The 115,343-nt window shown below is 45.8% G+C and carries 110 protein-coding genes, 1 tRNA gene, 1 other RNA gene, 2 pseudogenes and 1 riboswitch (2 of these 115 only partly in view); of the genes and pseudogenes, 50 read left to right on the forward strand and 64 right to left on the reverse strand.

Annotation, left to right across the window (positions count from 1 at the left end; all coding sequences use genetic code 11):
- Together NXS09_RS03110 and NXS09_RS03115 are read left to right on the forward strand one after the other, a co-directional pair.
- Positions 1-1,619 carry the 3' portion of a DUF294 nucleotidyltransferase-like domain-containing protein gene (locus NXS09_RS03110; RefSeq protein ID WP_259291096.1) on the forward strand. The gene continues 190 nt to the left of window position 1, outside the view, so 1,619 of the gene's 1,809 nt are visible here — the last part of the coding sequence; its start codon lies beyond the left edge, outside the window; it ends in the stop codon at positions 1,617-1,619.
- A gap of 12 nt (positions 1,620-1,631) precedes the next feature.
- A complete protein-coding gene (locus tag NXS09_RS03115) occupies positions 1,632-2,246 on the forward strand; it encodes a 3'-5' exonuclease (RefSeq protein WP_259291097.1) in 615 nt (204 codons plus the stop codon).
- Positions 2,247-2,315: 69 nt separating this feature from the next.
- Here the strand turns inward: NXS09_RS03115 and NXS09_RS03120 are convergent, their stop codons facing one another.
- From NXS09_RS03120 to NXS09_RS03130, 3 genes are all read right to left on the reverse strand, one after another.
- Positions 2,316-2,555, reverse strand: a complete 240-nt coding sequence (locus NXS09_RS03120; protein WP_259291098.1) for a hypothetical protein — start codon at positions 2,553-2,555, stop codon at positions 2,316-2,318.
- 455 nt (positions 2,556-3,010) lie between these two features.
- Entirely contained in the window at positions 3,011-3,250 is a 240-nt protein-coding gene (locus NXS09_RS03125; protein ID WP_259291099.1) for a hypothetical protein, read from the reverse strand.
- 259 nt (positions 3,251-3,509) lie between these two features.
- Complete coding sequence (locus NXS09_RS03130; RefSeq protein WP_259291100.1) at positions 3,510-3,770, reverse strand: hypothetical protein; 261 nt, start codon at positions 3,768-3,770, stop codon at positions 3,510-3,512.
- 342 nt (positions 3,771-4,112) lie between these two features.
- Between NXS09_RS03130 and NXS09_RS03135 the strand changes: the two genes are divergently transcribed.
- On the forward strand, positions 4,113-5,033 hold the full coding sequence (locus NXS09_RS03135) for an aldo/keto reductase (RefSeq protein ID WP_259291101.1): 921 nt from the start codon (positions 4,113-4,115) through the stop codon (positions 5,031-5,033).
- Between the two features lie 111 nt (positions 5,034-5,144).
- Positions 5,145-6,017: an SMP-30/gluconolactonase/LRE family protein gene (locus NXS09_RS03140; protein ID WP_259291102.1), complete on the forward strand. Its 873-nt coding sequence runs from the start codon at positions 5,145-5,147 to the stop codon at positions 6,015-6,017.
- An 81-nt stretch (positions 6,018-6,098) separates the two neighbouring features.
- On the opposite strand, the gene NXS09_RS03145 is transcribed toward NXS09_RS03140, so the two are convergent.
- Both NXS09_RS03145 and NXS09_RS03150 read right to left on the reverse strand, forming a co-directional pair.
- Positions 6,099-6,353, reverse strand: coding sequence for a hypothetical protein (locus NXS09_RS03145; protein ID WP_259291103.1), 255 nt, complete (start codon positions 6,351-6,353; stop codon positions 6,099-6,101).
- Positions 6,354-6,753: 400 nt separating this feature from the next.
- Positions 6,754-7,905 carry a type 2 periplasmic-binding domain-containing protein gene (locus tag NXS09_RS03150; protein WP_259291104.1) on the reverse strand — a complete coding sequence of 384 codons (1,152 nt, stop codon included), beginning with the start codon at positions 7,903-7,905 and terminating at the stop codon, positions 6,754-6,756.
- Positions 7,906-8,219: 314 nt separating this feature from the next.
- On the opposite strand from NXS09_RS03150, the gene rpsT reads away from it, so the two are divergent.
- The 4 genes from rpsT to aspS all read left to right on the forward strand — a co-directional run bounded on the left by rpsT (position 8,220) and on the right by aspS (position 12,782).
- Positions 8,220-8,483, forward strand: a complete 264-nt coding sequence (gene rpsT, locus NXS09_RS03155) for a 30S ribosomal protein S20 (protein WP_259291105.1) — start codon at positions 8,220-8,222, stop codon at positions 8,481-8,483.
- Between the two features lie 371 nt (positions 8,484-8,854).
- The gene (locus tag NXS09_RS03160; RefSeq protein ID WP_259291106.1) at positions 8,855-10,000 is read left to right on the forward strand and encodes a phospholipase A; all 1,146 of its coding nucleotides are present in this window, start codon (positions 8,855-8,857) and stop codon (positions 9,998-10,000) included.
- A gap of 156 nt (positions 10,001-10,156) precedes the next feature.
- The gene (locus NXS09_RS03165; protein WP_259291107.1) at positions 10,157-10,843 is read left to right on the forward strand and encodes a DUF502 domain-containing protein; all 687 of its coding nucleotides are present in this window, start codon (positions 10,157-10,159) and stop codon (positions 10,841-10,843) included.
- A gap of 133 nt (positions 10,844-10,976) precedes the next feature.
- A complete protein-coding gene (gene aspS, locus NXS09_RS03170; protein ID WP_259291108.1) occupies positions 10,977-12,782 on the forward strand; it encodes an aspartate--tRNA ligase in 1,806 nt (601 codons plus the stop codon).
- 172 nt (positions 12,783-12,954) lie between these two features.
- On the opposite strand, the gene prpF is transcribed toward aspS, so the two are convergent.
- On the reverse strand, positions 12,955-14,133 hold the full coding sequence (gene prpF / locus NXS09_RS03175) for a 2-methylaconitate cis-trans isomerase PrpF (RefSeq protein ID WP_259291109.1): 1,179 nt from the start codon (positions 14,131-14,133) through the stop codon (positions 12,955-12,957).
- Between the two features lie 236 nt (positions 14,134-14,369).
- Here prpF and NXS09_RS03180 point away from each other — a divergent pair, with 236 nt between their 5' ends.
- Complete coding sequence (locus tag NXS09_RS03180) at positions 14,370-14,930, forward strand: hypothetical protein (protein ID WP_259291110.1); 561 nt, start codon at positions 14,370-14,372, stop codon at positions 14,928-14,930.
- Positions 14,931-15,027: 97 nt separating this feature from the next.
- Here the strand turns inward: NXS09_RS03180 and NXS09_RS03185 are convergent, their stop codons facing one another.
- The 6 genes from NXS09_RS03185 to NXS09_RS03210 all read right to left on the reverse strand — a co-directional run bounded on the left by NXS09_RS03185 (position 15,028) and on the right by NXS09_RS03210 (position 21,001).
- Complete coding sequence (locus tag NXS09_RS03185) at positions 15,028-17,346, reverse strand: ankyrin repeat domain-containing protein (protein WP_259291111.1); 2,319 nt, start codon at positions 17,344-17,346, stop codon at positions 15,028-15,030.
- 2 nt (positions 17,347-17,348) lie between these two features.
- Positions 17,349-17,549 (reverse strand): phosphoribosylglycinamide formyltransferase, encoded by a 201-nt coding sequence (locus NXS09_RS03190; RefSeq protein ID WP_259291112.1) that lies wholly within the window; start codon positions 17,547-17,549, stop codon positions 17,349-17,351.
- Positions 17,550-17,615: 66 nt separating this feature from the next.
- On the reverse strand, positions 17,616-17,762 hold the full coding sequence (locus tag NXS09_RS03195; protein ID WP_259291113.1) for a hypothetical protein: 147 nt from the start codon (positions 17,760-17,762) through the stop codon (positions 17,616-17,618).
- Between the two features lie 240 nt (positions 17,763-18,002).
- Positions 18,003-18,635, reverse strand: coding sequence for a glutathione S-transferase family protein (locus NXS09_RS03200; protein ID WP_259291114.1), 633 nt, complete (start codon positions 18,633-18,635; stop codon positions 18,003-18,005).
- 67 nt (positions 18,636-18,702) lie between these two features.
- The gene (curA, locus tag NXS09_RS03205) at positions 18,703-19,752 is read right to left on the reverse strand and encodes an NADPH-dependent curcumin/dihydrocurcumin reductase (protein ID WP_259291115.1); all 1,050 of its coding nucleotides are present in this window, start codon (positions 19,750-19,752) and stop codon (positions 18,703-18,705) included.
- Between the two features lie 43 nt (positions 19,753-19,795).
- Positions 19,796-21,001: an iron-containing alcohol dehydrogenase gene (locus NXS09_RS03210; RefSeq protein WP_259291116.1), complete on the reverse strand. Its 1,206-nt coding sequence runs from the start codon at positions 20,999-21,001 to the stop codon at positions 19,796-19,798.
- A 325-nt stretch (positions 21,002-21,326) separates the two neighbouring features.
- On the opposite strand from NXS09_RS03210, the gene NXS09_RS03215 reads away from it, so the two are divergent.
- Positions 21,327-22,184: an AraC family transcriptional regulator gene (locus NXS09_RS03215; protein ID WP_259291117.1), complete on the forward strand. Its 858-nt coding sequence runs from the start codon at positions 21,327-21,329 to the stop codon at positions 22,182-22,184.
- A gap of 110 nt (positions 22,185-22,294) precedes the next feature.
- Here the strand turns inward: NXS09_RS03215 and NXS09_RS03220 are convergent, their stop codons facing one another.
- From NXS09_RS03220 to NXS09_RS03240, 5 genes are read right to left on the reverse strand one after another with little or no spacing between them, the layout of a single operon-like run.
- Entirely contained in the window at positions 22,295-22,918 is a 624-nt protein-coding gene (locus NXS09_RS03220; RefSeq protein WP_259291118.1) for a hypothetical protein, read from the reverse strand.
- The gene (locus NXS09_RS03225) at positions 22,915-23,367 is read right to left on the reverse strand and encodes a hypothetical protein (RefSeq protein WP_259291119.1); all 453 of its coding nucleotides are present in this window, start codon (positions 23,365-23,367) and stop codon (positions 22,915-22,917) included. The genes NXS09_RS03220 and NXS09_RS03225 overlap by 4 nt, the downstream gene beginning before the upstream one ends.
- Positions 23,368-23,370: 3 nt before the next feature.
- Positions 23,371-24,525 (reverse strand): hypothetical protein, encoded by a 1,155-nt coding sequence (locus NXS09_RS03230; RefSeq protein ID WP_259291120.1) that lies wholly within the window; start codon positions 24,523-24,525, stop codon positions 23,371-23,373.
- 27 nt (positions 24,526-24,552) lie between these two features.
- Positions 24,553-28,620: an ATP-dependent RNA helicase HrpA gene (hrpA, locus tag NXS09_RS03235; protein WP_259291314.1), complete on the reverse strand. Its 4,068-nt coding sequence runs from the start codon at positions 28,618-28,620 to the stop codon at positions 24,553-24,555.
- A 53-nt stretch (positions 28,621-28,673) separates the two neighbouring features.
- On the reverse strand, positions 28,674-29,129 hold the full coding sequence (locus tag NXS09_RS03240) for an acyl-CoA thioesterase (protein ID WP_259291121.1): 456 nt from the start codon (positions 29,127-29,129) through the stop codon (positions 28,674-28,676).
- A gap of 332 nt (positions 29,130-29,461) precedes the next feature.
- Here NXS09_RS03240 and fba point away from each other — a divergent pair, with 332 nt between their 5' ends.
- The 5 genes from fba (at position 29,462) to NXS09_RS03265 (ending at position 33,302) form a co-directional block, all read left to right on the forward strand.
- A complete protein-coding gene (gene fba / locus NXS09_RS03245; protein WP_259291122.1) occupies positions 29,462-30,526 on the forward strand; it encodes a class II fructose-bisphosphate aldolase in 1,065 nt (354 codons plus the stop codon).
- Positions 30,527-30,663: 137 nt separating this feature from the next.
- Positions 30,664-31,383 (forward strand): S-methyl-5'-thioinosine phosphorylase, encoded by a 720-nt coding sequence (locus NXS09_RS03250; protein WP_259291123.1) that lies wholly within the window; start codon positions 30,664-30,666, stop codon positions 31,381-31,383.
- A gap of 42 nt (positions 31,384-31,425) precedes the next feature.
- A complete protein-coding gene (mog, locus tag NXS09_RS03255) occupies positions 31,426-32,007 on the forward strand; it encodes a molybdopterin adenylyltransferase (RefSeq protein ID WP_259291124.1) in 582 nt (193 codons plus the stop codon).
- A 127-nt stretch (positions 32,008-32,134) separates the two neighbouring features.
- Positions 32,135-32,266, forward strand: coding sequence for a hypothetical protein (locus NXS09_RS03260; RefSeq protein ID WP_259291125.1), 132 nt, complete (start codon positions 32,135-32,137; stop codon positions 32,264-32,266).
- Positions 32,256-33,302, forward strand: a complete 1,047-nt coding sequence (locus NXS09_RS03265) for a pseudouridine synthase (RefSeq protein ID WP_259291126.1) — start codon at positions 32,256-32,258, stop codon at positions 33,300-33,302. Before NXS09_RS03260 ends, NXS09_RS03265 begins: the two co-directional genes overlap by 11 nt.
- A 66-nt stretch (positions 33,303-33,368) precedes the next feature.
- Here the strand turns inward: NXS09_RS03265 and NXS09_RS03270 are convergent, their stop codons facing one another.
- The 8 genes from NXS09_RS03270 to NXS09_RS03305 form a co-directional block, all read right to left on the reverse strand.
- Positions 33,369-34,760 carry a HAMP domain-containing sensor histidine kinase gene (locus NXS09_RS03270; RefSeq protein ID WP_259291127.1) on the reverse strand — a complete coding sequence of 464 codons (1,392 nt, stop codon included), beginning with the start codon at positions 34,758-34,760 and terminating at the stop codon, positions 33,369-33,371.
- 25 nt (positions 34,761-34,785) lie between these two features.
- Positions 34,786-35,463: a two-component system response regulator MisR gene (gene misR / locus NXS09_RS03275; RefSeq protein ID WP_151050715.1), complete on the reverse strand. Its 678-nt coding sequence runs from the start codon at positions 35,461-35,463 to the stop codon at positions 34,786-34,788.
- Positions 35,464-35,651: 188 nt separating this feature from the next.
- Positions 35,652-37,475, reverse strand: a complete 1,824-nt coding sequence (locus NXS09_RS03280) for a PglL family O-oligosaccharyltransferase (protein WP_259291128.1) — start codon at positions 37,473-37,475, stop codon at positions 35,652-35,654.
- Entirely contained in the window at positions 37,468-37,842 is a 375-nt protein-coding gene (locus tag NXS09_RS03285; RefSeq protein WP_259291129.1) for a DUF2069 domain-containing protein, read from the reverse strand. The genes NXS09_RS03280 and NXS09_RS03285 overlap by 8 nt, the downstream gene beginning before the upstream one ends.
- 412 nt (positions 37,843-38,254) lie before the next feature.
- Entirely contained in the window at positions 38,255-40,468 is a 2,214-nt protein-coding gene (locus tag NXS09_RS03290) for a RelA/SpoT family protein (protein ID WP_259291130.1), read from the reverse strand.
- 168 nt (positions 40,469-40,636) lie between these two features.
- Positions 40,637-42,049, reverse strand: coding sequence for a TolC family protein (locus tag NXS09_RS03295; protein ID WP_259291131.1), 1,413 nt, complete (start codon positions 42,047-42,049; stop codon positions 40,637-40,639).
- Positions 42,050-42,097: 48 nt separating this feature from the next.
- Positions 42,098-44,035: a MacB family efflux pump subunit gene (locus NXS09_RS03300; RefSeq protein WP_259291132.1), complete on the reverse strand. Its 1,938-nt coding sequence runs from the start codon at positions 44,033-44,035 to the stop codon at positions 42,098-42,100.
- A gap of 21 nt (positions 44,036-44,056) precedes the next feature.
- Positions 44,057-45,220, reverse strand: a complete 1,164-nt coding sequence (locus NXS09_RS03305; protein ID WP_259291133.1) for an efflux RND transporter periplasmic adaptor subunit — start codon at positions 45,218-45,220, stop codon at positions 44,057-44,059.
- Positions 45,221-45,726: 506 nt separating this feature from the next.
- Between NXS09_RS03305 and NXS09_RS03315 the strand changes: the two genes are divergently transcribed.
- Together NXS09_RS03315 and NXS09_RS03320 are read left to right on the forward strand one after the other, a co-directional pair.
- On the forward strand, positions 45,727-46,134 hold the full coding sequence (locus NXS09_RS03315) for a type IV pilin protein (RefSeq protein WP_289623062.1): 408 nt from the start codon (positions 45,727-45,729) through the stop codon (positions 46,132-46,134).
- A 95-nt stretch (positions 46,135-46,229) separates the two neighbouring features.
- Positions 46,230-46,691 carry a type IV pilin protein gene (locus tag NXS09_RS03320; protein ID WP_259291134.1) on the forward strand — a complete coding sequence of 154 codons (462 nt, stop codon included), beginning with the start codon at positions 46,230-46,232 and terminating at the stop codon, positions 46,689-46,691.
- A gap of 121 nt (positions 46,692-46,812) precedes the next feature.
- Here NXS09_RS03320 and grxB read toward each other — a convergent pair whose 3' ends face one another.
- The 3 genes from grxB to NXS09_RS03335 form a co-directional block, all read right to left on the reverse strand.
- Positions 46,813-47,460, reverse strand: coding sequence for a glutaredoxin 2 (gene grxB, locus NXS09_RS03325; RefSeq protein WP_259291135.1), 648 nt, complete (start codon positions 47,458-47,460; stop codon positions 46,813-46,815).
- Between the two features lie 116 nt (positions 47,461-47,576).
- A complete protein-coding gene (locus NXS09_RS03330) occupies positions 47,577-48,185 on the reverse strand; it encodes a Maf family protein (protein ID WP_259291136.1) in 609 nt (202 codons plus the stop codon).
- A complete protein-coding gene (locus NXS09_RS03335) occupies positions 48,186-49,034 on the reverse strand; it encodes an SDR family NAD(P)-dependent oxidoreductase (RefSeq protein WP_259291137.1) in 849 nt (282 codons plus the stop codon).
- A 486-nt stretch (positions 49,035-49,520) separates the two neighbouring features.
- Between NXS09_RS03335 and NXS09_RS03340 the strand changes: the two genes are divergently transcribed.
- The 3 genes from NXS09_RS03340 (at position 49,521) to NXS09_RS03350 (ending at position 52,688) form a co-directional block, all read left to right on the forward strand.
- On the forward strand, positions 49,521-51,716 hold the full coding sequence (locus NXS09_RS03340; RefSeq protein WP_259291138.1) for an ATP-binding protein: 2,196 nt from the start codon (positions 49,521-49,523) through the stop codon (positions 51,714-51,716).
- A 110-nt stretch (positions 51,717-51,826) separates the two neighbouring features.
- A complete protein-coding gene (locus NXS09_RS03345; RefSeq protein ID WP_259291139.1) occupies positions 51,827-52,207 on the forward strand; it encodes a response regulator in 381 nt (126 codons plus the stop codon).
- Positions 52,194-52,688: a chemotaxis protein CheX gene (locus tag NXS09_RS03350; protein ID WP_259291140.1), complete on the forward strand. Its 495-nt coding sequence runs from the start codon at positions 52,194-52,196 to the stop codon at positions 52,686-52,688. Before NXS09_RS03345 ends, NXS09_RS03350 begins: the two co-directional genes overlap by 14 nt.
- A 121-nt stretch (positions 52,689-52,809) precedes the next feature.
- Here the strand turns inward: NXS09_RS03350 and NXS09_RS10800 are convergent.
- From NXS09_RS10800 to rplU, 6 genes and pseudogenes are all read right to left on the reverse strand, one after another.
- A pseudogene (locus tag NXS09_RS10800) lies at positions 52,810-52,953 on the reverse strand (IS3 family transposase); the annotation flags it as partial.
- A gap of 58 nt (positions 52,954-53,011) precedes the next feature.
- A pseudogene (locus NXS09_RS10805) lies at positions 53,012-53,203 on the reverse strand (DDE-type integrase/transposase/recombinase); the annotation flags it as partial.
- A gap of 7 nt (positions 53,204-53,210) precedes the next feature.
- Positions 53,211-53,351 (reverse strand): helix-turn-helix domain-containing protein, encoded by a 141-nt coding sequence (locus NXS09_RS03355; RefSeq protein ID WP_259291141.1) that lies wholly within the window; start codon positions 53,349-53,351, stop codon positions 53,211-53,213.
- An 86-nt stretch (positions 53,352-53,437) separates the two neighbouring features.
- Positions 53,438-54,622 (reverse strand): 5-demethoxyubiquinol-8 5-hydroxylase UbiM, encoded by a 1,185-nt coding sequence (gene ubiM / locus NXS09_RS03360; protein WP_259291142.1) that lies wholly within the window; start codon positions 54,620-54,622, stop codon positions 53,438-53,440.
- Between the two features lie 201 nt (positions 54,623-54,823).
- On the reverse strand, positions 54,824-55,096 hold the full coding sequence (rpmA, locus tag NXS09_RS03365) for a 50S ribosomal protein L27 (RefSeq protein ID WP_259291143.1): 273 nt from the start codon (positions 55,094-55,096) through the stop codon (positions 54,824-54,826).
- A gap of 19 nt (positions 55,097-55,115) precedes the next feature.
- Positions 55,116-55,424 (reverse strand): 50S ribosomal protein L21, encoded by a 309-nt coding sequence (rplU, locus tag NXS09_RS03370; RefSeq protein WP_151050748.1) that lies wholly within the window; start codon positions 55,422-55,424, stop codon positions 55,116-55,118.
- A gap of 226 nt (positions 55,425-55,650) precedes the next feature.
- On the opposite strand from rplU, the gene NXS09_RS03375 reads away from it, so the two are divergent.
- The gene (locus NXS09_RS03375; protein WP_259291144.1) at positions 55,651-56,625 is read left to right on the forward strand and encodes a polyprenyl synthetase family protein; all 975 of its coding nucleotides are present in this window, start codon (positions 55,651-55,653) and stop codon (positions 56,623-56,625) included.
- A gap of 72 nt (positions 56,626-56,697) precedes the next feature.
- Positions 56,698-56,772: transfer RNA gene (locus NXS09_RS03380), tRNA-Arg, on the forward strand.
- 60 nt (positions 56,773-56,832) lie between these two features.
- Here NXS09_RS03380 and NXS09_RS03385 read toward each other — a convergent pair.
- From NXS09_RS03385 to NXS09_RS03395, 3 genes are all read right to left on the reverse strand, one after another.
- Positions 56,833-57,513, reverse strand: coding sequence for a 7-cyano-7-deazaguanine/7-aminomethyl-7-deazaguanine transporter (locus tag NXS09_RS03385; RefSeq protein ID WP_259291145.1), 681 nt, complete (start codon positions 57,511-57,513; stop codon positions 56,833-56,835).
- 126 nt (positions 57,514-57,639) lie between these two features.
- The gene (gene queF / locus NXS09_RS03390) at positions 57,640-58,116 is read right to left on the reverse strand and encodes a preQ(1) synthase (protein WP_259291146.1); all 477 of its coding nucleotides are present in this window, start codon (positions 58,114-58,116) and stop codon (positions 57,640-57,642) included.
- 3 nt (positions 58,117-58,119) lie between these two features.
- Positions 58,120-58,164, reverse strand: a riboswitch (PreQ1 riboswitch).
- 93 nt (positions 58,165-58,257) lie between these two features.
- Positions 58,258-58,671 (reverse strand): hypothetical protein, encoded by a 414-nt coding sequence (locus NXS09_RS03395; protein WP_259291147.1) that lies wholly within the window; start codon positions 58,669-58,671, stop codon positions 58,258-58,260.
- 239 nt (positions 58,672-58,910) lie between these two features.
- Here NXS09_RS03395 and NXS09_RS03400 point away from each other — a divergent pair, with 239 nt between their 5' ends.
- Complete coding sequence (locus tag NXS09_RS03400) at positions 58,911-59,648, forward strand: SDR family NAD(P)-dependent oxidoreductase (protein WP_259291148.1); 738 nt, start codon at positions 58,911-58,913, stop codon at positions 59,646-59,648.
- A 26-nt stretch (positions 59,649-59,674) separates the two neighbouring features.
- Positions 59,675-60,289, forward strand: coding sequence for a Smr/MutS family protein (locus NXS09_RS03405; RefSeq protein ID WP_259291149.1), 615 nt, complete (start codon positions 59,675-59,677; stop codon positions 60,287-60,289).
- 75 nt (positions 60,290-60,364) lie between these two features.
- Here the strand turns inward: NXS09_RS03405 and NXS09_RS03410 are convergent, their stop codons facing one another.
- Positions 60,365-62,161, reverse strand: coding sequence for a cation:proton antiporter (locus NXS09_RS03410; protein ID WP_259291150.1), 1,797 nt, complete (start codon positions 62,159-62,161; stop codon positions 60,365-60,367).
- Positions 62,162-62,617: 456 nt separating this feature from the next.
- On the opposite strand from NXS09_RS03410, the gene NXS09_RS03415 reads away from it, so the two are divergent.
- Positions 62,618-62,872 carry a hypothetical protein gene (locus tag NXS09_RS03415; RefSeq protein ID WP_259291151.1) on the forward strand — a complete coding sequence of 85 codons (255 nt, stop codon included), beginning with the start codon at positions 62,618-62,620 and terminating at the stop codon, positions 62,870-62,872.
- An 81-nt stretch (positions 62,873-62,953) separates the two neighbouring features.
- Here NXS09_RS03415 and tgt read toward each other — a convergent pair whose 3' ends face one another.
- Positions 62,954-64,072, reverse strand: coding sequence for a tRNA guanosine(34) transglycosylase Tgt (gene tgt / locus NXS09_RS03420; RefSeq protein WP_259291152.1), 1,119 nt, complete (start codon positions 64,070-64,072; stop codon positions 62,954-62,956).
- 170 nt (positions 64,073-64,242) lie between these two features.
- On the opposite strand from tgt, the gene ung reads away from it, so the two are divergent.
- The 3 genes from ung (at position 64,243) to NXS09_RS03435 (ending at position 66,331) form a co-directional block, all read left to right on the forward strand.
- On the forward strand, positions 64,243-64,902 hold the full coding sequence (ung, locus tag NXS09_RS03425) for a uracil-DNA glycosylase (RefSeq protein WP_259291153.1): 660 nt from the start codon (positions 64,243-64,245) through the stop codon (positions 64,900-64,902).
- Between the two features lie 72 nt (positions 64,903-64,974).
- Entirely contained in the window at positions 64,975-65,934 is a 960-nt protein-coding gene (gene gshB, locus NXS09_RS03430; protein WP_259291154.1) for a glutathione synthase, read from the forward strand.
- 4 nt (positions 65,935-65,938) lie between these two features.
- Positions 65,939-66,331, forward strand: a complete 393-nt coding sequence (locus NXS09_RS03435) for a diacylglycerol kinase (protein WP_259291155.1) — start codon at positions 65,939-65,941, stop codon at positions 66,329-66,331.
- An 82-nt stretch (positions 66,332-66,413) separates the two neighbouring features.
- Here NXS09_RS03435 and spxB read toward each other — a convergent pair whose 3' ends face one another.
- Positions 66,414-68,210 (reverse strand): pyruvate oxidase, encoded by a 1,797-nt coding sequence (gene spxB, locus NXS09_RS03440; RefSeq protein ID WP_259291156.1) that lies wholly within the window; start codon positions 68,208-68,210, stop codon positions 66,414-66,416.
- Positions 68,211-68,623: 413 nt separating this feature from the next.
- On the opposite strand from spxB, the gene NXS09_RS03445 reads away from it, so the two are divergent.
- Both NXS09_RS03445 and NXS09_RS03450 read left to right on the forward strand, forming a co-directional pair.
- A complete protein-coding gene (locus NXS09_RS03445) occupies positions 68,624-69,028 on the forward strand; it encodes a diacylglycerol kinase (RefSeq protein WP_259291316.1) in 405 nt (134 codons plus the stop codon).
- A gap of 62 nt (positions 69,029-69,090) precedes the next feature.
- On the forward strand, positions 69,091-69,522 hold the full coding sequence (locus tag NXS09_RS03450; protein WP_259291157.1) for a copper chaperone PCu(A)C: 432 nt from the start codon (positions 69,091-69,093) through the stop codon (positions 69,520-69,522).
- A 78-nt stretch (positions 69,523-69,600) separates the two neighbouring features.
- On the opposite strand, the gene mpl is transcribed toward NXS09_RS03450, so the two are convergent.
- From mpl to NXS09_RS03470, 4 genes are all read right to left on the reverse strand, one after another.
- Positions 69,601-70,983 carry a UDP-N-acetylmuramate:L-alanyl-gamma-D-glutamyl-meso-diaminopimelate ligase gene (mpl, locus tag NXS09_RS03455; RefSeq protein WP_259291158.1) on the reverse strand — a complete coding sequence of 461 codons (1,383 nt, stop codon included), beginning with the start codon at positions 70,981-70,983 and terminating at the stop codon, positions 69,601-69,603.
- Between the two features lie 126 nt (positions 70,984-71,109).
- The gene (locus tag NXS09_RS03460; RefSeq protein WP_259291159.1) at positions 71,110-72,462 is read right to left on the reverse strand and encodes a sodium-dependent transporter; all 1,353 of its coding nucleotides are present in this window, start codon (positions 72,460-72,462) and stop codon (positions 71,110-71,112) included.
- A gap of 374 nt (positions 72,463-72,836) precedes the next feature.
- On the reverse strand, positions 72,837-74,828 hold the full coding sequence (gene ftsH / locus NXS09_RS03465) for an ATP-dependent zinc metalloprotease FtsH (RefSeq protein ID WP_259291160.1): 1,992 nt from the start codon (positions 74,826-74,828) through the stop codon (positions 72,837-72,839).
- Positions 74,829-74,889: 61 nt separating this feature from the next.
- A complete protein-coding gene (locus tag NXS09_RS03470; RefSeq protein ID WP_259291161.1) occupies positions 74,890-75,510 on the reverse strand; it encodes an RlmE family RNA methyltransferase in 621 nt (206 codons plus the stop codon).
- Between the two features lie 109 nt (positions 75,511-75,619).
- On the opposite strand from NXS09_RS03470, the gene yhbY reads away from it, so the two are divergent.
- On the forward strand, positions 75,620-75,901 hold the full coding sequence (yhbY, locus tag NXS09_RS03475; RefSeq protein WP_259291162.1) for a ribosome assembly RNA-binding protein YhbY: 282 nt from the start codon (positions 75,620-75,622) through the stop codon (positions 75,899-75,901).
- 86 nt (positions 75,902-75,987) lie between these two features.
- Here yhbY and NXS09_RS03480 read toward each other — a convergent pair whose 3' ends face one another.
- A complete protein-coding gene (locus NXS09_RS03480) occupies positions 75,988-76,431 on the reverse strand; it encodes a DUF4149 domain-containing protein (protein WP_259291163.1) in 444 nt (147 codons plus the stop codon).
- Positions 76,432-76,603: 172 nt separating this feature from the next.
- On the opposite strand from NXS09_RS03480, the gene NXS09_RS03485 reads away from it, so the two are divergent.
- Both NXS09_RS03485 and NXS09_RS03490 read left to right on the forward strand, forming a co-directional pair.
- Entirely contained in the window at positions 76,604-78,166 is a 1,563-nt protein-coding gene (locus tag NXS09_RS03485; protein ID WP_259291164.1) for a YdgA family protein, read from the forward strand.
- Between the two features lie 180 nt (positions 78,167-78,346).
- Entirely contained in the window at positions 78,347-78,622 is a 276-nt protein-coding gene (locus NXS09_RS03490) for a trehalose-6-phosphate synthase (RefSeq protein WP_259291165.1), read from the forward strand.
- Between the two features lie 156 nt (positions 78,623-78,778).
- Here NXS09_RS03490 and ypfJ read toward each other — a convergent pair whose 3' ends face one another.
- The 5 genes from ypfJ to NXS09_RS03515 all read right to left on the reverse strand — a co-directional run bounded on the left by ypfJ (position 78,779) and on the right by NXS09_RS03515 (position 82,117).
- Positions 78,779-79,609 (reverse strand): KPN_02809 family neutral zinc metallopeptidase, encoded by an 831-nt coding sequence (gene ypfJ, locus NXS09_RS03495; protein WP_259291166.1) that lies wholly within the window; start codon positions 79,607-79,609, stop codon positions 78,779-78,781.
- A 114-nt stretch (positions 79,610-79,723) separates the two neighbouring features.
- A complete protein-coding gene (locus NXS09_RS03500) occupies positions 79,724-81,034 on the reverse strand; it encodes an MFS transporter (protein WP_259291167.1) in 1,311 nt (436 codons plus the stop codon).
- Positions 81,018-81,227: a cbb3-type cytochrome oxidase assembly protein CcoS gene (ccoS, locus tag NXS09_RS03505; RefSeq protein WP_259291168.1), complete on the reverse strand. Its 210-nt coding sequence runs from the start codon at positions 81,225-81,227 to the stop codon at positions 81,018-81,020. Before ccoS ends, NXS09_RS03500 begins: the two co-directional genes overlap by 17 nt.
- Positions 81,227-81,544, reverse strand: coding sequence for an HLGFF motif protein (locus NXS09_RS03510; RefSeq protein WP_259291169.1), 318 nt, complete (start codon positions 81,542-81,544; stop codon positions 81,227-81,229). The genes ccoS and NXS09_RS03510 overlap by 1 nt, the downstream gene beginning before the upstream one ends.
- A gap of 69 nt (positions 81,545-81,613) precedes the next feature.
- Complete coding sequence (locus tag NXS09_RS03515) at positions 81,614-82,117, reverse strand: DUF1841 family protein (RefSeq protein WP_259291317.1); 504 nt, start codon at positions 82,115-82,117, stop codon at positions 81,614-81,616.
- Positions 82,118-82,236: 119 nt separating this feature from the next.
- Between NXS09_RS03515 and ssrA the strand changes: the two genes are divergently transcribed.
- The 6 genes from ssrA to NXS09_RS03545 all read left to right on the forward strand — a co-directional run bounded on the left by ssrA (position 82,237) and on the right by NXS09_RS03545 (position 88,498).
- Positions 82,237-82,600: a transfer-messenger RNA gene (ssrA, locus tag NXS09_RS03520) on the forward strand.
- Between the two features lie 450 nt (positions 82,601-83,050).
- A complete protein-coding gene (locus NXS09_RS03525; protein WP_259291170.1) occupies positions 83,051-84,034 on the forward strand; it encodes a glutathione S-transferase family protein in 984 nt (327 codons plus the stop codon).
- 471 nt (positions 84,035-84,505) lie between these two features.
- Entirely contained in the window at positions 84,506-85,549 is a 1,044-nt protein-coding gene (locus tag NXS09_RS03530; RefSeq protein ID WP_259291171.1) for a siderophore ABC transporter substrate-binding protein, read from the forward strand.
- 24 nt (positions 85,550-85,573) lie between these two features.
- Positions 85,574-86,662 (forward strand): ABC transporter permease, encoded by a 1,089-nt coding sequence (locus NXS09_RS03535; RefSeq protein ID WP_259291172.1) that lies wholly within the window; start codon positions 85,574-85,576, stop codon positions 86,660-86,662.
- Positions 86,663-86,671: 9 nt separating this feature from the next.
- On the forward strand, positions 86,672-87,694 hold the full coding sequence (locus NXS09_RS03540) for an iron chelate uptake ABC transporter family permease subunit (protein WP_259291173.1): 1,023 nt from the start codon (positions 86,672-86,674) through the stop codon (positions 87,692-87,694).
- A gap of 45 nt (positions 87,695-87,739) precedes the next feature.
- A complete protein-coding gene (locus tag NXS09_RS03545) occupies positions 87,740-88,498 on the forward strand; it encodes an iron ABC transporter ATP-binding protein (protein WP_259291174.1) in 759 nt (252 codons plus the stop codon).
- A 42-nt stretch (positions 88,499-88,540) separates the two neighbouring features.
- Here NXS09_RS03545 and aroA read toward each other — a convergent pair whose 3' ends face one another.
- On the reverse strand, positions 88,541-89,833 hold the full coding sequence (aroA, locus tag NXS09_RS03550) for a 3-phosphoshikimate 1-carboxyvinyltransferase (RefSeq protein WP_259291175.1): 1,293 nt from the start codon (positions 89,831-89,833) through the stop codon (positions 88,541-88,543).
- A 111-nt stretch (positions 89,834-89,944) separates the two neighbouring features.
- The gene (ttcA, locus tag NXS09_RS03555; protein WP_259291176.1) at positions 89,945-90,895 is read right to left on the reverse strand and encodes a tRNA 2-thiocytidine(32) synthetase TtcA; all 951 of its coding nucleotides are present in this window, start codon (positions 90,893-90,895) and stop codon (positions 89,945-89,947) included.
- Positions 90,896-91,070: 175 nt separating this feature from the next.
- Between ttcA and NXS09_RS03560 the strand changes: the two genes are divergently transcribed.
- Entirely contained in the window at positions 91,071-91,556 is a 486-nt protein-coding gene (locus NXS09_RS03560; protein WP_259291177.1) for a prokaryotic membrane lipolipid attachment site family protein, read from the forward strand.
- A gap of 106 nt (positions 91,557-91,662) precedes the next feature.
- Here the strand turns inward: NXS09_RS03560 and NXS09_RS03565 are convergent, their stop codons facing one another.
- Entirely contained in the window at positions 91,663-92,031 is a 369-nt protein-coding gene (locus NXS09_RS03565) for a YkvA family protein (RefSeq protein ID WP_434803002.1), read from the reverse strand.
- A 223-nt stretch (positions 92,032-92,254) separates the two neighbouring features.
- Positions 92,255-92,680, reverse strand: a complete 426-nt coding sequence (locus tag NXS09_RS03570; protein ID WP_259291178.1) for a DUF721 domain-containing protein — start codon at positions 92,678-92,680, stop codon at positions 92,255-92,257.
- A gap of 192 nt (positions 92,681-92,872) precedes the next feature.
- Here NXS09_RS03570 and secA point away from each other — a divergent pair, with 192 nt between their 5' ends.
- A complete protein-coding gene (gene secA / locus NXS09_RS03575) occupies positions 92,873-95,629 on the forward strand; it encodes a preprotein translocase subunit SecA (RefSeq protein ID WP_259291179.1) in 2,757 nt (918 codons plus the stop codon).
- 85 nt (positions 95,630-95,714) lie between these two features.
- On the opposite strand, the gene NXS09_RS03580 is transcribed toward secA, so the two are convergent.
- The 5 genes from NXS09_RS03580 to NXS09_RS03600 all read right to left on the reverse strand — a co-directional run bounded on the left by NXS09_RS03580 (position 95,715) and on the right by NXS09_RS03600 (position 101,427).
- Positions 95,715-95,942: a DUF2798 domain-containing protein gene (locus tag NXS09_RS03580; protein WP_259291180.1), complete on the reverse strand. Its 228-nt coding sequence runs from the start codon at positions 95,940-95,942 to the stop codon at positions 95,715-95,717.
- 76 nt (positions 95,943-96,018) lie between these two features.
- Positions 96,019-96,987, reverse strand: coding sequence for an agmatinase (gene speB / locus NXS09_RS03585; RefSeq protein WP_259291181.1), 969 nt, complete (start codon positions 96,985-96,987; stop codon positions 96,019-96,021).
- Positions 96,988-97,213: 226 nt separating this feature from the next.
- Positions 97,214-97,873, reverse strand: a complete 660-nt coding sequence (locus NXS09_RS03590) for a DedA family protein (RefSeq protein WP_259291182.1) — start codon at positions 97,871-97,873, stop codon at positions 97,214-97,216.
- Between the two features lie 227 nt (positions 97,874-98,100).
- Positions 98,101-99,453 (reverse strand): phosphoglucosamine mutase, encoded by a 1,353-nt coding sequence (gene glmM, locus NXS09_RS03595; protein ID WP_259291183.1) that lies wholly within the window; start codon positions 99,451-99,453, stop codon positions 98,101-98,103.
- Between the two features lie 432 nt (positions 99,454-99,885).
- Positions 99,886-101,427 carry an L-lactate MFS transporter gene (locus NXS09_RS03600; protein ID WP_259291184.1) on the reverse strand — a complete coding sequence of 514 codons (1,542 nt, stop codon included), beginning with the start codon at positions 101,425-101,427 and terminating at the stop codon, positions 99,886-99,888.
- 417 nt (positions 101,428-101,844) lie between these two features.
- Between NXS09_RS03600 and nadE the strand changes: the two genes are divergently transcribed.
- Positions 101,845-102,642, forward strand: coding sequence for an NAD(+) synthase (gene nadE / locus NXS09_RS03605; protein WP_259291185.1), 798 nt, complete (start codon positions 101,845-101,847; stop codon positions 102,640-102,642).
- Between the two features lie 74 nt (positions 102,643-102,716).
- Here nadE and NXS09_RS03610 read toward each other — a convergent pair whose 3' ends face one another.
- The 5 genes from NXS09_RS03610 to NXS09_RS03630 all read right to left on the reverse strand — a co-directional run bounded on the left by NXS09_RS03610 (position 102,717) and on the right by NXS09_RS03630 (position 106,809).
- A complete protein-coding gene (locus tag NXS09_RS03610) occupies positions 102,717-103,253 on the reverse strand; it encodes an NUDIX hydrolase (protein ID WP_259291186.1) in 537 nt (178 codons plus the stop codon).
- A gap of 28 nt (positions 103,254-103,281) precedes the next feature.
- Positions 103,282-104,571, reverse strand: coding sequence for an adenosylmethionine--8-amino-7-oxononanoate transaminase (bioA, locus tag NXS09_RS03615; RefSeq protein WP_259291187.1), 1,290 nt, complete (start codon positions 104,569-104,571; stop codon positions 103,282-103,284).
- Between the two features lie 156 nt (positions 104,572-104,727).
- Positions 104,728-105,138, reverse strand: coding sequence for a DUF2846 domain-containing protein (locus NXS09_RS03620; RefSeq protein ID WP_259291188.1), 411 nt, complete (start codon positions 105,136-105,138; stop codon positions 104,728-104,730).
- Between the two features lie 619 nt (positions 105,139-105,757).
- Positions 105,758-106,099, reverse strand: a complete 342-nt coding sequence (locus NXS09_RS03625) for a DUF2846 domain-containing protein (protein ID WP_259291189.1) — start codon at positions 106,097-106,099, stop codon at positions 105,758-105,760.
- A gap of 110 nt (positions 106,100-106,209) precedes the next feature.
- Positions 106,210-106,809 (reverse strand): Slam-dependent surface lipoprotein, encoded by a 600-nt coding sequence (locus NXS09_RS03630; RefSeq protein ID WP_259291190.1) that lies wholly within the window; start codon positions 106,807-106,809, stop codon positions 106,210-106,212.
- Between the two features lie 391 nt (positions 106,810-107,200).
- Here NXS09_RS03630 and metZ point away from each other — a divergent pair, with 391 nt between their 5' ends.
- The 8 genes from metZ to NXS09_RS03670 form a co-directional block, all read left to right on the forward strand.
- A complete protein-coding gene (gene metZ, locus NXS09_RS03635) occupies positions 107,201-108,373 on the forward strand; it encodes an O-succinylhomoserine sulfhydrylase (protein WP_259291191.1) in 1,173 nt (390 codons plus the stop codon).
- An 81-nt stretch (positions 108,374-108,454) separates the two neighbouring features.
- Positions 108,455-108,661, forward strand: a complete 207-nt coding sequence (locus tag NXS09_RS03640) for a DUF2788 domain-containing protein (RefSeq protein ID WP_259291192.1) — start codon at positions 108,455-108,457, stop codon at positions 108,659-108,661.
- Between the two features lie 69 nt (positions 108,662-108,730).
- A complete protein-coding gene (gene folP, locus NXS09_RS03645) occupies positions 108,731-109,576 on the forward strand; it encodes a dihydropteroate synthase (protein WP_259291193.1) in 846 nt (281 codons plus the stop codon).
- Positions 109,577-109,889: 313 nt separating this feature from the next.
- Complete coding sequence (locus NXS09_RS03650) at positions 109,890-111,677, forward strand: 2-isopropylmalate synthase (RefSeq protein ID WP_259291194.1); 1,788 nt, start codon at positions 109,890-109,892, stop codon at positions 111,675-111,677.
- 142 nt (positions 111,678-111,819) lie between these two features.
- On the forward strand, positions 111,820-112,572 hold the full coding sequence (gene surE, locus NXS09_RS03655; protein ID WP_259291195.1) for a 5'/3'-nucleotidase SurE: 753 nt from the start codon (positions 111,820-111,822) through the stop codon (positions 112,570-112,572).
- Positions 112,572-113,231 carry a protein-L-isoaspartate(D-aspartate) O-methyltransferase gene (locus tag NXS09_RS03660; protein WP_151050845.1) on the forward strand — a complete coding sequence of 220 codons (660 nt, stop codon included), beginning with the start codon at positions 112,572-112,574 and terminating at the stop codon, positions 113,229-113,231. Before surE ends, NXS09_RS03660 begins: the two co-directional genes overlap by 1 nt.
- 81 nt (positions 113,232-113,312) lie before the next feature.
- A complete protein-coding gene (locus NXS09_RS03665; RefSeq protein ID WP_259291196.1) occupies positions 113,313-114,221 on the forward strand; it encodes a peptidoglycan DD-metalloendopeptidase family protein in 909 nt (302 codons plus the stop codon).
- A 309-nt stretch (positions 114,222-114,530) separates the two neighbouring features.
- A protein-coding gene (locus tag NXS09_RS03670) for a Na/Pi cotransporter family protein (protein WP_259291197.1) crosses the window boundary here: on the forward strand, positions 114,531-115,343 show its 5' end (the start). Its footprint extends 954 nt past the window's final position; the window shows 813 of its 1,767 coding nt (coding positions 1-813); it begins with the start codon at positions 114,531-114,533; the stop codon falls past the right edge of the window.

A 115,343-nucleotide genomic window follows, 5' to 3' on the forward strand; every position in this document is an offset into this window, starting at 1 on the left:
TGGTGTCGCTCTACCGCACGCACGATACTTTTGAAGCACGCGGTTTGATTGAGGGTATCAGCCATCATCAGTTTATTGTCGAAGAAGAAGCCTTGGTTTATACGATTCCGAAAGCGGTGGTGTTGGAAATTATCGATGCCAATCCGCGCTTCGGTGCTTATTGTTATGCCAGTGTGGCCGATAAATTTGCCAGCTTGTCGAACTCCAAAAACGAAAGTGAATTTGAAAGCCTGTTTACGGCGAAAGTGCGCGATGCCTACCGTAATAACCCGACTTGGTTGGAAGGCAGCGATAAGCTTTTTCATGCTGCCGAAGTGTTGAAAGAGCGCAAAACCAAATCCGCTTTGGTGCGCCATGAAGACAAAGTCGGCGTGTTTACCGAATCGGCTTTTCGCGACATGGTCATCGCCTGCGGTTCGCCCGACGAGCCGGTATATAAATGGTCGGCCTTTGATTTGATTGGTGCCGATATCGATGATTTTGTGTTTAATGCCTTGCTGAAAATGATGAGCTATCGGATTCAGCGCGTGGTGGTGACCGAAAACGGCACACCGGTCGGCACTTTGGAACAGATTGACGTATTGGCCTATCTTTCCAACCACAGCCATTTGGTGGCGCAACGTTTGGAGCGGGCGAAAACCATCGAGGAATTGGTGGATATCGCCGGACAGATGACCGATTCCATCCGCCTCTTGCGCAGCAACGGTGTGCGCGCCCCGCAGTTGGCGCAGTTGATGCAGGTTTTGAACAGCAGCCTGTTTGAAAAAGCTTGGCGGATTCTGGCACCTGATGAACTGTATGAACATTCGTGCCTGATTGTGATGGGTTCGGAAGGGCGCGGCGAGCAGGTTTTGAAAACCGACCAAGACAACGCGCTGATTTTGGGCGAGGGCGTCGATATGGATTTGGCCACCGAAACCGCTGAAAAATTTTCCGAAACCTTGGCGCAATTGGGCTATCCGCCTTGCCCGGGCAAAATTATGGTCAATAACCCGCAATGGCGCAAAACCCTGCCGGCATTTAAAAAAATGGTCAGCGGCTGGTGTACTTCGCCTAGCGGGGAAAGCATGATGAATCTGGCGATTTTTATCGATGCCAAAGCCGTTGCCGGTGATATATCCATGCTTGCCGAAGTAAAAGCGCATTTGCAGAAAGTGATGATTAACGATGTGGGCATGTTGATGTCGTTTGCCCGTGCGGTTGATCAGTTCGACAGCCAAAGCAAAGGCTTTTTCCCGCAACTGCTCAAGCGCGGGCAATCTGAAAAAATGGATATTAAAAAAATGGGGCAGTTCCCTGTGGTGCACGGTATCCGCGCCCTCAGTTTGGAAGCGCGTATCGAAGAAACCAATACCTTCGAGCGTATCCGCCGTTTGGCACAATTAAAGGTGATTGATGAAGCCTTGGGTAAAGATGTCGCCGAAGCCCTGAGTTATATTATGGATTTGCGCCTTACTGCCAATCTGGCGGTATTGGACGGAGGGGGGACGGAAGAAGCGCCCAACCAATTGGATTTCGACAGCTTATCGACGTTAGAACGCGATTTATTAAAAGATGCGTTGCAAGTGGTGAAACGTTTTAAAAACGTTATCCGCCATCATTTCCATATTACCGCGTAAAGGAGCAGACATATGTTTAAACGCTTTTTACGCGGCAGGGAACGCAAAAAACTCACCGATCCCGATTATGAATTTTTGTTTGACGACGAGCATGACGAGTTGGTCAGCTTCGATTGCGAAACCACCAGCTTGGATGTGAAAGAAGCCGAAATATTGTCGATTGGCGCGGTAAAAATCCGCGATAATCAAGTATTGGCGAGCGAATCGTTTTATGTATTGGTGAAGCCCGAAAACCCGATGGATGCGGCCAATATCAGCGTACACGGATTGCGCCCGAAAGACCTTTCAGACGGCATTCCGGTGCAAGAAGCCGTTAAACAGTTGCTGGCGTTTATCGGCGGACGCGAATTAATCGGCTATTATTTGGAATATGATGTGGCGATGATAAACAAGGTTCTCAAACCTATGATCGGCATCAAATTGCCGAATAAACAAACCGATGTGTCTTCGCTTTACCACCGCTGGCAGGGCAAAGAAAACATACACGACAGCTATGTCGATTTGCGCTTGGATTCGATGTGTAAAAAACTCGGGCTAAACGATTTGCCCCGCCATGATGCTTTGAATGATTCGATTAATGTGGCTTTGATGTATTTGCTTTTGAAGCGGCGATTAGGGTTGCGTTGATTCGGATAGGGTTAAACAAAAGGCCGTCTGAAATTTCAGACGGCCTTTTTATATCAGTTTGATAAGCTATTAGCGGCGTTCAGTACGGCCTAAATGCTCATATTGGTATTGGAAAGCATTTTCATCAATTCCGGTACGCGGTGCGATGAATTGAAGGCTGTCTTCATAATCATCATTGGTTGCTTGTAAGCCGGCAATAGGGCCTGAATCATTAGCATGATCATATTTAGGCATGTGGGCGCCTTTAGCAGAAGCAAAAGAAGCGGCGAAAGTAGCTAAAGCGGCGAAAGTAAGTATAGTTTTTTTCATGATAATTATCCTCATTATGTATTGTGTTTTTATGGGGTTAAAAATCAGACAACGTATAAAAATTTGCTGTCCGGTTATGTTGATGTGTGTATTCTATAAAACATCCAATAATTGATAAATACTAATTTTGTTTAACATTTGTTTCTTAATAGGAAACCATGACAAATGGATTTAAAATTGTATTTATATTATTGATTAAAGGTTTAATGTCATAATCCGGTTATTTACTCGGATTGAAAGCCTGTATAGGCAATATCAATCGCACTTGCAAACATTGGGATTGCTGAGTTCGAGTGGGTATCCGCTTGGATGGTTCAATTCTTTAGACAGCTTTAAAATACCTGTTATTGAATAAACAATTATTGTTATTAACTAAACAATCACTGACTGTTAAAAGGCCGTCTGAAAATTTTCAGACGGCCTTTTTCATCTTTTAACAAACACCAAGTAATATATTAACGACTTGTGGTGCGGCCTAAATATTGATAGTTGTATTTGAAAGCAGAATCATCAATTCCGGTACGCGGTGCAATCAGTTGGATACTGTCTTCGGCATCATTATTGGTTTCTTGTAAACCAGCAATAGCACCTGAATCATTAGTATGATCGTAGCGAGGCATATGAGCACCGCGGGCAGAGGCGAAAGAAGTGGCAAGGGTAGCTAAAGCGGCGAAAGTAAGCATGGTTTTTTTCATGATAATTATCCTCATTGGATCTGATGTGTTTTGTATCGAGTTTAATCTTCGGGCAACATTTAAATTAGCTGCCTGCTTTGTTGATGTGTGTATTGTATAAAGTTGCCATAAATTGATAAATACTGATTTTATTTAATATTCATTTCTTAATAGGAAATCTTAAGAGCTTTAAGGGGTATGGGGCAACTATTTATAAAAATACCGTCTGAAATATTTCAGACGGTATTTTTCATTCTGTTATCAACACTCAAATAATTTATTAGCGGCTTTCAGTACGGCCTAAGTGATCATAGTGGTATTGGAAAGCAGCATCGGAAGTTTGTCCACGGGGGGCAATAAATTTAACGCTGTCGTCGTTTTTACGCGCACGGATCATGCCTTCATGTTGCACTGCTTGCAACCCTGCAATCGGGCCTGAGTCGTTGGCGTGGTCATATTTAGGCATATGGGCACCTTTAGCAGAAGCGAAAGAAGCGGCAAAAGTAGCTAAAGCGGCGAAAGTCAGTACGGTTTTTTTCATGATAATAATCCTCTTATGTATATGTGTTTTGTGTTTGGTTCGGCATTCGGCAACATTTAAACTGTTGTCTGCTTTATTGATGTATGTATTGTATAAAACAACTAATATTTAATAAATACCAGTTTTGTTTAATATTCGTTTCCAAATAGGAAATCATTTCTTGATAAAAAGCCATTAAATGGCGATAACATCTATTTACTTTGTATTTGCTGAATTTGAGGGATTATTTCTTCATGAATATGTTAAATTATCAAACATATTACTGTATTCATAATGGTGACTATGGATATGGATAATCCTCATAGAATGGAATTGTGATTAACTTAACTGGAGGTTAGAGATATGGCTATCGAAAAATATCAAAATAAAGACTTTAGCATTTCAAGATTAGGGTTGGGTTGCATGAGAATGTCATTACCCGGCGCTACCAGAGAAGAAGGTATCGCTACCATTCATAAGGCATTAGATTTAGGTATTAACCTTTTGAATACAGGCGATTTCTATGGTGTCGACGGGCATAATGAAAAATTAATCGGCGAAGCGCTAAAAAACCAAGATAGGGATAAGGCTTTTATTTCCGTGAAATACGGTACTTTCGGTAGTCGGGCGAGAGAAGAAAACATCGTAGACGTAGGCCCTAAAAATGTAAAAAAATACATTACTTCGGCACTTAAAAACCTGAATCTTGATTATATTGATTTATACCAACCTGCCAGAGTGGATACGGGTATCCCGATTGAGGATACCATCGGCGCCATTGCAGATTTAGTAAAAGAAGGTTATGTCAAACACATTGGTTTGTCGGAAGTGGATGCGGATGTATTGAGAAAAGCCAATGAAGTACACCCCATTAGTTTGGTGGAATTGGAATACTCGATTACCAATAACAGTATTGAAAAAGATATTTTACCGGTTGCCAGAGAATTCGGTACCGGAGTTGTCGCTTTCGGATTATTAAGGTTGGGTAAACTTTTTGGTTCGCAAAAAGATCCCCTAACCGATGCAATGAATGAAATTGCTGCCGAAAAAAATATTTCTATTGCACAATTAGCCCATGCTTGGATATTTAACAAAGGGAAAGATATTATCCCGCTAACAGGAGCCAGAAAGGTTTCCCAATTATTAGAATCGGTAGAAAGCCTGAATATACAACTGACTGAAAGTGATATTTCAAGAATTAATAAGGCCATTGAAAACAGTAAAATAGTCGGCTCGGCCATGTCTAAAATTAGGGTGAAAAATGGTGTTGTAACCCGTAGTTAGAATTATAAGGATAATAAAACCGGCAAGGTCGGATGTGGCCTTGCCGGAAAAGTTCGCTTTTCAAATGGATACCGATAAAACTTGCTAAGTAAATGATAATGGAGAAAATTGATGAATCGAATCAAGAAAAGTCTCATTTTAAGCAGCGCTGCCATCTTGATGCACGCCGCCCATGCCGAAGAGTTGGCGAAACCGGCATTACAGTGGTCGAGCAGCGGTTTTGCACATCCGGAGTCCGTGGCATATGACACCAAGCGCGACAACTTTTATGTGACCAACAACGATGGCGGCCCGATGGCACAAGATGGAAAAGCCTATATCAGCCGCTTAGGCAAAAATGGCGAACTACTGGAAAGAAGTTGGGTACGCGGGCTCAATGCCCCTAAAGGTATCGCCCAATATGAAGACTCACTATACATCGCCGATATCCAACAACTGCGCGTTGTTGATATCCCTACAGGTAAGGTTACGCAAACCATCACCGCAGAAGATAGCAAAATGCTCAATGATGTCAGTGTTGACGAACAAGGCAATGTGTATGTTAGCGATGTTGTCGGCGGCGGTATTTTCCGTTTGCAAGGGCAAACATTGGCAAAATGGGTAGAAAGTGATGCTTTTTCACACCCTAACGGTTTGTTTGTGGATGGTAATCGTTTATTGGTTGTCAATTGGGGTGAGGGTATGCGGGAGGATTTCTCTACCGATACCTTAGGCGGTATCTATGCCGTTGATATTGCCACCAAAAAAGTCGAACCGCTTCCCGGTGCACAACAAATCGGCAATCTGGACGGTATTACCAAAATACGCGGTAATATTATTGTTAGTGATATGTTGGCCGGAAAAATTATGCAATATAGCAACGGGCAAACCAAACTACTGTTTGACAGTGGGAAAGGCTCTGCCGATATTGCAAGCTATGGCGATAATTTATTAGTGCCGGTAATGCCGGAAGGTAAAATTGATAGCTATACTTTCAAGCCATAGCATAAAAATAATCACCCTATAAAAAAACAGGCCATCTGAACTTTCAGACGGCCTGTTAACCCTCATGGCAAACTTTAATATTTAACGGCTTTCGGTACGGCCTAAGAATTGATAACCGTCATCTTCGGCAACTACGGTATTGCCCGGAAAGCTGAATTTGATGCTGTCGTTGTTTTTATCTGCACGTTTCATACCGTCATATTGAACGGCTTGCAAACCGGCGATTTCACCTGAATTATTGGCATGGTTGTAAGCCGGCATATGGGCACCGCGGGCAGAAGCGAAAGAAGTGGCTAAAGTAGCTAAAGCGGCGAAAGTAAGCATAGTTTTTTTCATGATAATTGTCCTCATGGTGTATTTTTTTATTGGGTTTTAAACATTAGGCAATATTTTTATCGGCTGCCTGTTGTGTTGATGTGTGTATTGTATGAAATGCCTGAAATTTGATAAATACCGTTTTTATTTAATATTCATTTCTTAATAGGAAAACATAACCGCTATAAAGCTGATATTGGCATGCAGGTTGGTTGTGTATACGGAAGATAAAATTCAGTTTGTTTTTAGAAATAATTAGTTATGTTTATATCTTTCTAGAAAGATAGCAATTTTAGAATTAAGAAACATGCTTGATTTTTCAGACGGCTTCAGCTTCCCCGCCGTGTTGGCTATAAAATAAAAAACAACGGCTGTATAAAAGCCGTTGTTTGGTGTTGCCAAATATGAAAATACGGGCGGATTAGTTAGTGCCGACTTTGATTTTCTGCCATAGATTGACAGTCAGTTTTTTGGCATCGTTATCCATTTGGGGCATCAGGAAGCCGTTTTTCACATCTTCTTCATTCGGGAAGATAGAACGGGTAGCCACCAGTGCCGGATCCATTTTTTCACGCGCCGGCAGGCTGGCCGGGGCGAAGGTTACGGCATTACCGTTTTTCGCAGCAATTTCCGGATCCAAAGTGTAGTTGATGTATTTATGTGCATTGGCTACATTTTTCGCATCGGCGGGAATCAGCCAAGATTCAATCCAGAAGCCCATGCCTTTAGGGGTTAATACATCAATGCCGACATTGTTTTTCACTTCTTCGGAACGGGCTTTGGCCATATTCAAATCGCCGCCGTTGCCGGCTGCCAGGCAAACATCACCGCGTGCTAATTCGTCGATAACGGAAGGGCTGAAGCGTTTCACATCGGGGCGGATGGCTTGCAATACTGCTGCTGCCGCATTGATATCTTCCGTGCTTGTGCCTCTCGGATCTTTACCCAAGTAGTTCAATACAATCGGGAACATTTCGCTCGGCGTATCCCACAAGGCGATACCGCATGATTTCAGCTTGTTGGTATATTCGGGTTTGAATAATAAATCCCAACCGTTTTCAGGCAGTTCGCCGCCTAAAACTTCTTTGCCTTTGGCGGTAATCGCCAAAGTGTTAACGCCTGAGAAATAGGGTACGGCATATTCATTACCCGGATCGGCCGATTCCATCATTTTCATCATTTCAGGGTCAAGATTCTTATAATTGGGAATCAAGTCTTTATTGATTTTTTGATATGCGCCCGCTTGGATCTGGCGTGGTAGGAAAGCAATACCGGGCACGACTAAGTCGTAGCCTGATTTACCGGTTAAGACTTTGGCTTCCAATGTTTCGTTGTTTTCATACAAATCGTATGTCAGGTTTAAATTGTTGGCTTTTTTAAAGTCTTCAACTGTGCTTTCATCCACATAGTTGGACCAGTTGTAGATATTAAGCGTGTCGGTTACGGGCAGACCGCCGGTGGCAGCAGAGGCAGAACTTGCATCTGCTTGAGGTTGGGCGGTATTTTGCTCACTTTGTCCGCCGCAAGCTGCCAAAGATAAGGCGGCCATAACGGCTAATACTGATTTTTTCATACGGGTTGGTTTCCTGATGAAAGGTTAAAATAAAAAAACCGCCACCCCATGTACACCCCGGCGGCGGTGCGCGTATTGTAATGTAATGCTTATGAAAAATCAAAATGATATCGAAGCTTATCTATCACTCCAGATAGGATAAGGCAAACAGACAGGCCGTCTGAAAAGGGCAGCAGCAGGCACGAAGCATTTTCTTAAAAACGAAAAAGCAATGATTTGAAAAACGGATTTTAATTAAAACACTTGCGCATAATGGGGTAAGTCTTTAAAATTGAGCGTTTACGAAATTTGATTTTTATCAGGAGATATTAAATATGGCAAATAGCGCACAAGCCCGTAAGCGTGCCCGCCAGTCGGTTAAACAACGTGCCCACAACGCCAGCCAGCGTACTGCTTTCCGTTCTGCAGTGAAAAAGGTTTTGAAAGCGGTTGAAGCAGGTGATAAAGCAGCTGCTCAAGCAGTTTATCAAGAGGCGGTAAAAGTGATTGACCGTCTTGCCGATAAAGGCGTTTATCATAAAAACAAAGCAGCCCGTCATAAAAGCCGTTTATCTGCCAAAATCAAAGCCTTGGCTTAATTTTTGTACAGGCTGTTTGGCATCTGCCGGTTGAACAGATATCAGATATATAGATGGAAATGTTGCCGGCTGTATGGTTAAGTGAATAGTCAGTGCCCCGAAGTATAGATATAATCCTTCGGGGCATTAATTTTATAAATAAAACAAATTGTTGGTGTTTTCATGTTATCAAAAAGTCGGCATGATACGGGGAAAGTATTTGTATTTTGCAATCATGATGTTTTCAGACGGCCGTAAACCGATTTGAAATTATAAATAGCATATTACCGATTAAGTATTTTATGCTGAATAAATTAACATACAGCAAATGTTTTATATTATCATTATCATTGAAGTCAGATAATTTAATTTAATCAAATGGATGTTTACTCATGTTAAAGCGTATTTTTATTTTCGGCGTTGCCGTAGGGGCTTCGGTACCTGCTTTTTCGGCGGATACTGCGGATGGCCAAGCTTTGCAGTGTACTTTGATAAAAGATAATTCACTGCGCTTGGCGTGTTTCGATAAAATTTATGCGGCACAGCTGCCGCCGCAAGCGCCGCCGGTTGCACCAACCCAGCCGACTAAAGCAGTGGATTTGGTGAAAACGGTTGATGAAAGTTTGGCTAATAAAAAAACCACGATTGTATTCAGTGATGAAAATAAAACGGGAGTAGAACCTTCCGAAGCATTATTGGATGCGGCCGATGCCTATACGCCGTTGAGCCTGATGTACGATTTGGATAGAAACGATGTGCGCGGCATTTTATCGGTTCGCGAACATAATCCTATGTATTTATTGCCGGCATGGTATAACAGCAGCCCGAACTATTATCCCGAGTCGCCAACGCGCGGTATAACGGATGCTTCGCGAGCCAGAGACCAAAAACGGCTTGAAACCAAAATGCAGATTTCTTTCAAAACCAAACTGATGGAAGATGTGTTTAAAACCCGTGCCGATGTTTGGTTTGGTTATACGCAAACGGCGCATTGGCAGCTTTGGAATCAGGGCGAACAATCCGCACCGTTCCGTAATAATGACTATACGCCCGAAGTATTTATTACCCAACCGGTGAAAGCCAACTTACCGGGCGGCGGTAAGCTGCGCGTGTTGGGCTTGGGTTTGGTGCATCAATCCAACGGACAAAGCCGTCCGTTATCCCGTTCTTGGAACCGGATTTACGGTATGGCCGGTATGGAGTGGGGTAAATTAACGGTGATTCCGCGCGTTTGGGTGCGCGCTTTCGACCAAAAAGGTGAGAAAGACGACAACCCCGATTTAATGGACTATATGGGTTATGGCGATTTAAAAGTACAATACCGATTTGATGATAAACAAACCATTGCCGCTACCATGCGCTATAACCCGAGAACAGGTAAGGGCGGTATTCAGGCCGGTTATACGTTCCCGTTGAAAGGCAAGCTGAAAGGTTATATTCAAGGGGTGCACGGCTATGGCGAAAGTTTGCTCGATTATAACCACAAACACAACAGCATCGGTTTCGGTGTAATGTTGAACGATTGGGACGGATTTTAATAAGAGTTGACTATTTTAGAGTATCAGGCCGTTTTAAATGGTTGCGGATATTATTCGGACGGCCGTTTTTAACAGCGTGATACTCGTCTATTGTGACCTGAACAAGTATAATGTCGCATTTGGGCAACTTTGCCCTCATGAAAGGAACACACATATATGGCCAGCGAACCGGTTGAAAGCGGCGGCATAGCCAAAGCATTAAGAAAATACCTGATTACAGGCGTTTTGGTGTGGCTGCCGATAGTGGTCACGCTATGGGTGGTGACGTATATTATTTCCGCTTCAGACCAACTGCTCAATCTTTTGCCGACACGTTGGCAGCCAAAGCATTTGTTAGGTTTCAATATTCCCGGGTTGGGGGTGATTGTGACCGCAATAGCCTTATTTATTACAGGGCTTTTGGGTGCCAATATGATTGGCAAGCGCATGATCAGCTTTTGGGATAATCTGCTCGGTCATATTCCTTTTGTTAAATCGATTTATTCCAGTGTAAAAAAAGTATCCGAATCATTATTATCGGACAACAGCCGTTCTTTTAAAACGCCGGTTTTAGTACCGTTTCCCCAGCCGGGCATCTGGACAATCGCGTTTGTTTCCGGTTCGATACCTAATTCTGTTGTGCATAGTTTGGGTGATGAAGAATACATACCGGTTTATGTGCCGACCACGCCCAACCCAACCGGCGGTTATTATGTGATGGTGAAAAAAAGCGACGTGCACGAATTGAATATGAGTGTGGACGATGCTTTAAAATATGTGATTTCGTTGGGCATGGTATTGCCGGATGAATTCGGAGTCAGCCAACTGCCTCCCTATAGCATGCTGCCGGACAAAACACAATAAGCAATAAGTAATAAATGAAATAATACAGTATTTCAGACGGCCTGCGCTTGATTAAGCAGCAGGCAGTTGTTATCTAATCAATCAGTTAAATTGAATATAATTGAAAATAAACGAAACAAATAAGGTGGATTTTATGCGTACCAACTATTGCGGCTTAATCAGCGAACAATATTTAGACCAAACTGTTACGGTGAAAGGCTGGGTGCATCGCCGCCGCGACCACGGCGGTGTGATTTTTATCGACTTGCGCGATCGCGAGGGCGTGGTTCAAGTGGTGATTGATCCGGATACTCCCGAAGCTTTCCAAACCGCCGATTCCGCCCGTAACGAATACGTTTTGAGCATTACCGGCAAAGTACGCCACCGCCCCGAAGGCACGGCGAACGATAAAATGATTTCCGGCAAAATTGAAATTTTAGCCAAAGAAATCGAAATCTTGAATGCCGCCGCAACGCCGCCGTTCCAAATCGACGATGAAAATATCAGCGAAAACGTACGCCTAACCAACCGCGTTATCGACTTGCGCCGTCCGCAAATGCAGAATAATTTGAAATTGCGTTATAAAGTGGCGATGGGCGTGCGCCGTTATTTGGACGAACAAGGTTTTATCGACATTGAAACCCCGATGCTGACCCGTTCTACCCCCGAAGGCGCGCGCGATTATCTGGTGCCCAGCCGCGTGCATCCGGGCGAGTTTTTCGCCTTGCCGCAGTCGCCGCAATTGTTCAAACAATTATTGATGGTGGCCGGTTTCGACCGCTACTATCAAATCACCAAATGCTTTCGCGATGAAGACTTGCGCGCCGACCGTCAGCCCGAATTTACCCAAATCGACTTGGAAACTTCGTTTTTAGATGAAAACGAAATTATGGATATCACCGAGGGCATGGCCAAACAGGTGTTTAAAGAGACCTTAAACGTAGAGCTTGGCGACTTCCCGCGAATGACTTTTGCCGATGCCATGTTCTACTACGGTTCGGATAAACCCGATATGCGCGTATCGTTGCAATTCACCGAGCTGACCGAATTAATGAAAACGGAAGAATTCAAAGTATTCCGTGGTGCAGCCGATATGAAAGGCGGCCGTGTGGTAGCCTTGCGCGTGCCCAACGGTGCCAAACTAAGCCGTAAAGACATCGACGAATACACCAAATTTGTCGGCATCTACGGCGCCAAAGGCTTGGCCTACATCAAAGTGAACGATGTAAACAATATCAGCAACAGCGAAGATAGCGGCTTGCAATCACCGATTGTGAAATTCTTGTCTGAAACCGCCTTGAAAGAAATTATTGCCAAAACCGGCGCGCAAAACGGCGATATTATTTTCTTCGGTGCCGATAAAGCCAAAGTGGTGAACGAAGCGATTGGCGCTTTGCGAATTAAAATCGGCCATGAACACGGCGCGGAAAACGGCTATTTTGTTGACGAGTGGAAACCCTTGTGGGTGGTTGATTTCCCGATGTTTGAATACGACGAGGAAAATAACCGCTATGCCGCCATGCACCATCCGTTTACTTCACCGAAACCCGGCCATGAAGATTTAATGGAATCCGATCCGGAAAACTGCTTGGCACGCGCTTACGATATGGTGCTCAACGGTTGGGAAATCGGCGGCGGCTCTATCCGTATCCACCGTGCCGATATTCAGGAAAAAGTATTCGCCGCCCTGAAAATCACACCGGAAGAGCAACAAAACAAATTCGGCTTCCTGCTGGATAACCTGAAATTCGGCGCGCCCCCGCATGGTGGTTTGGCATTCGGCTTAGACCGCTTGGTTACCCTAATGGCCGGTGCGGAATCTATCCGCGATGTGATTGCATTCCCGAAAACACAACGGGCACAATGCTTGCTCACCAACGCACCTAATGCGGTGGACGACAAACAATTGCGCGAATTAGGCTTGCGTTTGCGTGTGAAAGCTGAAAACAAAGAAGCTTAATCATATTGCTTTTGAGTTATAAAAGGCCGTCTGAAATATTTTTCAGACGGCTTTTTTGTAGGGCTATTTATCCGGCACTCAAACCATACAAAAAATAGGGCATGGGGTAGGGCGATGCCGGATAGGCTATAAAAGCAAGGATATGAACCCTCATATTATTCACTTAAGCGGCTTAAAAACTGTCACCCGGTATGCGGACGTAGCCTTCCATAATCACGCGCGCGCTGCGGCTCATAATGGCTTTGGTGGCCGTCCATTTGCCGTTTTGCTGTTCGGCGGCCGCACCGACGCGTAATGTGCCGGAAGGGTGGCCGAAGCGTATTTCGCTGCGTTCGCCGCCGCCTGCGGCCAGATTCACCAAAGTGCCGGGGATGGCGGCGGCAGTGGCAATGGCAACGGAAGCGGTACCCATCATGGCATGATGCAATTTTCCCATGCTCATAGCGCGTACCAACAGATCAATATCTGCCGCGCGTACGGCTTTGCCGCTTGAGGCGGTATAGTCTTTCGGCTCGGCAACCCAAGCGATTTTGGGGGTGTGTTGGCGGGTGGCCGCTTCGGCAGGGTCGCTAATCAGGCCCATTTTTAATGCGCCGTAGGTGCGGATGGTTTCCAGCTTTTCCAAAGCGGCGGCATCATTATTGATATCATCCTGCAATTCCGTGCCGGTATAGCCGATATCGGCGGCGCGGACAAAAATAGTGGGAATGCCCGAATTAATCATGGTCGCTTTCAGACGGCCTATACCCGGCACATCCAATTCATCTACAATCTGCCCGGTGGGGAACATATCGCCCTCGCCGTCGGCCGGATCTAAAAACTCAATTTTGATTTCGGCAGCGGGAAAGGTGACACCGTCTAGCTCGAAATCTCCGGTTTCCTGAACTTGGCCGTTGGTGATGGGAATATGGGCGATAATGGTTTTGCTGATGTTTTTCTGCCAGATACGCACCGTACAAACACCGTTTTCAGGAATCTTGGCCGCATCAACCAAACCGTTTTCAATCGCAAACGCGCCAACGGCGGCGGTAAGGTTGCCGCAATTGCCGCTCCAATCGACAAATGGCTTATCAATAGACACTTGGCCGAATAGATAATCGACATCATGATCCGGCCGCGTGCTTTTATCTAAGATAACCGCCTTGCTGGTGGAAGAGCTGGCATTACCCAAACCATCAATTTGTTTACCGTAAGGATCGGGGCTGCCCAATACGCGCAATAAAATTTTATCGCGCGCCTCGCCCGGTTGTTGCGCCGCTTCGGGCAAATCGCCTAGTTTGAAGAAAACGCCTTTAGACGTACCGCCACGGTAGTAGATCGCAGCGATTTTAATTTGCGGGGGGTAGTTCATGGAAAGTTCTCCTTTGTATTTTATTTTGAATAGGGATGAAAAATATGCTTTTTATTATAAGGTATCCGACCATATATACCATACCGTTAGGCCGTCTGAAACAGATTCCGGCGTAATTTCTCTTTCAGACGGCCTCAGCCGGATAAAATGATTTATCTAGCTGCAAAGCCGTATAAGCAGCCGTTTTTAGGCTACAATGCGCATTCTATCTTCACTCTATATAGAACGACCTGATTATGCTGTATCAACTTTTGCGGGATATGTTGGATTTACTGCGCCTACGCTATAAAGCCCCGACCGAATACCGTTACACCCTAATTGTTTATATCGCCGTATTACTGCTGCTCGGTTTTGTTAACGCCGCCTCTATGGCGCCCATTTTCGGGCAAAGCACTGCCGCCGTTGTTTTTGCCGTTTTGCTGACCGTATTAAAATACCTGATACTCACCCGCGCTATGGGCGGCATCTTGCATTACTACGGTGCTCCCAAAATCTCATGGCGGGGTTTTATACTGGCAACGGAAGCCCTCACCGCACCGCTGCTGATTCTGTTTTATATCCCCGCACTGGCAACAGCCGGCCTGTTTTGGCAGATATGGGTATTCTGGGTACAAGTGATCGGCCTGATAAAACTCAGCGGCAGAACCGGCTGGCAGACATTGATTGGTTATTTTGTCTATTTTATCGGCACAATCTTGGTCGGCGGATTGCTGATGGGCGCATTTGTCGGCGCCGGTTTCTTTGATTTGGATACCATTTCTCAGCAGGCGCAAACGATTTTGGAAGCTAATCCTTGATTTAGTATTGGGATAATGGCAGAGGCCGTCTGAAAGGGTTTCAGACGGCCTTTGTTATTGTATATCCTAGTATAAAAATATATTGTATATGAAGTACCTACAAATTAATTTTATCGCTTTGCCATTCATTTTTAATATCTTGACAAGTAAAAGATTTTACCAGTGTATAGGCCTTTAATGAGGTATCCCCACCTTTCTGCTTCATCATTTCAAATGAGATAGGGTCATTGATTTCAATAGCAAACATCAATGGTGTGTAGCCCTGCATATATGAAATATTATGGGGGTGGTTAGGATCTGCACCAGCTTCCAGTAAAATTTTAACAATTTCGTGTAATTCCTCTATTGATGTCTGCTCTTTTAAGCGATTTAAAGTGTATTGATCACTTAGTTCTTCAATAGTATTCCATAACGCAAAAGAGTTATTATGTTTCGGTATTTGAATTTTTGTATTATCAAAAGGTTTAAAAATGGTACTGAGTCCGTGGCTGGAGGCATAAAGTCTTCTAAAAAATTCCTGTTCTTGTGCGTTTACAAACATTCTGTTTCGTTTCCTCTTTTCTTTTATTTCTGGTGATTTTTTATTTAATTTATCTATTAACCCTAGGCAGTGGTATAGAGGTATTACATTTTCAAAGTTTACTTGGTCAACTTCAGCACCCATTTCTAAAATTTTCCGAACAACTTCTGCTTTGCCTGTCGATATAGCCTGCATTAAAGGAAATTTTTCCCTTTTAGCTGTTTTAGCATTAACTGTTTCTTTGGTGTGAGGGTATTTAACCAATAAGTCGAATAATCGCTTATCTAGTGAAGCATAGGGTATTGCTTCTAAATCTAGTTTTTCTACTGCCAATAATAAAGCAGACTCATTTGCGCTAGACAGCTGGTTAACATCTGCACCGTGTTTTAATAATTTCTCAATAATATTAAGATATTTATCACCAAAATATCTTGGTTCATGAAGCAGGCTGAATAATACAATTTGCGGCATCCGTTTGCCTTGCCAAGAAATTTTTCTATTTGGATTTTTATAGTCGGGTTTAATCTTTTCAATATCCTCAAAAGTACATATTCCATCGTATTTAGATTTTAAATATGGATATTCAATATTGGGGAAATAGGCATCTGAGGGGAAAAAACGATGAAATGCATTTGCCCACATATCAACCTCCCAATCTGCAACAGTATCTTTATGATTGATTTTTTCAGAATGAGCATCGAAAGATGGCATTTCATAACCAAACATAACCAAAGCATTTTTTAAATGTGCTAAGAATTTTCGTTGCGAAATATTTTCTTTTTTTTCTAAATAGGCGGTGGCAACTAATGCTTCTTGTATTAACGAATTTAAATCCTTTCCTCTACAAAATAAAGATTGTTCAAAGCTCTCTTTGTAATAACTTACAGCTTTATTTAAATCGCCTGAGAATAAATGCCAACGTGCTTCTAGCCAATTCCAGTGTTGTGATTCATATTCGAGTGTTTGATCAGATTCAGCAATAGCACGAGCAATATTTAATTCTCTAAATGATTTATCTTTTGAGTCTTGATTTTTCTTCGTATCTCGTGCTAATAATTGATACAATTCGGCGAAGATTTTTACTTTCTCTTTAATATTTTTAGATTTAGTCTGTTGAATGGCTATAATGGAACGATTTATATAAGAACTTATAGTAGAATTTACACCTTCCATACCGAGTTCTAATTCGACTCCGCGAATAAAATTGAGGCTAGAAAAGAAATCTTTAATTTCTAATTTACGAACTTCGTCTAGCGAACGTGCAATTAGCAACCAAAATTTGATAAGCACCCAATCAGAATTTTTTTCTTTGGAAAGTAATTTAATGGCTTGATAAGAAGGCAGAAATTCTCCTCTCCGCCAACGTTCAATTTTATCTTTTTCTTCTTTTATTTTTATTTCGGCCCTATATTTTTGCCATGTTGGGTTATCATCTAACCAATCTAATACCAAGCCAACCGACTTGATTTCATATGAGAATAATTTCTCTATTTCAGGAAAATGATATTTTTCAGGCAGGGTATGCACCAGAAATGCGTAAGCCCGATAAGGGAAAAAATATTTTATGAGTATGGGCATGAGGTCTGCCCTACTTATTCCAGAAACATCAGTTTTACCAACAATATTTTTTAAATAGTCTGATATGTACTCATGAAAATAACGGTACATAATTTCGGCCAAATCTTCATCCTTTTGCATCAGGGCTTTTGGTTGCAGTAAGGCTTTTAATTGATCAAACCATATTTCATCAACAAATGACCAGATTAATTCCAGACGGACATTTTTATCATGAGCCTTATCATCCAATGCTTTTTTATTTTTGATAGGTAAATCAAAGCATTGGGCTAAAAAACGTAGTTGCTCTAAAGGAGTGGGGAAAATTGGATATGATTTCATGATTAAATACCTAATAAATTTTTAATATCTCTATTAAAGTTTAAGATGGCACGATAGTCACTTGGGCTGCCGGGAATGGCACAACGACGATTATTTGGCGCAATTAAAACATCATGTTTTTTGCCTTTCCGAACGTGCCAACCCTGTTTTAATAATTGCCTAACCATGTAGTTTATAGTTTTATTATTACTGAATTTATACATAATTAATACCTCTTTGAATGGGCGCAAAGCAATGCTTTATTCCATTTGCCTGCGCCCGTTGCTTACTTATTTCTTGTTACTACCGCTATTTTTTGCTGCTGCGGATTGAGCCCGAGCGGCAAAAGATTTGGAAGAAACAACACCTCCATTACTTTTTGCTGTTGCAGATTGAATACGAGCTGCAGCACTTTTAGTCATTGAGGTTTTAGCCATAATATGCACTCCTATAAAAAGTTAATTGGTTCTGCCTTGAGAAGGCAGAACCAATTATGGCGAATTGGGATATTGTGTTCAGCAACGTGAGTGGCGAGTTTTTTAAAAAATTTAAGAGTGAAGCTAAGCTACTTTAAATTTATGCTTGTGAGTTTAGTTCTATGGCAAAAGGGCGGCTAAAGATATTGATACCTTTAGCCGCCATTTTGTTTATTTAAAACAGTATATTAAGCCGTGCCGTTATTGCTTCGATGTATCCAATTTTGCTTCAATTTGCATGGCGCGTTGATAGCTTTCGAGTTGGGATAAATGCTGAATATATTGTTTGATATGGGGATAGTCTTCCAATTGCCCTTTGCTTTCCAGAATAACCAGATCGAAACTCAGCATAAAATCGGCTCCGCTGAGGCGGTCGCCGACAATATAGTTTTTGCCTGCCAGCGAATCATTGAGATAGCTGAGTAGTTTTTGCTTTTCGCCGCCGATATATTGGCTGAGAAACGGATTATCGCCTACGCCTGCGGCATGGGTAAACAGTTCCAATAGCAGCGGCAGCATTAATGAGCTTTCTGAAAATGCGATCCATTGCAGATAATAGCCGTATTCGGGGCTGTTTGGGGCAGGGCGCAGGCGGTCGGGGGCGAAGCGTTCGATAAGCAGTTGGGTAATGGCTTCGGATTCGGCAAATACCTTACCGTCGATTTCAATCACGGGGGATTTGCCCAGAGGGTGAACGGCTTTTAGGCTGTCGGGGGCAAGGTGGGTTTCGGCGTTGCGTTGATAGGGAACGGCTTCATAGGGCACGCCCAATTCTTCTAAAAGCCATAAGATTCTGAGCGAGCGCGATTGATTTAAATGATGTAAACGAATCATGATGTTTCCTTTTCGATATTTATTGGGGCATATTAATGCTGAATTTTTTTCAATAATGCTTGGGCGGTTAATCTATATCTGCCACTTTAACCACTGTTTTGCCGAAGTTTTGGCCGTAAAGCATATCAACAAAGCCTTGCGGGGCGTGTTCCAAACCGTTGATGATGTGTTCTTTGGTTTTGATTTTGCCTTCTGCCAGCCAGTTGCTCATGGTTTCAAAAAACATTGCGAAATGTTGGGCGTAGGCTTCAAAAATAATAAAACCTTTTACCGTTAGCTGTTGGACGAGAATCAGCCCCATTAAGGCGCTTAGGCGGTCTTTGCCGTCGGGCAGTTCGGTTCGGTTATATTGTGAGGCCAAGCCGCAAACGGGAATGCGGGCGTGGGTATTCAGCAGCGGCATTACGGCATCGAATACTTTACCGCCAACGTTTTCATAATAAATATCAATGCCTTTCGGGCAGGCTTTTGCAAGCTGTTGGGCAAAATCATCGGCATAATGATCGAGGCATTGATCAAAGCCCAATTCTTCAACGGCAAAGCGGCATTTCTCGGCACCGCCGGCCACGCCGATCACATTCAAGCCTTTCAGTTTACCGATTTGGCCGACAGTGGCGCCGACCGGGCCTGTTGCCGAAGCGACAACCAAAGTTTCGCCGGCTTGCGGTTTGCCGATATCGGTTAGCCCCATATAGGCGGTGAAGCCCGGCATACCCAACACGCCTAAAGCATAGGAAAGATTCGGCATATCTTTGGGCAGTTTATATACGCCTTCGCCGTTGCTGAGGCTGTAATCCTGCCAACCTGATTGGGCGACTACAATATCGCCTGCCTGAAAACCCTCAATATTCGAGCGGACAACTTGCGAAACCGTGCCGCCTACCATCACATCGCCGATATTCAAAGGCGGGGCATAGCTTTTGCCATCATTCATGCGGCCGCGCATATAGGGGTCGAGCGATAAATAAACGGTTCGCAGCAGCATTTGCTCTTGATTGGGTTGGGGGATATCGGTGCTGGTCCATTCAAAATTGCTATCCGTCGGCTTGCCATGCGGACGGCTGGCGAGCCTGATTTGGCGGTTTTGTTGGTTGTTTTGGGTGGGGTTGAAAGTCATGGCTTTCTCCTTTTTAGAAGGTGGGTGCAATAAGTTCGATAGCTTAGTTTACGGCGCGTTCCAATATGCGTTGGGATACGGCTAAATCGTTTTGCTTGTGTTCGCCCAATGCAACCATGCCGTGTTCTTTTAATTGTTTTAAAACAGCGGGTATAGCCGATTCATCTAACCCTGCATCTGCCAAGCGCACGGGCAGACCCAATGATTTAAAGAAGTTTTCCGTTTCAACAATGGCCGCTTCAATGATTTCATCTTCGCTCATATTGCCCTGAGGGTTGGTTATCGCCCAAACATTGCGGGCATATTGCAATAATTTTTCTTTTTTGCTGTCTTTTAATTCGCGCATGAGCGAGGGCAATACAATGGTGAGGGTACGGGCATGGTCGATGCCGTAGAGCGAGGTGAGTTCGTGGCCGATCATGTGTGTGGTCCAATCTTGCGGCACGCCCGAACCAATCAGGCCGTTTAATGCCATTGTCGCCGTCCACATAATATTTTTGCGGATTTCAATATTGCTTGGCTGCTGTTTCACTTCCGGGCCTTCTTCGATTAAGATTTTCAGCAGGCTTTCCGAAAAAGCATCTTGCACTTTCGCATTCGCGGGGTAGGTGAGATATTGTTCCATCACGTGAACATAAGCATCGGCAATGCCGTTCATCACCTGATTTTCCGGCAGGGTGAGGGTTTTGGCCGGGTCTAAAATAGAGAATTTCGGATAAGCCAACGGATTGCGGAAAGGCAGCTTCGCATGGCGTTCGCTATAATTCACCACGCCACCCGCGTTCATTTCCGAACCGGTGGCCGGAATGGTTAACACCGCGCCCAAATCAACCGCACGATCCACTTTCACGACATAGCTGGTTAACGCCGCCCAAGCCTGTTCGCGCGATACCGTGCCGTCGGCTTCCGTTAATGAAGATACCAGCGCCACAAATTTACTGCCGTCAATCACCGAACCGCCGCCCACGGCCAAAATAAAATCAATGCGTTCCCGATTCACCATATCGGCGGCTTTTAATAAGGTGGTAAATTCGGGATTGGGCTCAATGCCGCCAAATTCAAAAATAGTACGCGTGCCATTGGCGGTTAAAGCCGCTTTCACTTCGTCTAATGTGCCGGTACGTTTGGCCGAACCGCCGCCATAAGTAATCAAAACCCGCGCCTGTTCAGGCACCAATTCAGACAGCTTTTTAATCTGACCTTCGCCGAAAATAATCCGCACCGGATTGTAGTATTCAAAATTATTCATAAAAACTCCTTTTTATTTGAAAACAACCGTTATTGCTTACTTTCTTATGCTCGGATGGGATTACCGGGAAACAGCCAAACAACCAATAACGCTTTTGAAGAATTCATTATAGGCGCTTCACCGCCAAAGCATTAGAACAAACCTATTTTTCTCTTGCCTATTTCTACACAATTCAACCGCGCCTTAATTACAAACCGCAGATAGCCAAACCATAAGCCCTAATCCGATTAGGCCGTCTGAAAGCCCGATTTCGGCTAATAGCATTCGGGCATAAAGCAGGGTATAGTCAGGCTTCGTTTTGTTTTATTTGGGTATGAAACCGGATATGATTAAACCAAGTATGATTGAGCAATTGAAAGCGATGCTGCCGAAAAACCAAACGGTTGAATCCGCGATTCCCGGCCTGTATTTTTATTGCGCCGACAAGCCGAGCGAGATACTCGGCTATATTCAAGAGCCGAGTATTTGTATTGTGTTGCAGGGTGAGCGCAAGATTTATTTAGGTTCCGACTGCCAATATTTTAACGGCAGCCATTTAATGTTTTGCCCCGTGAACCTGCCCCTGCGTATGCATATCGAGCAGGCCACTACCGAACAGCCCGTGATAATTATGTCTATGAAATTGGAAATAGAGATGATTCGGGATATGTTGGCCAAAATTCCCCCCAAACCAAAAGAAAACCATGCCCACAACGGCATTCAGTGGACATTAGACGATCAATTGCTGGCCTTATTCGAACGGCTGATTGGTTTATTAAACCGGCCCGAAGACATTGCCGTTTTATCAGCACTCATTAAGCAAGAAATATACTACCGTCTGCTCACCGCCGAGCAGGGCGGGAAATTGCAACAATTGGTAGCAAGCGGCAGCCACACCCAACAGATAGCCCAAGCAACCGAATGGCTAAAAAATCATCTCGACCAGCCCATTATGGTGGAAGAGCTAGCCAAAACCTGCGGCATGAGCGTTTCCATGTTTTATCAGCAGTTTAAAGAAATCACCCAACTCAGCCCCCTGCAATACCACAAACACCTGCGCCTCACCGAAGCGCGCAAACTCAATAAAGCCGGCAATATATCCATCGCCCAAATCGCCATGCAGGTAGGCTATGAAAGCCCGAGCCAGTTTAGCAGGGAATATAAACGGCAGTTTGGGGTGGCGCCTAGTGGGGATAGGGGGTGATTGATTGGGGTATATTAAAGGCCGTCTGAAAGGGTGAGTTTCAGACGGCCTTTTGAGCGATTATTTTAAATATGTACTACTGTTATTTTAATGCTAATATTTTTTATTAATCAATCAGTAGGAAAATGCTGTAACTGAACTACATGATGATGGACTGTATATTCTAGACCTGATGTATGATGTGTATGTCGAGAAATGAAACTTAGTCCCGTTCTGGCCATATCTGGTTCGTCAATAGTTAAGTCATCAATTTCTTGTTCAATATTTTTTTTCCATTCTTGTAATACATCAGTTGATTTTTTATTTTGAGCAGATTTATTAGTAATATAAAGAAGTAAACCACCTTCTGAACAAGTTGGACTTCCACTAGAATATCTATTAACTAATTGTTCAAAACCTTTTAATGAATATGTAGATCCCTTACTTACTTTAGCTTCCCCTATCCATCGATAACGGTCACGTTTTATAGATATATCGACATGCCCACCCTGATGACAATCGTGTTCTATTTCATATTGGTGTTTAAAAAAACCTTTTAAATAAATTACTAAATACAACGATATTGAATCCTCATTATGGTTGCATAGTAAGTCTTTATAGTCCTCTGCTATACAAATCCAATCAATTATTGCATTATTAATACTTTTATAAAATTCCTTTAGATCCAATCTACCTTGTAAGCCTTTAGCCTCGTTAGACTCATTATTACACACATCTTTGTAATTGAATGTCATGCTAAGCTACTCCTTTCAGAAGTGGCTTTTAACTCTCGAGACAATGGGCTAAGAGTGAATGTGATAAATAATAGGCTTGGATCAAATGTGGCTTTAATATTTCCATTGTTAAGAAAAATATAACCATTATTTATAATGTCAGAAACTTCGTCTTCTTCTAATTCAATTGGCTCATCGGAATATTCGTCTTGGTATCTGTAAATAGGATCTAATAAATGCCATTTTTTCCCACCTAGATAATACCAAATATCTATAATAGTTCTTTTTTCATCATTATGAACGGTATCAGTGATTTCAGAAATACGTTTAGGTGTGATATTTTCTAATAAAGAACTTTTTGTAGATTCTATATATTGAATAAACAATAACAACCTTTCTCTTTGTATGTCAGACAAAGAGTTGTCTTTTTTTATTTCCTCTTTGATAGAGAGAAAGGTTGTTGTGTTCATATTTTAATTTTTACAAGAATATTCATATATTTTAGATACCAAGTGATTTAAGTCATCCTCAGTTTCACAATCATCAATTACTACAGAGTAGCAGGCACTATGTCTTTGTCTTTGTTTACTTTGTGTACTTTCAAGAAAACTCTTATAACTTAAAGCTGCAACAGGTTCAAAAAAATCACTTCCTGAGTCAGATGGCCATTTTTTCTCAATAGCATGAAATTCTGTTTTTGATTGGATTCCTTCCATTCCGCCGGTATGGTATGGTTCCATTCTTAAATCGCTACCATTATTTTTTCTATCTAATTTTTCATGCTTTACTGAGCCAGAATCTGTGTAGTGACTAAAGCTAATGACACGGCCTGCTGGCTCATCATACAAAGATTTTATAGCACTACCAATATTTTTCTTTTTAGCAGATGCAATTTCTGTATATAGCTTAGTAATATGCTTGAATAAAGTATCAGATAAAAGATCTAAATCATTTTGACTTGTAATAGCAGTTGCATCACTATATAGAGTAAGAACTTTTTCTTCCTTATCAATCGTAAAATAGCTAACAAGTTGTTTATAATCTTGATGTATTGCAATTACTTCATCATGTAAACCTATATCGAACCTCTGGAAATATTCTTGAACATTTTCAGGGGTGTCACTTAAGATAAATTCTTGACGTTTCCGAAAAGATTTTTTACCGCAGATCCAAAATCTTTTGTTACCGTCTAAAGTATCAGAATTTACAAGAAATAGTTGAGTTCCTTGTTCTTCAAGAATATTTTTAGGAATTAAGTTAGGGAAATATTTGGAATATTCTACTTCTGAATTAGAATTAATTTCGTTAATTATTCTACTTTCTAATTCATTAAATTGATCTTCTGTAAAATCAGGAAGATCATAAAAAACAATTGTTTTCTTCCCAAAGAATAAACTTCTATTATATTCTTTTTCTAATACATTCTTGATTTTAATTAGAAATGTATCGTCATCTGTATTTGGCAGATTTTCAATCTTATCTTTTAACCCATTCCAAGACTGTGTTTTAAATATTTCTTTTGAAAATAAAATTTTACTAAGTTTACGAATAGAATAATCACGATCTTGAAGATAACCTATTAATAAACATATTGTTTTTTTAAGATCTTGATTTTCTTTGTTATTCATTTTTATCTCCTAAATATACTATTTTGATTATAAGCTGTTCCAAAAGTTTTTCAACCGCTTAACCGAAACCGGATAAGGCGTCTTTAATTCCTGCGCAAACAGCGACACGCGCAATTCTTCTATCTGCCATCTAAACCCTTTCAGGCCGTCTGAAAGGGGTTGGTTGTGTTTGAGCAGACTGTCTGTTTTTTCCTGCCACATTTGTTCCAATTCTTGAATATCGGCTTCGCGCGCGGCGTCGCGGGCGGGGTTGGCGCTGTATTTTTCCATGCGTAGGGTCATGGCTTTGAGGTAAACGGGCAGGCGCGGCCATTGTGCCCACGGGGTGCGGCTGGCGAAACCGGCGGATAGCAGTGCCTGCACGCGTTCGCGCAGCAGCGGGGTGAGGGGGTGTTTGCCCAGTTTTCCGTTGAGTTCGGCATAAGCGGCGGCGGTGTCTTGCAAATAGCGGCTCATGGCTTCTTTTACGGCGGGCAGGCGGCTGCGGGCGCGTTTGATTTGTTCTTTAAAGGCTTTTTCGCTGCGCGGCGGTTCGTCTTCGCCGATAAAGGCGCGGTCGCAGATGGCGGCGGTGAGGTCGTCGCGCAGGGTGTCGGCGGGAATGTGTTTGAGCAGCATGGCGGCTTGGGTGAAGCCGGGTATGCCTTTATTGAGGTCTTTCATGTGCTCTTTAAGCTGGCGTTGCATGAGGGCGATAACGCCTTGGCGGTGGGCTTGTTCGGCGGCTTCGGGGGTGTCGAACAGGCGCAGGGCGATGCGGCCGTCTTTTTCTTTTTGCAGGCCGAGATAGCCGGTGAGCTGCTGTTTGCCGCGTGCGAATTTGATGGATTCGGGTAGGGTGCCGATGTCCCATGTGGTGACATTATCGCGCTCGAATTCTTGGGTGTTGTCGCGGAAGGTGACGGCGGCGGCTTGGCCGAGTTCGTGTTGGAGTTTGGCAAGGTCGCGGCCGGTGGCGAGCTCTTGGCCGCCGTCGTCGATAATGCGCAGATTGAAATAGTTGTGCGGGGGCAGGGGGGTGCTTGCCCATTGTTCGAGGTCGATTTGTTCAAGCAGGCGCATATCGCCGGCGGTTTTGGCGATAAATTGCGCCAGCTGGGGCATTATCGGCGCCTGTTGGTCGGGATGGCTTTCTAAAAAGCGGGTAATAAAATCGGGCACGGGCACGCAGATGCGGCGGATTTGTTTGGGCAGGGCTTTAATCAGCAATTGCAGCTTTTCGCGCAACATGCCGGGCACCAGCCATTCGAGCGCGGGGGCGTGCAGGCGGTTGAGCACGGTGAGCGGCAGGGTGAGGGTAACGCCGTCGAGGGGGTGGTTCGGCTCGAAGCGGTAGCTGAGTTTGAATTTGCCGTCTTCGGTTTTCCAGAATTTGGGAAACTGCTCTTCGGTGATGTGCGCGGCGGCGTGTTGCATCAGGTCTTCTTTGCTGAGGAAGAGCAGGCGCGGGTTTTCTTGCTCGGCGGTTTTCAGCCATGCTTCAAAGGTGCGGATATCGGCAAAGGGCAATTCTTTCAGACGGCCTTGTGAGGTTTGTTGTTTGTTGAGGCCGTCTGAAACGGTTTCGGCTGTTGCGGCTTTTTTTTCAGACGGCCTGTAAAACTGCGGCAGCCTTTGGTTGTAAAACTCGTATAAGGCTTCTTCATCAACCAATACGTCTTGCTTGCGCGATTTGTGTTCGAGCTCGCTGATTTCTTTAATCAGCTTTTTATTGTGCTGAAAAAAGGCGGCCTGAATATGGCTTTCTTGGGCAACCAATGCGCCGCGGATAAACAGTTCGCGCGCTTCTTCGGGGGCAACCCTGCCATAGGCCACGGGGCGGCGGGGGATAACGGTGAGGCCGTAGAAGGTAACGCGTTCGCTGGCCACAACTTCGCCGCGCTTTTGCGACCAATGGGGCTCGAAATAATGATAGCGCACCAGATGCGGGGCTTCGGCTTCTATCCATTCGGGATCAATTTGGGCGACATCGCGGGCATAAAGGCGGGTGGTTTCGGTGAGCTCGGCGGCCATCACCCATTTGGGTTTGCTTTTAAACAGCGCGGAAGCGGGGAATAAATGGAAATGGCTGCCGCGGGCGCCGATATAGTCGTGCCCTTCGGGGGATTTGAGGCCGATATTGGCAATCAGGCCGGTGAGCAGGGCGCGGTGGATTTGCTCATAGCCGGCTTCTTTGGCGGCGCGGAGGTGGGCACGGTGCTGCTTTTTATCAAGCTGCTTTTGCTTGCGTTTGGCCGATAAATCTTGATCGGCGGTGTTTTCAGATGAGCTAAGCTGGGCTTGCTGCGGAGGCCGTCTGAAAGCGTTTTCTTTGCTGACCAAACCCATTTCTACGGCAATATCGGCCAGTTGTTTGTGCAATTCGCGCCATTCGCGCATGCGCAGGTGGGAAAGAAAATATTGATGGCACCATTGCACCAACTGGCGGTTGCTCAAACCCTTATCGCGCTCGCGCTGGAAGCTGTCCCAAATATTCAGATAGGCGGCAAAGTCAGATTGTTTGTCGGTAAAGCGTTCATGGGCTTTTTGGGCCGCTTCGCGCGCTTCCAAAGGCCGCTCGCGCGGGTCTTGGATGGAAAGGGCGGATACAATCACCAGCATTTCTTGTACGCAATCGTGTTTTTGTGCCGCCAACAGCATGCGCGAGATTTTGGGGTCGATCGGCAGGCGTGCCATTTGTTTGCCCAAAGTGGTGAGGTCGTTTTTATCGTTTACGGCGCCGAGCTCAAGCAGCACCTGAAAGCCGTCGTTGATATAGCGTTGGTCGGGTGCTTCTAAAAAGGGGAAGGCGGCGACATCGCCGAGTTTTAAGGCGGCCATGCGCAGGATGACGGCGGCCAGGTTGCTGCGGATGATTTCGGGGTCGGTAAATTCGGGACGGTTTTCAAAGTCTTCTTCGGAATAGAGGCGGATGGCTACGCCGGCGGATACGCGGCCGCAACGGCCGGAGCGCTGGCGTGCGGCGGCTTGGGAAATTTTTTCCACATGAAGCTGCTCGACTTTGGCGCGGGCGGAATAGCGTTTCACTCTTGCCAAGCCGGTATCGATTACATATTTGATGCCGGGTACGGTAAGCGAGGTTTCGGCGACGTTGGTGGCCAAAACAATACGGCGGTTGTTGCCGCTCGGGTGAAAAATTTTATGCTGTTCGGCTGCCGATAAACGGGCGAACAGGGGCAGGATTTCGTCGTTGCGGCGCAGGGGCGATTTGCGCAGGGCTTCGGCGGCTTCGCGGATTTCGCGCTCGCCGGGTAGGAACACCAGAATATCGCCTTTGCCCAATCGCGCCAATTCGTCGGCGGCATCGACTATGGCATCGGCTATTTCGATTTCCGCTTCGTCTTCGTCTTGCGAATGCAGGGGGCGGTAAACAATATCAACCGGAAAGGTGCGGCCGCTCACTTCCAATACGGGGGCGTTGTTGAAATGGCGGGAAAAGCGTTCGGCATCAATGGTGGCCGAAGTGATGATGACTTTTAAATCAGGGCGGCGCGGCAGTAGTTGCTTGAGGTAGCCGAGCAGAAAATCAATATTGAGACTACGTTCGTGCGCTTCGTCGATAATAATGGTGTCGTAGGCGGTGAGGTAGCGGTCGGTTTGGGTTTCGGCAAGTAGAATGCCGTCGGTCATCAGTTTGATATAGGCATCGCGCGAGGTGTTGTCGTTGAAGCGCACTTTATAGCCGACGGTTTGGCCGATGGGGTTGCCGAGCTCTTCGGCAATGCGTTCGGCAACCGAGCGCGCCGCCAGCCGCCGCGGTTGGGTGTGGCCGATGAGTCCGGCGGTGCCGCGTCCGAGTTCCAAGCAGATTTTCGGCAGTTGGGTGGTTTTGCCCGAGCCGGTTTCGCCGCAGATAATGGTGACCTGATTGGCGGCGATGGCGGCTTTGATGTCGTCTAAACGTTCGTGTACGGGCAGGGTGCCGTCGTATTGCGGTGTGGGCAGCGCGGCTTGGCGTTTCAGAAAAATATCGTGTGATTTTTGGTATTTTTTCTCAACGGAGGCCATACCGCCGAAACGCTTGGGGTTTTTAAAGGCGTTGCGTAGAAAGTGGCGGTCTTTAGAGAGGGTTTGCGATAAATCGGGTTGGGGCATGGCGGCGGTAATTTTTAGGGAAAACAAAGGGTGTCATTATAACTGATAACCACTTATAAAAGCGGGCCGTCTGAAAGCGGTTCGGCTTGATTTAATATGTCGGCCAGTCGGGCGGGCAGGCGGGTGATTTTTTGGGCGGTGTAGTCGAAGCAGACCATGCCGGTTTGTATTTTGGCAATGCTTTTGCCGTCGCTTTGGCGGCGGATGTGGTAGCGCAATTCAAAACCGCTGCGGCCGATGTCGCCGCAACCCATTTCGATTTCTAAGGTGTCGCCGTAATGCGCCTGCGCCAGATATTGCACGGCGGCATCGCCCATAATCAGGCCGGAACCGCCGGCGTCTAATTCGGTGAAACCGTGTACCGCCAGCCAGCGCATACGGCTTTCATGGCATAAGCCCAGCACGGCATCGTTGGCTAGGTGGTTGCCGTAATTGATATCGCCAACGCGCACGCGGATTTGGGTGCGGAATAAAACGGCGGCAGGCAGGGGCACTTGGATTCTGGCCATAATCATGCTTTCTTTAATGAGGGGTGGGGTATTGTAGCGGATTTTGTGTGGTTGCGGCTTTGATTGAGTGGCTGTTTTAATAGGCCGTCTGAAAAATAAGTGTTTGAAATAATGTTGTTATAGTGTGGTGTGTTTTTGGTGGGCAGGGTGACGGGTGGCGGTGGTTTTCAGACGGCCTCTTCCAATAGGCCGGGTGATGTTTGCAATCTATACGGAACAACGCGGCTTTCAGAGTGTCTGATTGCTGTTGCCGCATGTAGTTTTGGCGGTGAAAATGCTATAATCAATGCTTAACGTTTATTTCTTTTCTATCAATTCGGAGGATTCACCTTATGGCTCTCGTTTCCATGCGCCAATTGCTCGACCATGCTGCCGAAAACAGCTACGGCCTGCCTGCTTTTAACGTAAACAATCTCGAACAGATGCGGGCGATTATGGAAGCCGCCGATCAGGTGAATGCGCCTGTGATTGTTCAGGCCAGTGCGGGGGCGCGCAAATATGCGGGCGCACCTTTTTTACGCCATTTGATTTTGGCGGCCGTTGAAGAGTTTCCCCATATTCCGGTGGTGATGCACCAAGACCACGGCGCGTCGCCCGATGTGTGCCAACGTTCTATCCAGCTCGGCTTTAGCTCGGTGATGATGGATGGTTCATTATTGGCCGACGGTAAAACCCCTTCTACTTATGAATACAATGTAGATATGACCCGTAAAGTGGTTGAGTTTTCGCATGCTTGCGGGGTATCGGTAGAGGGTGAAATCGGCGTGTTGGGCAATCTGGAAACCGGCGAAGCGGGTGAGGAAGACGGTGTCGGCGCGGTCGGCAAACTTTCGCATGACCAAATGTTAACCAGCGTGGAAGATGCGACCCGTTTTGTGCGCGATACCGGTGTGGATGCATTGGCCATTGCCATCGGCACCAGCCACGGTGCGTATAAATTCACACGTCCGCCCACTGGCGATGTGTTGCGTATCGACCGCATTAAAGAAATTCACGAAGCCTTGCCGAATACCCATATTGTGATGCACGGTTCCAGCTCGGTGCCGCAAGAGTGGTTGAAAGTGATTAACGAACACGGCGGTGCGATTGGCGAAACTTATGGCGTGCCGGTTGAGGAAATCGTAGAGGGTATTAAACACGGTGTGCGCAAGGTGAATATCGATACCGACTTACGTTTGGCTTCTACCGGGGCTATCCGCCGTTTTATGGTGGAAAATCCGGCTGAGTTCGACCCGCGTAAATATCTGGCCAAAACCGTAGAAGCGATGAAGCAAATTTGTATCGACCGCTATTTGGCTTTCGGTTGCGAAGGCCAAGCCGACAAAATCAAACCGGTTTCGTTGGAAGTGATGGCAAATAAATACGCTAAAGGCGAATTGGCGCAAATTGTGAAATAAAATCGGATTAAGCCTAAAAAACACCCGCTTATTCAAGCCGGGTGTTTTTTATCGCTTGCAATAATTGCCGTAAGCCATACACATCTTAGAATGAATACCTTACAATAGCCCCGTTTGAACCTAATGAAAGCAGCACCATGATAGCCGTTATCGGCGGCAGCGGCCTAACCCGTTTGCCGGAACTACACATCACTCAGCGCCGTATTGTGCGTACCCCGTACGGATTAACCAGCAGCCCGTTATTGTTTGGCAAACTGGGCAGCCGCGATATTGTTTTTCTAGCCCGCCACGGGCTGAATCATTCATTGGCACCGCATGAAATCAATTATCGCGCCAATATCTGGGCTTTGGATTCCGTCGGCGCGGAAAATATTGTTGCCGTGTCTTCCGTGGCCGCGTTGAATGAATCTTTCGAGCCCGGTTCTTTGGTGATGCCTGATGATTTGATTGACTACACATTTAACCGTGCCAGCACATTTTTTGAAGGCAAATCGCAAGAAGTGGTGCATACCGATTTTTCTTATCCCTATGATAGTGAATTCCGCAAAGCCTTGCTGGAACATGCCGCTTCGCACGGCACGCCTATGTATAACCAAGCGGTTTACGGCTGTATTCAAGGCCCGCGCTTACCGACCCGTGCCGAAGCGCGCCGCTACCGCCAAGATGGTGTAGACGTTATTGGTATGACCGGTATGCCCGAAGCGGTATTGGCGCGGGAATTGTCGCTGCCTTATGTGCATATTTGCGGTGTAACCGGTATGGCTTGCGTGGCAGCCAGTGACAATGATGCGGATAGCTGTAATTTGAATGCACTCGGTGCGATTGAGAAAATCCGCCGGCTATTGGTAGATTTATAGGCCGTCTGAAAGAATATAGGCCGTCTGAAAGTGGTGAATAAAATGAATGCGAACTTGGAAACCGTAACCATCGGCCTGCTTTCGGCCAGCGACCGTGCCAGCAGCGGCGTATATCGTGATGAGGGAATTCCCGCTTTGAAAACATGGCTGGCGTCGGCTGTTTGCAATCCGATTCGTTTTGTCGAGGCGCTGGTACCGGATGAGCGCGATACCATCGAAGCGGCGCTATGCAAAATGGCCGATAGAGATGGTTGCCATCTTGTTTTCACTACCGGCGGCACCGGCCCGGCTGTCCGCGATATTACTCCGGAAGCAACCTTAGCCGTAGTCGATAAGGAAATGCCCGGCTTTGGCGAGCAAATGCGCCAAATCAGCCTTTATTATGTGCCGACGGCGATTCTTTCGCGGCAAACGGCGGGTATTCGGGGCAAATGCCTGATTGTCAACCTGCCCGGACGCCCGAAAGCAATCGCGGAAACACTCGGCGGTGTGCGTGATGAAAGCGGCAATATCAAAGTGCACGGGCTGTTTAGCGCGATTCCGTATTGCATTGATTTAATCGGCGGCGCGTTTATCGAAACCGATGAGGCGGTTTGCAAAGCATTTCGCCCGAAAAGTTCATAAGCTGTTATGATAGGAAATAATATTACCCGATAGACCTGCAATTAGGGTTTATTTTGTTTTTAATGAATGCCTGCCGCAAGATTGGGAACAAGCAGGATACATGGGTTTATAAGGATGAATTTAATATATGAGGCCGTCTGAAAATGTTTCAGACGGCCTGTCATCGCTAATAAACGTTGTATTCGGTTTGATAAACATGAGCCGCAGAAGAACCGTTGCCTGTTGGGGCGGCGTGTTAGGAGAGTTTGATGAGCAGTAAAAAAAATACCGGTAGTAAACGCGAATGGCGCGATGGCGGCAGCACGAAAAAGGCTGCCGGTCGTAAACCTGAAACCCGTTTTTCAGACGGCCGTAAACATTCGGACGGCCATAAAGGTAAGGCAGAAAGCAACCGCAAAGCGGCTGCCGCTACAACAAGCGCGGCGCCTAAAACTCAGGCAACCCGTGCGAAAAAATTGGTTGTGCGCAGCCCCAATCAGAAAATTGTCGAGCGTGCCCGCGATTTAAAGGAAAAGCGTTCCGATTTAGGCAGCTTCGAGCCCGTGCGCCTGCAAAAAGCTTTGGCCGCTTCCGGTGTCGGTTCGCGGCGTGAGATGGAAGAATGGATTGCACAAGGCTTGGTGACGGTGAACGGTAAAAAAGCGCAGCTTGGCGATAAGGTTTCCCCCGATGATCATGTGTTGGTAAAAGGCAATGTGATTAAGCTGAAATGGCCCGACCGCCTGCCGCGTATTATTTTGTATTATAAGCAAGAAGGCGAAATCGTATCGCGCGATGATCCGCAAGGGCGGGTGAGTATTTTCGACCGCTTGCCGCAGGCAGCCAGCAGCCGTTGGGTGGCCATCGGCCGTTTGGATATCAATACCAGCGGCTTGCTGATTCTGACTACTTCGGGCGAATTGGTAAACCGTTTTGCCCATCCCAGTTTTGAAGTGGAACGCGAATATGCCGTGCGCGTGTTGGGCGGTTTAACAACCGAGCAGATGAAAATGCTCACCGAAGAAGGTGTGATGCTGGAAGATGGTTTGGCTAAGGTTGAACGCATCTACGAGCAAGGCGGGGAAGGGGCGAATAAGTGGTATAACGTGGTGATTAAAGAGGGGCGCAACCGTGAGGTGCGACGGATTTTCGAGAGCCAAGGTTTAACCGTGAGCCGGTTGGTGCGCGTCGGGTTCGGCCCGATTGGATTGCCGAATCGTTTAAAACGCGGGCAGTTTTATGAGTTGAACCCTGCCGAAGTGGCCAATATTATGAAGTGGGCGGATATGCCGCTGCCGGGCAGCCGCCGCCGTTAAAAATGGTTATCTAAAAACAAAGCCGTCTGAAATATTTCAGACGGCTTTGTTTAAATCGCCAAAAGCTTATTTTGATTCGGCTAATTTTTTCTGTTTAGGTAGGATAAAACGAATCCGCAAGCCGTTTGGCTTCACGTTTTCGGCAATAATCTTGCCGGAGTGTTGGTTGATAATATGTTTGGTAATTGCCAAGCCCAAGCCGGTACCGGGTTTGTGGGCGCTGCTGTCGGCACGGTAGAAAGCGGTGAAGATATGCGGCAGCTGCATTTCATCCACGCCGGCGCCGTTGTCGGTCACATCAACCAGCCAGTTTTTTGAGTCCTGATACAGTTTTACCGTGATGGTGCTACCTTCGGGGCTATATGCCATCGCATTGCGGATAACATTATCGAATGCACGGTAGAGAAAACCTTCGTTGGCAGGGAAAGAAGCGGTGTCGGCCACTTTTTCGATTTGCAACAACAATTTTTGATTGTTTTGTTGGGCAACGGCTTGGCTGTCTTCCACCAGTTGGGTGAAAAACGGCACCAGAGTCAGATTGTCTTTTTCCAGCGGTACGTTCGAGGTTTCCAAGCGCGACAGCGTGAGCAATTCGCCGACTAATGTGTCCATTCGGGTTAGCTCACCTTCGAGGCGTTTGATATATTGCTCTTGTTTGTGCGGCTGCGCCTGTATTAGGCCGACAATGGCCTGCATCCGCGCCAGAGGCGATCGCATTTCATGGGATACATGGTGCAACAGGTGGCGCTCTTTGGAAACCAGTTGTTGCAGTTGTGCGGCCATTTTATCGAACTGGGCGGCCAGATGGGAAAGTTCGTCGTCACGATCATTCATTTGTTGGGCAATACGGGTTTCCAAATCACCCGCTGCCAAACGGTTCATGCCCGAGCCGAGAATTTTGATGGGCTTGGTAATATTGTTGGTCAGAATATAGGCTAGCAGTAGGCCGACTAAGATAATGAACGTAAGAATAATAAATTCGTGCCAGATAGGCGCTAATTCCAATCCGGGAATAAACAGCGGGCTGGGTAGGCGTTGAATCTGCTGGCTGTCCCAATTGCGGATAAAAAACAGATATTCTTCACCCCAACGGTCGAATTCGATATGGGCCAGATGCGAATCGGGATTTTCTAATGCGAATTCGCGGGCGGTATGTATGGTTTGCTCATCAATCGGACGTTCGAGAATGTCTTGAAGCAAATCGCCGGAAATCACAAATACGTTTTCGGAAACGGGATTGTCGCGCCATTCGTTGAGAATCTCACGCGCCCCTTGTTCGCCGCGTACTTTAAATGCGGAAATGGCGCTGCCCATCAAAGTGGTTTCAATAGTGCGGCGTTGCTGGAATTGATTTTCGGCAATGGTATTTTGCACCAACCAGAAAGAAAAACTCGCCACAAAGATGGCACAGATAATCACTGCGCAAAATGTGGCGAATATACGTTGAAACAGTTTCATTTAGCTGTTTTATCTTTATAAGAAATCAGTTTTTAACAAACAGGTAGCCCAAGCCGCGCACGGTTTGGATTAGAGAGGCATCACCGAGTTTGTGGCGGATACTGGAAATATGCACATCGATGCTGCGGTCGAACTTGGCCAGTTTGCGGTCGAGCGCTTCTACCGACAAGGTTTCTTTGCTCACTACTTGGCCGGCATGACGCATCAGCACTTCAAGCAGGTTGAATTCGGTGCTGGTCAGCTCAAGCGGAACGTCTTTAATGGCTGCTTGGCGTTTGGCCGGATAAAGCACCACATCGCTAACGGAAATGCTGTTGGGGCTGGCACTTTGTTCGCCCGATTGTTGTGCGCGGCGCAAGATGGCGTTGATGCGTGCCAACAGCTCGCGCGGTGTGCAGGGTTTCGGTACATAATCGTCGGCACCCATTTCCAAGCCGATAATACGGTCGATATCATCGCCTTTGGCAGTTAGCATGATGATGGGCACCTTGCTTTGGTTGCGGACGTTTTTCAATACGTCCAAGCCGTTCATTTTCGGCATCATGGAATCCAACACAACCACATCGTATTGGCCGGAAAGGATTTCCTGAACACCGGCTTCACCGTCGGGTACGCTGTTGACGTTTAAGCCTTCGGCCGTTAGGTATTCGGTTAATAATTCGGTTAACAAAGCATCATCATCTACCAATAATACGCGACTCATGGTTTGTCCTTTACCTTTTCTGGTTATGGCTGCGCAATAAAAAATATGCAGCCGAAATGATTGTTAATCTTAACATGCAAATCAGCTTTCTTGATAGCGTGTACTTCTATGCTTTTGCGCTTTTTTGCAATGCATCGGGCGGCCTTTACATTTCAGACGGCCTGTTTTACCTACTGCTAAAGGGGCTTTTATTCTCCGCATGTTTTGGCCTCGGGGTGCTGCCGGTGGAAGGCCGTACAATCGGTAGAAATTTGTTTTTCCAAAGCTTTTAACACGCCGTTGCTGCGGATTTTGTCGGCATAATGGGGCATCATATAAGGATAATAGCGGTAGGTATGATGCAGCCATTGTTCGGCCTGTTGCGTTTCCCCTGAACGGTAGCGGTATAAACCGACCTGATAAGTGCTGGAATAGGGGCGGTACATTAAGGCTTGTTGCGCCGCTTCTGCCGCCCACAAATAAATCGCACTGTCGGCAGGGTTTACCTTTCGGGTTAACGACAGTTGCGCATAATAGCGCAGCATCGGTTCGGTGGCGGCAATTTCCCTTAAGCCGTTTATTTTGTCTGCCGCCTGTAAGGCCGTTTCATTTTTTAAACGGCGGTCGAATGCGGTTAAATCGTTATAGGCAAAGCCGAGCCGCACAATCGCCGCCAGTATCAATACGGCCAATACCGAGCCGCCGATATTGTATCGGCGTGCAAGGGCATGAGTATCGGTTATATCGTTTTCTTGCGCCGGCGAAAGGCTGGCCATAATCGCAAACGGCACCAAAAAGTAGATATACCAAAGCGGATATTCGAGCATGCTGTGGCAAAGCGATACCGTCATTAAAGACAATAGCAGCAGCGATGCCATATTGGCAGGCCGTCTGAACATGCGCTTGATAACGGCCAAAAAGCCCAATACCACCACTAAGGTGCCGGCCAAACCCATTTCAGATAATAATTGCAATATCAAATTGTGCGAATGTGTAAACAGAACATTCAATAAATTATTGCTGAAGCCGTTTGCCTGACCGTCTATTAAGAAGCCTTGCTGCGCATAGCTGCCCCAACCGTATCCCCAAACTGGGGCGGATAAGAATATCATCCATGCCTTATGCCATTCGATATCGCGGGCGGAGCCGCCGAAGCTGCCGCCTTCCACCCGTGCCAGCGCGGTATCGTATTGCACGCCGGATAGCCAATCCAGCAAATAACTCATACCGAATTGAACCGCTACCGTACACATAAGGGCAAAAGCGATAATCACAACAATACGGTTGGCTGCGCGCCCTGCATATAAGCGCCATAGCGGCAGCAGTAAGCCCACACCGATAACATAAGTAAAAATCGTGCGCGAGTTTACCAATCCTAAAGCAGATGTCAGTGCCAGCACCCAAATGAATCCCAACCAGCCCGGCATCCGGCGCTGCGACCACAAATAAGATGCCGCCAGCACGCCCCACATCAGATAATGCCCTAAATGATTACGCTGGCCGAGCTGACCGTTCACTTCACGCAAACCGCGATAGGCAATAATGCCGCGAAACATGCTATCCGATGCCCAACCTGTAAACTGCATTAGGGCGACAGCGGCTTGTAGCAGTGCGCCGATGACCAATGCCCAGGCGAATATTGATACTACGCGTTCCTGCCCGATATCTGCTACCCAGCCACGGCATGCCCAAGCAGCCAGAGCAAGGATAATAAACGCCGATACGGCCATATCGCTCATGCCCGGATAAACCAGATTCATCACCCGTGCCTGCAACCACCAAAATGCCGCCAATACTAAAAAATAGACCGAAGCGGCAGGCAGCTTCACATTCAGACGGCCTGTTAGCGCGGTGAGTAACAGCAATACTGCCGCACCCGATAAAGAAGCGGCTTCCAAATAAAAGCTGGAAAGCGGGCCGACCCGGTAAAGCGAGAGAAAAGGCCCCGCACCTATCCATAGAAAACAAAGCCATAGCGGCCATAAACGCCATGCCCATACCGTTTCTTGGCCGTCTGAAAAGCGGCTATACATGTTCGGCCGCCTTTCTTTGTTGGCGCACATACATCAGGCAGGCGCTAAAAAAAGCAAGCGAGCAGAGCAAAGCAAAAGCTGCACAAGCTTTGCTGGCGGCAGATGCATCAAACAGCCTAACCACGGCCTCGGCAAAATAAGGCAAAACCAACAGGCTGCTATATTGAAAAGTATAAATCCGGCCTTTCAATATTCCGCTTAACGGCAGGCACAAAGGCAGGGCTTTTAAAGCCAGCCACGAACCGCCCGGGCGCAGCGGTGCCAGCCATAGTTCCCATGCCAGACTGATGGCGATGAGCGCACATAAGCTGATAACGGCAGCCTGATAAGCTTTACTAGATTTGGTATGGTTTGAAGGTGTATTCATAGTTTATGGGTAGGATTCTATATAGGCCGTCTGAAGCGAATAGTTGGAAAAAACGGGGGTGGGTCGGAAGTTGTGTTATCACCCGTTTAGAGCGGCCATACCGTTTCAGACGGCCGGAAAAGAAAATAGTTTACTATTGCCGCTATCTTTAATTACCGAATAAAGAATATTTCAGAATATTGGTAGGATTTTATTCATTGGACATTTTATTATTGTGGACGAATCACGGGTTAAAGACAATAAAAACATCTTCAAAGCCAAGCTGATTTTTATAGAATAGGTAAGGGTAAAATAGTTTTTATGGTTATTTTTTATCATACGCTTATTTAAAACAAACGGGTAGATAGGAATATAGAAGGCCGTCTGAAAAAGCTTCAGACGGCCTGTCGGTTATTAGATATAGATTCTAAGTTTATAGGCGGGAAATACTTAAAACGCCGTTAATTTCCATAATATTGGCCAATACGCGCGGCAGATCATCAACCTGCCGAACTTCCAGCGTAAAACGCAAACTGGCTTCCAAATTGCGGCTTTGCGTTTGCACGGCGGTAACATTGAGCTTGTGGCGGGCAAAAGCATCGGAAATATCGCGCAACAAACCGTTGCGGTCTTGGGCGCGGACTTCTACATCCACCGCAAAAACCTGCCCATCTTGTGCTTGCGCCCAAGAAGCACTCAACACTTTATCGGGAGATTGTTCGGCCAAGTGTTGGAATGACGGGCAGTTACTGCGGTGTATCGAAATACCGCGCCCGCGGGTGACAAAGCCGACAATATCATCGGGCGGCGCCGGTTTGCAGCATTTGGCCAAGGTTGTCATTAAGCCGTCTTCACCGTCCACCAATACGCCGTTTTTGCCGCCTTTTTTGATTTTCGACTGCTTAATAATGGTGGTTTCATTTACCGGTGCGGGCGGCGGTTCAATCAATTTGCCGCAGGCTTTTTGAATGGCGCGCGGTGAAATTTCACCCTGCCCGACGGCGGTATATAAATCTTCGATTTTTTTAAAACCGAGCTTTTCCGATAAATCTTGCAAATTCGGTTTCGGCACAACTTTGGCCAGTTGTTTTTCAAGCTGGTTGCGGCCGTTTTCACGTACGGAGTCGGCATTTTGCTGGCGGATAAACGCCCGGATTTTACTGATGGCTTTGCTGGATTTCACCCATCCTTCATACAGCCAGTTGACCGACGGCGAGCCTTCTTTGGCGGTGATGATTTCCACCCGTTGGCCGTTTTCGAGTTGGGTAGACAGCGGCACAATCTGTCCGTCTACTTTCGCACCGCGGCAGCGGTCGCCTATGCTGCTGTGCAATGCGTAGGCAAAGTCGATGGGGGTCGAGCCGGTGGGCAGTGATAAAACTTTACCGTGCGGGGTGAGCACATAAATCGTATCGTTGAATAATTCGGTACGGAATGCGCCGGCCAAGTCTTCACTATCGTGGTCGGCCATGTTTTCCCGCCATTCGAGCAGTTGGCGCAGCCATGCGATTTTTTGTTCGTAGGCGCTGTCGCCCTTGCCGCCTTCTTTATAGCGCCAGTGTGCCGCTACCCCGAATTCATTGAATTGGTGCATATCGAAGGTGCGGATTTGCACTTCCACACCTTTGTCTTGCGGCCCGATAACTACGGTGTGCAGGCTTTTATAGCCGTTGCCTTTGGGTTGGGCGATATAGTCGTCGAACTCGCCGGGCACGGGCTGCCATTTGCTGTGGACAATGCCTAAGGTGGTGTAGCATTCGGCAACGGTATCGACCAGAATACGCACGGCACGGATATCGTAAAGCCCTTCAAAGCCGATTTTTTTCTTCACCATTTTTTTATAAATGGAGTAAATATGTTTGGGGCGGCCGGCAACTTCGTAATGAATATGGTATTTATCCAATTCGGTGCGCAAATCATTGAGGAAGTTTTCGATATATTCGAGCCGCTCGGTACGCTTTTCGTCTAGTAAAGTGGCGATTTCTTTGTATTTTTCGGGATTCTGATAGCGGAAGCCTAAATCTTCGAGCTGCCATTTGAGTTGCCATACCCCCAAACGGTTGGCCAGCGGGGCGAAAATATCAAGTGTTTCTTTGGCTAAGGCGCGCTTTTCTTCGCTGTCGGGCAGGGTGCCGATAAATTGCATGGTGCGGGTACGCAGTGCCAGTTTAATCAGTACCACACGGATATCGCTTACCATCGCCAACAGCATTTTACGCATGGTTTCGGCTTGTTGCGTCCGCTCTTCGGGCGTGGCTAAGCTGTCGACACGGGCGAAGTGGGTCAGCTTTTGTACTTCGTCGATACCCTTGACTAAATTCGATACGGAAGCGCCGCATTTTTCAGTTACCGTTTCTTGCCATTCGGGATAATACAACGGGATTGAGGTGAGTATGGTGGCAGCGACGGCATCCGGCAGCAAATCCATATCGGCAACCATTTGTGCGGCACCGAGAAAGTGGCTCATTAAAGGTTCTTTGTCGACTGTGAGGTCGTCAACAGGATAATATTCTTGAACCAGTTTGCGTGCGTTAAGCAATAGTTGTGCATCTTTGTCGCCGAGTTTGGCAACATAGCCGTTGAACCATTTGTGGTAGTCGTCGAGATTCGGTGCGATGCTGCTGGGGGCTTGTGCAATATTGGTCATGGCGTTTCCCAATACAACGAAGAAGAGCGGTTATTGTAGCGTTAAATTTCTTTTAAACCAATCGGGGATATGAGGCCGTCTGAAACATTTCAGACGGCCTTGGCATATTATATGACCATTTGTTTTATTAGGTTTAAAATATGGATATTGGTGTTTGGGAATGGTTGCTTATTCCAATGTGGTATTACTTGCGCTATTGCCGGTGCTGTAACGGCCGGCCATGGCTTTATAGATCATGTTTTCGTATTGCAGGCTTTCATAGCGCTGGTTTAACAGCGTGCGGGCGGCGCTGTATTCATCGTTTAAGGCTTCCAGCCAGACCCTTAATTCGTTTTTGCCGTTTTCATAGCGTATTTGATAATAGCGGCTGTTTTTCTGCCGTAAGGCATATTGTTGTTGGCTGTCGGCATAGGTTTGCAGGGCATTGCGGTATTTTTGGTAATTTGTGGCGACTTCGTTTAAGGCGGTGGTTACGGCTTGTTCAAAATCTAGATTGGCTGCTTGAAAATCGGCTTCGGCATTTTTATTCGTCCATTTCAGCGTTTTCCAATCCAAGAAAGGCAGGTTGATTCTCAACGAACTGCCGAGAAACGGCACATGAAATAGGGTGCCGGCCGTATCGGAAGCCGTGCTGATACTGGCGCCGATGGTAACGCTGGGATAATAGCTGCGCCTTTCTGCATCAACGTTTCTCAAGGCGGATTGCAGTCGGTATTCGGCCGCACGCAGATCGGGGCGGTTGGCCAGTGTGGCAATGGGAACGTTTAAATCCACACCGATGACATCATGCAGGCGGAAATTTTCAGGATTGGCAGCAGGCGATTCGCCGGGTTTGAGGTTTAATAAATTTCTCAGCACTTCTTCGGCAGTTTCTTTTTGCGTAGCCAATTGCGTCAGGCTGCTTTGTGCGGCCAAGAGTGACTGCTCCGCTTGGCGGGGGCTGGCGGCATCGGCTTTTCCGTAGCGGTATTTGGCCGACATAATGCGGCTGATTTCTTGATATTGCCGTATGGTTTTTTCAGTTAGGTTGATGGCCTCGTTGAGATAGGCAATATTGAAATAGGCATCGGTAATATTGTTGGCCAAGGTTAACCGGGTGGCGGCCATATCTTGGGCGGTTGCCTGATATTCCCATAGTTGGGCATCGGCTCTGGCGTTGAGCCTGTGCCACAAATCAAGCTCGTAGCTTAAACCGAGTTGGCTGCTGTATGAAGTGTTGCTGTTGCCGGTATCGAGATTTTTATTATTGGTAGCGCCTAGAGAGGCGTTGAAGTCGGGCACCAAATCCGCCCCTAAAATATTGGCTTGATAAAGGGCTTTGTTAATGCGGATGGCGGCTTTTTTTAAATCGATATTGCGCTCGAATGCTTGTTGAATAAGGGCATTGAGTTGGTCGTCTTGGTAGCCTTCCCACCAATTGGGCTGGATATGGTAGCGCCGGGCGGTTTCGGTGGCGGAAATCACATTGCCTGTTGCCGCCAGTGTTAGGTTTTGATCGGCACTGTGGTTAACGGCGCAGCCGCCAAGTAGGAAAACCACTCCTAAGGTGAAGGCCGTCTGAAAAGAAGTTTGTGGTTTCATAAAACGGTTCCGATGGTTTCAGACGGCTTGAGTGGCCGTCCGAATGGTTTAATCGTGTGCCAGCGCATCAATCGGATTTAAACGTGAAGCGCGTCTGGCGGGCATAAAACCGAATATCACGCCGATAATGGTGGAGCAGGAAACGGCGGCAACAATCGACATGGTGGAAAAAGCCATCGCAAAATCGGTCACGAAATGGTTAAACAATACGCTGATGACAAAAGAAAACAATACGCCGGTCAGCCCGCCTATCAGGCAGATGAGAACGGCTTCGATAAGAAACTGCTGCAAAATATTGGATTGGCGGGCGCCGATGGCCATGCGTATGCCGATTTCTTTGGTACGCTCGGTGACGGATACCAACATAATGTTCATCACACCGATACCGCCGACCACCAGTGAAATCAGGGCGATACTGGAAATGAGCAGCGTCATGGTGCCGGCCGTGCTTTCTACGGTTTGTTTGATGCTGTCACTGTTGCGCATAAAGAAATCAACGGCATCGTGTCTGATGGTGAGTAGTTCGGTCAGGCTGTTTTCGGCGGCTTGCGCATTGGCATTGTCTTTCAATTTCACAATAATGGAGCTGATATAACGCTGTCCGGTGATTTGGTTGAGTACGGTGGTGTAAGGTGCCCACATCAATAGGCTGTCGCTACTGCCGAAAGCGCTGTCGTCCGGCTCTGTTACCCCGATAATCCGTAGCGGGCGTTTGCGGAAGAAAATAATTTTGCCTAATGGGTCGGTACCGTCTGCAAACAGTTGGCTTTCGGTATTGTAGTCAATCACCACCACTTGATTGTTTTGCTTCACGTCATCGGCATCATAAAAACGGCCTTTGGCCAGTTTAATACCGCGCACATCGAAATATTGTTCGCCCGCACCGTAAAGTTGGGCGGAAAGATTCATATTGCGGTAAGTCAATGTGCCGCCGGAAGACGTCATCGGTGTGGTGCTGTCAACATAGCTTTGTCTACCGATCGCTGTAGCATCTTGAATGGTAAGGGTGCGTATCCGCCGCGCACGGCGGTCGCCAAAACCACGACCGGGATAAATGCTGATGGTGTTGGTTCCGATGGCATTGATTTCTTCGAGGATTTTTTCTTGCGAACCTTTGCCGAGTGCGACGACGGATACTACCGAAGCAATACCGATAATGATGCCGAGCATGGTGAGTAGCGAGCGCATTTTATGCGCCATAATGGCCTGTACCGACATCCGGAAAGATTCTAAAAATTGGTCTTTAAAAAATAGCCATGAGGTTTTTTCTTCGATACTGGTGATATTACCGCTTGGAATGTCAGTGGTTTTGCTGGTGTCGTTAATAATTTTACCGTCGCTGATTTCGATAATACGGTTGGCGCGGGCGGCAATTTTGGGGTCGTGGGTCACTAAAATCACGGTGTGGCCCTGCTCGTGTAGATCGTGAATAATTTCCATCACGTTTTCGCCCGATTCTGTATCCAAAGCACCGGTCGGTTCGTCGGCCAGAATAATCTCACCGCCGTTCATCAGGGCGCGGGCAATACTCACACGCTGCTGTTGGCCGCCTGAAAGTTCGCTGGGTTTATTGTTTTCTTTTCCCTTTAAGCCTAAGTCGTTCAGAATACTTTCGGCACGCCGGTTGCGTTCGGCCGGCCCTGTGCCGGCATAAACCGATGGTAATGCCACGTTGTCGCGGGCGTTGATGGCGCCGAGTAAGTTGTATCTTTGGAAGATAAAACCGAAACGTTTACGGCGTAATGCGGCTAATTCGTCGGCAGACATTTGCGCGGTTTCTATGCCGTCGATGGTATAAGAGCCCGAACTTGCCACATCCAAACACCCTAAGATATTCATCAGTGTGGATTTGCCCGAACCGGATTGGCCGATAATGGCAACAAAATCGCCTTTTTCGATGGAAAGGCTGATATCTTGCAACACATGAACACGGTTGTTGCCTTCGCCGAAATAGCGATTGATGTTTTTACATTCGATTAAACTCATAACCCGCTCCGTTTGCCCTGTTTAGAAACGGGGGCGGTTGTTGTTATTGGGGGTGGAAGAGTCTGATTCCGAAAGAATCACTTGCTCGCCTTCTTTCAACCCCTCTGTGATTTCGATATTGGTGCCGTCGCTCAAGCCGGTTTTCACCACACGTTCCTGAGGTTGGTTTTTATCGTCGAGAATGCGCACGATTTTTTGACCTTCTCTGGTTTTAACGGCTAGATTCGGAATGCCGAGTACGTTTTGGACACCTTTGATAATAATGCTGTTTTCCGTGGTCATGCCGATGTGTAACATATTGTCGTCATTGGGTACCAACGAGCGGGCATAATAGTAAACGGCGGTATCGGTTGTGTCGGTTTTGGCAGAATAAGCGCCTTGTGAAAGAATCGTCAGCCCCGGGTCAATCGAATCGATAACTGCCTCGCGCTGTACTTCTTCGGTATCGCCCAATATAGAAAAAATGAGTTGTTGGCCGGCCTGTACTTTATTGGCGTCGCCCTCGGCAATCTGCATTTTATTCAGCATTTTGCTCAAATCGGCCACCTGTACGATAGTCGGTGTGGTTTGATTGGCGTTAACCGTTTGCCCTTCTTCTACGGGTACGGATACCACCGTGCCGTCTATTGGTGAAACAATGCGTGTATAGCCTACATCTGCTTCGGCGGTATTGATGGAAATGCGGGTTTGTTTGATTAAGGATTGTAGCTCTGCTACTGAAGCGCGAGCTTCGGCACGGGCATCTTCCGCGTCTTCCAATTCTGCTTTGGAAGTTGCCTGTTCCGCCCATAACGCCTGTTCGCGTTGGTATTTCCGTTCCGCAGTTTTGCGCCTGATTTCAGCAGAACGCAGCTGTGCCTGATAGGTTTCTAATCTGGCTCTGAATGTATTTAAAGAGTTTAATTGGGTGGTGGCATCAATTTCAGCAATCAAATCGCCTCTGGCTACCTGTTGTCCTAATTTGACATGAAGTTTTTTAATTTGGCCGGAAGCCTGTGCGCCGACATCCACCAGCTGGGCTGCCGATATCTCTCCGGTAGCGCTAACGGTTTGTTGGATATCCATACGGCCAACCGGTTGTGTCAGATAATTAATTTTTTGTTCGGGCTTGAAATATAGCCAAGCCGCCACCCCTAAAATCAATACGGCTGCCGATATGGCAAGCCATTTTTTTGCTTTTGCCATTGTTTTCCACTTACTTTAAAAAGTTTTAATCGTTTGTTTGGTAATGCAGAGAAAGGGCACCAAAAGTACCCGATAAAACCGAAAGAAACAGTTTACTGTAAAAGTAATGCCGCTCCAAGTGTGATAGTGAGTGTTGATTTTTTTAATTAATTGTTTTTTAATGGGTTTAAAGAAAATATTTTACTCATTAAACATTATTTCTTCACAAAACTTTCCATCGTTTAAAATCATTACTAAATAAAATGCAACAGTTTCGTCGGAAAATTATTCCGTTTATCATATTTACAAGACCAAATATCTTTTTATATAACAAGCGGCGCATAATATAACTATACTTACAAATTGAATAAATATAGTTGGAAAGGCTGAATCATCAGGTTATAAACGGCAAAGGAATATGTCTGTTTAATATCTGATTTTGCTTTTACCCGACAGCTAAAAAATATTATTTAATTATTTAAACAGACACATTCGGTTAACACGCTTACTTCTTTTTACGAACAAATATGATGAAACAACAACAAAAAGGTTTTACATTAATTGAGCTGATGATTGTGGTTTTAACATTGGCTCTTTTGGCCACCATTGCATACCCTTCATATGAAACTTATATCCGCCGAACGCGCTTGGAAAATGTGCGTGCGAATTTATTGTTAAATGCTCAAAAAATGGAGCGGCATTATAGTCAGCAACATCGTTTCCCGAGTACGGTCGCTGCAGCTGATTTGGAGCAGAATACCTACTTTGATATTAGCTATGAGGCAGCGAGTGGCGATAATTTTAGACTAATTGCTAGGCCTAATAAAAATAATAATCCCAATGAAAATCGCTATATGCAGATTAATGGCGATGGGATTGTTAGTGTTTGCGAACAGTCAACAGGTGAAGAAGCAAATTGTTATGTGTATAAATAAAGACACATAAGAAGATTTAGTGGTAACTTGATTTACAATTTCTTTAAAAATAAACATACTCTTTCTATTTATTATGAATAATAGAAGGATAAAGTATGTTAAAACGATATAAAGGCTTTACGCTGCTTGAATTAATGATAACTTTGGCAGCATTTGCCATTTTGGCGGTTATTGCGATTGGGGGCTATCAAACCTATATCCGTCATGCCCGCTTGTCGCAAGTACATGCCGCTTTATTGCAGAATGCACATTTTATGGAGCGTTTCTATCAGCAAAACCGTAGCTTCAAGGAAACATCAACCACATGGCCGATATTGCCAGAGCGCAGTACCGGCCATTTTTGTATTCTTCCGCAGGGCAATGCAAGGGGTGCCCATGATGATCAATTTACTTTAAAAGCAGTGGCATTCGATAAAAACAATGAGCCGAGAAGCTTGAAAATTGATGAATCTTTGATTGTGACGATTTGCGAGACGACTTCGAGCAGTTGTGAAGATAAAGGTGATTTTTTTAGAGGGGGGAGTCGGGTAGATAAAAAATGCACTGTTTTTAAATAAGAGAAGTATTTTTATTTTAATTGTTGGTTTAAATTCAATGTTTAATGGTAAATTGTATTGTCGATACTTTCAGACGGCCTCATACATAGAACGGTATGGGGCCGTCTGAAAAATACCGATTTTAAATGGCTCTGTCGGTAAATAAAGGGATATTGGTCATTTTGCTGATGCGGTCAATATAGGCTTGAGTTTTGGTAGGGAATGTCAGCCCACGCACAATGGTTAGAATACATAATATTGGAAATACAAGAATATCTTCCATGCTGAATGTGCCGTTTAATCCCTCTGGGGAAACAACCCATTTTTCCAGATCGGCCAGATCGGCACGGATTTTTTGCATATATTCATCAGTCTTATCAAGATTTTCTTGAAAACTACCGATATTCTTTTCTTTTTTCCGAACAAAATAATCAATAGCCGCTTGTGTCGCAAATTCAGGCATATCAACCAGTACATCACGAGGATGGACAAGTCGGGTGACATATTTACTTACATTATCAAACCATGTTTGTATTTCAGGCCGGATTTCTTCTTTCAGACGGCCTTTCCCGGATAATTCGTCTAGATAGCGGACAATCTCCAGACTTTCACCCATATAGCTCCCATCGTCTTTTTGCAAAATGGGAACCTGTTTGGAACCTATCATGCGGATAGGGGTGGCTTCGTCGTCGTTTTGTAGAATAATATTTTCTATATTCATATGATGAAAGCCCGCAGCCATACGGGCGCGTATGCAAAACGGGCAATGTTCGTAAATATAAAGTTTCATCGTATAGGCTCCTGATAAATCGCTGTGATTTGAATACAGCATGACATGAAAAATAAACAGATTTAGAACCGTACTGTTTGTTGGATATTAGCGTATCTTTATATTTTATTTTGTGGCTATTCAGGCCGTCTGAAAGGGGGAGTATCAATATTTAATGTTTTTAATAATGAGATGGTTTCAAAAACCGGCAGCCCCATTACGCCGGTAAAACTGCCTTTTAAGTTCTCAACAAATATTCCTCCGATGCCTTGAATGCCGTAGGCTCCGGCCTTATCCATCGGTTCGCCGCTGGCAATATAGGCAGAAATCTCTTCATGATTTAATACTTTGAACTCAACATCACTTTGTTGCACAACATGATAAGTGCGGCCTTGCCAATAAATACATACGGCGGTTAGCACTTGATGGGTTGTCCCCGAGAGTTTGCTAAGGATTTCATAAGCATGTTTGGAGGATTCGGGTTTACCCAAAATATGGTTTTGTAGGGCAACCACCGTATCTGCGCTGAGCAAAGGATATTCGGGTTCGGTTGAATATTCCGTCTGCCAACGGCTAACCGCATCCGCATTTTTTTCACAAGCCATTCTCAGTACATAATTTACCGCCGTTTCGTTTGGTAAAGGGCTTTCATCAATGCCGGCAGGTAGTTTTAAGACGGTATAACCTAAATTTTCTAAGATTTCCCGTCTTCTCGGACTGCCTGATGCCAGATAAATTTTGTGCATTTATTTTTTACCCTGTCCCTTAACCGCTCCGCGCTGCATACGGTCAAGCAGCCAAATCGGCAGCAGACGGCGTAAATACCAAAATAAAACGGTAGGGAAAGTAACCAAATACCGCGGTTTAGGCTTGTCGGCCGTTAATGCTTTCACACAAATGGCCGCGCAATCATGGGACGACATCGTAAACGGTGCGGCAGCTCCTTCCATCTTCAAACGGTTTAATTGGCGTTGGTAGCTGTCGGCATGAACGCTGTTGGACATATCAATATATTGAAGAAATTTCTTCAAGGCATTCGGGCGGAAGCGGGTGGCAATCGGCCCGGGTTCGACCAAGCTGACAAAAATACCGCTGCCGTAGGTTTCATGCCTTAAGGTATCGCACATGCCCTCCAGGGCAAATTTTGTGCTGTTATAAGCACCCCGCCACGGCATGGCGGAGAATCCCAAAATACTGCTGTTGACTAAAATACGCCCGCTTTGCTGTTTACGGAATACTTTCATTGCCAAGCGGATACATTCCCATGCACCGAATACATTGGTTGCAAATTGTTCGCGTAATGCTTCGTTGGGAATATCTTCTACCGCGCCGACTTGGCCATAACCGGCATTACAAAACAGCGCATCTAACGATCCGCCGGTTTGTGCCAAGATGGTTTCAAAGGCCGTCTGAATATTACCGATATCGGTCACATCCAAGCGGAGCGCATCAGATAGCCCCTCACGCTGTAAACGATCGACATCTTCCTGATTGCGGCAGGATGCAAAGACACGCCAACCGGCTTGGTGTAATTGTTTTGCAGTGTCGTATCCGATGCCGCTTGAGCAGCCTGTAATTAAAATGGTTTTTTTCATTGTTTAAGCATACCTGATAAATGGACGGTAGAACCGTTAATTTCAACATAATTCTAGGGGGAGGTATGGTTCAATACGGTTCTAAACTTGTCTTATTATCACATAATAGTAGAGAAAATACCTATCTACCTGATTTTATGCGGTCATTAATATAAAGACACCCTTGAAGTTTTGCGATGATTATTTATTGGCTATTGGGTAAGGGGGGTATTTTATTTGTTAAATAAATTTAATTTGTGTTAGTTTTACAACATGATATATAAATAGTTAAGTGTTTATAAATAGGAAGAAAATATATAAATAGCATGTTTTAGAGTGTCGTAACTTGATCGGCATATTCAGTAAATTAATGTAATTGATAAATTTATTTGGTATATTATTTCTTTGTTGAAAGTTTTTTTGAAAACATATTAGTGAAGTATTTTTAAAGCTTCCGATAATTAAAAATATTGAAAACGTTTTTTTTGTTAAAAAAAGGGGCTGTTTATGGGTAATGCTACATGTAATGTTGCTCAACCGTCATGTGAACAGAGTTTTTCACTGAGAAAGCGATACCGTAACGTAGCGATTTCTATTGCCGTATTTTTGGCTTTGGTTTCAGGTCTGATGTATTACGGTTATAGCATTTCGGTCAAAATTCAGAAGAATCAAGTTCAAATCGATGCCGCAGGTACGTTGAGCGATACTTTTTACGATATCTTAACGGCAACTCAAGAGCTGCAAATTTCCAGCTTGGAGCAGAATGTAGAAAGAAAGGCATTGGCAGCTAATCCGGAACAGATGCAGCTTGTTAATTCTAAATATATTACTCAGCAAATAGAAAAACAGAAATGGTTGGAAGAGCGACATAAAACGGCAGAAGATTTAATCCGCATTTTAGATAAGGGAGGTGCTTACGACATTGTAGAAGGTGTCGAACGCATTATGCCTTTGGAGATTAAAGAAACCCGCAATTCTTTAGATGCGGTCGAAGCTATTTGGGGGGAGTACCGGTCGTTGCTTAGTCAGGTAACCGCATATCCGGCCGATTCGGGTGGTAATGCTGATTTTGCCAAGGAAGTATCGGAGTTCGCAGCACAAAATCAAGAAGCGATTTACGATAATATTGATGAGATTATTGTCCGCTTGAATGAAAATATTATCGAATATGCGACTTTACAAAAAAATGTTCAGATAGCCGGTATCGGATTGTCAGTATTGTATTTTTTATTCTTTATGGGCTTCTTTATGCGACGGCTGACAAAATCTGATCAGGAAGCGGCAAAAGTTCGTCGTGAGAATTTGGAAATTTTACAAGCAGTCAATAGCGGTTTATTTTTGCTCGATAAAAATTTAAATATCGGTTCGCAGTATTCTCAAGAATTAGAGCATTTATGGGGTAAAAGAGATTTTGGCGGGCAAAATATGCTGAGTGTTTTATCTGATATGGTGAGTAATCCCGATGATTTGGAAGTTGCCGGTAGTTTTATCCGTCAGCTTTATAATCCGAGAACAAAGGAAAAATTAATCGGTAGTCTGAATCCGTTTATCCGAAGCCCGATGATTGTAACCAATCAGAAAGGTGTAAAAGAAACCCGTTATTTGGATTTTAAATTTAACAGGGTCTACCACGATAATGAAATTGCCCGTGTCTTGGTTAGCGTAACGGATGAAACCGATTCGGTATTATTGGCCGATAAGATTACTAAAGAGCGCAAGCAAAATGATTTACAGATGGAAATGTTGTCATTTATTTTGAATGCGGATGCCAAATTGCTGACTGATTTTATTGACACGGCTAAAAAGCGCAATAACAGTATTAATGAGGTTTTAAAACAACCGGTAAAAGCTCAGGCGGATTTTTTTGAGAAATTACATGTGATTTTTCGAGAAGTACATGGCTTGAAAGGTGATGCGAGTTCTTTGAATTTACATGGTTTTGTAACCATTGCAGAAAGATTGGAAGAAAATCTGAAAGACTTGCAGGGTAGAAAAACATTAAACGGGGAAGATTTCCTCATGTTGACCGTATCATTGGAAGAGTTGTTTAACCTGACTCAAACCATTGAGGATTTAAATAACCGCATTAATAAAGCCACCGAAGGCGGCCGGCATTCGCCACTTGCCGCACGACATATTCAGAATCCTGAACCAATGAAAGGCCAACTCAATAAATATGTACAAGAATTGGCCGAGCGAAATGGTAAAAAAGTGGATTTCAGTTGCGAAGGTATGGATAACCCGCGTATCAGCATGATGGTGAGAAGCCAATTTAAAGAATTGGCGGTACAGTTATTGAGAAATGCGGTCGTACACGGTGTAGAAATACCGCAGGTTCGCAAACAAAAGCATAAATTGGAATCCGGCCATATACGATTGGCTTTGGTAGAAACCGAGAATACATTCCGTCTTGATATACAGGATGATGGTACGGGTATTGATACGGAGTTAATCCGCACCGCATTGGTTAAACAAAACATGTATTCTGAAGAAGAGGCAGCCAAATTAGACAAACAAGCATTGATACAGAAAATCTTTATGCCCGGATTTTCGACTGCTATCAATAAGAATGAAGATGCAGGACGCGGTGTCGGTATGGATTTAGTGAACGACAGAATCAGAAAATTAAAAGGTAAAGTCTCTATTTCTACTCGGGTAGGGGCATATACATGCATTACCTTAAGCATACCGAATAAATTTTAATATCGGATTAGGGGGCAATAAAAGCCATATAACGGTATCTTATATAGCATATTGGATATGGCTTTGGAAGTTAATTTCTATATATTCAACACATTATAAAAGGGAAAACAATGATTACGATAATGGTGGTGGATGATTCCAATGTTATCCGGAACCGTATTACACGAAGCTCTGAAAGCCAAGGGTTTGAAGTGGTGGCGACGGCGGCCAATGGTGTGGATGCCGTTCAGCTCTATGAAATATTGAAACCCGATTTGGTTACCATGGATCTGACGATGCCCAAAATGGATGGGTTGGCCTGTATCCGTAATATCATCAAATTGGATGAAAATGCTAATATTCTGGTGATTTCCGCATTGGCAGATAAAGCCACAGGTATTAAAGCATTGGAGTATGGTGCGCGCGGGTTTATCTATAAGCCTTTTACCGATGAGGACTTATTTGAAGCACTCCGTGAAATGTCGGCGGAGGTTGTCAATGAAAGAGGATAAAATACAAGTATTTTTAGAGGGGGTGCGTAAATATTTTACCCAAGTGGCCGGAGAGGAAGTCTTTATTGGAACGCCTTATCTTGTTGAAAATAAGATACCTGCCGCCCAACATTATTCCGGTGTGATTGCGGTATCAGGATGTACTAGGGGGATTGTGTATTTTACCTGTCCGCAACAAATGGCTAAACGCTTATTGGTATTGATGGGGGAAACCGATACATCGGAAGAAAATATTATGGATTTGATTGGCGAAGTTGCCAATACGATTGCAGGGAATGCACGGAGTCAGTTTGGTGAGAAATTTGAAATTTCCGTACCTGTTGTGATAAGAGGCGCACCGGATGAAATTATGTTGCCTCGTGAAGGGCGATCTTTTGTGATTCCTTTGGAGTGGGAAAGATTGCATGCAGCGATTATTATTGCGTTGTATAAGGCAACGGGTTGTATGCAGGAAGCTGATAAGTCTGACCAACATAAATAAGCGGATACACGGGGTTTTATAATATAGTTGCCGGTGTTGGATTGATATTTCAATCAATACAATAAAGGCCGTCTGAACCTTGAACTACCCCCCCAAATCTTGGACAAACATAAAAGCCTTTTCAGGCTGCCTTTTCGAGCTGGGTTCTGTATGCCACAGGACTCAGCTTTTTCAATTTCAAACTACATCGCTCATGATTGTAGTGCCGGATATAGTCGTCTATTGTCTGTATCAGCTCTGTTGTCGAAAGTCTGCCTTCCTGATAAAAGCATTCCGTGTTTCGTCAACGTGCGACGGTAGGCTTCCGTACGGTACAGCACACCTTGATTGGAATGCAGCAGCACTTTATCTGCTTTTGTCAGCTTACAGACTGGATCATTCAGCATTCTTTCCACCATCTCGCTGTTCGGGCGGCGGCTCATCGAATAAGCGATGATTTCCCGGTTAAATACATCCAATATCGGTGACAGATACAGTTTACCGTTGCTGCACTTGAATTCGGTGGCATCAGTCAGCCATTTCTCATTCTTGGTTAGATGCGGCTATCCAGCGGCGTAAATAGGTACGGGAAATATTAAAGTGATCGGCGGTACGCTGTTGGCTGCGTACGCGCTGATAATATTGTACGGCTTGGTATTTAAAGTCTAATGTATATTTGCTCATAAGAAACTGCACCTTAATGGGTTGGAGGGGTGTCCAACTTTTGGGGTGCAGTTCAAACTTTTCAGACGGCCTTTGTCTTGAATTTATTAGCCGGTAAGCTGCCGTGTAATCAATTTTTTCAACGGCGGCAGGTTATTGCTGACACGCAATACCAAACCACGGAGCAGTTTTGCCGGTGGCGCTTCGTTGGTAAAGAGCTTCAGCAGCATATTGGTGCCGTAATAAAGCGAACGGGCATGTAGTGCATGTTTGCTGTCATATTGGGAAAGCAGTTCTTGTGAGGCAATATTTTTGCCTTTTTGGGCTGCTTCGGTTACCAAACCGGCCAGAATATCGGCACTGGCAAGCCCTAGGTTGAAACCGTGAGCTGTAACAGGATGCATACCGACTGCGGCATCACCGATTAAGGCACTGCGTACGCCGTAAAAACGTTCTGCCAATACGCCGGCTAAAGGATAAGCGTGGCGGGTGCTGACCAATTCCATATCGCCTAAACGGTTGCCCAATTGTTGCTGTACCGTGGCGGCCAGTTCTTGGTCAGACAGGTTCTGTATGGAAGATACCCGATCGCTATCTACGGTGATAACGGTATTGGTGAGGTTTTCTTCTAAAGGCAGTAGGGCGATGGTACGACCATAATGGAAGCATTCATAGGCAGTATGTTGGTTGGATAGCGTGTGTTTCATACGGCATAAGAACATAGTTCGGCCATAATCGTGCATATCGGAAGCGATGCCGAGCTGTCTGCGGGTTTGTGAAAAACGGCTGTCGGCTGCAACAAGCAATTTGGCGGTCAACGTACGGCCGCTTTCTAGTGTAACCTGTGCTTCTTCAGTGTTGGTTTTTACCTGTTTAACGCCTTCGCCGCAGATGAATGTAATATTTTTCGCGTCCGCTACGGCTTCATAGCTGGCTTTGCGGATATTGTGGTTTGAAATCAAATAGCCTAAGCGGTCGGTCGGTTCGCCACGCGCATAAGCAGGTTGCGGAAAGTGCAATTGGTAGTCGGATCGTCCGTTTAATACTTTGGCGTCACGCAAAGGGTAGATTTCATGTTCGGGAATGCGTTGCCAAATGCCCAACCGTTGCATGATTTCTTTGGAAAGGTGGGTGAGGGCGATTTCACGACCATCATAAGGCGGATTTTGCAGGACTTCCAACGGGCTTTTTTCAATGAGTGTGATATTTAAACCGCTGTCGGCAAGGGCTCCGGCAAAGCTCAATCCGGATGGGCCGCCACCGATAATGATAATGTCGCTGTCAGGTGTCATGACAACTCCTTTAATGACAAATTAGAGAAAATAAAACAGCCATAAGGATAACCGAAATGCCGTCATAATGTGCGGGTTTTTAACATGCTTTTAATATTGGTCAATGAAGGTTTCAGACGGCCTGATATAAAAAACCGCATATATCAAAGCAGTTGCTTTCAATATGCGGTTTTTGTATGTCGATAAACTGTTGTAAACAGATTATTCGTCCGCGCCGGTATAAGGGCGGATGCTTACGGTTTTACGGTTTAAAGCACCTTTGGTTTTGAATTCTACATAACCGTCTACTTTTGCAAACAGGGTGTGATCTTTACCCATGCCTACATTGTCGCCGGCGTGGAATTTGGTACCGCGTTGACGGACGATAATAGAACCTGCCGGAATCAATTCGTTACCGAATGCTTTTACACCCAAGCGTTTGGCTTCTGAATCGCGGCCGTTTTTAGAGCTACCACCAGCTTTTTTGGTTGCCATTTGAATTACTCCTAATTAATTAAGCGATTGCCACGATTTCAATTTGGGTGAAATTTTGGCGGTGACCTTGACGTTTTTGGTAGTGTTTACGGCGGCGCATTTTGAAAATGCGTACTTTTTCGCCGCGCCCGTGGGCGACCACTTTGGCTGTTACTTTTGCGCCCTCAACAAGAGGTGTGCCTACTTTTACAGATTCACCGTCAGCAATCATCAAAACTTCGTTTAGTTCGATTTGGCTGTCGAGTTCGGCTGGTATCTGTTCTACTTTCAATTTTTGGCCAACGGTAACTTTATATTGTTTACCGCCGGTTTTTATGACCGCGTACATACTCAACTCCATTAAATTTAATAGGTTATTCCGCGCACCATGCGCGAAACCATGAATTTTAATTTTATTGTTTTGTTTTGTCAAAGTTTTTATGTGTAATAACATCATGCTGATTGAAATCAGTATTACAGCAGTGCAGTTGTCGGCCATTAACTGCTATAATCGCCTGTCGTTGTTTGAATCCATTTTTTCCCGCTTTTTTGTTTTTATACGAAAACCAAACGTCATGCTCGAAAACCTGCCTTATTTTAAACGCCATCTCAATGACGACCTTGCACGGGTTAATGTCGTGATTAATCGTGCGGTACAGTCCGAAGTGGCTTTGATTTCGCAAATCGGTACTTACATCATCAGCGCGGGCGGCAAACGGTTGCGCCCGATTATCACAATTTTAGCCGGCAAGGCTTTGGATTATGATGATGATAAGCTTTATTCACTCGCCGCTATGGTGGAATTTATCCATACTTCCACGCTGTTGCATGATGATGTGGTGGATGAAAGCGAATTGCGCCGCGGCCGCAAAACCGCGAATAACTTATTCGGCAATGCGGCGGCCGTATTGGTCGGTGACTTCCTTTATACCCGAGCGTTCCAGTTAATGGTGGGTTCGGGCAGTATGAAGATTTTGGAAGTGATGGCCGATGCGACCAATATTATTGCCGAAGGCGAGGTGATGCAGCTGATGAATATCGGCAATACCGATATCACCGAGGCAGAATATGTGCGTGTGATTCAATACAAAACGGCTAAATTATTTGAAGCCGCCGCCCAAGTCGGCGCGATTTTAGCCGGTGCGACACCGGAGCAAGAACAAGCATTAAAAGATTACGGTATGTATGTCGGCACGGCTTTCCAAATTATTGATGATGTGTTGGATTATTCCGGCCATGCCGATGAAATCGGTAAAAATGTCGGCGATGATTTGGCAGAGGGTAAACCTACTTTACCGTTGATTTATCTGATGAGACAGGGTAGCCAAGAAGTGGCGGACGATGTTCGTACGGCATTACAAAATGCGGATAGAAGCTATTTTGATAAAATTTATCAGTATGTAATGAACTCGGATGCGCTGTCTTATTCGGTTTCGGAAGCGGCAAAAGCCGTAGAAAAAGCGGTGGCATGTTTGGATAAACTGCCGGACAACGAGGTAACGCAGGCGATGCGTTCTTTAGCTGAAGAGTCGTTGGCCCGCGTGTCTTAAGGTTTCAATATCAGATAATGAATCGGTGCGGGAAATACTTGATACCGCCTATCTGTTTGTCTGATGAGATTTCCCGCTGTAGTTCAACGGATAGAACGTATGCCTCCTAAGCGTAAAATACAGGTTCGATTCCTGTCGGCGGGGCCAATATATAAAACGCCGTCTGAAATCTTTCAGACGGCGTTTTATATATATTGGCATAGGGTATTAGGATTCGTACACCGCCGTTTGTTGGTTAGGCGTGCCTTGATTTAAAGCGGTGAGCTTTTTGGTTAGGATATTCAATAGAATGCCGTAGGCAGGTAGGAAGAAAAGGGTGCAGATAATCAATTTGAACAGATAGTCTACCAACGCGATTTCAGGCCAGTTTGCCGCCATAAAGGCATCACTGCTGGCATAAAAAGCAATACCGAAAAAGATTAGCGTATCCAGAGCATTGCCTAGAATGGTGGAAGCAGTAGGGGCAATCCACCAGGATTTAAGCTTGCGTAATCGGTTGAATACAAAAATATCCATGAGTTGGCCGAATACATATGCGGCAAAACTGGCCAAAGCAATACGTCCGGTAAAGGTATTAAATGATGAGAGTGAAGTCCAGCCTGTCCAGTGGCCGTCGTGAAATAAAACCGATAACACATAAGACAACAGCAGCGCGGGAAACATCACACGGAAAATAATACGGCGGGCAGGGGTTTGGCCAAAAATACGCACGGTTAAATCGGTGGCCAGAAAAATAAACGGAAAGGTAAAGGCACCCCAAGTGGTATGAAAGCCGAAGATTTCAAAGGGGAACTGAACCAGATAGTTGCTGGATGCAATAATAAGGATATGGAAAAAAGACAGCCGGATTAAGGCTTTTTTCAATTGAGCGTCGGTAAAGTGGAACACGGGTTATCTTTCATTTAATAATAGTCGGATATATTTCAGACGGCCTAAATGCCGTATATAGCCAATATTGCCTATGTTTTATAGGTGGCTATGCTGGAACAGGTTGTTTTGGTTTTTTTATATGCCTTAGGAACGCATCTCGTGCGCAAATAGGCGGGTTTTGGCGAGCTGTTCGTATTCCGAATCCGGTTTGCCATAGTTGGCAAAAGGATGGATGGCAATGCCGCCGCGCGGGGTGAATTCACCGAAAACTTCGATATATTTCGGTTGCATCAGTTTGATAAGATCTTTCATGATGATATTGACGCAGTCTTCATGAAAATCACCATGATTGCGGAAGCTGAAGAGATACAGTTTCAGCGATTTGCTTTCTACCATTTTAATATGGGGGATATAGCGGATATAAATGGTTGCAAAATCCGGTTGCCCGGTAATGGGGCATAGGCTGGTGAATTCGGGGCAGGTGAAAGTAACGAAATAATCGTTATCGGGATGTTTGTTGTCGAACGCTTCTAAAATTTCGGGGGCGTATTCGGTGTGATAGACAACGTTTTGATTGCCGAGCAAGGTGATGTCTTGCAGCTCTTGGGTGCTTCTGGTCATTGATTTTCCTTAGTTTTTTTATGTGGGAGGTTTTCGAACCACAGAATAAGCGCGTTATTGTAATACAAACCCGATAGTTTTGCATGAAGCAGTTTTTAATATTAAGCCGTCTGAAACTTTCAGACGGCTTATATAATAAAATTAGTCGATTATTTGTTTTTTATATTTATTGTGTAGTTTCCATTTTATGGCATACCCTAAAATCACCGGGATAACCGCAATAATCCATTTGAAAGTCCATGTGGCATACCAAGGTTTGGCAATCACAATCGTGTTGGAAACATTGCCGTCGGAAACCAAAATATCGCGAACGGCCACCCAATCAAGATAAGGCCACCAGCAGGCAACGAGCAGTCCGAAGAAAAACGGCCAGATAGCGCGACTCAAATGGCGTTGCCACAAAATAAAACAAACGGCAGCGCAAATAAGTGTTAAGGCGCTAATGAGCAATTTGGTTTGGGTTGGCGCGCCGAAATAATCGGTTATCAGATAGGTTAGAACCACCCAGAGTGCGGCAAGTATGGCGACAATGAATTCTTCAGGGCGTTTAAACATTCGGAAATTCCTTTTAAAACATAACGGATGATGTTGAGGTATCGTTTTGAGGCCGTCTGAAATCAGGCGGATAAATAGGTTTTTAATATACCGCAAAATAGAGAAACTGGATACGGGCTAAGCAATTTGGTTGCTAACAAGGTGGCCTAACAAATGTGAAAAACGGTATTAATTTGAGATAGTCGCACGGGTTTACGATAAAATAAATATTTATTTTGAGCATAAAAAAAGAGAGGTTTATGATGAGTACAAAAGTGATTATCAGTGGATACAGCAGCGGTTTGGGTTTTGCTTTGGCCGAGCATTATTTGAAACAAGGTTATGCGGTTTTGGGGTTGGCCAGAAGAGCGGCGGAGCCTAAGCCGTCTGAAAACCTGAAACAATACCAAGTTGATTTGAGCGATGGCGATGCAGTAAACAAACTGCTTTCAGACGGCCTTTTAAAAGATTTTGTGGCAGATGCCAAAGAAATCATCTTGATTAATAATGCCGGCACAACCAAGCCGAATGCGATAGCCGGTAAACAAAATCCGGCGGAAATCGCCATGGCGGTATCGCTGAATATTGCTACGCCGTTTTTATTATCGAATCATTTGATTGCCATTAAGCCGTCTGAAACCTTATTGAAAATTATCCATATCAGCAGTGGTGCCGGCCGTGAAAACTATGCCGGTTGGAGCGTGTATGGCGGTACCAAAGCCGCTTTGGACCATCATGCCCGCTGTATTGTTGCCGAACAGCATCCCGGCGTGGCGATTGCCAGTATTGCTCCGGGCATCGTGGATACGCCGATGCAAGATTTGCTTCGTGCTGCCAAGGTTGAAGATTTCCCGATGCTGAAAAACTTGCAAGCTGCGGAAGAGCACGGATTGTTGAGCCGTCCGAGTGATACAGCCGCCCGTATTGCTAAAATCATTGATGATAAAGATTTCGGCAAAATAACCATCGATGATGTCCGCCGTTTCGATAACACTTAACAGCTTGAGTCGGATAAGGTGGTAAGATGAGTGATGACTTTCAAAACACGTTGAAAGCGTTAGGTAAACAGGCCAAGCAGGAAAGGCTGGCGGCTGAGGAAGCGGCAGCGCGTAAAAAACAGGCTGCCGAACCGGATTTTGCCAAAGCAATGGCCGATGTGGTGCCTTTGAAGAACAGCAACCGCTATATGCCGCCTCGTGATAATACGCCGCTTAAACCGCGCCGACAGCAGGAAGACGCGTTGGGTGAGGGTGATTATTTTTATGTCGGTGATTCTATTTTGGATGAACCGCCGTCTTCGTTTAGCAAAAACGGGCAGGGTAAAAACGATATCCGCCGTTTGCAAAGCGGGCATTGGCCGGTAGTGGCGGATGTGGACTTACATGGCTATACGCAGGAACAGGCTCAGCAGGTATTGAATGAGTTTATCGTATTTACCCGCAAGCGCGGGGTGTGCGGTGAAATCATACACGGTAGCGGCTTAGGTTCTTCCGGCTATAAACCTGTATTGAAAACATTGGTTCGCCGCTGGTTAATGGAACATCCGGATGTATTGGCTTATGCCGAGCCGCGTGCCGGTAATGACGGTGCGGTGCGGATTTTGCTGAAACGGAATAAGTATAGCGGTGAAGATGAATAGTTGTTTATAGCGCATACATATGAAAGAAGGCCGTCTGAATCGTTTTCAGACGGCCTTTATATTACCGTTAGGTATTTATGCTTTTACCGTTTCAGCTTCTTCGCCATCGGTGACCAATGCGACTAATTTATAACCGGATTGGCTTTTGGGGTTGAAGTCTGTGGTGATGACACGCATTACCCCGTGTTTATCAATAATCAGCAAAGGAATGGCGTTTTTATTGTCTTGTTGATATTGGGTGTAATTATAGGCAGCGGTAATGTTGGTGGTTTTGGTACGCGCATTTTTAGACACCATACTGGCCAGTTTGCTGTAGGTCATGTCTTTACCGAACAGATAGTGCGAGGCAAAACTCTGTTGGCTGCGGTGGCGCTCCGGCCGTGATTTTTCATCGGGCAGCTGTAAGCGGTAAACATTACGTTCGCCGAATTCGTGGCGGTAGTGCATTTCGCATAAAGTATTCAATTCGCGGTCGGTACTCATGGCAAACATATGGCCGATACCGATTAAGTCCATATGCAGTTCGGCGTGTTCCGATACCGGATTGCCGTAATAAGTGCGCAAACCGATCATGCGTGCTTTGGATATATTGGTATAGCTAGCATCGGCCACCAATACTTCAAAGCCTTGTTCTTTAATCGCTTTAGCAACCGTCAAGGCGGCTTGGTTGGCGCCGACAACCAATACGCCGTTATTACTCGGTTCGCGAACCTGTAAAATGGTACCGACTAATTTCGCACCCAAGCCTTGAATCAATACCGTACCGATAATAATCAGAAACACCAACGGCACCAGAAGCTCGACGCCTTGCAGGTTTTGATCTTCCAAACGGATGGCAAACAACGAAGAAATGGCAGCGGCCACAATACCGCGCGGGCCAATCCAGCTAATCATCAGTTTTTCATTGGTGGTGAGCGATGTGCCTTTGGCAGATGCCCAAACGGCTAAAGGACGTGCGACGAACATCACTATCAACAGCAATACAATGCCGCTAAAGCCGACGGTTGCCAGCGCGGCCAAATCCATACGGGCAGCCAAAATAATAAACAGCATCGAAATCAGCAAAACCGTGAGTGATTCGTTAAATTCCAAAATGTGGTCGCGCGGGAAGCCTTTCCAGTTGGCCAATGCTACGCCGAGAACGGTAACCGTGAGCAGGCCGGATTCGTGTTCTAAATGGTTTGAGAACGAAAATAGAAACAATACATAGGCAAGGGTGAACACATTGCGCAGATATTCCGGAATCCAATACCGTTTAATCAGAAATGCCAGAAGTGCCGCACCGACCATACCCATCACAAAGGCCAATAACACGATTTCACCAAACAGCATTAAAGAGCTGTTATGACCGCCTGAAATAATGTATTCATATACCAATACCACCGCAATGGCACCGATAGGGTCGATAATAATACCTTCCCACTTTAAGATATTACTGATATTTTTTTTCGGCCGCACACTGCGCAATAAAGGGGTAATCACCGTCGGCCCGGTCACGCAAACCAAAGAGCCGAATAAAAGGGCGACTTGGGGATCCATATCAAACAGCGAATAAGCTGTTAGCGAGATAACGATAATTGTGATGAATGCACCGATGGTGACCAGATTTTGCACCATGCGGCCGTGTTGTTTGACTTCATGAAATTCAAGGGTAAGCGATCCTTCAAACAGAATCACGGCCACGCCTAGTGAAATAAAGGGGAACAATAATTTCCCCAATACCTCGTCAGGTTGGAAATAGCCTAAAACAGGACCGATGATAATGCCGATTAACAGTAAGAATAAAATCGACGGTTGCTTCAGATACCAAGCCAGCCATTGTGCGCCGATACCCAAAGCCAGTACACCGGATAGTAAAAGCGCCGTGTCCATAAACGCACTACTCCGAAAAAAAGATGACATTGTGCCATATCTGCCCGATATTTAAACTATTTTTTATAAAAAAATGTGTGATTGGGTAAGGATGGCAAGGGGCAAATGTTTTTTTACAACGCCTCTGTATTTTGAATAAAAATATAGAGACAACAGGGTGTGGAAGCAACAAGCGGATATTTTCTCAGATAATCGGTATTAAATTTGTTAATTCCATAAAATGATTTCAGCATTTTATAATTTAAAAATAATTTTTGTTAAAATAAATTTTTTTTTTAATAAAAATATTAGCATACCCTTGCGTTTCTTGAGAAACTTATCGGGCGGCAGATACTCTTATTACACAATGCGGCTATGTCTGCATCTATCGGTTTGAAGCCGAAACGGCTGCGTTTTTTCAGACGGCAGCTACCGAGAAAATGTAAGAAATCCAATTGAGAGAAAGGATACGATTTTATGAAGAAATTATTAATCACTGCCGCTTTTTCGGGTTTGATGTTGAGTGCTTGTTCCAGCAATATGACCGGTGATACGGAACCTACCCCTGCAGTGGCACCTATGACTGTTGACCAAGCGCTTCAAGAATGTCAAGCCAGCGTGGGTGATAACCAAGACCGTGCTGTTTTTGATGCCTGCATGAGAGACAAAGGTTTTGATCGTGCGGCGCCGACAACCGATGCAGCCACTGATGCTTCTGCCCCAGCTATGTAATGATTGAACGGCATGTAGTATCCGGATAGAAAACGGCAGCCTTAAATGGCTGCCGTTTTCTTTTGTGATGGTGCTTATGGTTTAAGCATCTGCTTTTCGGGCACGGTTCTCATGAAATTGAGCCTGCCAATCGCTGAATCTGCCTTGCTCGATGGCTTCACGCATTTCGGCCATAATGGTTTGGTAAAAATGCAGATTGTGAATGGTGTTCAATTGAGCCCCCAGAATTTCACCGGCTTTATGCAGATGGTGCAGATAGGCGCGGCTGAAATTTTGGCAGGTATAGCAGGTACAGCTTTCGTCTAACGGGCGGTTGTCGAGTTTGTGTTTGGCATTTTTGATTTTAATATCGCCGAAGCGGGTAAACAGCCAGCCGTTGCGGGCGTTGCGGGTCGGCATTACGCAGTCGAACATATCAACGCCGTGTGCTACGCCGTACACCAAATCTTCAGGCGTGCCGACACCCATTAAATAATGAGGCTTATGGGCAGGTAGCATGGGGCCGACGGCACGCATCATGCGGTACATTTCCGGCTTTGGTTCGCCAACCGATAAGCCGCCGATGGCCAAGCCGGGAAAATCGAATTCTTCCAAGCCTTTTAAAGATTCTTCGCGTAAGTCTTCAAACATGGCGCCTTGTACAATCCCGAATAAGGCATTCGGATTTTTTAAATCTTCAAAGGCTTTTTTCGAACGGTCCGCCCAACGCAGGCTCATTTGTAGGGATTTTTGCGCCTGTTTGTGGTCGGCTTCGCCCGGCGTGCATTCGTCTAACTGCATGGCAATATCGGAATTGAGCACGGTTTGGATTTTCATAGAAATTTCGGGCGAAAGAAACAGCTTGTCGCCATTTATCGGGCTTCTGAAAGTACAGCCTTCTTCCGTGAGTTTGCGCATTTCCGCCAAAGAAAAAACTTGAAAGCCGCCCGAATCGGTGAGAATCGGTTTATTCCAACCGATAAAATCGTGCAGGCCGCCGAATTGTTCGATGACTTCAAGTCCGGGACGCAGCCATAAATGGTAGGTATTACCCAAAATAATTTGTGCATGGATATCGTGCAGGTTTTGCGGCGTCATGGCTTTCACCGAGCCGTAAGTGCCGACAGGCATAAAAACCGGGGTTTCGATGGTGCCGTGATTCAATTCTAATGTGCCGCGGCGTGCGTATCCGTCGGTTTTGTGTAGGGTAAATTTGAGCATAATGATGGTGCGTGATAAAAGAAACGTATGATTATAACAAATAAAACAGGGCATTTTTACTGTTTGGCCGTATCCGTCTATATGATATGAGAGTGGCCGTCTGAAACTTTTCAGACGGCCTTTTTTATCTTATATAATGCGGATAATCAAAACCCAACGGAGTGCGGTTTATGCAGACTTGGCATGAGGCCATCGGCTCGGAAAAAGAGCAGCCTTATTTTCAACATATTTTAAAGAGTGTACGGGCAGAGCGTGAAATCGGGCAGATTATTTATCCGCCGGCCGCCGATGTGTTTAATGCGTTTAAAGCCACTGAATTTGATCAGGTGAAAGTGGTGATTTTAGGGCAGGACCCTTATCACGGCGCAGGGCAGGCACACGGTTTGGCTTTTTCGGTTCGCCCCGATATTGTGATTCCGCGTTCGCTGGTGAATATTTATAAAGAATTGGCCGACGATATCGCCGGTTTTCACATACCTAATCATGGCTATCTGCAATCTTGGGCGGATCAGGGCGTATTGCTGTTGAACACCGTGCTGACTGTTCGTGCCGGACAGGCGCATTCTCATGCGGCTTTGGGTTGGGAGCAGTTTACCGACCGTGTGATTGCCCAATTGAATAACCACCGCGAACATATTGTGTTTTTGTTATGGGGCAGCCATGCCCAGAAAAAAGGCGCGTTTATCGACCGCAACCGTCATTTGGTGCTTGCGGCACCGCACCCTTCGCCCTTATCCGCCCATCGCGGATTTTTTGGATGCAAGCATTTTTCACGCACCAATCATTATCTAGAAAAACACGGCATTACGCCAATCAATTGGCAGGTTTAAAGGCCGTCTGAAAGCTTTTCAGACGGCCTAAAGACGGCGTATGATAATGACGTTTAATAATAAGGAAAACTTATGAATATTTTGTTTATTGCCGATCCGATGGCAACCTTTAAAACCTATAAAGATACCACTTATGTGATGATGCGTGAAATGGCCAAGCGGGGCTGGCGTTTGTCGCATACCTTGAGCAGCAGCTTATCGGTGAAAGACGGTGATGTGGTGGCACAAGCGTCGGCTTTTGTATTCAACGGCGCGAAAAGTGATGACGACAAACAATGGTTTGAAACCGAAGCGGCGGTTCAGACGGCCTTAAAAGACTACGATGCCGTGATTATGCGTACTGATCCGCCTTTCGATATGCAATATCTGTATGCCACCCAACTGCTGACTTTGGCCGAAGCGCAAGGTGCGAAAGTGTTCAATAGTGGCCAAGCTATGCGCGATTTCAATGAGAAACTGGCGATTTTGAATTTCAGCCGGTTTACTGCGCCAACATTGGTTTCTACCCATGCGGCAGATGTGCGTGCTTTTTTAAAAACGCATGGCGATATTATTGTGAAACCGCTCGACGGTATGGGCGGTATGGGCATTTTCCGCCTAACCGAGTCTGACCCGAATATCGGCAGTATTTTAGAAACCCTAATGAAGTTGGATACGCGCACCATTATGGCGCAAAAATATATTCCCGAAATTGTTGATGGTGATAAACGGATTTTGGTGATTGGCGGCGAAGTGGTACCGTTTGCGTTGGCACGGATTCCGCAAAAAGGCGAAACAAGAGGGAATCTGGCGGCAGGTGGCCGCGGTGTGGCGCAGGAATTGTCTGCCCGCGACCGTGAAATTGCCGAATCTCTGGCGCCGGAATTGAAACGGCGCGGTATTTTATTGGCCGGTTTGGATGTGATTGGCGATTATCTGACTGAAGTGAATGTGACCAGCCCGACCGGTTTCCAAGAAATTATGAAACAAAAAGACTATGATGTTGCGGCCGTATTTGCTGATGCTGTCGCCGAATGGTCTGAGGCCGTCTGAAAAGATGCCGTCTGAAAAGAAACCGCAAAGCTATGCGGCAACGATGAAAGGCGGGCAGGGTGTCCGCCGAATTATCAAAGCATTGGGCTATTCTGCCGACGGTATCCGCTCGGCTTGTGAAGAGCAGGGATTCCGTCAGCTGTTATGGATACATGCGGTATTGCTTATCGGCATTGTGGTATTGGATTTTACTTTGCCGGTGCGTATGATTTTATTGTTGGCATCTCTGTTTTCCATTGTGGTGGAATTGATTAATACCGGCTTGGAAGCAGCGGTAGATCATACTTCGGAAGAAATGCATGTGTTGGCCAAAAAAGCCAAAGATGTCGGCTCGGCGGCGCAATATCTGACTTTGGCCGGTGTTATTGTGTTGTGGATAATGGCTTTAGTGGGATAAGCAACCATACTTGAATGATTGGCATCAGATAAAAACCGGCAGTATCATAACGCTGCCGGTTTTTTGTGGGGATTAGCTTTGATTAGAAGTTTTCAACGCCGTGGCGGTCGAGAATTTCGCCGAACGGCTCCAGCGCTTCTGCTTGGAAATGCTTCACAAATTCATCAAAATCCGTAATCACGGCAGGATGGCCGGAACGGCGATGCGGAAATTGCTCAACCGGCAATAAGCGCTCATTGGAAATCTTGATATCTACAAGCACCGGTTTACCTGCGCGGGTTACCTGTTGGGCTTTTTGCAAGGTCGGTTCTAATTCGTCTTCAGTGCGCACGGTAAATCCGGCAACTTGGAAGCCTTCCGCCACTTTGGCAAAATCCACGTCTTGCAATTTCACACCGGAATGCGGTTGATGAGTATCGTCTTGTTCCGCCTCAATATAGCCGAGAGACTGATTGGTAAACACAAGGTTCATAATCGGCAGCTTGTGTTCGGCTTGGGTAATTAAGTCCTGTACCACCATCGCCAGCCCGCCGTCGCCGGACAAACTCCAAATCTCACGATCAGGATATTCCAAAGCGGCGGCAATAGAAGCGGGCATACCGAAGCCCATCGTGGCATAGAGTGGGGAAGTAACCTGACGGCGTCCACCACCTAAATCCAGCAGACGGGCAACGGCGATATTCACATTGCCGACATCAACGCCGAAAATGGCATCTTTCGCGGCAGTGGCATTAATCGCTTTATAAATCCGCTCGAAGCCGACCGGATTGGCGGTATTGGCGGCGCGTTTAGCCAACCATGCGTTCCATTGGTTTTTATCTTCTACCGCAGCGGCATACCAAGCATCGTGGTTGATGCCTTTGTTATTGTAATCCGCGCCGTCTTCGCCATAGCGTTTTTTCGCCGCGGCGATAAGTTGGCGTAAGAAGGTCGGCGCGTCGGCAATAATGCCCAATTTGGTTTGGTGTCTTGCTCCGATAACCGACGGCTTCAGGTTAACATCAACAAACGTCGCTTCCGGTGAGAACATCGGAAACTCAAAATTGGTACCGACAAACAATACAAAATCCGCCGCGCGCGCAACATCTACCCCCGGTTTGGTGGCGACGCGTCCGGTCGAGAGCATATAAAATTCTTCACCGCCCTCTAAAATCCCTTTAGCCAGATAAGTGGCGGGCATGGGCAATTTCAATAATTTCGCCAGTTCGCGTAATTCGTCTGCCGCACCTTTGGCACCTTGCCCGAAATACACAATCGGGCGTTTGGCTTTTTCAAGCAGATTAAGCACTTCTTCGACATCTTCGTCTTTTGCCGGCAGTTGCCATTGCGGTGTGCCATATTTTTGCGCAGAAGACACATAATTATCATCAATTTCAGTCCAGCCGAAATCTTTCGGAATCACCACGACAGCAGGGCCTTTTTTCTCATATGCCTGACGAATCGCGGTATCGACAACTTGCGGCAATTGCTCCGCCGTCATTACCGTGCGGTTATAAACCGCCGCATCGGCAAACATCGGGTTTTCCGGCATTTCCTGAAAATAATCGGTATTCATGCGTGAGCTGGGTACCTGACCGACCAGCACCAACACCGGAATATTATCGGTGGCCGCATCATAAATCGGATTGAGCAAATGCGCCGCGCCCGGGCCGGCCGAGCCGAACATCACTGAAATTTTGCCGGTGAGCTTGGCTTCGGCAACGGCAGCCAAACCGCCGACTTCTTCATGGCGCACGCCGATATATTGAATCTTATCGCGCCAGTTATAAATCGCATTCATTGTCGAATCGAAAGAGCCGCCGGGCAAACCGTAAATCCGTTTAATTCCCCATTCGTGTAAGACTTTCATCATGGCATCCGAGCCGGTAATTTTATTCATTATGACCTCCTGATTTATGTTATGGTTAAAAAGGATTCGGACTGGGTAAAAGTAAAAATTTACTCCTGCTATTTGTAGTAAACAAGGTATAGGCAGTAGCCGGTTTTTACAGCGCCTTCTTATGATTATATTGATTATTTATATATAAATAATTGTTTTTTATTGATTATATAGAGGTTGTTTGAAAGTAAATTTAAATGATGCTTAAATCTTTTAAACATAATTTATAAGAAAATTTACAATTTTCTGTCTGTCATTTTCTGTCGTTATTTTTATTTTTAAAGCAGAGGTCGGTGTTTAACAAGCCGAATAAATTATCATATAATTTAACAGCGAATTATGAAGCAATTGATGAATAGTCGTAGTGAAGCATGTCGCTTAACAACGGAATAATGGCTTTGGTGGGATAAATGATGTCTGATAAACAATACGCACAAAAAGTAAAAGAAAAAAGCAGCGTCGGGCATATCGTGAAGCCCGTCGATTCTTCCAAAGACGGTCTGAGTGCCGTACACCGCCATAAACGTACATTCCGCCAACTTGTTTGGTTGAATGTGATTTTGTTGGTGGTTGCCGTGATATTGGATTTTGGCCCGGCAACCCGCATGATGTTGATTATTGCCTCGTTTTTATCGTTAATCGTCAAGTTATTCAATACCGCTATTGAAGCGGTAGTTGGCCATACTACTACCGCACATCATGAATTGGCCAAGCGTGCGAAAGATGCAGGATCGGCGGCACAAATGCTGGCGTTGGTTTTGCTGGCGGTTTTGTGGTTTATGGCACTTTGGCGGGAATACGGTTTGAATATTTGGTAGTCGGCCGATTGGCCGCTTTCATTTTCTATACTGAAAATAAATCAATTAGGAGCATAAATAATATGAAAAAATGGTTAGGCGCATGTGTATTGGCCGGTTTTTGCCAAGTTGCCGCGGCGGCAGGCATGGATATTGATGATGCTTGGGCGCGTGCAACGGTTGCCGGCATGAGCATGGGCGGTGCGTTTATGGAAATTACCAATGAAACCGGTAGCGATGATGTTTTGGTCGGTGCATCCAGCCCGGTGGCTGAAAAAGTTGAATTGCATACGCATATTAATGATAACGGTGTCATGCGGATGCGTGAAGTTCAAGGCGGTGTTGTCCTACCCAAAGACAAAGAAGTCGAGCTGAAGCCGGGTAGCTACCATATTATGTTTATGGGCTTGAAAGCACCGTTGAAAGCAGGGGAAACATTCCCGCTAACATTAAGATTTAAAAACGCTCAGCCGCAAACGGTTCAAGTTGAGGTTAAAGCGGCGGCTACCCGATAATATGGGCTTGCCGATACTTTTCGAATAAATAAACGGCCGGATAATATTATCCGGCCGTTTATTTATATTCGGTGGCGGCTACGAAGTCAATGCGGTTAATAGCTTATCGTGTATACCGCCGAAACCGCCGTTACTCATCACTAAAATATGGTCGCCGCTACGGGCGTTGGCTACGATAGCCGCAACAAATGCTTCAAAGTCTTTATTGGTATGCAGTTTGCCCTCTAAAGGGGATAGTGCTTCGGCAACGTCCCAGTCCACGCCGCCTGTGTAGCAGAACACATAATCGGCATCTTGCAGGCTTTCCGGTAGTGCGGCTTTCATGGTGCCGAGTTTCATGGTGTTGGAGCGCGGTTCCAAAACGGCCAGAATCCGTCCGTTGGTGCCGATTTTCTGGCGTAATCCGGCAACGGTGGTGGCAATGGCGGTAGGATGGTGGGCGAAATCATCGTATACGGTAATATTGTTCACCGTGCCTTTGGTTTCCATACGGCGTTTAACATTTTTAAATTCGCTCAATGCTTCGCAGGCCGTCTGAATATCTACGCCTACATGACGGGCGGCAGCAATCACGGCTAAAGCATTCATGCGGTTGTGTTCGCCGATAATATCCCAAGCGACATGGCCGACTTTTTGGCCGGAAAGCACAACATCAAAAGAGCCGTCGCTGGCCACTTGGCCTGTTTGCCAACCGCTTTCTATGCCGAATTTTTCTACCGGCGTCCAACAGCCTTTTTCCAAAGTATCGTTTAGGTTTTGTTCGCTGCCGTTGGAAACAATCAGGCCGTCTGAAGGAATGGTGCGGACAAGATGGTGGAATTGGGTTTGAATGGCCGCTAAATCGGCAAAAATATCGGCATGGTCAAATTCCAGATTATTTAAGATAGCGGTGCGCGGCCGATAATGAACGAATTTTGAACGCTTGTCGAAAAAGGCGGTATCGTATTCGTCGGCTTCAATCACGAAAAAAGGCGATTGACTAGCGGGATCTTGGCGTGGTGCCTGTGGCAAGCGGGCGGATACGTTGAAATTTTGCGGTACGCCGCCAATGAGAAAACCGGGCGCTAAACCGGCAAATTCCAACACCCATGCCAGCATAGAAGCCGTTGTGGTTTTGCCATGCGTTCCGGCCACGGCGAGTACCCAACGGCTTTGTAAAACATTTTCCGAAAGCCATTGCGGGCCGGAAATATAGGGCAGGCCGCGGTTTAAAATGGCTTCGATCACATCCATACCCCGTTTGGCCACATTACCGATAACGTAAACATCTGCCGGGAAAGCATCTAATTGAGCGGCATCAAAGCCTTCATGCACGCCGATGCCCAAGGCTTCAAGCTGTGTGCTCATCGGCGGGTACATTTTGGCATCGCAACCCGTTACTTTAAATCCGGCTTCTTTGGCAATGGCCGCCAAGCCGCCCATAAAGGTGCCGCCGATGCCGATAATGTGGATATGTTTCATAATAGATTCTAAGTCAAAAATGGTTATTATATAGCGAATAGCCGATAACGGATAATTTACCTAACAAGCAGGCCGTCTGAAACGTTTCAGACGGCCTGCTTGTTAGGTTTTATAAGTTAATGCTCATTAACCGATAAGCTGCTGAACAAATACAATAATCACGCCAACCGGAGCAATCACACGGTAAATAAACTGCCAGAGCTTAAAAGCACCGCCTAAGCGTAGTTCGTCGCGGATACTGTCTTGTTTCATAAACCAACCCATAAAGACCACAATGGCAAAGCCGGATACAGGCAGAATAAATTTGCTGGTGAATACATCTAACAAGTCGAAAATATTCAAGCCCATCAATTTAACTTCACTCCATACATTGAATGACAATGCGGAGCCAATGCCTATCAGCCAAACCACAACACCGGCTACTATGGTACTGCCGACACGGTTTAAAGATGTGCGTTCTTCAAGAAACTCAACGGAAGATTCTAATAAGGAAATAGAAGAGGTGATTGCGGCAAAGCTTAAGAGAAGGAAGAAAATCAAACCTAAAACCGTACCGCCGCTCATATTACCGAAAGCAATCGGCAGGGTAACAAACACAAGACCCGGGCCGGCTTCGGTATCCAAACCATTGGCGAATACAATCGGGAAAATCGCCAAACCGGCTAATACGGCAATCGCCGTATCCAAAATCACTACAATGGAAGCGGAGCGCAACAGATTCACTTCTTTGCCGAGATAAGAACCGTAGGCCAACATAATACCCATGCCCAGAGACAGCGTAAAGAAAGCATGGCCTAAGGCAGATAATAAAACATCGGCATTAATGGCACCCCAGTCAGGTTTGAAAAGGAAGCTGAGGGCTTCACCGAAATGGCCGGTATTCGCACCATAAATAACAAGAACGCCTAAAAATACAGCCAATAGCGGCATTAGAATTTTAGAGCCTCTTTCCAAACCGCCCGTTACCCCTGCGGCTACGATAAAAATCGTTACTGCCATAAAAACGGTATGCCATATCAGCAAACTGGTGGGGTCGGCCAGCATAGAGGTGAAAACCGCGCCGGTTTGTTCGCCCGTCATGCCGGAAAAGAGGCCGGAACCTGATTTAAAAATATAGTTGAGGGACCAACCGCCGATAACACTATAAAAAGACAAAATCAGATAACCCCCCAAAGTACCGGAAGCACCGATAATCGCCCAAGCTTTACTGCGACCTTCTTGTTGGGCAACTGTTTTCATAGCATCAATCGGGTTGCGTTGTCCGCGGCGGCCGATTAACCATTCGGCAGATAAAATCGGCAAACCGATTAAAACGATACAGGCCAAATAGGTAAACATAAAAGCAGAGCCACCGCTTTTACCCAACATATAAGGAAATTTCCAAATATTACCCAAGCCGACGGCGGAACCTACCGCCGCTAAAATAAAGCCCAAACGGGAACCCCATTGGGCATGCGTATGTTTATGATTGCTAGTCATTTTTTGTATCCTGTTTTTCTGATTTGAAACAGCTTCGGTTTGATATCGCAAAGATAATGCCGACAAAACCGGAGGTTGTTGTTACGCATCATGCCAGTAGGCGGGAAAATTTACAAGTATCAATCTTTAATAACGCCAATTAACATTTATGATATTTGAAGCAGCAGGCCGTTAAAATAGCGATTATTTTCCGATGAGTCTGAAAATATATTAGGTGGGTTGTTTGGACGGTGATGATTGGATGATAAGGGTAATATAGAATTATTTTTTATATTGGAAACAAAGGCCGTCTGAATATGATTCAGACGGCCTTTGTTGATGAGTAACCAGATCAGAGAGTATAGAAAATTGATACAGCCTGTCCGGTAAACAGCTTATTGCGCTTGGCTATCGGATGGAATATCGGTATTCCGTTGGATACTGCCTGAAGCCGGTAATTCATGTGCAGGTTCCATAATATTATCCGCATTCTTTTCTTCATCTTCCGAAGGAGTCGGTTGAGACGGTGTATTGTCTTCCGGGCGGATATTATGGCTGTAATCTTTAGGCGGGCTGGGTTGTTTACCTGCCATAATTTCCAGCACCTGATCGCGGTCGATAGTTTCCCATTCCATCAGTGCTTTACACATGGTTTCCATCTTATCGCGGTTTTCATCAAGAATTTTATAAGCGACGGCATATTGCTCGTCTAAAATTCTGCGTACTTCCGCATCTACTTCCTGTTGGGTTTTTTCAGAAATATGTTGCGAGCGGGTTACGGAGCGGCCTAAGAAAACTTCGCCTTCGTTTTCCGCATAAACCATAGCGCCCATTTTATCGCTCATACCGAAGCGGGTAACCATTTCACGGGCAATTTGCGTTGCACGCTCAAAGTCGTTGGAAGCACCGGTGGATACACGGCCGACAAAAATATCCTCGGCAATACGACCGCCGTATAAAATTGAGATTTGGTTTAGCATCTGATCTTTATACATGCTGATTCTGTCACGTTCGGGCAGCTGCCAAGTCAAACCCAAAGCACGTCCGCGCGGCATAATGGTGACTTTATGAACGGGATCGGTAAAATCCAAGCTCTCAGCCACAATGGCATGGCCTGATTCATGGTATGCAGTTGCACGTTTTTCATCTTCATGCATCACCATAGAACGGCGTTCCGGGCCCATATAGATTTTATCTTTGGCATCTTCAAAATCGCTTTGGTCGACTTTGATTTTATTGCGGCGGCCGGCGAATAGCGCGGCTTCGTTCACTAAGTTAGCCAAGTCGGCACCGGAAAAGCCCGGTGTACCGCGTGCCAGAGAAACCAAATCTACCGATTCGTCTAACGGCACTTTTCTGGCGTGTACTTTTAAAATCTGCTCACGGCCACGGATATCCGGCAGCGGAACGACTACTTGGCGGTCGAAACGTCCGGGGCGTTGTAGGGCAGGGTCTAGTACGTCTGGGCGGTTGGTTGCGGCAATCACAATCACGGTTTGATTGCTTTCAAAGCCGTCCATTTCCACCAAAAGTTGGTTCAATGTTTGTTCGCGTTCGTCATTGCCGCCACCCAAACCGGCACCGCGTTGGCGGCCGACGGCGTCGATCTCGTCGATAAAGATAATACAGGGGGCGTTTTTCTTGGCTTGCTCGAACATATCGCGAACACGGCTTGCACCTACACCGACAAACATTTCCACGAAGTCCGAACCGGAAATGCTGAAAAACGGTACTTGCGCTTCACCGGCAATCGCTTTGGCCAAAAGGGTTTTACCGGTACCCGGGCTACCTGCCAGCAGGATACCGCGCGGTACCCGTCCGCCCAAGCTTTGATAGCGGTTAGGCGCTCTCAGATAGTCAACAATTTCTTGAACTTCTTCTTTGGCTTCATCACAACCGGCTACATCGGAAAAGGTGACTTTGTTGGCATCTTTATCCAATAGCTTGGCACGGCTTTTGCCGAAAGAGAAGGCACCGCCTTTTCCGCCGCCGCCGGCCTGCATACGCATAAAGTAAAACCATGCGCCGATGAGTAAGATAACGGGTAACAGGCTGAAGAAAACACTGGCCAGCATGCTGGGTTTTTCTTCAGGAATCACTTTAACGCGTACTTTATGATCCAACAGCGTGGAAACAAGATTGTCGTCTAGCGGTGCATTGGTGAAAAATTGGCTTTTATCGGTGCGTTCGCCTTTAATTAGGTAGCCTGCCAAACCGGAACCTTCAATGTTCACGTTGGCTACTTCACCTTTGTCGACTTGCTCGATAAATTGCGAATATTCGATTTGTTGATTACTTTCTTGTTTGTCGCTAATGGCATTGAATGCTGCCATCAGGGCGACACCAAGTACTAACCAAACCAAAACATTTTTAAAAATATTCCCCACAGAAACAGGCTCCATAAAAGGGTAAAAGACAAATAAATTGTAAATCAGGCTGTATGTATTGTCAGCGTTTATTTTTGCCCAATAAATAAATCTCACTGGAGCGATTGCGAGAGGCTTGCGGTTTGCGGGTTTGCACAGAGGTAAAAATTTCGCGCATGGCCGCTATATATTCTTGATAACCGCTGCCCTGAAAAACTTTGACTAGAAAATTACCGCCTTGTTTCAAATGGTTGGCGGCAAAATCTAAAGCCAGTTCGCATAAATAAAAGCTGCGCGCCTGATCGGTTACAGTGTTTCCTGACATATTGGGTGCCATATCGCAAATTACAAGGTCTAGCGGGCGGTTATCTAATAATGATTCAAATTCGGCCAATACACTGTCTTCGCGAAAATCACCCTGAATAAACGATACGCCTTCAATGGGTTCCATCGGTAGAATATCCAAGGCGAATACACGGCCGTTTGAACCGACCAATTGTGCGGCGGCTTGAGACCAGCTCCCCGGGGCGCTGCCTAAGTCGGCCAAAACGGTGCCGGAATGAATAAGCTTGTCTTTTTCATTGATTTCCAAAAGCTTATAGGCCGCACGGGCACGATAACCGTCTTTTTGTGCTTGATGCACATAATGATCGTTGACATGCTCGTTTAACCAAGCTTTAGAAGATTTTGAACGGACGGACATGAAATAACCACAAAATAAAAAATAGGATTGTACGTTATTTTTCCCCTTAAAGTGGCGGTTTCGCGTAGAATATGCCGCTTAATCTATTTATAGTTTTATGTGTAAGAAAATGGCCGATAAATTAACCACTCAAGAAATTGCCGCGCTCAAAGCGCATGCACATCATTTGCATCCTGTCGTTATGGTAGGGCAGCAAGGCTTAACCGATGCCGTTATTAAGGAAACGGATACTGCGTTGACGGCGCACGAATTGATTAAAGTAAAAGTTGCCGGCGACGACCGTGCCGAACGTGTAGCCATTAGTGATGCTTTATGCGAAGCAGTCGGGGCACAATTGATACAGCATATCGGCAAACTGTTGGTATTGTGGCGCCCGAATACCGAAGCCTGATAAGTTTATTGCGTGTTATAAAAACTATAGGCCGTCTGAAAATGTTTCAGACGGCCTGTTGTTTGTGATATGAGGTATAAACAAAATTAACGTTGTTCTAATGTAGTTAGGCGGAATGCCAGAATTAAAGCAAGCAGGCTGCAAGCCATATAAATAATACTGGAAGTGCCGTGCCATTGGCCGAACGAGCCGCCTACCAAAGACAGCAGCCAGTTTGACGTATTGTTTCTATAGGCATCGATAACGGGGGTAATCAGAAATTGATTGGCAATAATCAAGATCAGCAAGAGTATGATGGCTTTACCGCTGAATGAACGGCCATAATTGTGTCGGGTATTGCTTCTATTGGCGATATAGGCCAATAGCCAAACCACAATGCCGATGTAAGATGTGATATTAAATGAAATTCCGGCGATGGTGCCGGCTTGTATTTTATCCAAATGTTGGAATAGCAAGGGGGCAAACAAATAACCCGCAGACAATTGCAAGCCCAGCCATGCGCCAATCAATACCGCAATCCATTTTTTCATGGGTGATTCCCTTTATTTTTACGCACTTAAAATTAAATTTTTTTGAAAGATAGCATGCAACAATCTTTTCAGGCAAGCGGCGCTATCTGGCGTTGTGATTGTTGCTGTATGGCAAAGACAAAAAAGTTAAATAATGCTATGCTTCAAACTTTATGTTTATTGTGTGAAAGCAATGAAAAAGCTCCTCATTTCTTTACTTGTTATCATTGTGTTGGTTTTTGCCGGCATGCCTTATTATCTCGGCCTGAAGGCCGAAGAAAGCCTGAATGCGCAACAGCAGATGCTTTCACAATCCGGTGTTTTAACGGTTGAATCTTATCAATATGAACGCGGTTGGTTTGGTGCCACGGAAACCATGGTGGTGCGTTTGAAACCGGCATTGTTTCATAACACTCAAAAATATCTGCCGGATAATATCAAAACATTATTAAAAGAACCGGTAACCATTGTTAACCATATCAAACACGGCCCGTTTGCCGCAGGCATTTCCCCCGTTCGCGCTTATGTGGAAACCGAGTTTCAATATCACCCAGATACTGAAAAAGTATTAACCCGTTTTTTTGGCAAGCAACCACCGGTGCAAATGAGCAATACCGTATATTTGAACGGTAGCGGCAAGTTGGATATGGCCATTCCTGCTTTTGATTACGAAGAATTGTCGGGCATTAAGCTGAATTGGCAGGGCTTAACCGGTACGGTGGATTATCAAGCCGATTTTGCCTCTTATATTCAAGATTATCTAATACCTGCCATCAATATTAAGTTGGCCGATAAAGGCGATATTGCGATGGAAAACCTGCATGTTCGGGCAGATACGGCCGACAGCAGCAACCAACTTGCCTTGGGCAGCAGCAGTTTGACACTGGATAAATTTTCTATGCAGTGGCAGGAAGGCTTTGACTACAATGTTAAAGCCAATGAATTGGTGAATTTGGTGACCGATTTGCAAATCGGTGCCTTTATCAACCCGACCGGCACGGTGCCGCCTTCTAAGGTTGAAGTGGAAAAACTAAGCTTTAACACCGACACCCAAGAAGTAGACGGGTGGGTCAACAGCAAAGGGCGTTTCCAATTCCAAACATTGGTTTACGGCGAAGACCGCTATGGCCCGCTGGATATTAATGTTGCTGCCGAGCATCTCGATGCCCAAGGATTATTAGCCATTAAGAATAAAATGGCTGAACTGGCCACTCAGGAAATGACTGAAGAGCAGGTTCAAAACGAAATATTAAAAACGGTGAAAAACGAAGCGGCCGGTTTGTTTACCAAAAACCCTGTTCTTAAATTGGAAACTTTCCATTTCACCATGCCGCAGGGCGATGTGGACGTGAAAGGTGAAGTTCGTTTTAACGGGCTAACTCAGGCGGATATGGACGATATTACTGCATTGGTGAAAAAAATCGATGCCGAATTTGATATGAAAGTGCCGCAAAAATTATTGGAAGATTTGGCGGTAACGCAAGCCCGCAGTCTGTTTAGTGTGAATCCGGAAGACTTAGCAGCAGGACGCGCCAGCATGGATGATATTAACGAAACACTGCAGTTGATGGTTGAAAGCACCATCAGATCAATGGCCGGTGAACAGTATCTGACTTTAGATCAAGGCAATATCCAAACCAAAATCGAATTGGAACAAGGGCAGCTGAAATTGAATGGTAAGGTTTTTGAAACCGAGCCAGAGCCTGAGTTTACCGATGCGGATATGGTGCCGGAAGTTGCGGCTTCGGCGCCATAATGGTTGAGGTATAAATCAAACCATCATTTCAGACGGCCTACAGTATATAGAAAGGCCGTCTGAAATATTTAAAGTAATTGTTGGGCATCTAGCAAGGTTGTGCTCTTAATTCCGAACAGCTTTTTAGATCATTTTGCCATTTTATTTATTAGCCCTTATAGTTAAAAGAAGGGAGCTGATATGAACAACTATGAAGAGATTTACGATAAAGCAGGCGAGATTGCTGTTAAAATCTGCTTTTATGGTTGGATGGCTGCTTTGACTTATTGGGTGTTCGCCGCAAGCCCTCAGCCTTGGGACATTTCGATAATTATTCCTTTAATACTGGCTTGGTTTTTCGGAACAGTTGTTGTACTTCTATTCGGCCTCATTCCAGCAATGCTGATTAACATTCTATTTGGTGGTTTGTTTGCCGGCTTGGCCTACCTGAAAGATAAGCTTGCTAAATATCCTTAATCACATACCTTTCCCGTAGCCCGCCTTGATTTGGTGGGCTTGCTTTTTTGGGGAAAACCAAAGAGAAGGCCGTCTGAAACATTGTCTTTCAGACGGCCTTATGCTTTATATTGGTTATATTTGGAATATCTTCTTATATACAAAAGCAAAAAGCAATCAATTGGCGGCAAAAGTATTGCACTGATTCACTTCGCCGCTGTTTAAACCACGTCTGAACCATGTCATCCTTTGCGCAGAAGAGCCGTGGGTGAAACTATCGGGCACAACATAACCTTGGGCTTGTTGTTGCAAATGATCGTCGCCCACGGCTTCGGCAGCGCGAACCGCTTCTTCAATATCGCCTGCTTCCAATATGTTTTGATTCACGGCATAGTGTGCCCAAATACCGGCGAAGCAGTCTGCCTGCAATTCCAGTTTAACGGAAAGCGCATTGGCCTGCGTTTGGTTAACTTCCCGTTGTGCCTGATGCACTTGCGGCAAAATACCGAGTAGGTTTTGAACATGATGGCCGACTTCATGCGCGATAACATAAGCAAAAGCTGCATCACCCGATGCGCCGAGTTTTTGGCGCATATCTTCATAAAATGACAAATCCAAATAAACCTTGCGGTCGGCCGGGCAGTAAAAAGGCCCCATCGCCGCTTGGCCGGTGCCGCAGGCGGTTTGGGTGCCGGCGGTGTAGAGTGTTAGCGTTGCCGGTGTGTATTGGCTGCCGTGTTGGGCGAAGTAATTGCCCCAAACGGTTTCAGTGTCGGCCAGAACTACTCTGGAAAGCTCGTTAAGTTGTGCTTCCAATTGGCTGTCTATCGGCGTTTGTTGGGCGGGTGATACGGTTGGCGCTCCGGTGATGCCGGATAAATCGACCCCGTAATATGCGCCTACCAACACAATAATAATGCCGAGAATACCGGTACTTTTCCCACCTATACGGCTTCTGCCGCGGCGGTCTTCTACATTGGTGCTTTGTCGTCTTCCTTGCCAACGCATAGCGGATTCCTTTGGGTATTGTGCAATATGGATAGCCGCTATTATACCGCCGGCTACATAATTGGGTATATTCAGAGACATGCCGTCTGAAAACGTTCAGACGGCCTGTTTGGTTTATTTCATGCCGATATATATTTTTAAATCTTGCAAAAAGCGCGGATCCAGTTTGAGCAGATAGGCAATCAAAACGAGGTTGCCTAGTGCCACAACCAGATAGAGCAGGGTAATACTGTCAAACAGCCATAATAAAGCAGCGCTGATAAGTGCGGCGGAAACCATAAACAAACCGTTCACAATATTATTAGCGGCAATGGCATGGGCACGAAACGCTTCATGGCTGGCCGTTTGCAGCCATGTATATAAAGGCACTGAGAAAAAGCCGCCGAAGAAGCCGATGGCAATCATGGTCAGCATAACCGGATAGGTGGTGCTTTGGGTGAGAAACCAGCCTATGCCTTGTAGTTGCTCGAAAAAGCGGCCGTGCGTCAGCCATACCAACAATAAGCCCGATGCCGTGAGGCCGAATGCGCCGACGGCAACCAAACCTAAATGCAGGCGGTGGTGGCTGATTTTGGCGCAGATAACCGAACCCGTGGCAATGCCGATAGAAAACAAAGCCAGCATCAGGTTAAAAACATTATCGTCACCGCCGAGATGGATTTGGGTAAAGGTAGGCAGTTGGGTGGTGTAAACCGAGCCGATAAACCAAAACCATGAAATGCCGATAATTGCCGCATAAAGTTCGCGCTGGGCAAAGGTTTCCTTTAATAACAATCGGGTACTGCGGACAATATTCGGGTCTAGGCGCGTGTTGGGGTTTTTGGCGGGCACGGGCGGCATAAACAGGCTGGTAGCTGTTCCCGCAGCCGCGACGGCCAATACCAAGATACCGACAATATAAGGCGGAATACCGGCAACAACCGTGCCGAGTATCTGGCCGAATAAAATCGCGATAAATGTGCCCGATTCAATTAGGCTGTTACCCATAATCAGTTCTTTATCATTGAGATAGTCGGGCAGAATGGCATATTTCAACGGGCCGAATAAGGTGGATTGCGTGCCCATGCAAAATAGGCAAAATAGCAATAAAGGCGCAGATTGGATATAAAAACCGACCGCCGCCACCGCCATCACCACGATTTCCAATACTTTGATAACGCTTGCCAGTTTGGCCTTATCGAATTTGGTACTCAATTGCCCCGACAGGGCGGAAAACAGGAAATAGGGCAGAATAAACAGCAACGCGCCTAGGTTGAGCATCTGGCTGGCAGGAATCGTATTATTTTGACCCAAACCATAAAAACTGATCATCACAAACAGCGCGGTTTTAAACAGATTGTCGTTAAACGCGCCGAGAAATTGCGTGCCGAAAAGCGGCATAAAACGGCGGCGGGTGGCAAAGTTCAGATTATCTTTCACGCTCATTTTGCGGCTTTTCCGGGTCGGTGGTTGTGTGGTTGTCGTTGGTGTTGTCGGTGGAATCATCATCCATAATAATGCGGTGCGCCGGGCCTTCCAAGTCATCAAATTGCCCGTTTTTGCCCGACCACCAGAAAAAATAAGCAATCAGAAAGGCCAAAATAATGCTGATCGGTATCAGGATAAATACGCTTTCCATTATATGATTCCCGTTAAATCGGTTAACACCAAAGTTTGGCCGTTAACCGTTAAATATTCGTTACGCAAGCGGCCGATAACGGCATTGTCGTCTGATAAGGCCACATAATCTTTTTCAATCTGCCAGTATAAAGGCGTATCATTATCTTGAAGCGGTGCCAATGCGTTAACCGCAGCTTTGTCTTGCGGCGTTGTTTCACTTTGCAGTTTTATTGCAAACCGCCCGCTCTGCGGTTGCGCTTCGGATTCATCATCAGGCAACATAATCAAAAAGCCCAAATGTTCGCCTTGTTGTGTATGGATACTGAAATAATGCATGGTTTCAGACGGCCTTTAAAATAGATAAGTAAGCGGAATGAATATTCAATCGGTTTTGATAGCGGAATATTATTCCCGCCCGCTGATTTTATCGGAAACTTCCACTTCGTGCGGATTAATACGGGCATTGTCTTCTTGCCCTAAGCCGACCAATTTGCGCAAACGGGTCATATAGGCATTCACATCCAAGCCGCGCCCGAAACGTTGCGCTTCCCAAACCGTTTCCGCCAACGCATCGGCCATATCATGCTCGGCTTTCACCCAATCACCGTTGTATTTTCCGCACAAGTTTTCATGAACGGCACGGATACCGGGCGGTTGGTCGATAGCCACTTGTTCCTGTATGGAAAGGTGTAGCGACATATGCAGAAACGGATTGCTTTCCCCTTCTTCGGGCGTCCAGTTTTTATCCAGATAGTTTTCGATGTGTTCCAAATAATAATGGTATTCGGGGTGTGCTTCGATAATGCGCAAAGCTTTTTGCTGCAAAGCGTCCAGTTGCAACGGCAGCATACGTTGTTGCCATACGCCGGCAAAAAAGCGGCGCACGTCGTGGGTATTGACGTCATACATAGTTTTCAAATCCCGATATGGTTTCAGACGGCCATTATAACCGATAAGGCCGTCTGAAAACGGTTTATGCAGATATGGCAATTTATACATAACCTGCGTATAATCGAATATTCCTATCTGGGGGCGATCTTGGTTTCGACGGGGGTTGCGAAGCAGATGCGGGCATACCGGGGTCTCAGATTCCCGTAAAACACTGAAACAAAATAGTCGCAAACGACGAAACTTACGCTTTAGCCGCTTAAGGCTAGCCGTTGCAGCAGTTGGCCGATGGGCTGCGTAGGGTCAAACCTACCGCAACGTCATTTTACATTGGCTGGTTTTCTGTCGGGTTACTTGGCAGGAAATAAGATTTAAGGTAACTGGTTTCCAAACAGCCCGTCTGCCGGCGGAATGGGAACAAGATTTTAAGTAGGCAAGACTAAGTATGTAGAACGCTTTGTAGAGGGCTTTCGGACGGGGGTTCAATTCCCCCCGCCTCCACCAGTATCAAAAATAATGCAATCATTCGGTTGCATTATTTTTTTTATCTGTCGGATATATATTTAATGTCAGTTGATTGACTTTAAACGTATGATTGTTTGTTTAATGAAATACTAATGGTAAAGTAGAACACTCATGACTGTTTTAGGCAATGAGACCAAATTGATTTTGACTAATTGTTTTAAAATAGAAATCTGACATTTTGTTGTGCAATTGTTAAAATGCCGTTCTCATTCTTTTAAATACAGCTTGAAATGCGCTGTTAAAAATACTGTTAAATAGATATTAAATGGCTCTTTGGTTCAAGATGAACATTTCCATTTTATAGATGCGGTGCTGAAACTTGGCAAAATGTTTACGGAGATTGACGTAGAAATCGCGGAAACCATCTGAACTGTTGATATAGATGGTGCGAAAGATAGAATAACTTAATGTAATGTAAGGAAATTAAATATGGGATTATTAGTTGATGGTAAATGGCATACCGATTGGTATGATACTGAATCTACCGGCGGAAAATTTGTCCGCAGTACGGCGGCTTTCCGTAATTGGGTTACTGCCGACGGTTCTGCCGGCCCCAGTGGTAAAGGCGGTTTTAAAGCCGAGCCGGATCGCTATCATTTATATGTTTCTCTGGCATGCCCGTGGGCACACCGTACCCTGATATTCAGACATCTCAAAGGTTTGGAAGAGATGATTCCGATTTCTGTTGTGAATGCTTTTATGCTTGACGATGGCTGGACTTTTGAAGAGGGTGACGGGGTGATTCCTGATATGGTGAACCATAAAAACAAACTTCATGAGATTTACACTCAGGCCATGCCGGATTATTCAGGCCGTGTAACGGTGCCGGTATTGTGGGATAAAAAAACCAATACCATCGTTAGCAACGAATCATCAGAAATTATCCGTATGTTTAATAGCGCGTTTGACGGTATCGGTGCGAAACCGGGAGATTATTATCCGGTTGAATTGCGTGAAGAGATTGATTCCTTAAACGAATGGATTTATGACGGTGTAAATAACGGCGTCTATAAATCAGGGTTTGCGACCACACAATCTGCTTATAACGAAGCGGTTGCTGTTGTGTTTGAATCATTAGACAGATTGGAAGGTATTTTAAGCAAACAACGTTATTTAACCGGCGACCGTTTAACCGAAGCCGATTGGCGGTTGTTTACTACGTTAATCCGTTTCGATGCCGTGTATTATGGGCATTTTAAATGCAATATAAGGCAGATAAAGGATTATCCGGCATTGTCGAATTATGTTCGCGATTTATATCAATATCAGGATGTTGCCAAAACCGTGAATATTCCTTATACCAAAGCGCATTATTACGGCTCGCATCTTCTTATCAATCCGACGGGGATTATTCCGGTAGGCCCGGTGCAAGACTTTAGCCAACCACATGACCGCGACCGTTTTTCTAAATAAATTTGTTTAGTTTAGTAGCCCATATCAATTTTCATGGTAAGTAATTATTACCTGCTATGGAAATTAATATGGGTTTTGTTTTTTTATCAGGTATATTGAATTCTTCTGTTGCGAATTATATTGGCAATTTGCTTTATCCACTCCAGCAGTCTCTCTATAGAGGGCTGTTTCAACATTTAAAAATCTTTATTATCTTCAAATCAACTATGTAAAAAATAATTTACATAATCACAAATATTAATATCTATTCTCATTTCTATTAAATTTCTAATCAAAGACATAAGTCGGAACTTTCTACCTTTTATATGGATTTATTTTAATGTAATTAATTAGGCACTATCTAATATCTAATTTTTAATTGCGAATGAGAATGAATAGTGATAAAAATATGAACTTGGTTTTTGCGTATGGTAAAAAACTAAAATCTTTTATTTAACTCCGGAAATATGAAACTATAAAAAAGGTTCTATTATGATGAGCAATAAAAACACATCAAAAACAACCAATCATTTTGTAGGCACACTCAAAAGCTCGTTAGTGGTATTGGGCATGCTTACTTTATTTGGTTGCTCTCAAGCATCTGAGTCTGATAATGCTGCCAATGGTAGTCAGGTAGAGCAAACTGCCGATGCAAGCCAGAATGCCCAAGGCGAAGTAACGATTCATACCGCACGGGGTGATGTATCGGTCGCTGCCAATCCGCATCCTGTCGCTGTATACGATATGACGATTTTGCAAAATTTATCTGCGCTGAATATCCCTGTCGAGGGTATGCCGGGTAAATTGCTTCTTGAAAACCTGAAAGCACCGAATACACCTGAGAGTAAAGATATTGGTACGGTTTTTGAGCCTAATTTGGAAGTGCTCAACGAAATGCAACCGAAAGCGATATTTGTCGGCTCCCGTATGGCTAAAAAATATGATGAATTGAGTAAAGTAGCGCCGACATTCGATTTAACGTTGGATACCAGCGATATGTATCAGGCAACCAAACAGCAGTTGGCTGATTTGGGCAAGCTGTTTAATAAAGAAAGCGAAGCGAAACAGTTGCAACAAAATATTGATGATGAAATTGCCAAAGCCAAAGCGGTTACCGAAGGAAAGGGTAATGCGCTGATTATTTTGGTAAACGGTAATAAAATTGCGGCATTAAGCGATAAGTCACGGTTTGGTTTCGTGAATAAAATATTTAATATTCCTGCGGCGGATCCTAATATTGAGGATGCAAGGCATGGCGAGCCGGTATCGTTTGAATATGTACAAAAAATTGATCCGGATTGGTTGTTTGTATTAGATAGAACCAGTGCGGTCGGCCAAGAGGGTGACGGTGCGGAAGTGGTGTTGGATAATCCGCTGATTCATCAAACCAAAGCATGGAAAAACGGCCATATTTTATATTTAAGCCCGGATTCTTATTTGGCATTTGGCGGTTATTATCAATGGATGCAGGATACGAAGATGATAGCCGAGAATTTTGCTAAAGCAAGTAAGATTGATTCGAATAGTGCACAATAATGATAACAAGATAAATCGCTTTCTATGACGGATAGTAAAACATATACGTTCAAAACTTTTTTATCTTCGTTATTTGTACTATCGCCGTGGGTGCTCAACAGTATTAGCTTTATTATTCTTATCGCGTTAATATTGTTGAGCTTATCTGTCGGCGTGGCAGATTTTTCGTGGCAGGGGTTTTGGCGTGAGTTATTTGGATTGGCAACCCATGCCGGTCAGTTGCTTCATCAACATGAAGCGGGTGCCCAAGTTGCAGATATTGCTTTAACGGATACGCAGCTTTTATGGATTAGCCGCTTGCCACGAACGATTGCCATTATACTTACCGGGGCGGCGCTGTCTGTTGCGGGCATTATTTTGCAAGTGGTGCTGAAGAATCGTTTTGTCGAGCCATCGATGATCGGGGCAACCCAAAGTTCGGCGCTGGGATTGCTGTTAATCAGTTTGTATTTTCCCAGTAGCTCGTTGATGGCCAAAATGGTTGTTGCGGTGATTTGTGCGATTATCGGCATGATATGCTTTATGCGCTTAATCAGACCGCTGCCGCCTAGCGATTATTTGTTGCTGCCATTGGTAGGTATTGTTTTTAGCGGCATTATTGAATCGATATCTACTTTTATTGCCTATCAAACAGAATCGTTACAAATGCTTTCCGTATGGCATTTAGGCGATTTTTCAACCATTTTATTAGGCCGCTACGAGCTTCTGTATATCACGGCGGTGCTGACGGTTATTGCTTATTTTCTTGCGGATCAGTTAACCATTGTCGGATTGGGTGATGCCATTACCGTTAATTTAGGTATCAATCGTAATCTGATGGTCGGGTTTGTGATTGCGATGGTAGCAATGATTAGTTCGGTGGTGGTGGTAACCGTCGGTGCTATTCCTTTTGTCGGGCTGATTATTCCTAATATTATCAGCCAGATGATGGGGGATAGGTTGCGCCGTGCTTTGCCGGCAGTGGCTTTAATGGGAGCAGGTTTTGTACTGCTGTGCGACCTAATCGGGCGTGTGATTAACTATCCTTTTGAAGTGCCTGTTGCCACGGTATTCGGGGTTGCGGGTGCGGCTATCTTCCTATGGTTGTTGTTACGCAAGCCTAATCAAAGTTAAAGAAAACCAATGAATTTGCCATCTTTATTTAAGCCAAACTCTTCTAATAATGATGTTTTAAATGGCTCTCAGGTTTGGACCAAGCCGGTTTGTATTACTTTGCTGTTGCTTGTTATCAGCATGGTAGTATTTATCGTATTCAAATCTCATGGGAATTGGGCTTTTGTGCTGGAACTTCGGGGTAAGAAATTATTGGCGTTGATGGTGGTCGGCTATGCGCTTGGCGTTTCTACTTTATTGTTTCAAACGCTTACTCAGAATCCTATTTTAACGCCGTCGTTATTGGGCTTTGATGCGCTGTATATTTTGATTCAAAGTATCATTGTCTTTTTTTTAGGCACGATCAATATATTTAATACGCAACCGGTTTTGAAGTTTGCCATAGAAGTGGCCATTATGATGGGGGCGTCATTGCTGCTGTTTCGTTTACTCTTTACCCGTAATCATCATGATTTAGCAAGGCTTATTTTGGTCGGTATTATATTCGGGGTGCTTTTCCGTAGTTTGTCTTCATTGGTTGCCAGATTAATTAGTCCGGAAGACTATGTGGTGGTACAGGCATCCAGTTTCGCCCAGTTTAATACCATTAATTTAGATTTGTTGGTGGTTAGCCTGGTTGTCTGCCTATTCAGTGCCATAGTGCTTTGGCGGTGGCGCTATCAAATGGATATTTTGATGCTGGGTAGGGAAGCGGCGATCAACTTGGGCATTAATTATCAACAATTCAGCCTGAAATTATTGGTGCTTATTGCCATATTGGTTGCTACGGCAACAGCATTTGTCGGCCCGGTTGTTTTTTTAGGTTTGCTGGTTTGCGCGATTACAAACCGTATTTGCCGGCGTATGTATCATAGTGAAAGGTTGGTGTTGGTTAGCCTGGTGGCTATGTTGTGCTTGGTATTGGGGCAAACGGTTTTTGAGCAGATATTGGGCTTGACGGGTGTATTGTCGGCAGTAATCGAGGTATGCGGCGGCCTGCTGTTTTTGGTTTTAATCTTTACCCAATATCGAAGAAATATCAAAATGGCATGAGTCGGGTAGGCTTGCCGGTTTCTTAATGAAAATGAATATAACACTATGATAATTGTTTCTAATGTTTCTCATCATATTGGTCGGTATGCCATCTTAAAGGATATTAATTTATCTTTAGACCGTGGGCAGGTGGTGGCTTTAATCGGCCCTAATGGCGCCGGCAAATCGACACTGTTTAGTTTGATGTCCCGCCTAACACCTCTGCAAAGCGGCTCGATTGGTTTTGACGGGCTGGATATTACCACGACACCCAGCCAGACGTTGGCGAAAACAGTGGCATTATTGGCGCAGGAAAACTATCTGCAAGGGCGCCTGCGTGTTGAAGAGTTGCTGATGTTCGGCCGTTATCCCTATCATCAGGGGCGGCCGTCTGAAAAAGATAAGCAAATAGTCGAATCGGTGGTTGCCCGTTTTGAATTGGAAAGTCTAACCAAACGCTATTTATCAACTTTATCGGGCGGACAACGCCAACGTGCGTTGGTTGCCATGATTGTTTGTCAGGATACGCCTTATTTGTTGTTGGACGAACCGTTAAATAATTTGGATATGTATCATGCCGGCCAACTCATGCGGCTACTGTGTTCATTGGCGCAAGAAGAAAACAAAACGGTTGTGATTGTGCTGCATGATATCAACCATGCCGCACAATTTGCGGATACGGTTGTGATGATGAAAGCCGGTCAAGTAATACAAACGGGGCATCCTGCCGAAGTGATTAATCGAGAAAGTATATCGGCATTATATGGTATTGATGTGACGGTGCTGGATTACAATGGCAGACCGGTGATTGTCGATACCAGATAATTAATACATCATTAGGGCTTTAGTATTGGCTAAAGCCCTTTTTTATTTTTGTAGGGATGCGAAAACATCAAAATAAGTGGGAAATGTTTTATAGGTACATTTAGGGTCGTTAATAATCACCGGTACGCCCAATAGCGATACCAATGAAAAACACATGGCCATACGGTGGTCGTCGTAAGTATCGATTTCGGCATCAGGGGTTAGCGATGCCGGTGGGGTGATATGGATGGCTTCAGGCTCTTCAATCACGGTGGCGCCGACTTTACGCAGCTCGTTTGCCATAGCGGCAATGCGGTCGGTTTCTTTGACGCGCCAGCTACCGATATTGCGCAATGTACAAGTGCCGCCGCTTGCCAAGGCAACAATGGCTAAGGTCATGGCGGCATCGGGAATATGATTGGCATCTAAATCAAACGGTAAAACCGCCTGGTTTGCGGCACGGGAAACTTCGATAAAGTTTTCCCCCCATACAACGGTCGCGCCGATTTTTTCCAATTCACGAGCAAAAGCCACATCGCCTTGAATACTGTCGGCACCGATACCGGTAACGCGTATGGGTTCGCCGGATAGCAAACCCGCTGCTAAGAAATAAGAGGCGCTTGAAGCATCGCCTTCCACATACAGCCGCTCCGGTGCATGGTATTGTGATCCGGCCGGAATTTTAAAAACACGGTAATCTTCATTGGCAACCGTTACGCCGAATTGCGCCATCAGTTTCAGCGTAATGTCGATATAGGGTTTGGAAATCAACTCACCAATCACACGGATTTCAAACGCTTGTTTGGTGAGGGGCAGAGCCATCAACAGGGCAGTGAGGAATTGGCTGGAAACATTGCCCTTAATCGGAATCACCCGTTCGCCGTTGTCCGTACGTTCGCTAATGTGTAGCGGCGGATAATGTTCATTGCCGAGATATTGGATATCGGCACCGGCTATCCGCAAAGCATCTACTAAATCACCGATAGGGCGCTCGTGCATACGCGGTACGCCGTGAAGATGATAATTGCCGCCTAAAATAGCCAGTGCGGCGGTGAGTGGTCGAAACGCGGTGCCGGCATTACCGAGAAAGAGATCTGCTTCGCGATTGGGAAATTGTCCGCCGCTACCATGTACTTTCAGACGGCCGTCTGAAAAAAACTCAAGTTGAATCCCCAGTTTTTCCAATGCTTCAAGCATTCGTTCGGTATCGTCTGATTGCAGCAAAGAATGGATTTCACACACATTGTCGGATAAAGCCGCTAACAAAAGGGTGCGGTTACTAATACTTTTGGAGCCGGGTAAGGCGATGGTGGAGGGCTTGAGTGTAACGGCGGGTAGGCAGATGGATTCGGTCATGGGTATCTTTTTAATCAATAAAATATCAATATGGTATCGATATTGCTGAATATAATGTTTCAGACGGCCTTAGCCTATATAGGCTGAGGTGTATCTTTATAGTAGGCCGTGTTATACGACTTTGGGTTTGCTGGCCAGAATATTAATCACTTTTTTAGCAGTAGGTGTGGGTAGTGTGATTTCACTGTCGTTTTCAGATGGGCCGTCTGAAAAACGTGCGGGCACGGTTTCCGAATCAAATGCGGTATCGCCGCCGTGTTTTAAGGTTTGGCCGCGTACTAAGCCGGTAAAGTCAAACAGTTCGGTATCGGCAAGATGTGAGGGAACAACGTTTTGCAATGCTGAAAACATCGATTCGATACGGCCGGGAAAGCGTTTGTCCCAATCTTGCAGCATTTCTTTAATTACTTGGCGTTGCAGGTTGGGTTGTGAGCCGCAAAGGTTACAAGGAATAATCGGAAACTGTTTCAATACGGCATAGCGTTCCAAGTCTTTTTCTTTTACATAAGCCAAAGGCCGAATCACAATATGTTCGCCATTATCGGAAACCAGTTTTGGGGGCATGGCTTTGAGTTTGCCGCCATAAAACATATTGAGAAACATGGTTTGCAGAATATCGTCACGATGATGGCCGAGTGCGATTTTGGTGCAGCCTAATTCTTTCGCCACACGGTATAGCACGCCGCGGCGCAGGCGGCTGCATAGCGAGCAGGTGGTTTTGCCTTCTTCTATCACGCGTTTAACAATAGAATAAGTGTCTTCTTCTACAATACGGTAAGGTACGCCGATGCTGTCGAGGTATTCGGGCAGGATATGTTCGGGGAAGCCGGGCTGCTTCTGATCGAGGTTAACGGCGACTAATTCGAAATCAACCGGTGCGCTGGCCTGCAATTGGCGCAAGATATCGAGTAGGGCGTAGCTGTCTTTGCCACCTGAAAGACAAACCATAATTTTATCGCCGTTTTCAATCATATTGAAATCGTTGATGGCATCGCCGACTGCATGGCGCAATCGTTTATTTAACTTATTGTTTTCTAATTGTTGTTTGCTTTTTTTAGACATGGCGTGAGTAATAGAAAAAGTGGCGGAAAAGAGAAAAGATTGTACCTGAAAATCGGCCTATTCGGTAATGTTTGCCGGTAAGTGTCGTATAGAAGGGTTATTTATTTAAAAAATATGCAAAATTATGATGCAATTCATTATTGGATTATCTGTTAAATCTGATTATAATGGCAACATGAAAAAGCATATTCCCCTCTTATTATTATCGGTTGCATTGGCAGGTTGTGAAACGATTTATCTTCCTTCTTTGAAAGAAGTACCGCTGAAGCCTACTAATGTTAAGACAGAACCTGCGAAAGCGCCTTACAAACTGGCGGCCAGCCATTGGACGGATGTGTCTAAAATCCGTGAGGAAGCTACGCGGCTGAGTTATCAGGTTAGCGGCGGACAGATTACTAAAGTTCAAGCCGCACAATACCTTAACCGGTTCCGTATCCGGCAGGTCGGCCGCAATCAGGTAGACGACAGTATGTATGAAGTTTATCTGCGCTCTGCGGTGGATAGCCAACGCGGCGCGATTACAACCGAACAGTCTAAACTTTATATCCAAAATGCTTTACGCGGTTGGCAGCAACGTTGGCCGAATATGAGCAATAAACCGTCTAACCCTGCGTTTACCAACTTCCTGATGGAAGTCATGGGCATGGATCCTTTAAAATAATAGATGATATTTAAAGATTAAGTTTGAGATAACCAAAGGCCGTCTGAATCTATTTTCAGACGGCCTTTATTTTATATAGATGGTTTTTTTATCAAACCATAATGGATTAGCCGAAGATTTTATCCACGGCAGCCTGCGCTCTTTCGCGTATTTCATCGGTTAAATGGCTTTTCATTTGCGCATAAACCAAAGTAATCACGGCGATATCATCACTAAACCCCAATGGGCCGAGTAGGTCCGGAATGCTGTCGATAGGGCTGAAAAAATAAATCAATGCACCCAAAATAATCATTTTGGAACGTTTGGGTGTGGCTGGGTCTTTAAATAAAAAATACAGTGCATAAAGTTGTTTTACAATCGGTTTGCCCAGTTTGCCGGAAAAACGTATGACTTTTTTCAAGAAGCCCGACTCGTCCAAATTTCTTTGGCGAAATTTAGGGATAAATTCTTCAGGTGAAGTTTTATTCTTCATCATCTTCAGTTAATCCTTTCTGTTGGTAAGGTGTGTGGTTTTCTCTTGTCGTCAATAGAAAGTTATTTGGAATTTAAGGGCAACGAATAATGACTGGTGCTTTTTTAAGCACCATAACTTTATATAAAATAATGATGCTTTTTAAAAATACAAGTTTCAAAGAGGCGGAAAGGTGTGCAAAAAAATGTTATGGCATCAAGCTTTGTATTGAGAAGCAGATAATTATTCAGTTGTTGTTGCCGTGTTTTTCCGCCAATTCCCGCAAGGCTTCGGCCAGCTTTGGGTGGTGTTGTAGCTGTTTTGCCGAATGGCGAAAGCTCTGTATGGCCGCTTCACTCAGTTTTAAATGATTTTCACGGGGCGGTAACGGGCGGGCGGGAATGGTTTTAATGCGTACATTCGCAATATCCGGATGCAGGTTTTGTAGTTTCGGCAGCAAACCGGGAGTAATCATACGCAAACGGGAAGCGGCCATATTGTTGTTTGCCAATAAAACCAACGTTCCTTCTTCTATACAGGCCGTCTGAAAGTGTGCGCGCAGATTGGCCGGCAAAACCTGTTTGATTTGCCGGTCTAGTTTTTGCCATTGTTGCGACTGTTGCAATAATGTCAGTAGCCCTCCGTTGCGCCGGGCTAATTTTTCCAAATTCATATTATTATTAATACTAGTGTTGTTTTCATAAGTAAAGAAAGGCCTAATCAGTTGAAATCCGATAAAACTGCCGCTATTTCAAACGGCATTGTAACCCTGATAAGCGGCTTGTGTTAAAATTCACATTATTTTATACCGAATCTATCGAATCAATTACGGAGTGTGCGGAAACACTTCGTCACAGGAAATTTCATGCTTACCAATTTAGCTAAAAAAGTTTTTGGCAGCCGTAACGACCGCCTGCTGAAGCAATATCGGAAAACCGTATCGAAAATTAATGATCTGGAACCAACAATAAAAGCTTTGAGTGATGACGAGCTGAAAGCTAAAACACCCGAATTCAGGCAGCGTATTGCCGACGGCGCAAGCTTGGACAGTATCCTTCCCGAAGCGTTTGCCGTCTGCCGTGAAGCCAGCCGTCGGGTATTGGGTATGCGCCATTTTGATGTGCAGCTTATCGGCGGTATGGTGCTGCACAACGGTAAAATTGCCGAAATGCGTACCGGCGAGGGTAAAACACTGGTTGCCACGCTTCCCGTTTATTTGAATGCATTAACAGGGCGGGGCGTGCACGTTGTGACCGTGAACGATTATTTGGCTTCGCGCGATGCGGGCATTATGGAGCCGCTGTATAACTTTCTTGGGTTGACGGTGGGTGTGATTGTTAGCGATATGCAGCCTTTTTTCCGGCAAACGGCCTACAATGCCGATATTACATACGGCACCAATAACGAATTCGGTTTTGATTATCTGCGCGACAATATGGTGACCGACCAATACGATAAAGTACAGCGTGATTTATCGTTTGCGGTAGTGGACGAGGTGGATTCGATTCTGATCGACGAAGCGCGTACGCCGTTGATTATTTCCGGACAGGCGGATGATAATGTTCAGCTTTATCAAGTTATGGATCAGGTTCCTGCGAAATTACACCGCCAAGAAACCGAAGAGGGCGAAGGTGATTACTGGGTGGATGAAAAAGCCCATCAGGTTATTTTAAGTGAAGCCGGCCATGAGCATGCCGAGCAAATTTTAGCCGATATGGGCTTGCTGCAAGAAGGTGATTCGCTTTATTCCGCTGCCAACATTATGCTGATGCATCATTTAATGGCGGCTTTGCGTGCCCACTCCTTATTTCATAAAGATCAGCATTATGTGATTCAAGACGGTGAAATCGTCATTGTCGATGAGTTTACAGGCCGTCTGATGGCCGGTCGTCGTTGGTCGGAAGGTTTGCACCAAGCGGTTGAAGCGAAAGAAGGCGTGGAAATCAAACGCGAAAACCAAACTTTGGCTTCGATTACGTTTCAAAACTATTTCCGTTTATACGATAAATTATCGGGTATGACCGGTACGGCCGATACCGAAGCATTTGAGTTTCAAAGTATTTATGGCCTTGAAACCGTGATTATCCCGACCAACCGCCCGATGCAGCGGAAAGACTACAACGATCAGATTTTCCGTACCGCCGAAGAAAAATACGAGGCGGTAGTAAACGATATCCAAGCTTGTTTCGATAGGGGCCAGCCGGTATTGGTGGGTACAACCAGCATTGAAAATTCCGAATTGGTATCCAGAATGCTGACCGAAGCCGGTTTGCCGCACAATGTTTTGAATGCGAAAGAGCATGAGCGCGAAGCCCTGATTGTGGCGCAAGCCGGTAAAACCAGCATGATTACCGTAGCCACCAATATGGCCGGACGGGGTACGGATATTGTATTGGGCGGCAATGTGAAGCATTTAAGCGATGCCATTATGGCCGATGAAACCTTAAGCGACGAAGAAAAACAAGCGCGTATTTCTGCGTTGGAAAACAACTGGGAAACCGAACACCAGCGCGTGTTAAAAGCAGGCGGTTTACATATTATCGGTACCGAGCGCCATGAAAGCCGCCGCATTGATAATCAGTTGCGTGGCCGTGCCGGCCGTCAGGGCGATCCGGGTTCGAGCCGTTTTTATCTTTCATTTGAAGATCCGCTGCTGCGCCTGTTTGCCTTAGACCGTGCCGCCGCCATTCTGAACCGCTTGGCACCGGAGCGTGGTGTGGCGATTGAACACAGCCTGTTAACCCGTCAGATTGAGGGGGCGCAGCGTAAAGTGGAAGGCCGCAACTTCGATATGCGTAAACAGGTTTTGGAATACGATGATGTGGCCAATGAACAGCGTAAAGTTATCTATCATTACCGCAATGAAATTCTAACCAATAACGATGTGAGCGAATTGGCCCAAGATATCCGCGATGAAGTTGTTGCCGATCTGGTGAATGTGTATATGCCGCCCGATACTATGGAAGAAGAGTGGGATATTCCTTCCCTTGAGGCACAACTGGCCGGGGAATTTAGAATTCAGGCCGATATTCAGGGCTGGTTGAAACAAGACAATACTTTGGATAACCAAGATGTTAAAGAGCGCTTGGTTCAGCAGGTAGAAAAAGAATATGCCGCTAAAACCGAATTGGTCGGCAAGCAGAGCATGAGCGGTTTTGAGCGCAATGTATTGTTGCAGGTGATTGACAGCAATTGGCGTGAACATCTTGCTGCTATGGATTATCTGCGTCAGGGTATTCATTTGCGTAGTTATGCTCAGAAAAACCCGAAACAGGAATACAAACGCGAAGCGTTTATTATGTTTGAAAACCTGTGGGCCGGCATCAAACAAAGTGCCGCTTCTTTGATGACCAGTGTTGAGATTCAGCAATCTGAAAATATTGTTTCCGAAAGTGAACCACAAGAACCGTCGGTAATGCAGACGATTCATTCCGGTGCGCCGACTATGGAAGATGTGTTGGGCGAATCGCGTCAAGAGTTGGCAACCGAGGCGTTTGATCCTACCGGCAATGATTTCAGCCCGGAGGCCTTGGCGGAACAGGGATTAACCGTACATAGGAATGATCCTTGTCCTTGCGGTAGCGGTTTGAAATACAAACATTGCCACGGTAAATTAAGTTAACGTAATGGCCGAATAAAAAAGCCTGCTTTTTGTGAAAGCAGGCTTTTTATCATATAGGCCGTCTGAAAGAATAGAATATTGCGGTTTAATTTTCGACGGTTAGGTTGACCAGTTTTGAAACCAATGGTTTGATAGCCAACAGGCTGAGAAAAGCGATTGGCCAAGCAACAATATAGGCTTGGAAAAGGTGGCTTAGGAAATTTGATAGTCCATTGTTTAATATAGTTAATATGCTGCTCACAATAAATACCATAATGGCAGAGGTATAAAATGAGAAAATAATATGGGTATATTTTTTAGGAATTTTTTTCATTGGTATTTTATGATTAAAAATAAGGCATCGATAGTTGAGATTAAACTGTCGATGCCTTTTATTATCAGGTAGCAGATTAAAGGTTGCCGGCTACTTTTTTGTTTCTCATCAGGCAAAGCATATCCGCGGCCACATGGGCGGCGGCAATGGCGGTGATTTCGGCATTGTCGTAAGCAGGGGAAACTTCCACAACATCCATGCCGACAATATTCAAATCACCCAAACTGCGAATAATGCCTAAAGCGGTATGGGAATTCAAACCGCCGGGCACGGGGGTGCCGGTGCCGGGTGCGAAAGCGGGATCTAGGCAGTCGATATCGAAAGTGATATAGACGGGGTTGTCGCCGATAATATCGTAAATGCGTTTTACCGTTGCCTCTATACCATTTTCGTTTACCCACGGTGCAAACAGCATATTCATGCCCATAAAATCGCTGTTCCATGTGCGGATACCGACTTGTGCCGACGTTTCAGGCTGAATCAGGCCTTCTTTAATGGCTTTATAGAACATGGTGCCGTGATTGAGCGATTCGGGGGCATCATCCGGCCAAGTATCGCAATGGGCGTCAAAATGCAGCAGGCTTAAAGGTTTGCCATATTTTTCGGCATGGGCTTGCAGCAGGGGGTAGGTAATAAAATGATCGCCGCCGAATGTGAGCATCTTGGCAGAACTATTGTTGATAATATCGCGGGCGTGTTGCACGATGGTTTCGCGGATTGTCCACGGTTGGTGCGCGTCAAACCAGCAGTCGCCATAGTCGATAACGGCCAAATCATCGAAAGGATCGAAGCCCCAAGGGAACAGGTTTAATTCGGCAAGCTGTACGCTGGCGGCACGGATGGCAGCAGGGCCTAAACGTGCGCCGGGGCGGAAAGTGGTTGCCAAATCTAACGGTACGCCTGATACGACCACGTCAACACCGTTTAAATCACGGGTATAACGTCGGCGCATAAAGGATAATGCACCGGCGTAAGTATTTTCTATGGTGGAGCCTTTTAAGGATGTACGTCGGAATGCGCCGTCGCCGTAAATATTTTCTGTCATATTTGTGTCCTGATTATTTTTCAGACGGCTTTACCTATCATTCAGGTAAAGCCATATTAAAAAGATAATTTATTGGTATTGGTTCTTATAGCTGGTGCTTATGTATAAGGAAAAATATTTATAAAGTAATATATTACTTGATTTCGGGGATAAGTAGATTAAGTTGAAGTAAATGATTCCAACTTAATCTTTCAATCTTGGGAAAGAAAGCCGATGAGGCTTTACTTTAACGTTTTTTAGATTCGTTTCGCTTATTACGTATGAGACGGATATTTTTACGGTAAAAGTTCAGACGGCGGCGTTTTTTCCACCAAAAAAACAATAATACCAACAGAATAATGCCGATAACCACAAATAAACCGTATTGGAATTGGTGGATTTTCTGCATCAGCCATTCTCGGTTTTCTGCACCATAATCACCGATATATACCCATATCGGTACGGAAATTAAGGCGGCTAAGCCGTCCATCATAATAAAGCGTAATACGGAAACTTTTCCGCTGATACCGGCACTAATAAAAATAGGCGTGCGCAAGCCGGGTAAAAAGCGGGCGACAAATAATACGCGGTTGCCGTATTTATCAAATTTTTCCTGTACTTGAGCATAACGCTTCGGTGTCATTACCCGTGCGATAAAACGAACCTTTAAAATTTTATGGCCATAAAGACGACCGGCCATAAACATCATGCCGTCACCGACTAAAACACCGAGTAAGCCGACTAAAACCATCAGGTGAACGTTTTTATACCCTAGCCCCGAAATGACTCCGCCGGCAGCTAAGGTTACGTCTTCAGGAATCGGTACGCCCAACCCGCAGGCCAGTAGTACGAAAAATACTGCTGCGTAACCGTATTGAATAAAAAAAGCTTCTAAAATCGCAAGCATACAGCTTGTGTTCCTTATTGGTTTGATTATATGGAATATAGTAGGGTTCTATCTGAATCAGGCCGTCTGAACCATATTGATATACTGACTTAATATTTCCCTTGAATACTTCATTATTTTAAATGTTAAAAATAAATTTTCAGACGGCTCTATTCGTTTGCTGATAACAGGCCGTCTGAAAAAGGGCGGATATGGCTAATATATTTTTGTGATATTTTACCTTGTTTTTACGCCTTATCGGCGGAAACGGCATTTTCAATGGCTTTGGCAATGCGTTCCGCGCCTTTTTTGGCTGATTCTGCATCAGATGCTTCCACCATAACACGCACCACGGGCTCGGTACCGGAAGCACGCAAAACTACGCGGCCTTTGCCTGCCAATTCTTTTTCAACTTCTTCCAAAACGGGTTTCGATGCACTTTCCCAATCCAAGCCTTTACGGATGCGCACATTAATCATGGTTTGCGGGAAAGCACGCCAGTCGGCAGATACGCTCGGCAGGTCTTGTTTGAGGATCCGCAAAGCCGCCAATACTTGCAGTGCGGAAATAATGCCGTCGCCGGTATTGTGTTTGTCCATACACAAAATATGGCCGCTGGCTTCGCCACCGATTAACCAACCGCGCTGTTGAAGCTGTTCGAGTACATAACGGTCGCCGACTTTGGCGCGGCAAAACGCAATATTTTGCTCTTTCAGCGCCAATTCCATCCCCATATTGGTCATAACAGTGCCGACCACACCGCCGATTTCTATGCCTTCGGCGGCACGGGCTTTGGCAATCACATAAATCAGGCGGTCGCCGTCGTAAACTTTGCCGTTTTTATCCACCATCATCAGGCGGTCACCGTCGCCGTCGAGCGCGATGCCGTAGTCGGCTTCATTTTGCAAAACCGCCGCTTGCAGGGCTTTAGGGTGGGTTGCTCCGCATTTTTCATTAATATTATAGCCGTTCGGCTCGTCGCCGATGGTGACGACTTTAGCCCCCAATTCATGGAAAACTTTCGGTGCCACATGATAACCCGCACCGTTGGCGGTATCGACAACCAGTGTTAAACCGCGCAAATCAAGATTGGCTGGGAATGTTGATTTGCAAAATTCGATATAGCGATCATCCGAACCGCTGATTCGGCGGGCACGGCCAAGTTTGTCGGAGGGCTGGGTTTTTAATTCTTCATCGAGTTTGGATTCGATTTCCAATTCGATTTCATCGCTGAGTTTTACACCGCCTTCGGCAAAAAATTTGATACCGTTATCCGAATAAACATTATGCGAAGCGGAAATCATCACGCCGGCCGACAAACGTAGGGCACGGGTCAGATAGGCAACGCCCGGTGTCGGCAGCGGGCCGGTTTGAATCACATTCACGCCGGCAGCGGTAAAACCTGCTATCAAGGCAGCCTCAAGCATATAGCCTGAAATACGGGTGTCTTTGCCGATTAATACGGTTGGCTTATGTTCGCTGTCGTGCTGCACCAATACTTGGCCTGCCGCATAACCGAGTTTTAATACAAAATCGGGGGTAATCGGAAAAGTACCCACTTCACCGCGCACGCCATCGGTACCAAAATATTTTTTTGCCATAAATACACTCCGTTTCTCACTTGAGACAGTATTGTAAAGCAGCGCCGCGCCGCTATCCAGCGGTTTACAAGGTTTTTCGGTTGTGGTTTTTTAGCCTGCTAATTATACGGCATAAACCGCTTGAATGGGGTATTTATAGTCACCAAAAAACAAAGGAAATATAATATGACAAATGGCCGATAATACCGGCTCTTGCTAATATATATTGATGCCATAAAACATGTTTTTTAGGTAGATTAACAATCAAAATGAATGTCGATTTAAAGACGATACTGTTTATCGAGGAGCAGAAGTGGGCGGTGAAGGGGCCTTTTCTGTAACCATAATCAATCGACAATAGCAACACAACAAGCCCTTGTTAGATTTGGGGGCGCTATTAATAAAAGGGGGATTTCAGACGGCCTGAAATCCCCTTGTATAAACTTCATTGGTTTATCGGAATAAGTCCACCACTTTCACAAACACCATAATCACACCGTAGGCCAGCGGAATAGCCACGACCGCCCAACGCCACCATACGCTGATGCCGCCGTGTGATACTTCTTCAGCTGCCAAATAAGCATCGGAAAGCGTGGTTTCATCTTTGGGGTTATGACTTTGTGCCGCATCATGAATACTTTTATCGTGATGTTTTTCATGTACGGATTTCACCAGTAAATTACATACCAAACCGGCAATCAGTAATGCCGCCATAATATACATGGTGATGCTGTAAGCTTGCGCCGCCGGTACGCCGCTGTTAATCTGCCCCTGACGGATATAATTGACCAATACCGGTCCTAAAACCGCGGCGGTCGACCAAGCCAACAGCAGGCGGCCGTGAATCGCGCCGACTTGGAATGTGCCGAATAAGTCGCGCAAGTAGGCCGGAATGGTGGCAAACCCGCCGCCATACATCGACATAATCACGCAGAATCCAATCACAAACAGCGCCTTATTGCCGCTTTCGCCAATGGTGGGAATGGCAAAATACAAAATCGCACCGAGTATAAAAAATAACATATAAGTAGGTTTACGGCCGATTTTGTCGGAGATGCTTGACCAGAAAAACCGTCCGCCCATATTGAACAGACTCAGCAGGCCGACGAATCCTGCTGCGGCGGCAGCGCCGACAGCCGCATCTGCGCCGACTGATGTGGTAGAGAACAATTCCTGAATCATCACCGATGCCTGCCCGAGTACGCCGATACCGGCAGTCACGTTCAAACACAAAATGCCGAACAGTAACCAAAACTGCGGCGTTTTCATGGCCTGTTTTACATTCACATGGTTTTGGCTGACTAATTTATTGCTTTTAACTGGGGCGACAAATCCGGCCGGTTTCCAATTGGGGGCGGGGATTTTGATGGTAAACACACCGAACATCATAAAAACAAAATAAAAAATACCCAGCACCACAAACGTAGCGGCAACGCCGGTAGACGATGCACTGGAAAAAGTATTCATTAAAGCCACCGATAACGGCGAAGCCAACATCGCGCCGCCGCCGAAGCCCATAATCGCCAAACCCGTCGCCATGCCGGGTTTGTCGGGAAACCATTTCATCAGCGTTGATACCGGCCCGATATAACCCAAACCCAAGCCTACGCCGCCTAAAACACCGTTGCCCAAATAGAGCAGCCATAAATTATGCAGGGATACGCCGAGTGCCGACACCAAAAAACCCAAACCGAAACAACATGCCGCCACAAACATGGCTTTACGCGGGCCGACGCGTTCCATCCAAGTGCCGAATAAAGCCGCCGATGCACCCAATACGGCCAAGGCAATGCTGAATATCCAGCCGACGGTGGTGAGTTGCCAGTCGTCCGGTGCGGATTCGGTGATGCCGATGATTTTGGTGAGCGGCGCGTTAAATACGGAATAAGCGTAGATTTGTCCGATAGAGAGGTGGACGGCTAAAGCGGCAGGTGGAACCAGCCAGCGGTTGAATCCGGGTTCCGCTATGGTTTTTGACTTATCTAAAAAAGACATGGGCTTCCTTTAAGCATTATTACAGGCAGTAAGTAAAAAGGGAAAATATTTATATTTCCCTAACCGGTCTGCCGATATATACGGATATTAGGTTGTCGGTATCGGCAATAAGGTAATGGTTTGCGGTGGTGTCGGACTGTAAAAAAAGGATATAAAACGTACCTATCCGAAACTTATAGGATTCTTATCGTGTCGAAATTTGTGCAGTAGATGCAACATTTTTTCATGTATTCCAGCCGTAAACAAGGCCGTCTGAAAACTTTCCTTTCAGATGGCCTTAAATCAAGTTATATTGCATTTTTTAAATTATTTATTTATCGTAAACGACCGGTTGTGAAAGTAAGGTAAATATACGGATTACCGGTCGGATGTTTCAACAAAACCTTTATTTTTTAAAAACGCTGTAAAGGACACGCCATGCAAACACAAGCCGTTATCGACCATATCACCGGCTGGCTGAAAGATTATCATGCCGCCGCCCATTCTAAAGGTTTTGTCGTCGGTGTGTCGGGCGGGATTGATTCTGCCGTCGTTTCTATTTTAGCCGCCCGTACCGGGCTGCCGACATTGTTGTTGGAAATGCCTATCCGCCAGAAAGAAGACCAACGCGAGCGGGCGCTGGCACATATTGAAGACCTGAAGCAGCGGTTTCCTAATGTAAAAGCCCTGAGCGTGGATTTAACCCCGTCGTTCAATACCTTTGCCGAAACGGTTGAAGTGGACGAAAGCGAATATCCGGCCAAACAGCTTGCCTTAGCCAACGCCCGTTCGCGCCTGCGTATGACGACGCTTTATTATTACGGCCAAATCAACGGCTTTTTGGTTACCGGTACCGGCAATAAAGTTGAAGATTTCGGGGTCGGCTTTTTCACCAAATACGGCGACGGCGGTGTCGATATCAGTCCGATTGGCGATTTATTGAAAACGCAGGTATATGAATTGGCGGCCGAATTGGAAGTGATTGAGTCTATTCAAAAAGCCCAGCCGACCGACGGCTTGTGGGATACCGACCGCACCGACGAACAACAAATGGGCGCGACTTATCCCGAATTGGAATGGGCGATGAGCGTACACGGTTGGAACCGCCCTGAAGATTTTGAAGGCCGCCAACGTGAAGTATTGGAAATTTATATACGGCTTCATCAAGCCATGCAGCATAAGATTAATCCGATTCCCGTTTGTGAAATTCCGCTTAAATTATTGAACGGGTCGTAAGCGACTTTTAATCATGCCGAGGCCGTCTGAAAGTTTCAGACGGCCTTTGTATTATTAATTTCATTGCAGACGGATTAACTGTTCAATAGCCAATATTGCAAACCGATTAGGGTTTTGGCATCTTGTATTTCATTGTTTTTTAATGCGGCTTTCACTTCGTCGCGGGTTAGCAGTACGGTTTCGGTAAACTCGTCTTCATCGTTTTCCAAAATACTGCCTTCCTTAACCCCTTCGGCCTGATACAGATACATCAGCTCGTCGCAGAAACCGGGTGCGGTGTAAAACGTGTGGAGTAATTTAACGCTTTGGGCATTGAAATGCGTTTCTTCCGCCAGCTCGCGCAGGGCGCATTCGGCCGGGTCTTCGCCTTCGATATCCAGCTTGCCGGCGGGCAGTTCGAGTAGGGCTTGGTCGCAGGCGTAGCGCCATTGCCGTACCAATACGATTTCGTCTTTATCGGTCACCGCCAATACGCAGGCGGCACCGGGATGGCGGATAACAATCCGTGTGCCTTCTTTGCCGTTGGGCAGGCGGACGGCATCGCGGGCAATGGTAACAAAAGTGCCTTGAAAAATCGGCTCGGAGCTCAATTGCGTTTCTTTTAAATCCATCATTTTTCCTTTATCTGTTTAATATGATTTAGAGAAATAAGTCGTTGCGGCTGACTGCTGCGCCAATGGTGTCGGTCAGCCGTGTTAATTGTGCCGGCGTGCTAATAAACGGCGGCATCAGATAAATCAATTTGCCGAAAGGCCGGATCCATACGCCGTGTTCGACAAAAAAGCGCTGTATGGCGACCATATCGACAGGCCGTCGGGTTTCGACTACGCCGATGGCGCCGATAATACGGACGTCGGCCACATTTTCCTGTTGCCGCAACGGGGTGAGGGCCGTCTGAAAATGTTGTTCGATAGCGGCAACCTGTTGCGGCCATTCGTTGCGCTGCAAAATCTGCATATTGGCTTCGGCAACGGTGCAGGCAAGCGGGTTGCCCATAAAAGTAGGGCCGTGCATAAAAACGCCCGCTTCGCCGCTGCAAACGGTTTCGGCTACATGGCGGGAAGTGGCGGTTGCCGAAAGCGTCATCATACCGCCGGTTAAGGCTTTGCCGATGCACATAATATCGGGCTGAATGCCGGCATGTTCGCAGGCAAACAATTTGCCGGTGCGGCCGAAGCCGGTGGCGATTTCATCGAGAATGAGCAGAATACCGTATTCGTCACACAATGAACGCACCTGTTTTAAATATTCGGGATGATAAATGCGCATGCCGCCCGCGCCCTGTACCACCGGCTCTAAAATCACGGCGGCAATCTCGGTATGGTGTTGTGTTAAGGCCGTCTGAAAAGGCACGATGTCTTCGGCCTGCCATTCGCCGTCAAAACGGCTTTGCGGCGGGGAAGCAAAAATGTGTTCGGGCAGAAAATGGCGGTATAAGCTGTGCATCGAGTTAACCGGATCGCATACGCTCATTGCGCCGAAGGTGTCGCCATGATAACCGCGCGCTATGGTGAGGAATTTGCTGCGCGGTTCCCCGCGTGCATGCCAGTATTGCAAGGCCATTTTCAAGGAAACTTCTACCGCTACCGAACCGGAATCCGCCAAAAAAATGCAGTCGAGGTTGTCGGGCAGCATGGTTTTCAGGCGTTGGCATAAACGAATGGCCGGTTCGTGGGTGATGCCGCCGAACATCACATGCGGCATGGTATCCAACTGCTTTTTAGCTGCCGCCACCAATTCGGGATGGTTGTAGCCGTGTTGGGCGCACCACCAAGACGACATGCCGTCTATCAAACGGCGGCCGTCTGAAAGTTCGAGGTAGACCCCTTCGGTACGGGCAACGGGGTAAACAGGTAAGGGGTTGCTGATCGACGTATAAGGGTGCCAGATATGGCGGCGGTCGAAATCTAAAGCATGGGAATCGAGCATAATAATGAAAAGGCCGTCTGAAAGTTATCGGATGATTATATAGCAAAGCAGTTTGAAAGACAGATAGCTTATTGCTCTGTTGAAAATATATATAAAAGAAAGGCCGTCTGAATTTCAGACGGCCTTTGGAGCAATTAGAGTAAGTTTTCCCTTGTTTTAAATACTGTGTACGGTATTGGTGATTTCAGCTTGGCATTGTTCTAAAGGAACTTGTTGAAACTTAGGACGGCCTGCGAGTAAACCAAAACCTACGGAAGCTTTGACACATTGGATTTCGTTGGGTTTTAAAGGAATATCCATACCTTCGGTTTGAGCCCATATTTCATATTTACCCGGTGCTAAGTCGGCAGAAATATAACCGCCATTGCGTAAATGACCAATGTGTATTTCATTGGCATTGACATTAAAATGCACTGTGCTGCCTTTTATTGATTTAGTACGGTAAACATAGATTTTACTTTGGCCTTCAACAGGTTGTTCCATACTTGTAAAAGGAGTGCCCGTTGCGTTGCATGCGGTGATGAATAGTGATAAAAGGCTTAATGAGTATAAGGATTTTAGTGTCATTTTGTGGCTTCTTTCTATTCAAAATCACTTTAATAACGTTTGCCACCAAAATCGGTAACGACAGGGCCGGCTCCGCCGCCACTACCGCAAGCCGTTAAAATAAGTGCGAAAAGACAGAGTAATAAAGTAGTTTTCATGATTAAAAGGCCTTTTTTAAGGGAAGAGTCGGTTTACTATTTCTTTTCCATTGTTTTACTGCATTACAATTGTTTCATTTTTTTTTTTTTTTTTTTCAATAGGTTATTTTGTTTCGCTATTATTTTGTAAAACATGTTTATGATTTTGTTAATAAAATTATATGGAAAATAATTGTTACGCCATATACTTTTTATTCAAAATAAATAAAATATATATTTATATACAATGTATTAATGTTAAATAGTTTAATTCGGTAATATCAGGTATGAAATAAATTAGATGAATGTGAGAAGGTTGAAAGCTAAGATAAATAGGCGCAAAATGTTGACAATTTTGTGGCCGTACTTTTTTCAGACGGCCTTTGTTGTTGACAGTATTTGAGTGTAGAAACGGAATCATAGTTGAATATATATAAATATAAAGAAAGGCCATCTGAATTTCAGACGGCCTTTGGAGCAATTAGAGTAAGTTTTCCTTTGTTTTAAATACTGTGTACCGTATTGGTGATTTCAGCTTGGCATTGTTCTAAAGGAACTTGTTGAAACTTAGGACGGCCTACGAGTAAACCAAAACCTACGGAAGCTTTGACACATTGGATTTCATTGGGTTTTAAAGGAATGTTCACACCGCCTTTAGCTTCGGTTCTAGCCCATATTTCATAATCACCCGGTACTACGTCGGCAGCGATATAACCGCCATTGCGTAAATGGCCGATATACGTTTCATTGGCATTGACATCAAAATGAACAGCACCGCCTTTTATTGATTTAGTACGGTAAACATAGATTTTGCTTTGGCCTTCAGCAGGTTGTTCCATGTTCATAAAAGGAGCGCCTGTAGCGCCACATGCTGTGAGGAGTAGTGATATAAGACTGAATGAACATAAAGACTTTAGTGTCATTTTATATTTTCCTTCTATTTATAACCGATTTATTAATAACGTTTGCCACCAAAAGCGGTATCGAGCGACGGGTTATTGTCAAATTTAACTATTCCTGCGGTTTCTTCGTAGTTTTTACCGAATAATCCGCCGTTGTAACTTCCTCCACTGTTGCCAAGTACGCTTGCTCTTCCTGAGTAATCAGCGCCATTCAAACGGCCTTCGTGTAAAGTAATATCACGGCGTAGGCCGGGCATGGTTATTTCGCCGCTTACGGTTTTACGTCCGAAATCAACGTTAATACGGCTAGTGGCATCGGTTAAAATTTCTTCGTTAATGCTGTCGAAGCGTACGGCATTGCCGTAATAGGTGGCTTTGCCATTATTAGGAATATTTTGTACAGGTGTTGCCGTACCTTGATATCTTAATTCTTGGAATTGATGGCTGCTGTTCACCCATGCGCCGTAGAATGAAGCATCTTGATGCCAGCCTACAATTTCCCCATCATCTGTTTGTCCGCCAATTAAGCCTTTGTCGCTTACATCAAGATTGATTTTTGTGCCGTCGGGTGTAACGACAGGGCCGGCTCCGCCGCCACTACCGCAAGCCGTTAAAATAAGTGCGGAGAGACAGAGTAATAAAGTAGTTTTCATAATTAAAAGTCCTTTTTTAAGGGAAAAGTCGGTTTACTATTTATTTTCATTGTTTTACTGCATTACAATTGTTTCATTTTTTTTTTTTTTTTTTCAATGGGTTATTTTTATTTTATTTTGCTTTGTAAAATATGTTTATGATTTTGTTAAGGAAATTGTATGTGAAATAATTGTTACACCATAAATATTCATTCCATATGAATAAATATTTATATTACGATGTATTCATATTAAATGATTAAATATAGCGATAGCAGGCTGTAACCAAAGCAGATAGGCGTGAGAAGGTTGAAAGCCAAGATAAATAGGCGCAAAATGTTGACAATTTTGTGGCCGTACTTTTTTCAGACGGCCTTTGTTGTTGACAGTATTTGAGTGTAGAGACGGAATCATGAGCGATAATAAACTTCACCCGGAAACACTGGCCATTCGCGGCGCAAAAAGCCAAACCGAATATCGGGAACACAATCAGGCGGTATTTTTAACCAGCAGTTTTATGTTTGACGATGCCGCACAAGGTGCGGCTTTGTTTGCCAAAGAAATCGAGGGATTTACTTATTCACGCACGGCTAATCCGACCGTAGCAGCTTTCGAGCAGCGTATAGCCTGTTTGGAGGGCGCTGAAAAAGGGGTGGCCGTTGCCACCGGTATGGCGGCCATTCAAGCTGCATTGCTTACCTTTTTGAAAGCAGGCGACCATTTGGTGGCGGGGCGGAGTTTGTTTGGCACGACGGCGGGGTTTATTAACGGCATCGTATCGAAATTCGGCATTGAAATTACCTTGGTGCCGCAAACCGATTTGGCGGCATGGAAAGCGGCGGTAAAAGAAAACACCAAAATGCTGTTTGTCGAAACACCGTCTAACCCGTTGAGCGAGATTGCCGATATTCAGGCTTTGGCCGATATTGCGCATAGCGTGGGTGCACTGTTGGCGGTGGATAATAGTTTTTGTTCGCCGGCAATCCAGCAGCCGCTGAAATTCGGGGCGGATTTGGCGGTCGAATCGGCTACGAAAGCGATTGACGGCCAAGGCCGCGTATTGGGCGGTGTGGTGTGCGGCCGTGCCGATTTGGTTAAAGAGATGGCGATGTATGTCAATTCTTCGGGGTTGGCATTGTCGCCGTTTAGTGCATGGGTATTGCTCAGCGGCGTGGAAACTTTGTTTGTGCGTATGGAACGGCAGTCGGCCAACGCATTAAAAGTAGCTCAATGGTTGCGCGGTCATGAACGGGTAAAAGCGGTTTACTATGCGGGGTTTGACGACCATCCGCAGGCCGATTTGGTGCGTAAACAACAGGTATCCGGCGGTATTGTGATCGGCTTTGAAGTTGAAGGCGGCAAAGATGCGGCATGGAAAGTGATTGATATGCTGAAGCTGTTCTCAAAAACGGCCAACTTGGGCGATGTTCGCTCAACCATTACCCACCCTTGGACAACCACGCACGGTAGAATGGCGCCAGAGGCCAAAGAAGCGGTGGGCATTGAGGCAGGGTTGCTGCGTTTGTCGATTGGCTTGGAAAACGTACAAGATTTAATTGCCGATTTGCAGCAGGCGCTGGCTTAAGTTTCAAATGGTTTCAGACGGCCTGATAGTCAATATATTATGATAAAGGCCGTCTGAACATACATTATTGAGGATAAAAAAATGGATGAAGCAGTTTTTTCTGCTTGGGCATTGAAAATCCTGTTAACAGGGTTGGTGATTTTTCTCGGCTTTATCGTATGGAATCTCGGTAAAGAATCCAAAGCTGGAAAATTCGGTATGTTTGTATTGTTTTTGGTATTGGGGCTGGGTGTATTCGGCTTTATATTCAAAAATATATTGATAGAATTTTTCTTGTTACGGAAATAATTCCGGTTATGAGGCCGTCTGAAAAGCCCGTATTGCTTTCAGACGGCCTGATATTTTTAAGGATGGGTAATGGTAGCGACATATTGGCAGGCAGGTCGTTTTCAAGTGGATTTGACCGAGCCGAAAGTCATGGGGATTGTGAATGTGACGCCGGATTCGTTTTCAGACGGCGGTGTGTATTCCAAAGATGTTCAGACGGCCTTAAAACATGCCGAACAATTGGTTCGCGAAGGGGCCGATATATTGGATATCGGCGGTGAATCGACCCGGCCGGGCGCGGCGGAAGTATCGCCCGAAAACGAATGGGCGCGGGTATCGCCGATATTGAAAGAGGTGGCCACATGGGATATTCCGGTGAGCTTGGATACGCGCCGAACGGTGGTGATGCGGCAGGCGTTGGAACAGGGTGGTGTGGATATTATTAATGATGTTGCCGCTTTGAGCGATGAGGGAGCGGTGGCATTGTTGGCCGAGCAGCCGGATATCGGTATCTGCCTGATGCACATGCGGGGTATGCCGGCGACCATGCAGGAAAACCCGCAATATCAGGATGTGGTTAAAGAAGTGGCCGATTATTTGAACGAGCGTGCCGCCGTGTGCGAAGCGGCGGGTATCGGGCGCAGCCGTATTGTATTGGATCCCGGTTTCGGTTTCGGCAAAACGCTACAACACAATATTGCCCTGATGCGGCATTTGGATTTGTTGTTACAACAAACGGATATGCCGCTATTAATAGGCATTTCCCGCAAACGTATGATTGGCGAGTTGAGCGGTGAGGCCAATGCCGCAGACAGGGTATACGGCAGTGTGGCCGGTGCGATTGCGGCGGTGGCACGCGGCGGGCAGATTGTCCGTGTGCATGATGTGAAAGCCACGGTGGATGCGTTGAGGGTGTGGCAGGTATTGGGCGTTTGATTTTGATAAGGTGATTAGGCCGTCTGAAAACCTATTTATCGGCTTGCATAGTTGACATAGGGTTTCAGACGGCCTAATTAATTCTTTTCAGCACTATTTTCTTTGTTTTTCAATCGGATGGTTTGATTTTATTCCGTTTCTTTTTGGCTATAGCCAGTTGTTTTAAGAGTTTGTTTAGACAAAATGTATAGAGTTTTGCTAAATAAATAATCCGCATTCAACTTTTTAAATAATTTATTGCCATTTTGTCTGATTTGAGTATAATTAAGAGCATCTTTACCACTACTTAATAAAAATTAGACAAAGGTTTGCCATGCAATTAGACATTGATCGTTTAATCGCCTATTTCGGCGGTGTGAACGCCTTAGCCGAAGCGCTAAAAGAACATGATCCTGAAAATGCCGCCAGTACGGCAGCGATTTATAAGTGGCGTACCCGCGGTTCTCTGCCGTTGGCGCAGTTGCAAAAACTGACTGCCTTGGCCGAATCACAAGGCCGCCCGTTGGATTTAAATGCTTTTCTACAACAACAAAATACCCTGGAGAAACAAACCATGCCCCAAAATAACCGCGTTATTATTTTCGATACCACCCTGCGCGACGGCGAACAGTCGCCCGGTGCCGCTATGACCAAAGAAGAAAAAATCCGTGTTGCCCGCCAGTTGGAAAAACTGGGGGTGGACGTGATCGAGGCGGGCTTTGCCGCTGCCAGCCCCGGTGATTTTGAAGCCGTGAATGAAATTGCCAAATCGCTGACCCGTGCCACCGTTTGCTCGTTGGCGCGTGCCATTGAGCGCGATATCCGTGCGGCCGGCGAAGCGGTGAAACCGGCGAAAAACCGCCGTATCCACACCTTTATCGCCACCAGCCCCATCCATATGGAACACAAGCTCAAAATGAAGCCCAAACAGGTGATTGAAGCGGCGGTTAAGGCGGTGAAAATCGCGAAAGAATATACCGATGATGTCGAGTTTTCCTGCGAAGATGCACTGCGCTCGGAAGTGGATTTTCTGGCGGAAGTGTGCGGTGCCGTTATCGCAGCGGGTGCCACCACGATTAATATTCCCGATACCGTCGGCTATTCGATTCCGCACCGTACCGAAGCCTTTTTCAGCGAATTGATTGCCAAAACACCGGGCGGCGATAAAGTGGTTTGGTCGGCACACTGTCATAACGATTTGGGCTTGGCCGTTGCCAATTCATTAGCGGCCTTGCGCGGTGGTGCGCGTCAGGTGGAATGTACCGTAAACGGTCTTGGCGAGCGTGCCGGTAATGCCGCTATTGAAGAAATCGTGATGGCTTTGAAAGTGCGTCATGATGTATTCGGTTTTGAAACCGGCATCGACCCTACCCAGATTGTGGCAACATCCAAATTGGTTTCTACCATTACCGGCTATCCGGTTCAGCCGAATAAGGCCATTGTCGGGGCCAATGCGTTTGCCCACGAATCGGGTATTCACCAAGACGGCGTATTGAAACACCGTGAAACTTATGAAATTATGTCGGCCGAATCTGTCGGCTGGGCGGCCAACCGCCTAACCTTGGGTAAGCTTTCCGGCCGTAATGCCTTTAAAACCAAACTGGCCGATCTCGGCATTGATTTAGGCAGCGAGGAAGCGCTGAATGCCGCTTTTGCACGCTTTAAAGAGTTGGCGGATAAAAAGCGTGAAATTTTCGACGAAGATTTACATGCTTTGGTATCGGATGAAATGGTTCATTTGTCGCACGACCATTACAAATTCGTTTCCCAAAAAATCACCACCGAAACCGGCGAACAACCGGCTGCCGAAGTCGTGTTTACCGCCAACGGTTCGGAGCACCGTGCTATTGCTACCGGTTCCGGCCCTGTCGATGCCATTTTCAAAGCGATTGAAAGCGTGGCGAAGAGTGGCGCGGCTCTACAGCTTTATTCGGTGAATGCGGTTACGGAAGGTACCGAAAGCCAAGGCGAAACTTCCGTACGTTTGGCGCGCGGTAGCCGTATTGTGAACGGGCAGGGGGCGGATACCGACGTATTGGCCGCAACCGCTAAGGCTTATTTGTCGGCTTTGAGTAAATTGGAATTCGGCAGTGAAAGAATGAAAGCCCAAGGCGATATATAATCGCAACTGATTTTACCGTAATAGCGGTTTATATTGGCGCAGGCCGTCTGAAAAGTTTTCAGACGGCCTGAATATCTTGATTGGCAAAATAGACACTTCGGGCCGCTATCGGTAAAATCCATGCCATCTGAAAAGGGAAAGCATGAATATTCTGATTTGTAACGACGATGGTTATCTGGCACCCGGTATTGCCGTGTTGGCGCGGGTGGCCGGTGAATTTGCCAATGTGCGGGTTGTCGCACCCGAACGCGACCGCAGCGGTGTCAGCAATTCGCTGACCCTAGACCGCCCGCTGCAATTGAAAGAAGCCGACAACGGTTTTTATTATGTGAACGGTACACCCACCGACTGTATTCATCTGGCTTTGCATGCTTTACCTGATTTTAAACCCGATTTGGTGCTTTCAGGTATTAACAACGGCGCCAATATGGGCGATGATACGCTTTATTCGGGTACGGTTGCGGCGGCAACGGAAGCCTATCTGCTCGGTATTCCCGCTATTGCGTTTTCGCTCAACGATTTTAGCGGGCGTTATTGGGAAACGGCTGAAAAAGCCGCGTGGATGTTATTAGAACATCTGTTAAAAAACCCGCCCGATCATCCTGTTTTATGGAATATCAATATTCCTGCTGTTGCCCCTGAAGATATTCAGGGCTGCCGGATTACCCGTTTAGGCCGCCGCCATCATGTTCAAAGCATTGTGCCCGCCCGCAATCCGCGTGGCGAGTCGGTATATTGGATAGGCCCGGTCGGCGATATTTCCGACCGTGAAGGCGGTACCGATTTTGCCGAAAGCGAAGCGGGTTATATTACGGTAACGCCGTTACAGATAGATCTAACCGATTACGGCAATATGGCTCATGTGGCCGGATTCTGGCAGGGGGTTGCGCCGTAATGCATGGGAATTGGACAGGCTTTGAAAACCGCCGCCGCCGTATGATTGAACGCTTGGCGCGGATGGGTATCGGAGATTATGTTTTACAGGCGATGAGCCGTGTGCCGCGCCATCTTTTTGTTGAAGAAGCACTCCAATCCCGTGCTTATGACGAAATGTCGCTGCCGCTCGGATTGGGGCAGACCATATCCCAACCCTATACCGTTGCGAAAATGACGGAACTATTATTGGGTAATGCCCCACAAAATATGCGGCGGGTACTGGAAATCGGTACGGGCTGCGGTTATCAGACCGCTGTTTTGCTGGCACTCGAATTGCCGGAAATTTATTCGGTAGAGCGTTTGCGCCCGTTGCACGAACGTGCCAAACACCATCTGCGCTCGGCAGGCTTATTGGCCAAAGCGCGCACGGTATGCGGCGACGGTTATTTGGGTTTGCCCGAAGTTGCCCCGTTTGATGGTATTTTGGTAACGGCGGCGCCGGCGGAAATTCCGATTGCACTCTTGCAACAGCTCGCTATCGGCGGCAGAATGGTTTTGCCACTGGATGAAGGCGGCATACAATATTTGTGGTTGATTGAAAAAACGCCACAGGGGTATCGCGAAACCTGCGTACAGGAAGCCAACTTCGTACCGTTGGTCAGCGGTATGGATACTTAAATTCTAAAGACTTGAGAATACGATATATTTTTATTATGATATATCGCGATTGAAACTTCAAACCAAACAGAAGGTAATAATATGTTGAAAAACACCGCATTCCGCACCGGCTCGGCTGCACTTGTTTTCATGCTGGGCGCATGCTCATGGTTGCAGCAGCCCGCTGCGCCCGTTGTGGCAGGAACAGCAGGTTCGTCTACGACGCCGACGACCGCGCCGACCGGCCAAACCAATCCTTACGGTGCCACACCTTACGATCCGAATGCGTCCGGTAATACCGCCTCATCAAATGTTTACACCCCGCCCGCCTCTACTTCAACCTCTTCTTCGGGCGGTGCTTATATTCCGTCTAATGCGCCGGTGGATATCAATGCGGAAACCCATACCGTAGTACGCGGCGATACGGTTTACAATATTGCCAAACGTTATCACATCCAACAAGACGATCTGCGTCAATGGAATAATTTGGCCGATAATACGATTGGTGTCGGTCAGGTTCTGCGTGTGAAACCGACAGGCTACACTGCTCCGGCGGCCACCGCATCCAACAATACGTCTACTCCGGCTCCGACAGCCAGCGGCCCTGCTACAACACCGACCGTATCCACCGGCAGCGTGCGCACCGTTTCAGGAATTACTTGGCAGCGTCCGACTGCGGGTAATATTATTTCTTCGTTCGGCGGTAGCAATAAAGGCGTGGATATCGGCGGTACTGCGGGTCAGGCCGTGGTTTCAGCGGCGAACGGCAAAGTGGTTTATGCCGGATCAGGCTTGCGCGGCTATGGTAATTTGGTGATTGTTCAGCATAACGATACGTTCCTAACCGCTTACGGACACAACCAAAATATCTTGGTGAAACAAGGTCAAACCGTTAAACGCGGCCAAACCATTGCCCGTATGGGTAGTAGTGATGCCGACCGCACCAAGCTGCATTTTGAAGTGCGTGAAAAAGGCAAACCGGTTAATCCGACCCGATTTGTTGCATTCTAATAACGATTCGGTTATTTAAATATAAGTCAGGCCGTCTGAATATTTTTTCAGACGGCCTGCTTTTATAATGTAAAGCTATCGCCGGATGGGAGATATATTGATAAATGTGGGTTTATTTATCGGGTATTTTATCTTTTAACGGTTTCAGACGGCCTGCAATGAAATATAATGAAAAACCATACGCGCATTTTTTATGCATGGATTGATTGCTTACAATTATTGTTTTTGTTGTTAGTCATGTGGCGATGACGGCGGAAAAGATAATAAAAAGATGAGAAGGTTGTTTTTGGGGCGGATATGAATAAAAACATGATAAAACCCATTCTGATGATTGGTATTGCCGCCGTGCTGGGGTATAGTTTTTGGTATAGCGGATCATGGCTGAAATTGTGTTACGGTTTGGCATTGTTTTTGTTCGGCATGCAATGCATCGAGGAAGGTTTGCGTAATGCGGCCGGCGGTACGTTGGAACGGATGATGGCCAAAAGCACATCGACTCCGGCCAAAGGGCTGTTTTTCGGACTGGGAGCAACGTTTATTTTGCAATCCAGTACCTTGGTATCATTATTAACGATTGCCTTCCTAAGCACCGGACTGATTACCCTTGCCGGCGGTATTGCGGTGATTTTCGGCACCAATTTGGGTGCGACCAGCGGTATTTGGCTGTTGGCGCTGGCCGGGCAGAGTATCAGCCTGAGCCCGATTGCTATCCCTATGCTGGTGTTTGGTATTTTGGTGGGCTTTACCGGCAGTAAAACCAAAGCCATCGGTAGGGTTCTGGTTGGTATTGCTTTGATTTTTATCGGTATCGATGCGATTAAAGACGGTTTTCAAGCCTTAGGCGGGCAGTTTGATTTTGCTTCCGTTCATGCGGGCGGTGTTGCCGAGATAGCGATTTTTGCCACCATCGGCTTATTGTTGACGATTGTTTTGCAATCTTCCCATGCCACATTGATTTTAACCTTAGCGGCCTTATCCGCCGGACAGATTACCGTGTTACAAGGCTTTGCCGTTGCGGTCGGCTCGAATGTGGGCAGCAGCGTATCGACGGCTTTTGTGGGCATGTTGGGCAGCGACCGGAGCGGTAAACGCTTGGCGTTGGCGCATTTATTGTTTAATGTG

The organism is Neisseria montereyensis, from assembly GCF_024834045.1.
In the GTDB taxonomy this organism is placed as follows: domain Bacteria; phylum Pseudomonadota; class Gammaproteobacteria; order Burkholderiales; family Neisseriaceae; genus Neisseria; species Neisseria montereyensis.

Excerpts from the sequence above, each read along its gene's own strand:
- NXS09_RS03625 (WP_259291189.1), bottom strand. The coding sequence starts at position 106,099 with ATGAACATGGAACAACCTGCTGAAGGCCAAAGCAAAATCTATGTTTAC.
- secA (WP_259291179.1), top strand. The coding sequence starts at position 92,873 with ATGCTTACCAATTTAGCTAAAAAAGTTTTTGGCAGCCGTAACGACCGC.
- NXS09_RS03295 (WP_259291131.1), bottom strand. The coding sequence starts at position 42,049 with ATGAAACCACAAACTTCTTTTCAGACGGCCTTCACCTTAGGAGTGGTT.
- NXS09_RS03345 (WP_259291139.1), top strand. The coding sequence starts at position 51,827 with ATGATTACGATAATGGTGGTGGATGATTCCAATGTTATCCGGAACCGT.
- metZ (WP_259291191.1), top strand. The coding sequence starts at position 107,201 with ATGAGCGATAATAAACTTCACCCGGAAACACTGGCCATTCGCGGCGCA.
- NXS09_RS03280 (WP_259291128.1), bottom strand. The coding sequence starts at position 37,475 with ATGTATAGCCGCTTTTCAGACGGCCAAGAAACGGTATGGGCATGGCGT.
- NXS09_RS03225 (WP_259291119.1), bottom strand. The coding sequence starts at position 23,367 with ATGAACACAACAACCTTTCTCTCTATCAAAGAGGAAATAAAAAAAGAC.
- NXS09_RS03470 (WP_259291161.1), bottom strand. The coding sequence starts at position 75,510 with ATGTCCGTCCGTTCAAAATCTTCTAAAGCTTGGTTAAACGAGCATGTC.
- NXS09_RS03590 (WP_259291182.1), bottom strand. The coding sequence starts at position 97,873 with ATGCTTGCGATTTTAGAAGCTTTTTTTATTCAATACGGTTACGCAGCA.
- NXS09_RS03435 (WP_259291155.1), top strand. The coding sequence starts at position 65,939 with ATGCCGTCTGAAAAGAAACCGCAAAGCTATGCGGCAACGATGAAAGGC.
- speB (WP_259291181.1), bottom strand. The coding sequence starts at position 96,987 with ATGACAGAAAATATTTACGGCGACGGCGCATTCCGACGTACATCCTTA.
- NXS09_RS03230 (WP_259291120.1), bottom strand. The coding sequence starts at position 24,525 with ATGAATAACAAAGAAAATCAAGATCTTAAAAAAACAATATGTTTATTA.
- NXS09_RS03515 (WP_259291317.1), bottom strand. The coding sequence starts at position 82,117 with ATGTATGACGTCAATACCCACGACGTGCGCCGCTTTTTTGCCGGCGTA.
- NXS09_RS03190 (WP_259291112.1), bottom strand. The coding sequence starts at position 17,549 with ATGTATAAATTCAGTAATAATAAAACTATAAACTACATGGTTAGGCAA.
- NXS09_RS03560 (WP_259291177.1), top strand. The coding sequence starts at position 91,071 with ATGAAAAAGCATATTCCCCTCTTATTATTATCGGTTGCATTGGCAGGT.
- NXS09_RS03160 (WP_259291106.1), top strand. The coding sequence starts at position 8,855 with ATGTTAAAGCGTATTTTTATTTTCGGCGTTGCCGTAGGGGCTTCGGTA.
- NXS09_RS03165 (WP_259291107.1), top strand. The coding sequence starts at position 10,157 with ATGGCCAGCGAACCGGTTGAAAGCGGCGGCATAGCCAAAGCATTAAGA.
- ubiM (WP_259291142.1), bottom strand. The coding sequence starts at position 54,622 with ATGACACCTGACAGCGACATTATCATTATCGGTGGCGGCCCATCCGGA.
- nadE (WP_259291185.1), top strand. The coding sequence starts at position 101,845 with ATGCAAACACAAGCCGTTATCGACCATATCACCGGCTGGCTGAAAGAT.
- aspS (WP_259291108.1), top strand. The coding sequence starts at position 10,977 with ATGCGTACCAACTATTGCGGCTTAATCAGCGAACAATATTTAGACCAA.
- aroA (WP_259291175.1), bottom strand. The coding sequence starts at position 89,833 with ATGACCGAATCCATCTGCCTACCCGCCGTTACACTCAAGCCCTCCACC.
- bioA (WP_259291187.1), bottom strand. The coding sequence starts at position 104,571 with ATGCTCGATTCCCATGCTTTAGATTTCGACCGCCGCCATATCTGGCAC.
- NXS09_RS03285 (WP_259291129.1), bottom strand. The coding sequence starts at position 37,842 with ATGAATACACCTTCAAACCATACCAAATCTAGTAAAGCTTATCAGGCT.
- NXS09_RS03300 (WP_259291132.1), bottom strand. The coding sequence starts at position 44,035 with ATGAGTTTAATCGAATGTAAAAACATCAATCGCTATTTCGGCGAAGGC.
- NXS09_RS03660 (WP_151050845.1), top strand. The coding sequence starts at position 112,572 with ATGCATGGGAATTGGACAGGCTTTGAAAACCGCCGCCGCCGTATGATT.
- NXS09_RS03480 (WP_259291163.1), bottom strand. The coding sequence starts at position 76,431 with ATGAAAAAATGGATTGCGGTATTGATTGGCGCATGGCTGGGCTTGCAA.
- NXS09_RS03665 (WP_259291196.1), top strand. The coding sequence starts at position 113,313 with ATGTTGAAAAACACCGCATTCCGCACCGGCTCGGCTGCACTTGTTTTC.
- NXS09_RS03500 (WP_259291167.1), bottom strand. The coding sequence starts at position 81,034 with ATGAGCGTGAAAGATAATCTGAACTTTGCCACCCGCCGCCGTTTTATG.
- mpl (WP_259291158.1), bottom strand. The coding sequence starts at position 70,983 with ATGAAACATATCCACATTATCGGCATCGGCGGCACCTTTATGGGCGGC.
- curA (WP_259291115.1), bottom strand. The coding sequence starts at position 19,752 with ATGACTTTCAACCCCACCCAAAACAACCAACAAAACCGCCAAATCAGG.
- folP (WP_259291193.1), top strand. The coding sequence starts at position 108,731 with ATGGTAGCGACATATTGGCAGGCAGGTCGTTTTCAAGTGGATTTGACC.
- NXS09_RS03250 (WP_259291123.1), top strand. The coding sequence starts at position 30,664 with ATGATAGCCGTTATCGGCGGCAGCGGCCTAACCCGTTTGCCGGAACTA.
- NXS09_RS03200 (WP_259291114.1), bottom strand. The coding sequence starts at position 18,635 with ATGATTCGTTTACATCATTTAAATCAATCGCGCTCGCTCAGAATCTTA.
- NXS09_RS03340 (WP_259291138.1), top strand. The coding sequence starts at position 49,521 with ATGGGTAATGCTACATGTAATGTTGCTCAACCGTCATGTGAACAGAGT.
- rplU (WP_151050748.1), bottom strand. The coding sequence starts at position 55,424 with ATGTACGCGGTCATAAAAACCGGCGGTAAACAATATAAAGTTACCGTT.
- NXS09_RS03150 (WP_259291104.1), bottom strand. The coding sequence starts at position 7,905 with ATGAAAAAATCAGTATTAGCCGTTATGGCCGCCTTATCTTTGGCAGCT.
- NXS09_RS03305 (WP_259291133.1), bottom strand. The coding sequence starts at position 45,220 with ATGGCAAAAGCAAAAAAATGGCTTGCCATATCGGCAGCCGTATTGATT.
- NXS09_RS03530 (WP_259291171.1), top strand. The coding sequence starts at position 84,506 with ATGATGAGCAATAAAAACACATCAAAAACAACCAATCATTTTGTAGGC.
- NXS09_RS03270 (WP_259291127.1), bottom strand. The coding sequence starts at position 34,760 with ATGAAACTGTTTCAACGTATATTCGCCACATTTTGCGCAGTGATTATC.
- NXS09_RS03355 (WP_259291141.1), bottom strand. The coding sequence starts at position 53,351 with ATGAGCAAATATACATTAGACTTTAAATACCAAGCCGTACAATATTAT.
- NXS09_RS03240 (WP_259291121.1), bottom strand. The coding sequence starts at position 29,129 with ATGGCCAGAATCCAAGTGCCCCTGCCTGCCGCCGTTTTATTCCGCACC.
- NXS09_RS03115 (WP_259291097.1), top strand. The coding sequence starts at position 1,632 with ATGTTTAAACGCTTTTTACGCGGCAGGGAACGCAAAAAACTCACCGAT.
- NXS09_RS03600 (WP_259291184.1), bottom strand. The coding sequence starts at position 101,427 with ATGTCTTTTTTAGATAAGTCAAAAACCATAGCGGAACCCGGATTCAAC.
- gshB (WP_259291154.1), top strand. The coding sequence starts at position 64,975 with ATGAATATTTTGTTTATTGCCGATCCGATGGCAACCTTTAAAACCTAT.
- NXS09_RS03535 (WP_259291172.1), top strand. The coding sequence starts at position 85,574 with ATGACGGATAGTAAAACATATACGTTCAAAACTTTTTTATCTTCGTTA.
- NXS09_RS03490 (WP_259291165.1), top strand. The coding sequence starts at position 78,347 with ATGAACAACTATGAAGAGATTTACGATAAAGCAGGCGAGATTGCTGTT.
- NXS09_RS03260 (WP_259291125.1), top strand. The coding sequence starts at position 32,135 with ATGAGGCCGTCTGAAAATGTTTCAGACGGCCTGTCATCGCTAATAAAC.
- NXS09_RS03620 (WP_259291188.1), bottom strand. The coding sequence starts at position 105,138 with ATGACACTAAAATCCTTATACTCATTAAGCCTTTTATCACTATTCATC.
- NXS09_RS03195 (WP_259291113.1), bottom strand. The coding sequence starts at position 17,762 with ATGGCTAAAACCTCAATGACTAAAAGTGCTGCAGCTCGTATTCAATCT.
- NXS09_RS03460 (WP_259291159.1), bottom strand. The coding sequence starts at position 72,462 with ATGACTAGCAATCATAAACATACGCATGCCCAATGGGGTTCCCGTTTG.
- NXS09_RS03120 (WP_259291098.1), bottom strand. The coding sequence starts at position 2,555 with ATGAAAAAAACTATACTTACTTTCGCCGCTTTAGCTACTTTCGCCGCT.
- NXS09_RS03410 (WP_259291150.1), bottom strand. The coding sequence starts at position 62,161 with ATGGACACGGCGCTTTTACTATCCGGTGTACTGGCTTTGGGTATCGGC.
- NXS09_RS03350 (WP_259291140.1), top strand. The coding sequence starts at position 52,194 with ATGAAAGAGGATAAAATACAAGTATTTTTAGAGGGGGTGCGTAAATAT.
- NXS09_RS03510 (WP_259291169.1), bottom strand. The coding sequence starts at position 81,544 with ATGCATTATTTCAGTATCCATACACAACAAGGCGAACATTTGGGCTTT.
- fba (WP_259291122.1), top strand. The coding sequence starts at position 29,462 with ATGGCTCTCGTTTCCATGCGCCAATTGCTCGACCATGCTGCCGAAAAC.
- ung (WP_259291153.1), top strand. The coding sequence starts at position 64,243 with ATGCAGACTTGGCATGAGGCCATCGGCTCGGAAAAAGAGCAGCCTTAT.
- rpmA (WP_259291143.1), bottom strand. The coding sequence starts at position 55,096 with ATGGCAACCAAAAAAGCTGGTGGTAGCTCTAAAAACGGCCGCGATTCA.
- NXS09_RS03580 (WP_259291180.1), bottom strand. The coding sequence starts at position 95,942 with ATGAAAAAAATTCCTAAAAAATATACCCATATTATTTTCTCATTTTAT.
- NXS09_RS03210 (WP_259291116.1), bottom strand. The coding sequence starts at position 21,001 with ATGAATAATTTTGAATACTACAATCCGGTGCGGATTATTTTCGGCGAA.
- NXS09_RS03450 (WP_259291157.1), top strand. The coding sequence starts at position 69,091 with ATGAAAAAATGGTTAGGCGCATGTGTATTGGCCGGTTTTTGCCAAGTT.
- NXS09_RS03315 (WP_289623062.1), top strand. The coding sequence starts at position 45,727 with ATGATGAAACAACAACAAAAAGGTTTTACATTAATTGAGCTGATGATT.
- NXS09_RS03220 (WP_259291118.1), bottom strand. The coding sequence starts at position 22,918 with ATGACATTCAATTACAAAGATGTGTGTAATAATGAGTCTAACGAGGCT.
- NXS09_RS03650 (WP_259291194.1), top strand. The coding sequence starts at position 109,890 with ATGCAATTAGACATTGATCGTTTAATCGCCTATTTCGGCGGTGTGAAC.
- NXS09_RS03525 (WP_259291170.1), top strand. The coding sequence starts at position 83,051 with ATGGGATTATTAGTTGATGGTAAATGGCATACCGATTGGTATGATACT.
- spxB (WP_259291156.1), bottom strand. The coding sequence starts at position 68,210 with ATGAATAAAATTACCGGCTCGGATGCCATGATGAAAGTCTTACACGAA.
- NXS09_RS03375 (WP_259291144.1), top strand. The coding sequence starts at position 55,651 with ATGCTCGAAAACCTGCCTTATTTTAAACGCCATCTCAATGACGACCTT.
- NXS09_RS03330 (WP_259291136.1), bottom strand. The coding sequence starts at position 48,185 with ATGCACAAAATTTATCTGGCATCAGGCAGTCCGAGAAGACGGGAAATC.
- NXS09_RS03570 (WP_259291178.1), bottom strand. The coding sequence starts at position 92,680 with ATGAATTTGGAAAAATTAGCCCGGCGCAACGGAGGGCTACTGACATTA.
- NXS09_RS03130 (WP_259291100.1), bottom strand. The coding sequence starts at position 3,770 with ATGAAAAAAACCGTACTGACTTTCGCCGCTTTAGCTACTTTTGCCGCT.
- hrpA (WP_259291314.1), bottom strand. The coding sequence starts at position 28,620 with ATGCCCCAACCCGATTTATCGCAAACCCTCTCTAAAGACCGCCACTTT.
- NXS09_RS03610 (WP_259291186.1), bottom strand. The coding sequence starts at position 103,253 with ATGGATTTAAAAGAAACGCAATTGAGCTCCGAGCCGATTTTTCAAGGC.
- NXS09_RS03565 (WP_434803002.1), bottom strand. The coding sequence starts at position 92,031 with ATGATGAAGAATAAAACTTCACCTGAAGAATTTATCCCTAAATTTCGC.
- NXS09_RS03415 (WP_259291151.1), top strand. The coding sequence starts at position 62,618 with ATGAAGAAATTATTAATCACTGCCGCTTTTTCGGGTTTGATGTTGAGT.
- NXS09_RS03405 (WP_259291149.1), top strand. The coding sequence starts at position 59,675 with ATGAGTGATGACTTTCAAAACACGTTGAAAGCGTTAGGTAAACAGGCC.
- prpF (WP_259291109.1), bottom strand. The coding sequence starts at position 14,133 with ATGAACTACCCCCCGCAAATTAAAATCGCTGCGATCTACTACCGTGGC.
- NXS09_RS03640 (WP_259291192.1), top strand. The coding sequence starts at position 108,455 with ATGGATGAAGCAGTTTTTTCTGCTTGGGCATTGAAAATCCTGTTAACA.
- NXS09_RS03320 (WP_259291134.1), top strand. The coding sequence starts at position 46,230 with ATGTTAAAACGATATAAAGGCTTTACGCTGCTTGAATTAATGATAACT.
- NXS09_RS03185 (WP_259291111.1), bottom strand. The coding sequence starts at position 17,346 with ATGAAATCATATCCAATTTTCCCCACTCCTTTAGAGCAACTACGTTTT.
- yhbY (WP_259291162.1), top strand. The coding sequence starts at position 75,620 with ATGGCCGATAAATTAACCACTCAAGAAATTGCCGCGCTCAAAGCGCAT.
- NXS09_RS03540 (WP_259291173.1), top strand. The coding sequence starts at position 86,672 with ATGAATTTGCCATCTTTATTTAAGCCAAACTCTTCTAATAATGATGTT.
- rpsT (WP_259291105.1), top strand. The coding sequence starts at position 8,220 with ATGGCAAATAGCGCACAAGCCCGTAAGCGTGCCCGCCAGTCGGTTAAA.
- ypfJ (WP_259291166.1), bottom strand. The coding sequence starts at position 79,609 with ATGCGTTGGCAAGGAAGACGACAAAGCACCAATGTAGAAGACCGCCGC.
- NXS09_RS03215 (WP_259291117.1), top strand. The coding sequence starts at position 21,327 with ATGATTAAACCAAGTATGATTGAGCAATTGAAAGCGATGCTGCCGAAA.
- NXS09_RS03140 (WP_259291102.1), top strand. The coding sequence starts at position 5,145 with ATGAATCGAATCAAGAAAAGTCTCATTTTAAGCAGCGCTGCCATCTTG.
- NXS09_RS03545 (WP_259291174.1), top strand. The coding sequence starts at position 87,740 with ATGATAATTGTTTCTAATGTTTCTCATCATATTGGTCGGTATGCCATC.
- NXS09_RS03145 (WP_259291103.1), bottom strand. The coding sequence starts at position 6,353 with ATGAAAAAAACTATGCTTACTTTCGCCGCTTTAGCTACTTTAGCCACT.
- NXS09_RS03135 (WP_259291101.1), top strand. The coding sequence starts at position 4,113 with ATGGCTATCGAAAAATATCAAAATAAAGACTTTAGCATTTCAAGATTA.
- NXS09_RS03485 (WP_259291164.1), top strand. The coding sequence starts at position 76,604 with ATGAAAAAGCTCCTCATTTCTTTACTTGTTATCATTGTGTTGGTTTTT.
- NXS09_RS03445 (WP_259291316.1), top strand. The coding sequence starts at position 68,624 with ATGTCTGATAAACAATACGCACAAAAAGTAAAAGAAAAAAGCAGCGTC.
- NXS09_RS03125 (WP_259291099.1), bottom strand. The coding sequence starts at position 3,250 with ATGAAAAAAACCATGCTTACTTTCGCCGCTTTAGCTACCCTTGCCACT.
- surE (WP_259291195.1), top strand. The coding sequence starts at position 111,820 with ATGAATATTCTGATTTGTAACGACGATGGTTATCTGGCACCCGGTATT.
- NXS09_RS03395 (WP_259291147.1), bottom strand. The coding sequence starts at position 58,671 with ATGTTTAAACGCCCTGAAGAATTCATTGTCGCCATACTTGCCGCACTC.
- tgt (WP_259291152.1), bottom strand. The coding sequence starts at position 64,072 with ATGCTCAAATTTACCCTACACAAAACCGACGGATACGCACGCCGCGGC.
- NXS09_RS03400 (WP_259291148.1), top strand. The coding sequence starts at position 58,911 with ATGATGAGTACAAAAGTGATTATCAGTGGATACAGCAGCGGTTTGGGT.
- glmM (WP_259291183.1), bottom strand. The coding sequence starts at position 99,453 with ATGGCAAAAAAATATTTTGGTACCGATGGCGTGCGCGGTGAAGTGGGT.
- misR (WP_151050715.1), bottom strand. The coding sequence starts at position 35,463 with ATGAGTCGCGTATTATTGGTAGATGATGATGCTTTGTTAACCGAATTA.
- NXS09_RS03290 (WP_259291130.1), bottom strand. The coding sequence starts at position 40,468 with ATGACCAATATTGCACAAGCCCCCAGCAGCATCGCACCGAATCTCGAC.
- NXS09_RS03630 (WP_259291190.1), bottom strand. The coding sequence starts at position 106,809 with ATGAAAACTACTTTATTACTCTGTCTCTCCGCACTTATTTTAACGGCT.
- NXS09_RS03265 (WP_259291126.1), top strand. The coding sequence starts at position 32,256 with ATGAGCAGTAAAAAAAATACCGGTAGTAAACGCGAATGGCGCGATGGC.
- NXS09_RS03180 (WP_259291110.1), top strand. The coding sequence starts at position 14,370 with ATGCTGTATCAACTTTTGCGGGATATGTTGGATTTACTGCGCCTACGC.
- ttcA (WP_259291176.1), bottom strand. The coding sequence starts at position 90,895 with ATGTCTAAAAAAAGCAAACAACAATTAGAAAACAATAAGTTAAATAAA.
- ccoS (WP_259291168.1), bottom strand. The coding sequence starts at position 81,227 with ATGGAAAGCGTATTTATCCTGATACCGATCAGCATTATTTTGGCCTTT.
- NXS09_RS03335 (WP_259291137.1), bottom strand. The coding sequence starts at position 49,034 with ATGAAAAAAACCATTTTAATTACAGGCTGCTCAAGCGGCATCGGATAC.
- queF (WP_259291146.1), bottom strand. The coding sequence starts at position 58,116 with ATGACCAGAAGCACCCAAGAGCTGCAAGACATCACCTTGCTCGGCAAT.
- grxB (WP_259291135.1), bottom strand. The coding sequence starts at position 47,460 with ATGAAACTTTATATTTACGAACATTGCCCGTTTTGCATACGCGCCCGT.
- mog (WP_259291124.1), top strand. The coding sequence starts at position 31,426 with ATGAATGCGAACTTGGAAACCGTAACCATCGGCCTGCTTTCGGCCAGC.